The sequence below is a fragment of the Pseudomonas sp. TH34 genome, assembly GCF_016650865.1.
GTDB lineage: Bacteria > Pseudomonadota > Gammaproteobacteria > Pseudomonadales > Pseudomonadaceae > Aquipseudomonas > Aquipseudomonas yamanorum.
In genome coordinates, this window is record NZ_JAEKFB010000012.1 from 57,672 (window position 1) to 173,014 (window position 115,343).

The 115,343-nt window shown below is 61.1% G+C and carries 95 protein-coding genes, 3 pseudogenes and 2 riboswitches (2 of these 100 cut by a window edge); of the genes and pseudogenes, 45 read left to right on the forward strand and 53 right to left on the reverse strand.

Annotated elements, in window-relative coordinates; genetic code table 11:
- A protein-coding gene (locus JFU58_RS08510; protein ID WP_063029505.1) for a hypothetical protein crosses the window boundary here: on the forward strand, positions 1-112 show its end. 149 nt of this gene lie to the left of the window's left edge; only the last 112 of its 261 coding nucleotides appear in the window; its start codon lies off the left edge, out of view; it ends in the stop codon at positions 110-112.
- Positions 113-249: 137 nt separating this feature from the next.
- Here the strand turns inward: JFU58_RS08510 and JFU58_RS08515 are convergent, their stop codons facing one another.
- From JFU58_RS08515 to gnd, 3 genes are read right to left on the reverse strand one after another with little or no spacing between them, the layout of a single operon-like run.
- The gene (locus JFU58_RS08515; protein WP_063029503.1) at positions 250-1,074 is read right to left on the reverse strand and encodes a Cof-type HAD-IIB family hydrolase; all 825 of its coding nucleotides are present in this window, start codon (positions 1,072-1,074) and stop codon (positions 250-252) included.
- The gene (gene zwf / locus JFU58_RS08520) at positions 1,071-2,594 is read right to left on the reverse strand and encodes a glucose-6-phosphate dehydrogenase (protein ID WP_177071356.1); all 1,524 of its coding nucleotides are present in this window, start codon (positions 2,592-2,594) and stop codon (positions 1,071-1,073) included. The genes JFU58_RS08515 and zwf overlap by 4 nt, the downstream gene beginning before the upstream one ends.
- A complete protein-coding gene (gene gnd, locus JFU58_RS08525) occupies positions 2,591-3,598 on the reverse strand; it encodes a phosphogluconate dehydrogenase (NAD(+)-dependent, decarboxylating) (protein WP_269458737.1) in 1,008 nt (335 codons plus the stop codon). Before gnd ends, zwf begins: the two co-directional genes overlap by 4 nt.
- Before the next feature lie 244 nt (positions 3,599-3,842).
- Between gnd and JFU58_RS08530 the strand changes: the two genes are divergently transcribed.
- The 4 genes from JFU58_RS08530 (at position 3,843) to JFU58_RS08545 (ending at position 8,690) form a co-directional block, all read left to right on the forward strand.
- On the forward strand, positions 3,843-4,019 hold the full coding sequence (locus JFU58_RS08530; protein ID WP_256124662.1) for a DUF6026 family protein: 177 nt from the start codon (positions 3,843-3,845) through the stop codon (positions 4,017-4,019).
- A 156-nt stretch (positions 4,020-4,175) separates the two neighbouring features.
- A complete protein-coding gene (locus tag JFU58_RS08535; protein ID WP_201140255.1) occupies positions 4,176-5,918 on the forward strand; it encodes a phosphoethanolamine transferase CptA in 1,743 nt (580 codons plus the stop codon).
- A gap of 156 nt (positions 5,919-6,074) precedes the next feature.
- Positions 6,075-8,324, forward strand: coding sequence for a TonB-dependent siderophore receptor (locus tag JFU58_RS08540; protein ID WP_201140257.1), 2,250 nt, complete (start codon positions 6,075-6,077; stop codon positions 8,322-8,324).
- A 150-nt stretch (positions 8,325-8,474) separates the two neighbouring features.
- Complete coding sequence (locus tag JFU58_RS08545) at positions 8,475-8,690, forward strand: hypothetical protein (protein WP_201140259.1); 216 nt, start codon at positions 8,475-8,477, stop codon at positions 8,688-8,690.
- Between the two features lie 97 nt (positions 8,691-8,787).
- Here the strand turns inward: JFU58_RS08545 and JFU58_RS08550 are convergent, their stop codons facing one another.
- The 4 genes from JFU58_RS08550 to JFU58_RS08565 all read right to left on the reverse strand — a co-directional run bounded on the left by JFU58_RS08550 (position 8,788) and on the right by JFU58_RS08565 (position 11,637).
- Positions 8,788-9,279 carry a GNAT family N-acetyltransferase gene (locus JFU58_RS08550; protein ID WP_063029491.1) on the reverse strand — a complete coding sequence of 164 codons (492 nt, stop codon included), beginning with the start codon at positions 9,277-9,279 and terminating at the stop codon, positions 8,788-8,790.
- Between the two features lie 97 nt (positions 9,280-9,376).
- Positions 9,377-10,504, reverse strand: coding sequence for a cell division protein ZapE (gene zapE / locus JFU58_RS08555; RefSeq protein ID WP_201140261.1), 1,128 nt, complete (start codon positions 10,502-10,504; stop codon positions 9,377-9,379).
- Positions 10,505-10,526: 22 nt separating this feature from the next.
- Positions 10,527-10,868 carry a nuclear transport factor 2 family protein gene (locus tag JFU58_RS08560; RefSeq protein ID WP_063029487.1) on the reverse strand — a complete coding sequence of 114 codons (342 nt, stop codon included), beginning with the start codon at positions 10,866-10,868 and terminating at the stop codon, positions 10,527-10,529.
- Between the two features lie 52 nt (positions 10,869-10,920).
- Positions 10,921-11,637: an HTH domain-containing protein gene (locus JFU58_RS08565; protein ID WP_201140263.1), complete on the reverse strand. Its 717-nt coding sequence runs from the start codon at positions 11,635-11,637 to the stop codon at positions 10,921-10,923.
- 184 nt (positions 11,638-11,821) lie between these two features.
- Between JFU58_RS08565 and JFU58_RS08570 the strand changes: the two are divergent.
- Positions 11,822-12,876, forward strand: a pseudogene (locus tag JFU58_RS08570) (aldo/keto reductase).
- A 139-nt stretch (positions 12,877-13,015) separates the two neighbouring features.
- Here JFU58_RS08570 and pepN read toward each other — a convergent pair.
- From pepN to JFU58_RS08600, 6 genes are read right to left on the reverse strand one after another with little or no spacing between them, the layout of a single operon-like run.
- Positions 13,016-15,673: an aminopeptidase N gene (gene pepN, locus JFU58_RS08575; protein WP_201140265.1), complete on the reverse strand. Its 2,658-nt coding sequence runs from the start codon at positions 15,671-15,673 to the stop codon at positions 13,016-13,018.
- A 13-nt stretch (positions 15,674-15,686) separates the two neighbouring features.
- Positions 15,687-16,517, reverse strand: a complete 831-nt coding sequence (locus JFU58_RS08580) for a DUF2797 domain-containing protein (protein ID WP_093209274.1) — start codon at positions 16,515-16,517, stop codon at positions 15,687-15,689.
- A complete protein-coding gene (locus JFU58_RS08585) occupies positions 16,514-16,774 on the reverse strand; it encodes a YeaC family protein (RefSeq protein ID WP_003217900.1) in 261 nt (86 codons plus the stop codon). The genes JFU58_RS08580 and JFU58_RS08585 overlap by 4 nt, the downstream gene beginning before the upstream one ends.
- A gap of 15 nt (positions 16,775-16,789) precedes the next feature.
- Positions 16,790-17,665, reverse strand: a complete 876-nt coding sequence (locus JFU58_RS08590) for a rhomboid family intramembrane serine protease (RefSeq protein ID WP_063029480.1) — start codon at positions 17,663-17,665, stop codon at positions 16,790-16,792.
- A complete protein-coding gene (locus JFU58_RS08595) occupies positions 17,662-18,636 on the reverse strand; it encodes a metallophosphoesterase (protein ID WP_201140379.1) in 975 nt (324 codons plus the stop codon). Before JFU58_RS08595 ends, JFU58_RS08590 begins: the two co-directional genes overlap by 4 nt.
- Positions 18,633-19,523, reverse strand: a complete 891-nt coding sequence (locus JFU58_RS08600) for an NAD(+) kinase (RefSeq protein ID WP_003217892.1) — start codon at positions 19,521-19,523, stop codon at positions 18,633-18,635. Before JFU58_RS08600 ends, JFU58_RS08595 begins: the two co-directional genes overlap by 4 nt.
- Positions 19,524-19,667: 144 nt before the next feature.
- On the opposite strand from JFU58_RS08600, the gene JFU58_RS08605 reads away from it, so the two are divergent.
- The gene (locus JFU58_RS08605) at positions 19,668-20,711 is read left to right on the forward strand and encodes a DUF1853 family protein (RefSeq protein WP_201140267.1); all 1,044 of its coding nucleotides are present in this window, start codon (positions 19,668-19,670) and stop codon (positions 20,709-20,711) included.
- A gap of 37 nt (positions 20,712-20,748) precedes the next feature.
- On the opposite strand, the gene JFU58_RS08610 is transcribed toward JFU58_RS08605, so the two are convergent.
- From JFU58_RS08610 to JFU58_RS08630, 5 genes and pseudogenes are all read right to left on the reverse strand, one after another.
- Complete coding sequence (locus JFU58_RS08610) at positions 20,749-21,351, reverse strand: vWA domain-containing protein (RefSeq protein ID WP_063033953.1); 603 nt, start codon at positions 21,349-21,351, stop codon at positions 20,749-20,751.
- Positions 21,352-21,406: 55 nt separating this feature from the next.
- Positions 21,407-22,402: pseudogene (locus JFU58_RS08615) on the reverse strand (ATP-binding protein); the annotation flags it as partial.
- Positions 22,402-26,175: a cobaltochelatase subunit CobN gene (gene cobN / locus JFU58_RS08620; RefSeq protein WP_201140269.1), complete on the reverse strand. Its 3,774-nt coding sequence runs from the start codon at positions 26,173-26,175 to the stop codon at positions 22,402-22,404. The pseudogene JFU58_RS08615 and the gene cobN, both read right to left, overlap by 1 nt.
- A gap of 3 nt (positions 26,176-26,178) precedes the next feature.
- Complete coding sequence (gene cobW, locus JFU58_RS08625; protein WP_201140271.1) at positions 26,179-27,240, reverse strand: cobalamin biosynthesis protein CobW; 1,062 nt, start codon at positions 27,238-27,240, stop codon at positions 26,179-26,181.
- 93 nt (positions 27,241-27,333) lie between these two features.
- A riboswitch (cobalamin riboswitch) is annotated at positions 27,334-27,535 on the reverse strand.
- A complete protein-coding gene (locus JFU58_RS08630; RefSeq protein WP_201140273.1) occupies positions 27,532-28,050 on the reverse strand; it encodes a winged helix-turn-helix transcriptional regulator in 519 nt (172 codons plus the stop codon). (Overlaps the previous riboswitch by 4 nt.)
- A 113-nt stretch (positions 28,051-28,163) precedes the next feature.
- On the opposite strand from JFU58_RS08630, the gene fabF reads away from it, so the two are divergent.
- The 6 genes from fabF to JFU58_RS08660 all read left to right on the forward strand — a co-directional run bounded on the left by fabF (position 28,164) and on the right by JFU58_RS08660 (position 34,084).
- On the forward strand, positions 28,164-29,432 hold the full coding sequence (gene fabF / locus JFU58_RS08635; RefSeq protein WP_093209256.1) for a beta-ketoacyl-ACP synthase II: 1,269 nt from the start codon (positions 28,164-28,166) through the stop codon (positions 29,430-29,432).
- Positions 29,433-29,468: 36 nt separating this feature from the next.
- Positions 29,469-29,684, forward strand: a riboswitch (cobalamin riboswitch).
- Between the two features lie 95 nt (positions 29,685-29,779).
- Positions 29,780-29,968 carry a CbtB domain-containing protein gene (locus JFU58_RS08640; protein WP_003217883.1) on the forward strand — a complete coding sequence of 63 codons (189 nt, stop codon included), beginning with the start codon at positions 29,780-29,782 and terminating at the stop codon, positions 29,966-29,968.
- Between the two features lie 11 nt (positions 29,969-29,979).
- Complete coding sequence (locus JFU58_RS08645; protein WP_201140275.1) at positions 29,980-30,678, forward strand: CbtA family protein; 699 nt, start codon at positions 29,980-29,982, stop codon at positions 30,676-30,678.
- Positions 30,675-31,067: a cobalamin biosynthesis protein gene (locus JFU58_RS08650; protein ID WP_201140277.1), complete on the forward strand. Its 393-nt coding sequence runs from the start codon at positions 30,675-30,677 to the stop codon at positions 31,065-31,067. Before JFU58_RS08645 ends, JFU58_RS08650 begins: the two co-directional genes overlap by 4 nt.
- Before the next feature lie 83 nt (positions 31,068-31,150).
- Positions 31,151-31,897, forward strand: a complete 747-nt coding sequence (gene cobM, locus JFU58_RS08655; protein ID WP_063029456.1) for a precorrin-4 C(11)-methyltransferase — start codon at positions 31,151-31,153, stop codon at positions 31,895-31,897.
- A gap of 879 nt (positions 31,898-32,776) precedes the next feature.
- A complete protein-coding gene (locus JFU58_RS08660; protein WP_201139778.1) occupies positions 32,777-34,084 on the forward strand; it encodes an IS4 family transposase in 1,308 nt (435 codons plus the stop codon).
- A 205-nt stretch (positions 34,085-34,289) separates the two neighbouring features.
- Here the strand turns inward: JFU58_RS08660 and nfuA are convergent, their stop codons facing one another.
- The 3 genes from nfuA to JFU58_RS08675 all read right to left on the reverse strand — a co-directional run bounded on the left by nfuA (position 34,290) and on the right by JFU58_RS08675 (position 38,329).
- Positions 34,290-34,874: a Fe-S biogenesis protein NfuA gene (gene nfuA / locus JFU58_RS08665; protein ID WP_003210817.1), complete on the reverse strand. Its 585-nt coding sequence runs from the start codon at positions 34,872-34,874 to the stop codon at positions 34,290-34,292.
- Positions 34,875-34,933: 59 nt separating this feature from the next.
- Positions 34,934-35,956, reverse strand: a complete 1,023-nt coding sequence (locus tag JFU58_RS08670) for an acyltransferase family protein (RefSeq protein ID WP_093209239.1) — start codon at positions 35,954-35,956, stop codon at positions 34,934-34,936.
- An 81-nt stretch (positions 35,957-36,037) separates the two neighbouring features.
- The gene (locus JFU58_RS08675) at positions 36,038-38,329 is read right to left on the reverse strand and encodes a fatty acid cis/trans isomerase (protein ID WP_201140279.1); all 2,292 of its coding nucleotides are present in this window, start codon (positions 38,327-38,329) and stop codon (positions 36,038-36,040) included.
- A 164-nt stretch (positions 38,330-38,493) separates the two neighbouring features.
- Here JFU58_RS08675 and metH point away from each other — a divergent pair, with 164 nt between their 5' ends.
- Complete coding sequence (gene metH, locus JFU58_RS08680; RefSeq protein WP_201140281.1) at positions 38,494-42,204, forward strand: methionine synthase; 3,711 nt, start codon at positions 38,494-38,496, stop codon at positions 42,202-42,204.
- Positions 42,205-42,243: 39 nt separating this feature from the next.
- Here the strand turns inward: metH and JFU58_RS08685 are convergent, their stop codons facing one another.
- A complete protein-coding gene (locus tag JFU58_RS08685; protein WP_242488236.1) occupies positions 42,244-48,876 on the reverse strand; it encodes an NEL-type E3 ubiquitin ligase domain-containing protein in 6,633 nt (2,210 codons plus the stop codon).
- A gap of 141 nt (positions 48,877-49,017) precedes the next feature.
- On the opposite strand from JFU58_RS08685, the gene JFU58_RS08690 reads away from it, so the two are divergent.
- On the forward strand, positions 49,018-49,233 hold the full coding sequence (locus tag JFU58_RS08690) for a DUF2970 domain-containing protein (RefSeq protein ID WP_008432997.1): 216 nt from the start codon (positions 49,018-49,020) through the stop codon (positions 49,231-49,233).
- Between the two features lie 6 nt (positions 49,234-49,239).
- Here the strand turns inward: JFU58_RS08690 and JFU58_RS08695 are convergent, their stop codons facing one another.
- Complete coding sequence (locus tag JFU58_RS08695; protein WP_093209220.1) at positions 49,240-50,319, reverse strand: ABC transporter substrate-binding protein; 1,080 nt, start codon at positions 50,317-50,319, stop codon at positions 49,240-49,242.
- 450 nt (positions 50,320-50,769) lie between these two features.
- On the opposite strand from JFU58_RS08695, the gene JFU58_RS08700 reads away from it, so the two are divergent.
- The gene (locus JFU58_RS08700; RefSeq protein ID WP_093209215.1) at positions 50,770-52,428 is read left to right on the forward strand and encodes a nitrite/sulfite reductase; all 1,659 of its coding nucleotides are present in this window, start codon (positions 50,770-50,772) and stop codon (positions 52,426-52,428) included.
- Positions 52,412-52,906 (forward strand): DUF934 domain-containing protein, encoded by a 495-nt coding sequence (locus tag JFU58_RS08705; protein WP_063029443.1) that lies wholly within the window; start codon positions 52,412-52,414, stop codon positions 52,904-52,906. The genes JFU58_RS08700 and JFU58_RS08705 overlap by 17 nt, the downstream gene beginning before the upstream one ends.
- A gap of 50 nt (positions 52,907-52,956) precedes the next feature.
- Here the strand turns inward: JFU58_RS08705 and JFU58_RS08710 are convergent, their stop codons facing one another.
- From JFU58_RS08710 to JFU58_RS08720, 3 genes are all read right to left on the reverse strand, one after another.
- Positions 52,957-54,591, reverse strand: coding sequence for a SulP family inorganic anion transporter (locus JFU58_RS08710; RefSeq protein ID WP_063029442.1), 1,635 nt, complete (start codon positions 54,589-54,591; stop codon positions 52,957-52,959).
- Positions 54,581-55,198, reverse strand: coding sequence for a ParB-like protein (locus JFU58_RS08715; protein ID WP_201140283.1), 618 nt, complete (start codon positions 55,196-55,198; stop codon positions 54,581-54,583). The genes JFU58_RS08710 and JFU58_RS08715 overlap by 11 nt, the downstream gene beginning before the upstream one ends.
- A 166-nt stretch (positions 55,199-55,364) precedes the next feature.
- Entirely contained in the window at positions 55,365-56,642 is a 1,278-nt protein-coding gene (locus tag JFU58_RS08720) for a serine/threonine transporter (RefSeq protein WP_008433015.1), read from the reverse strand.
- Positions 56,643-56,895: 253 nt separating this feature from the next.
- Here JFU58_RS08720 and JFU58_RS08725 point away from each other — a divergent pair, with 253 nt between their 5' ends.
- The 9 genes from JFU58_RS08725 (at position 56,896) to JFU58_RS08765 (ending at position 65,672) form a co-directional block, all read left to right on the forward strand.
- The gene (locus tag JFU58_RS08725) at positions 56,896-57,279 is read left to right on the forward strand and encodes a tautomerase family protein (protein WP_063029436.1); all 384 of its coding nucleotides are present in this window, start codon (positions 56,896-56,898) and stop codon (positions 57,277-57,279) included.
- Between the two features lie 52 nt (positions 57,280-57,331).
- Entirely contained in the window at positions 57,332-57,928 is a 597-nt protein-coding gene (locus JFU58_RS08730) for a TetR/AcrR family transcriptional regulator (RefSeq protein ID WP_093209205.1), read from the forward strand.
- Positions 57,929-58,143: 215 nt separating this feature from the next.
- Positions 58,144-58,680: a cysteine hydrolase family protein gene (locus JFU58_RS08735; RefSeq protein WP_177026414.1), complete on the forward strand. Its 537-nt coding sequence runs from the start codon at positions 58,144-58,146 to the stop codon at positions 58,678-58,680.
- Positions 58,681-58,811: 131 nt separating this feature from the next.
- A complete protein-coding gene (locus JFU58_RS08740) occupies positions 58,812-59,762 on the forward strand; it encodes a 2-hydroxyacid dehydrogenase (RefSeq protein WP_093209196.1) in 951 nt (316 codons plus the stop codon).
- Positions 59,763-59,852: 90 nt separating this feature from the next.
- Positions 59,853-61,709, forward strand: a complete 1,857-nt coding sequence (locus tag JFU58_RS08745; RefSeq protein ID WP_063029428.1) for a pilus assembly protein TadG-related protein — start codon at positions 59,853-59,855, stop codon at positions 61,707-61,709.
- Positions 61,710-61,839: 130 nt separating this feature from the next.
- Positions 61,840-62,907, forward strand: coding sequence for a phosphotransferase family protein (locus JFU58_RS08750; protein WP_177026411.1), 1,068 nt, complete (start codon positions 61,840-61,842; stop codon positions 62,905-62,907).
- 19 nt (positions 62,908-62,926) lie between these two features.
- Entirely contained in the window at positions 62,927-63,694 is a 768-nt protein-coding gene (locus tag JFU58_RS08755) for an SDR family oxidoreductase (protein ID WP_201140284.1), read from the forward strand.
- Positions 63,695-63,753: 59 nt separating this feature from the next.
- Complete coding sequence (gene pdxR, locus JFU58_RS08760; RefSeq protein WP_201140285.1) at positions 63,754-65,187, forward strand: MocR-like pyridoxine biosynthesis transcription factor PdxR; 1,434 nt, start codon at positions 63,754-63,756, stop codon at positions 65,185-65,187.
- An 83-nt stretch (positions 65,188-65,270) separates the two neighbouring features.
- The gene (locus JFU58_RS08765) at positions 65,271-65,672 is read left to right on the forward strand and encodes a cupin domain-containing protein (protein ID WP_003210770.1); all 402 of its coding nucleotides are present in this window, start codon (positions 65,271-65,273) and stop codon (positions 65,670-65,672) included.
- A gap of 73 nt (positions 65,673-65,745) precedes the next feature.
- On the opposite strand, the gene JFU58_RS08770 is transcribed toward JFU58_RS08765, so the two are convergent.
- A complete protein-coding gene (locus tag JFU58_RS08770; RefSeq protein ID WP_177070984.1) occupies positions 65,746-66,375 on the reverse strand; it encodes a DNA-3-methyladenine glycosylase I in 630 nt (209 codons plus the stop codon).
- A gap of 232 nt (positions 66,376-66,607) precedes the next feature.
- On the opposite strand from JFU58_RS08770, the gene JFU58_RS08775 reads away from it, so the two are divergent.
- The 3 genes and pseudogenes from JFU58_RS08775 (at position 66,608) to JFU58_RS08785 (ending at position 69,481) form a co-directional block, all read left to right on the forward strand.
- Positions 66,608-67,918, forward strand: a complete 1,311-nt coding sequence (locus JFU58_RS08775; protein WP_093209172.1) for a C4-dicarboxylate transporter DctA — start codon at positions 66,608-66,610, stop codon at positions 67,916-67,918.
- Positions 67,919-68,076: 158 nt separating this feature from the next.
- Entirely contained in the window at positions 68,077-68,781 is a 705-nt protein-coding gene (locus JFU58_RS08780; RefSeq protein WP_063029417.1) for a FadR/GntR family transcriptional regulator, read from the forward strand.
- A 17-nt stretch (positions 68,782-68,798) separates the two neighbouring features.
- A pseudogene (locus tag JFU58_RS08785) lies at positions 68,799-69,481 on the forward strand (GntR family transcriptional regulator).
- Between the two features lie 87 nt (positions 69,482-69,568).
- Here JFU58_RS08785 and JFU58_RS08790 read toward each other — a convergent pair.
- A complete protein-coding gene (locus tag JFU58_RS08790) occupies positions 69,569-74,428 on the reverse strand; it encodes an NAD-glutamate dehydrogenase (RefSeq protein ID WP_063029413.1) in 4,860 nt (1,619 codons plus the stop codon).
- Between the two features lie 1,019 nt (positions 74,429-75,447).
- On the opposite strand from JFU58_RS08790, the gene JFU58_RS08795 reads away from it, so the two are divergent.
- The 10 genes from JFU58_RS08795 to JFU58_RS08835 all read left to right on the forward strand — a co-directional run bounded on the left by JFU58_RS08795 (position 75,448) and on the right by JFU58_RS08835 (position 85,886).
- The gene (locus tag JFU58_RS08795) at positions 75,448-76,638 is read left to right on the forward strand and encodes a YcaO-like family protein (protein ID WP_235616454.1); all 1,191 of its coding nucleotides are present in this window, start codon (positions 75,448-75,450) and stop codon (positions 76,636-76,638) included.
- A 36-nt stretch (positions 76,639-76,674) separates the two neighbouring features.
- Entirely contained in the window at positions 76,675-77,505 is an 831-nt protein-coding gene (locus JFU58_RS32210; RefSeq protein ID WP_242488238.1) for an ABC transporter transmembrane domain-containing protein, read from the forward strand.
- A complete protein-coding gene (locus tag JFU58_RS32215; protein WP_242488239.1) occupies positions 77,460-78,392 on the forward strand; it encodes an ATP-binding cassette domain-containing protein in 933 nt (310 codons plus the stop codon). Before JFU58_RS32210 ends, JFU58_RS32215 begins: the two co-directional genes overlap by 46 nt.
- Positions 78,393-78,475: 83 nt before the next feature.
- Entirely contained in the window at positions 78,476-78,832 is a 357-nt protein-coding gene (locus JFU58_RS08805; protein ID WP_093209152.1) for a hypothetical protein, read from the forward strand.
- 208 nt (positions 78,833-79,040) lie between these two features.
- Positions 79,041-80,000, forward strand: a complete 960-nt coding sequence (locus JFU58_RS08810) for an AAA family ATPase (RefSeq protein WP_003218556.1) — start codon at positions 79,041-79,043, stop codon at positions 79,998-80,000.
- A 5-nt stretch (positions 80,001-80,005) separates the two neighbouring features.
- The gene (locus JFU58_RS08815; protein WP_003218540.1) at positions 80,006-80,938 is read left to right on the forward strand and encodes a DUF58 domain-containing protein; all 933 of its coding nucleotides are present in this window, start codon (positions 80,006-80,008) and stop codon (positions 80,936-80,938) included.
- On the forward strand, positions 80,935-81,429 hold the full coding sequence (locus JFU58_RS08820; RefSeq protein ID WP_003218539.1) for a DUF4381 domain-containing protein: 495 nt from the start codon (positions 80,935-80,937) through the stop codon (positions 81,427-81,429). The genes JFU58_RS08815 and JFU58_RS08820 overlap by 4 nt, the downstream gene beginning before the upstream one ends.
- Entirely contained in the window at positions 81,422-82,510 is a 1,089-nt protein-coding gene (locus tag JFU58_RS08825) for a vWA domain-containing protein (RefSeq protein WP_063029404.1), read from the forward strand. The genes JFU58_RS08820 and JFU58_RS08825 overlap by 8 nt, the downstream gene beginning before the upstream one ends.
- Positions 82,507-84,249 (forward strand): tetratricopeptide repeat protein, encoded by a 1,743-nt coding sequence (locus JFU58_RS08830; RefSeq protein ID WP_201140286.1) that lies wholly within the window; start codon positions 82,507-82,509, stop codon positions 84,247-84,249. Before JFU58_RS08825 ends, JFU58_RS08830 begins: the two co-directional genes overlap by 4 nt.
- On the forward strand, positions 84,246-85,886 hold the full coding sequence (locus JFU58_RS08835) for a BatD family protein (protein ID WP_201140287.1): 1,641 nt from the start codon (positions 84,246-84,248) through the stop codon (positions 85,884-85,886). The genes JFU58_RS08830 and JFU58_RS08835 overlap by 4 nt, the downstream gene beginning before the upstream one ends.
- 174 nt (positions 85,887-86,060) lie before the next feature.
- Here JFU58_RS08835 and JFU58_RS08840 read toward each other — a convergent pair whose 3' ends face one another.
- From JFU58_RS08840 to JFU58_RS08865, 6 genes are read right to left on the reverse strand one after another with little or no spacing between them, the layout of a single operon-like run.
- Entirely contained in the window at positions 86,061-87,803 is a 1,743-nt protein-coding gene (locus JFU58_RS08840) for an ABC transporter substrate-binding protein (RefSeq protein WP_201140288.1), read from the reverse strand.
- Positions 87,804-87,838: 35 nt separating this feature from the next.
- Entirely contained in the window at positions 87,839-88,111 is a 273-nt protein-coding gene (locus JFU58_RS08845) for a DUF2160 domain-containing protein (protein WP_010173082.1), read from the reverse strand.
- 10 nt (positions 88,112-88,121) lie between these two features.
- Entirely contained in the window at positions 88,122-88,922 is an 801-nt protein-coding gene (locus tag JFU58_RS08850; RefSeq protein WP_003218530.1) for a carbohydrate ABC transporter permease, read from the reverse strand.
- A gap of 10 nt (positions 88,923-88,932) precedes the next feature.
- Complete coding sequence (locus JFU58_RS08855; RefSeq protein WP_003218527.1) at positions 88,933-89,799, reverse strand: carbohydrate ABC transporter permease; 867 nt, start codon at positions 89,797-89,799, stop codon at positions 88,933-88,935.
- Complete coding sequence (locus JFU58_RS08860) at positions 89,796-90,893, reverse strand: ABC transporter ATP-binding protein (RefSeq protein WP_201140289.1); 1,098 nt, start codon at positions 90,891-90,893, stop codon at positions 89,796-89,798. The genes JFU58_RS08855 and JFU58_RS08860 overlap by 4 nt, the downstream gene beginning before the upstream one ends.
- On the reverse strand, positions 90,893-91,987 hold the full coding sequence (locus tag JFU58_RS08865; protein ID WP_201140290.1) for an ABC transporter ATP-binding protein: 1,095 nt from the start codon (positions 91,985-91,987) through the stop codon (positions 90,893-90,895). Before JFU58_RS08865 ends, JFU58_RS08860 begins: the two co-directional genes overlap by 1 nt.
- A gap of 237 nt (positions 91,988-92,224) precedes the next feature.
- Here JFU58_RS08865 and JFU58_RS08870 point away from each other — a divergent pair, with 237 nt between their 5' ends.
- The gene (locus JFU58_RS08870; protein WP_201140292.1) at positions 92,225-94,051 is read left to right on the forward strand and encodes a sigma-54-dependent Fis family transcriptional regulator; all 1,827 of its coding nucleotides are present in this window, start codon (positions 92,225-92,227) and stop codon (positions 94,049-94,051) included.
- Positions 94,052-94,185: 134 nt separating this feature from the next.
- Here the strand turns inward: JFU58_RS08870 and JFU58_RS08875 are convergent, their stop codons facing one another.
- The 8 genes from JFU58_RS08875 to JFU58_RS08910 all read right to left on the reverse strand — a co-directional run bounded on the left by JFU58_RS08875 (position 94,186) and on the right by JFU58_RS08910 (position 102,215).
- The gene (locus JFU58_RS08875) at positions 94,186-95,718 is read right to left on the reverse strand and encodes a sodium:solute symporter family protein (protein ID WP_177026403.1); all 1,533 of its coding nucleotides are present in this window, start codon (positions 95,716-95,718) and stop codon (positions 94,186-94,188) included.
- On the reverse strand, positions 95,715-95,969 hold the full coding sequence (locus tag JFU58_RS08880; protein ID WP_177026402.1) for a hypothetical protein: 255 nt from the start codon (positions 95,967-95,969) through the stop codon (positions 95,715-95,717). The genes JFU58_RS08875 and JFU58_RS08880 overlap by 4 nt, the downstream gene beginning before the upstream one ends.
- A 130-nt stretch (positions 95,970-96,099) precedes the next feature.
- Positions 96,100-97,035: a choline kinase family protein gene (locus JFU58_RS08885; protein ID WP_177026401.1), complete on the reverse strand. Its 936-nt coding sequence runs from the start codon at positions 97,033-97,035 to the stop codon at positions 96,100-96,102.
- On the reverse strand, positions 97,032-97,988 hold the full coding sequence (locus JFU58_RS08890; RefSeq protein ID WP_093209129.1) for an aminoglycoside phosphotransferase family protein: 957 nt from the start codon (positions 97,986-97,988) through the stop codon (positions 97,032-97,034). The genes JFU58_RS08885 and JFU58_RS08890 overlap by 4 nt, the downstream gene beginning before the upstream one ends.
- Before the next feature lie 8 nt (positions 97,989-97,996).
- Entirely contained in the window at positions 97,997-99,277 is a 1,281-nt protein-coding gene (locus JFU58_RS08895; RefSeq protein ID WP_201140294.1) for a M20 family metallo-hydrolase, read from the reverse strand.
- A complete protein-coding gene (locus tag JFU58_RS08900; RefSeq protein WP_063029391.1) occupies positions 99,255-100,013 on the reverse strand; it encodes a DeoR/GlpR family DNA-binding transcription regulator in 759 nt (252 codons plus the stop codon). The genes JFU58_RS08895 and JFU58_RS08900 overlap by 23 nt, the downstream gene beginning before the upstream one ends.
- Before the next feature lie 213 nt (positions 100,014-100,226).
- A complete protein-coding gene (locus JFU58_RS08905; protein ID WP_063029389.1) occupies positions 100,227-101,657 on the reverse strand; it encodes an amidase in 1,431 nt (476 codons plus the stop codon).
- A 120-nt stretch (positions 101,658-101,777) separates the two neighbouring features.
- Entirely contained in the window at positions 101,778-102,215 is a 438-nt protein-coding gene (locus tag JFU58_RS08910) for a DUF3995 domain-containing protein (protein ID WP_063029387.1), read from the reverse strand.
- Between the two features lie 93 nt (positions 102,216-102,308).
- On the opposite strand from JFU58_RS08910, the gene JFU58_RS08915 reads away from it, so the two are divergent.
- Both JFU58_RS08915 and JFU58_RS08920 read left to right on the forward strand, forming a co-directional pair.
- Positions 102,309-102,698: a DUF2946 domain-containing protein gene (locus JFU58_RS08915; protein ID WP_063029385.1), complete on the forward strand. Its 390-nt coding sequence runs from the start codon at positions 102,309-102,311 to the stop codon at positions 102,696-102,698.
- A 95-nt stretch (positions 102,699-102,793) separates the two neighbouring features.
- A complete protein-coding gene (locus JFU58_RS08920; RefSeq protein WP_201140296.1) occupies positions 102,794-104,920 on the forward strand; it encodes a TonB-dependent receptor in 2,127 nt (708 codons plus the stop codon).
- A gap of 156 nt (positions 104,921-105,076) precedes the next feature.
- On the opposite strand, the gene JFU58_RS08925 is transcribed toward JFU58_RS08920, so the two are convergent.
- The 3 genes from JFU58_RS08925 to JFU58_RS08935 form a co-directional block, all read right to left on the reverse strand.
- Positions 105,077-106,090 carry an ABC transporter substrate-binding protein gene (locus JFU58_RS08925; protein WP_201140298.1) on the reverse strand — a complete coding sequence of 338 codons (1,014 nt, stop codon included), beginning with the start codon at positions 106,088-106,090 and terminating at the stop codon, positions 105,077-105,079.
- A gap of 121 nt (positions 106,091-106,211) precedes the next feature.
- Positions 106,212-106,409, reverse strand: coding sequence for a hypothetical protein (locus tag JFU58_RS08930; RefSeq protein ID WP_177026395.1), 198 nt, complete (start codon positions 106,407-106,409; stop codon positions 106,212-106,214).
- Complete coding sequence (locus JFU58_RS08935; RefSeq protein ID WP_032869128.1) at positions 106,409-106,879, reverse strand: hypothetical protein; 471 nt, start codon at positions 106,877-106,879, stop codon at positions 106,409-106,411. Before JFU58_RS08935 ends, JFU58_RS08930 begins: the two co-directional genes overlap by 1 nt.
- A gap of 393 nt (positions 106,880-107,272) precedes the next feature.
- Between JFU58_RS08935 and JFU58_RS08940 the strand changes: the two genes are divergently transcribed.
- The 3 genes from JFU58_RS08940 (at position 107,273) to JFU58_RS08950 (ending at position 108,221) form a co-directional block, all read left to right on the forward strand.
- Complete coding sequence (locus JFU58_RS08940) at positions 107,273-107,527, forward strand: hypothetical protein (protein ID WP_063029378.1); 255 nt, start codon at positions 107,273-107,275, stop codon at positions 107,525-107,527.
- Positions 107,528-107,670: 143 nt separating this feature from the next.
- Positions 107,671-107,901, forward strand: coding sequence for a hypothetical protein (locus JFU58_RS08945; RefSeq protein WP_017479907.1), 231 nt, complete (start codon positions 107,671-107,673; stop codon positions 107,899-107,901).
- An 83-nt stretch (positions 107,902-107,984) separates the two neighbouring features.
- Positions 107,985-108,221 carry a DUF2789 domain-containing protein gene (locus JFU58_RS08950; RefSeq protein WP_201140300.1) on the forward strand — a complete coding sequence of 79 codons (237 nt, stop codon included), beginning with the start codon at positions 107,985-107,987 and terminating at the stop codon, positions 108,219-108,221.
- A gap of 4 nt (positions 108,222-108,225) precedes the next feature.
- On the opposite strand, the gene JFU58_RS08955 is transcribed toward JFU58_RS08950, so the two are convergent.
- From JFU58_RS08955 to JFU58_RS08990, 8 genes are all read right to left on the reverse strand, one after another.
- A complete protein-coding gene (locus JFU58_RS08955; protein WP_003214710.1) occupies positions 108,226-108,429 on the reverse strand; it encodes a hypothetical protein in 204 nt (67 codons plus the stop codon).
- Positions 108,430-108,554: 125 nt separating this feature from the next.
- On the reverse strand, positions 108,555-110,225 hold the full coding sequence (locus tag JFU58_RS08960) for a methyl-accepting chemotaxis protein (protein WP_446739976.1): 1,671 nt from the start codon (positions 110,223-110,225) through the stop codon (positions 108,555-108,557).
- A 97-nt stretch (positions 110,226-110,322) separates the two neighbouring features.
- Positions 110,323-110,727 (reverse strand): TraR/DksA family transcriptional regulator, encoded by a 405-nt coding sequence (locus JFU58_RS08965; RefSeq protein ID WP_003214706.1) that lies wholly within the window; start codon positions 110,725-110,727, stop codon positions 110,323-110,325.
- Between the two features lie 421 nt (positions 110,728-111,148).
- Entirely contained in the window at positions 111,149-112,186 is a 1,038-nt protein-coding gene (locus JFU58_RS08970) for an ABC transporter permease (protein WP_003214704.1), read from the reverse strand.
- Positions 112,187-112,246: 60 nt separating this feature from the next.
- Entirely contained in the window at positions 112,247-113,806 is a 1,560-nt protein-coding gene (locus JFU58_RS08975) for a sugar ABC transporter ATP-binding protein (protein ID WP_201140304.1), read from the reverse strand.
- A gap of 63 nt (positions 113,807-113,869) precedes the next feature.
- Positions 113,870-114,805 carry a sugar ABC transporter substrate-binding protein gene (locus JFU58_RS08980; protein ID WP_010173158.1) on the reverse strand — a complete coding sequence of 312 codons (936 nt, stop codon included), beginning with the start codon at positions 114,803-114,805 and terminating at the stop codon, positions 113,870-113,872.
- Positions 114,806-114,853: 48 nt separating this feature from the next.
- Positions 114,854-115,033 (reverse strand): hypothetical protein, encoded by a 180-nt coding sequence (locus JFU58_RS08985; protein ID WP_093209105.1) that lies wholly within the window; start codon positions 115,031-115,033, stop codon positions 114,854-114,856.
- A gap of 138 nt (positions 115,034-115,171) precedes the next feature.
- Positions 115,172-115,343, reverse strand: the final stretch of a protein-coding gene (locus JFU58_RS08990; protein WP_063029369.1) for a Gfo/Idh/MocA family protein. Its footprint extends 869 nt past the window's final position; only the last 172 of its 1,041 coding nucleotides appear in the window; its start codon lies beyond the right edge, outside the window; the stop codon is at positions 115,172-115,174.

The following is a 115,343-nucleotide window of genomic DNA, read 5'->3' on the forward strand; positions in this document are numbered from 1 at the left end:
GTCTTCCAGCACTTATTCCGACCCGGCACAGCTCGAGGACTTGCTGTTGCAGGCCCGCGCTGAACTCGATAAAGATGGCTATCAGTTGCAATCCTGGGCAATGCCCAAGTAACTGAAACTCGTGCGGGGCGGCACCAGAAAGTGTGCCGCTGGGCTGCGCAGTATATTGACCAGTAATAACACGAGTAGATAGTCAGCTATGCAAGTTGCAACTTTGCATAGCTGACTACTTATTAGTGGGGTTGCCAATCAATCGGCCGAGAGAATAAACCGCTCTATGGCTTCCGCCGCACCGTCATCGACATTACTGCCGGTTACGACGCTGGCCTGGCGCTTGACCACTTCTTCGGCCTGACCCATGGCGATCGACAGCCCCGCCACGTGAAACATCGCCGGGTCGTTGCCGCCATCGCCGATGGCCGCCGTCTGTTCCAGCGGCACACCGAGGTGCGCCGCGAGGGTCTTCAAGGCTTCGCCCTTGTTGGCCTTCATCGCGGTCACATCCAGGAACACCGGCTGCGAGCGAGACACCTGCGCCAACCCCTCGACCCTCGGCTGCAACTGCGCCTCAAGCTCGATCAGCAGCTGGGTATTGGTACTGGCCGCCACAATCTTGTCGACCCGATCCAGGAACGGCTCGAAACTCTCCACGACGATTGCCCCATAACCCAGGCCATGTTCCTCGCGAACCGCCATCGGCCCGCCAGGATCTCGGCGCAGCCAGTCACCGTCGGCAAACAGCCAGACTTCCACGTCCGGCTGCGGCGTAAACAAGGCCAACGCCACCAGCGCCGCTTCTGCCGGCAAGTGATGCGCCACCAGAATACTGCCGTCGGGATTGACCAGCGTGCCGCCATTAAAGCCGGCAATGGGCACATCGATGCCCAGTGCTTCGACCTGCTGACGCATGGCCTTGGGCGGTCGCCCGCTGGCCAGGCTGAAAAACACCCCGGCCGCGCGCAAGGCGCGAACCGTATCAATGGTGCGCTGGCTGAGGCTGTGATCCGGATGCAGCAACGTGCCGTCCATATCACTCAACACAAACCGGATGGGTTGACTCGGCAAGTCGCTCATCCGAGGCTATGCCAGCTGCGGCCATCGCGGGCCAGCAATGCATCGGCCGCCGCCGGGCCATCCTCACCCGCCTTGTAGGCCTGGATGCCGTCATCCTGCTTCCACGCATCAAGGAAAGGCTGCACCGCACGCCAGCCGTTTTCGATATTGTCGGCGCGCTGAAACAAGGTCTGGTCGCCGGTCATGCAGTCGTAGATCAGGGTTTCGTAACCCGTCGATGGCTGCATCTCGAAGAAGTCCTTGTAGGCAAAACCCAACTCCACGTTGGCCATGTCCAAGGTCGGCCCAGGCTTTTTCGCCAGCAGGTCGAACCACATGCCTTCGTTCGGCTGGATCTGGATCTTCAGGTACGTCGGCTTGAGTTCATCGACCTCAGTGTCGCGGAACTGCGCATAAGGCGCCGGCTTGAAGCAGATGATGATCTCGGTGTCGCGGATGCTCATGCGCTTGCCGGTGCGCAGGTAAAACGGCACACCCACCCAGCGCCAGTTGTCGATCATCACCTTGAGGGCGACGAAGGTCTCGGTGCTGCTGTCGGGCGCAACGTTGGCCTCTTCACGGTAACCCGGCAGTTGCTTGCCGGCGACTTCACCGGCGGTGTACTGACCGCGCACCGAGTTGGCCCGTGCGTCTTCCAGCGACCAGGGCCGTATGGCCCCGATAACCTTGGCCTTCTCGCCCCGCACCGCATCGGCGCCAAAGGCGGCTGGCGGTTCCATGGCGACCATCGCCAGCAATTGGAACAGGTGATTGGGCACCATGTCCCGCAACGTGCCGGTGTGTTCGAAGAAGCTGCCACGGGTTTCCACGCCGACGGTCTCGGCGGCGGTGATTTGCACGTGGTCAATGTAGTGGTTGTTCCAGAACGCCTCGAACAGCACGTTGGAAAAACGGCTGATCAAGATGTTCTGGACGGTTTCCTTGCCCAGGTAATGGTCGATGCGATAGATCTGCTTTTCGCTCATCACTTTGAGCAGGCAGGCGTTCAGCGCTTCGGCGGTGGCGAGGTCCGAGCCGAAAGGCTTTTCGATCACCACCCGGCGGAACGCCTCCGGGGTTTCTTCGAGCAAGCCGGCAGCGCCGAGGCGCTGCACCACTTCGGCGAAGAAACGCGGCGCAGTCGCCAGGTAGAACACCGCGTTGCCGGTGCCACTGTCAGCGATCTTCTTGCCGATGTCGGCATAGGTGCTGTCGTCGAGGAAGTCACCCTCGACGTAGCTGATGCCCTTGGCCAACTGAGCCCACAATTGCGGGTCCAGGCCGTCATCGCCGTTACCCTTGACCTTACTGGCGGCCTCGGTGCGAATGAAGTCCTCGAGTTTCTTGGCGAAATCGGCGTCGCTGATGGCGTTGTGATCAACGCCCACGATGCGCAAGCCGTTACCCAGCAGCCCATCACGACTGAGGTTGTACAGCGCCGGCATCAGCAGGCGCTTGACCAAATCACCATGGGCACCAAACAGAAACAGTGTGGTGGGCGGAGCGGGTTCGGCCTTGGGTTTCTTGCCATTGGCGGTCATTTTTTGGGAGTCTCCACATGGCCGCCAAAGCCGAAGCGCATGGCAGAAAGCATTTTGTCGCCATAAGTACTTTGCTGGCGGGAGCGGAAGCGCGCGAACAGCGAGTTCGACAGCACCGGAACCGGTACCGATTGCTCCATGGCGGCTTCGATGGTCCAGCGGCCTTCGCCACTGTCGGCGACCGAGCCGGAATAACCGTCGAGCTTCGGATCGGTGGCCAGGGCGTCGGCAGTCAGGTCCAGCAGCCAGGACGACACCACACTGCCACGACGCCAGACTTCGGCGATGTCGGCAACGTTGAGGTCGAAGCGCTGGTCTTCCGGCAGGTTTTCCGAGTTTTTGGTCTTGAGGATGTCGAAACCTTCGGCGAAGGCCTGCATCATCCCGTACTCGATGCCGTTGTGGATCATCTTGACGAAGTGCCCGGAACCGGCAGGCCCCGCATGGATGTAGCCGCGCTCGGCACGGCTGTCAGCTGCAGCAGAACGGTCCTTGGTGCGCGGGATGGTACCCAGGCCCGGCGCCAGGCTTTCGAAGATCGGGTCCAGCAGCTTAACGGTCTCGGCATCGCCGCCGATCATCATGCAGTAGCCGCGCTCCAGGCCCCAGACGCCGCCGGAGGTGCCGACGTCGACGTAGTGCAGGCCTTTTTCCGACAAGGCCTTGGCCCGGCGGATGTCATCCTTATAGAAGGTGTTGCCGCCGTCGATGATCACATCACCGTCTTCCAACAGATGGCTCAATTCTTCAATGGTGTTTTCGGTCGGGTCGCCTGCCGGCAGCATCACCCAGATCGCCCGAGGCTTTTGCAGCCCGGCCACCAGGCCTGCCAGGTCAGCGACGCCCGTGGCGCCCTCGCCTGCCAGACCTTTTACGAATGCTTCATTGCGGTCGTAAACCACGGTGGTATGCCCATTGAGCATCAGGCGCCGCGCAATGTTGCCACCCATGCGGCCTAGTCCAATAATCCCCAGTTGCATGTGCTGATGCTCCTTACTACGAATAAATGTGTGTCACAGTTTATAGCGCAATGAGGCTAATGAGGGTTAGTCCAGAGCGGATTGGCATAGTTTCATGACAAAAAGTGGCCATCCTTTAGCCTTCAGTGGGTTAAAAGTCACAACGACCATCAAAAATAAAAAAGTTCCCTTCACTTAAAAAAGAATTCAGAATTGCCCCGACTGTTGCCGAGGGCCTCGAATCAAGCGCTCTGGCACCGCGATACACCGGCTATTTGCGAGGTAAGCAATGAGCACTGCACACATGACCCGTCCGCCCCAGACCCTCTATGTCACCATTCGCCGCGATGAATTGCGCCAGTTGAAAGACGAGCGCGATCAACTGCAGCAGGAAGTCATGCGTCTGCGCTCGCACTTGCAGGGCCAGCTCAATCAGCCGTCCGGCACCCAGCCCGCCGTTTGCTGAACGTGAGCTGAACGAACCGTTCAGGAATAACTCACGAAGTTTTCACATCCTCATCCCGATACTCCCGCCGAATCGGGCCGCGCCACGTGCGCTGGCCCTCTGTTGACGTGCATCCCTGCGCGTTGACACTGAAAAATTATCGGGTTGGAGCGCTGGATGGCGATGTTCAAACGCAGCACTACGTCTGCGAAAGGTTTTGATTGGGCCGGCCTCGGCTGGATGTTCCTGTTCTTCTGGTATTTCTCGGGCATTACCCAACTGCTGATCCAACTGACCGGCACCTCCGGCTTCAGCGGTTTCCGCCAGGCATTTTTCATGAGCGCCCTGTGGCTGGCGCCGATGCTGTTGTTCCCGCGGCGCGCGCGCCTGGTGGCAGGCTTGATTGGCGTGGTGCTGTGGGCCTGTTCCATGGCCAGCCTGGGTTATTTCTTCATCTACCAGCAGGAATTCTCCCAAAGCGTCATCTTCATCATGTTCGAGTCGAACATCTCTGAAGCGGGCGAGTACGCCACCCAATACTTTGCCTGGTGGATCGTGCTGGCGTTCATTGCTCACACCGCCATGGCCGTTTTCCTGTGGACCCGCGTACGCCCGGTGTACCTGCCGCGCGGCCAGGCCATGCTGGCGGCTGCCGCAATCGTGATTGCCATCGTCGGTTACCCGCTGGTCAAGCAGATCGCCAAGAGCGAGACCATGGAACTGGCCATCGACCGCTTTGAAACCCGCATCGAGCCGGCAGTGCCATGGCAGATGATCGTCGCCTACCGCCGCTACACCGAACAACTGGATAACATGCAAGGCATGCTCACCAGCGCCAGCAAGATCCCGCCCTTGACCAACCTCAAAGACAGCATGGCCGGCCAGCCGTCGACCCTGGTGCTGGTGATCGGCGAGTCCACCAACCGCCAGCGCATGAGCCTGTATGGCTACCCGCGCAACACCACGCCGGAGCTGGACAAGCTGCGGGACCAACTCGCGGTGTTCGACAACGTCATCACCCCGCGCCCGTACACCATCGAGGCGCTGCAACAGGTGCTGACCTTCGCCGACGAAGAAAACCCGGACCTGTACCTCAAGACGCCGTCCATCGTCAGCGTGATGAAGCAGGCCGGCTACAAGACCTTCTGGATCACCAACCAGCAGACCATGACCAAGCGCAACACCATGCTCACGACCTTTTCCGAACAGGCCGACGAGCAGGTGTACCTGAACAACAACCGTAACCAGAATGCGCGCCAGTACGACGGCGATGTGCTGGAGCCTTTTGCCAAAGCGATGTCCGACACCGCCGAGCGCAAATTCATCGTGGTGCACCTGCTGGGTACCCACATGAGCTACCAGTACCGCTACCCGCCGACCTTCGACAAGTTCACCGACCGCCAAGGCGTGCCCGACGCGATCAGCGACGCGCAGCTGCCGACCTACAACAGCTACGACAACGCAGTGCTGTACAACGACTTCGTGGTGTCGAGCCTGATCAAGGACTATGCCAAGACTGACCCCAACGGCTTCCTGCTGTACCTGTCCGACCACGGTGAAGACGTGTTCGACTCGGCCGGCCACACCACCCTGGGCCGCAACGAAGGCAAGCCGACGGCGCCGATGTACACCATTCCGTTCATGGCCTACGCATCGCCCAAGTGGCGTGAAAGCCATGACTGGAGTTTTGCCGGTGACTTGCAGCGTCCCTACACCAGCTCGCAGCTGATCCATACCTGGGCCGACATGGCAGGGTTGAGCTTCGATGAACTGGACCACAGCAAGAGCCTGGTCAGCGACAGCTTCAAGCCCCGGCCGCGGCTGATTGGCGATCCGTATGCACGCCAGCAAAAACCGCTGATTGATTTCAGCCTGATCAAGTCCAAGCAAACCGACGCCGCCAACGTGGTCCTCAAGTAGCTTGAATCCCCCGGGTTTCATCCGCGCAATGCGGTGAAACCCGACTTGGCCGCCAGCGCCAAGATAATAATTATTCTCGTTTATCGCTAAAGTTCCCCGCCTCCTTTCGTCTTTGAGCCAATGGCATTTTTCATAGACGACAAGGAGTTCGCCGCGATGTTCGCGCCTATTACCCGTTCCATGACCTTGACCCTGGGCCTCTTCAGCGTGGTGCTGAGCCCGGACCTGCTGGCTGAAAACGACCCCGATCAGGAATCGCATGCGCCGGCCAAAGCCCTGGAACTGGGCAGCACCCGCATCACCGCCGACAGCCTTGGCGCCAACACCGAACACACCGGTGCCTACACCACAGGCTCAATGAGCACCGCCACCAAGTTGAACCTGTCCATCAAGGAAACCCCACAATCGGTCTCGGTGATCACCCGCCAACAGATGGACGACTTCAACCTCAACACCCTGACCGAAGTGATGCGCCAGACCACCGGCGTGGTGGTGCAGCACCTGGACTCCGACCGGGTGGACTACTCCTCACGCGGCTACGGCATCACCAATTTCCAGATTGACGGCATGCTCAACACCTTCGGCCGCATGAAGTCCGATGCCGACACCATCATCTACGACCGGGTCGAAGTGGTACGCGGCGCCACCGGCCTGACCACCGGCGCCGGTGATCCGTCGGCCACGGTCAACATGGTACGCAAACGCCCGACCGCCCAGTGGCAGGCCAAGACGGGTGTCAGCGGCGCCTCCCATGACAATTACTACAGCTACCTCGACGTTAGCGGCCCCCTGGCATTTGACGGGCGCCTGCGCGGCCGTACGGTGCTTGCCTACCGGGACAGCCAGTCCTATCGCGACAACTACGCACTGCAACGGGAAGTCGGCTACGGCATCCTCGAAGGCGACCTCACCGACGACACGTTGCTGGCGGTGGGCTTTGATTATCAGAACAAGCACGTGCAGGGCACCGCGTGGGGCACCTTGCCCTACTGGAACAGCGACGGCAGCAAAGCCAAGCTGCCCCGCTCCGCCAACATCGCGGCTCATTGGAGTTCCTGGCCGCTGAAAGACGAAACCACCTTCGCCACCCTCGACCACCGACTGGCCGGTGATTGGCACCTGAAGGCGGCCTACACCCACCGCGAAAGCGACACAGACGGCAAGGTTTACTACGGCGGCTCAGGCTTTCCCAACGCCGACCGCAGCGGCATGACAGCCTGGACCAGCCACATGCTCGGCACGTCGAAAATGGATGTGGTGGACTTGAACCTGGCTGGCTCCTATTCCCTGCTGGGTCGTGAGCACGAATTGATGGTGGGTTACGGCGAGTCCGAACAGCGCGATTCTTCGCCACACCTGCGCGACGGTCCGGTACCGAAGAATTACACCAGCATCGACGACTGGAAACACATGGGCGGGATCGGCAAATTCCCCGACTCCAATACCGGCCTCAAGGGCGAACAAGGCAGCACCCGGCAAAAGGCCGGCTACCTGGCCACCCGCCTGAGCCTGACTGACCGCTTGCATGCTGTATTGGGCAGCCGTTATGGCAGTTGGGAGATCGAGAGCACCACGTACAACTACGATCAGGACACCGACCAGTTCCTCGGCACCTCAAAATCCAGCCAGACCCACAACGACATGTGGACGCCCTACGCCGGCCTGCTCTACGACTTGACCCCGGAGTACACCGTCTACGCCAGCTACACCGATATCTTCAACCCGCAAGAGCAGCGTGACGCCGGCAAGCAATACCTGGAGCCGGTGGTGGGCAGCAACTATGAAGTGGGCATCAAGGGCAGCCTGCTGGAAGAACGCCTGAACCTGGCGGCCGCGTATTTCTGGAGCAAGCAGGACAACGTCGCGGAACTGGACAGTTCGACGCCACCGGATCCAGATACCGGCGAGCAGTTCTTCGCGTCGGGCGGCAAAGGCAACAAAGTGCAGGGCTTCGAGATAGAGGTTTCCGGAGAGGTTCGCCCCGACTGGAACCTGACCGCAGGCTACACCTACACCCACTCCCTCAACGGCGACAAGCAGCGCAATAACACCCACCTGCCGCTGAACCTGCTCCGGGTGTCCACGGCCTATCGCCTGCCCGGCGAATGGCATGCGCTGACAGTAGGCGGCGCGGTGAATTGGCAGAGTGATTTCTACGACTTTGCCTATCGCCCCGTGGGCAGGGACTCCAGTGGAACGTTGATCAGGGAGCAGGCCCGTATCACTCAGCAGGCCTATACCGTGGTCAACCTGATGTCCCGCTATGAGTTCGATGACCACTTGTCAGCATCAATTAATATCAACAACCTATTTGATAAAAAATATTACGAGCGTGTCGGCTTTTATAACGGCGTGTATTGGGGAGACCCGCGCTCCATCAGCCTTGCATTGGATTGGAGGCTCTGAATTCATCATTGCGAAAGAGTGGAAGTTAACGAAATCGTTAACTTTCGGTCAGCGCGAGGTTAACCCTTACTTAATATCATTGGCTCACAGTCTCCCCATCCCGCCGCTGATGACAACGCGCGGACCCAACACACTTACTGAGACACTGCCATGAAATTTTCGACTGTTATCCTTGCCGGCCTGATGACCATGACTTCCGTAGCCGCCTTTGCAGAAGGCGGATCAGAGCGCTCGAAGGAGTTCTACAACAACTTCACCTTCGTTCAGGAACAGACTCACGGTGCTGCCCAGCAAACCGCAATGGCTGACGGCAAGACTGCAAAACCTGCCACTGCCGATCAAACTACCACGACCCCTAACACCTGATTTACCCGTAACACCCTGTGCTATTCCGCTCTGATAGCTAAGGTTTATTTGGCGCCACTTGCTGGCGCCTTTTTTCCTTTAATTAAATAAACATTAATTAAAGCGGTTTACTCCAAAACAACATGCGGCCATGCTCTGCATCAAATACCGCATCGCCGAATCCAAACTTTCGATAAGCCGACTGCGCCACGCCATTGCCTTCAAGCACCTCGAGGGTGATCTTGCAGCAGCCGCGCTGACGAGCAATTTCCTCGACCTTTTGCAGCATCTTCTGACTCAACCCCAGGCCGCGAAATTTATCCATCACCACCACGTCGTGCACGTTGACCAGCGGACGGCAAGCAAAGGTGGAAAACCCTTCAAAGCAGTTCACCAGACCCGCCGGCGTGCCGCCGACAAAGGCCAGCACGCTGAACGCATGGGCACGCTTGGCCAACTCCGCCGGCAGTTGCTGCAAACGGTCGGCCGGCAAGCTTTGGCCACCGCCCATGGGATCTTCGGCGTAATGATTGAGCACCAGGCCAATGGCCTCGGCGTGTACCGGATTGGTGTAGCTGGCTTGCAGCACCAGGATGTCTGCGGTGTCCATTTCCTTCCTCGTTAACGGTGCAACAGGGACTCGGTCCCCATAAAAGGGCTCGATTGTAAGCATGGAGCAGGCATTAGATGAAGGAGATTAACTACATTTACCCGCGTGAAAGCGCGCCAGGCTCGCCAAACCGCGCCAGCTGCATCTCCTGCAGGCGGCTCAGAGTGCGGCGAAATGGAAACTCCAGGTAACCCTCGGTATAGAGGCTTTCTAGGGGTACCTTGGCCTCGATATACAGCGGCACCTTGCGGTCGTAGCACTCGTCCACCAGGGCGATGAACCGCCGGACGCTGTCGTCATGCACCGACAGTTCCGGCAGCTCCCGATCACCGGCGTCCACCCGTTCGGCAGCGTCTTCGGTGCCACGGGCGATTCGTCCCGGACGCTTTTGTGCGCTTAGATTCGGCACCTCGCCGAGCAAAATGGCCTTGAACCGATCACACAGCAGCATGAAATCCATGGCGGCCAACGGCTGTTCGCATAGATCGGCATAACGACACCACAGCACCGTCTCACTGGACTGCACCGCCACGATGGAGCGGTAGCCGACCGCAACCGGCGCGCTGCTCACCGCCTGCCCATGGCTCAACTGGCGAAACACCTCGGCCAACGCGTCGGGCTGATCAACCCAGTAACGCTGCAGCGCGGCCCCTGGATGCAGGCGATGATCTTCCCCGCCATCCACTGCCACCACCCGCATATGCCGTTTGATGGCCTCGATTCCCGGCAGGAAACGATCGCGATTGAAGCCATCGGCGTACAGCTGGTCCGGTGGCTGGTTGGACGTGCAGACCATCACCACGCCTTCCTCGAACATCACCTGGAACAGCCGGCCGAGAATGATCGCGTCACCAATGTCATTGACGAACAGCTCATCAAAACATAGCACCCGCACTTCCCGGCTCAGTTCACGGGCCAGGGCCTGCAAGGGGTCGTGGGTGCCCGTCAGTTGGAACGAGCGCTGGTGCACCCAGCCCATGAAGTGATGAAAATGCTGGCGCCGCGCTGGAACTCGCAGGCTTTGGTAGAACTGGTCCATCAGCCAGGTCTTACCCCGACCGACCGGGCCCCACAGGTACACCCCGGTGATAGGCCCATGCCCGTGATGCAGGGCCTGATGGCAGTCTTGCAGGGCTTGCACCGCCTCACGCTGGGCGTCGTCGGGGACGAAACCCTGTTCGGTGATGGCGTGCTGGTAGGCGGCGAGTGGCGAGTCGAAAGTCATGCTCGGCAGTATGCCATGACGGCTACAGGGAAATATCCAATCGGGAAATCTTGCCTTGCTCGTTGAGGCGGAAGGTATAGCGCAGCTCCAGTGGGCTGCCGGGAAAGCTGCCGGTGATCAGGTTGCTGACCAGCACCTTGCCGGTGCGGTGCTGCACATTCAGCACCTGGACCTTGGGCTGGTAGCGGCGCCCGGTGTCTTCCATCCAACGCGCAATGGCGGCGGTACCGACCTGGTGCTCGCCTTCATCGAACACGTTGGCATCTTCGGCAAAACAGTCGGCGACCAAGGATGTGTCGCCGGCATTCGCAGCGGCAATGTAGGTCGCAATCGCCGGGGCCAGCTCGGGGGTGGGTTGGGACATGGTGACAGCTCCTTGTTAGTGATTTATGGAGCCATGCTAAAGCAGCGTTGTGTCAGTTCTTGTCAGGAGTGAACGGCCCGGATTCGTTCTGTTCCATCAGCTTGCGCCAGCCCCGTAGCCAGTCGCTGCGCCGCCCCGGATAACGCTCGCCGTGAAGGCTGGCGGCGGCCACGCGGTCGGTACGGAAGGTGCGATAGGCCCCACGCAATTCGCACCACGCGACGATCACCCGCACTTCGTTGAGAAAGCCCAGGGCAAGGGGCCAGATCAGGCGCTGGCTGGCGGTCTGGCTGGCATCGGCGTAATCGATGTGCAGCTTGGCCTGGCCGCGAATGGCCTCGCGAAACACATTCAACGGCACGCGGTTTTCCGGGTAGCCGAACCCTTGCGGGCCCGGCAGCAAGGTGGGATTGCGCAACGCTTCCTGGGCCGCCGGGTCGAGTACATCAGCAATCTTCGCGAGGGCATTGGCCGCCGCCTGGCTCAGTACGTCATCACCGCGCTGATCGACATACCGCAAGCCCAGCACGATGGCTTCGGTCTCGTCGGCGTTGAGCATCAGCGGCGGCAGGAACAGACCCGCACGCAGCACATAACCCACGCCCGCCTCGCCATAGATCGGCGCGCCCAACGCCGTCAGCTCGGCGATGTCGCGGTACAGCGTACGTTCGGAAATCTCCAATTCCGCCGCCAGCACGGCGGCCGTCACGGGGCGCTTCTTACTCCGCAGGACTTGCAACAAGGTCAGCAGACGACTGGTACGCGACACGTTGATCACGCTCGAAAAAAGGAAGGTGGCGAAGCTTAGCAGAGGCCTCTGTCAGAAAGTGTCAGGAGCAGACGCCCTGCCTTTCAACGGCAAAAAAAGCCGCTTGACGAAAAATATGACTCACATCATATTAAATAGATGTTGCAAAACATTTAAATCAAACCACAGCGTCAGGAGTTCTCGTATGCGCAATAAAGTCTTTGGCCGTCGCAGCGGCCTGCGGGTTTCAGAGCTGGCCCTGGGTACCGCCAACTTCGGTACAGGCTGGGGCCACGGCGCCGAGCGCGAAGAATCCAAGCGGATTTACGACGGCTACCTTGAGGCCGGCGGTAATTTCCTCGATACCGCCAACGGCTACCAGTTCGGCCAATCGGAAGTGCTGCTCGGCGAGTTTATTGCGTCGGAACGCGACCGCCTGGTGATCGCCAGCAAGTACACCTTGCGCACCCAGCCTCAGGACGAAGGCACCCTCAAGCTCGGCAATAACCGCAAGAACATGGTGCGCGCCGTCGAAGAAAGCCTGAAACGCCTGAACACCGATCACATCGACCTGTTCTGGGCGCATATCAGCGACAACGTCACGCCGATGGAAGAGATCCTGCGGGGGTTTGATGACCTGGTGCGCGCCGGCAAGATCCACTACGCCGGGCTGTCCAACTTCCCTGCCTGGCGCATTGCCCGCGCCGACCTGCTCGCCGAAGTGCGCGGCTTTGCGCCGCTGGTAGCGATCCAGACCGAATACAGCCTGGCCGAGCGCACCGCCGACCGTGAGCTGCTGCCCATGGCCGAAGCCCTGGGGCTGGCCGCCACGTTGTGGTCACCGCTGGGGGTGGTTTTCTCACCGGAAAATATCGCAACAGCCAGGACGATACCCGCGCCAGCAAGTTGGGGATTCTGGTTCACACGGAAAAAAGTGCTCGGGAAACGGCAGTGCTCGACACCTTGCTGGCCGTCGCTGGTGAACTGGACGCCACGCCGACGCACATCGCCATCGCCTGGCTGCGGGAAAAAGCCCGTCGCTCCACCACCGCGCTGATTCCGATTCTGGGCCCGCGCACACGCGAACAGCTGGATGGCACCCTGGGCGCGTTGAGTGTGCAACTCTCGGCTGAGCAAGTGGCCCGCCTGGACGCTGCCAGCGCGATACCGCTGGGGGTGCCCCACGAGATGATCGCGGAGCGTTTCCCGCGCTATACCGACGAAGACGCTCTAGACCTGCGCTGGCCGCCGGTTATCTAAAAACACTTGCTCCCGCTGGACCAGGCTGGCGCTCCAGTGCGTAGCGCTCCCAAGATTTTGGGGCCGCTACGCAGCCCAGCGGGAGCAAGCTCCCTCGCCACATAAGCAGTGCTCAGCCTTGAGAAAACGGCGGTCTCAGTTACGCAAGGCTCTTGCTCACCACCTCAAACACATCGCTGGACAGCTCGCCCGAGGCGCGAATCCGCTCCAGCTCACCTTTCATCAACGCCTGCCGCGCGCCGTCGTACTTGCGCCAGCGGGTCAACGGCGCCAACTGCCGCGAAGCGATCTGCGGATTGAAGCCGTTCAACTGGATCACCAGGTCTGCCAGGAACCGATAACCCGAACCGTCCGCCGCGTGGAAGTTGATCAGGTTCTGCCCGGCAAACGCGCCCACCAGTGCCCGCACCTTGTTCGGGTTCTTGATGTTGAACGCCGGGTGCTGCATCAATGCCTTGACCCGCTCCAGCGCGCCCGGCAAACCACTGCCCGCCTGCACGCTGAACCACTGGTCCATGACCAGCGGGTTGTCCTTGAAGTTCTCGGCAAACACCGCGAGGGCCTTGGCCTTCTCTTCTTCGAACGGCGAGTTGACCAGCACCGCCAAGGCCGTCAGGCGCTCGGTCATGTTGTCGCACGCGTCGAACTGCTCAAGGGTCGCCGCCAGCACTTCCGGCTTGCCGCTGAGCATCAGGTACGACAGCGCGATGTTCTGCAAGGCGCGACGGGCGAAGTGTTCCGCCTCGGCCACGTACGGGGTTTTCTTCGACAGGTCGCGATTGGCCTGGTAGCGCAGCCACAAACCTTCGAACAGGTGATCCGCCAGTTGCTTGCGGGCGAACTCCCGGGCCACGTGGATGGCCTCGACGTCCGCCACTTCGCTGATTTCAGTCAGGTAGGCTTCGCTCGGCAGCGACAGCATCTCGGCGACCATCGCCTGGTCCAGGCTTTCATCACTCAACACGCTGCGCAGTGCGGTGATCAGGCGTTGATCCAGCACCAGTGCCTTGCCCTGCTGATGTTGGGCGATCAGCTCCTGCAACACCTGCACCGACAGTTGCTGGCCGGCGTCCCAGCGATTGAATCCATCGCTGTCGTGCTGCATCAGGAACATCAACTGGTCGCGGTTGTACGGGAAGCTCAGTTTCACCGGTGCCGAGAAGCCACGCAGCAGAGACGGCAGCGGGTGTTCGACAATATCTACAAAGGTAAAGGTCTGTTCGGCTTCGGTCACCGAGATCACCCGGGACGTGGCGCCCGCAACGGCTTCACCGGCCAGGCGCAAGGCGATACCCGCGCCCTTGCCGTCCAGCAGGCCCAGTTCAACCGGAATCACGAACGGCAGTTTCTCTACTTTGTCCGGGGTTGCCGGGCAGCTTTGACGGAAGGTCAGGCTGTAGGTTTTAGCCGCCGCGTCGTAGGACTCGCTCACCGCCAGGCGTGGTGTACCGGCTTGGCTGTACCAGCGCTTGAACTGGGTCAGGTCGGCGCCGTTGGCGTCTTCCATGGCCTTGATAAAGTCGTCGCAGGTCACAGCCTGACCGTCGTGGCGTTCGAAGTACAGGTCGCTGCCCTTGCGGAAGCCTTCGGCGCCGAGCAAGGTCTGGATCATGCGGACCACTTCCGAGCCCTTTTCGTACACGGTCAGGGTGTAGAAGTTGGAGATTTCGATAAAGCCGTCCGGGCGTACCGCGTGGGCCATCGGCCCAGCATCTTCGGCGAACTGGTGCGTGCGCAGGTAGGCCACGTCCTGGATACGCTTGACGGTGGCCGAGTTCATGTCGGCAGAGAACTGCGAATCACGGAACACCGTGAAACCTTCCTTCAGCGACAGCTGGAACCAGTCGCGGCAGGTCACGCGGTTGCCCGACCAGTTGTGGAAATACTCGTGGGCGACGATCGCCTCGACACGCTGGTGCGCGGCGTCGGTGGCGGTTTCGGCGCGGGCCAGCACCGCGCTGGAGTTGAAGATGTTGAGGCCCTTGTTCTCCATGGCGCCCATGTTGAAGTCGTTGACCGCGACGATCATGAAAATATCGAGGTCGTACTCGCGGCCATAGGCTTCTTCGTCCCAGCGCATGGACTTCTTCAGGCTGTTCATGGCGTGCTGGCACTTGTCGATGTTTTCCGGCTCGACATAGATGCGCAGCGCCACGGTGCGCTCGGTCATGGTGGTGAAGGTGTCTTCGACGCACCACAAATCACCGGCCACCAGTGCGAACAGGTAAGCCGGTTTCTTGAATGGGTCTTCCCAGGTCGCCCAGTGCCGGCCGTCTTCGCCAGGGCCGGAAGCAATCGGGTTGCCGTTGGACAGCAGCACCGGGTAGCTGTGCTGCTCGGCGATCACCGTGGTGGTGAACACGCTCATCACGTCCGGGCGGTCGAGGTAATAAGTGATCTTGCGGAAACCTTCGGCCTCGCACTGGGTGCAGAACATGCCGCCGGATTTGTACAGGCCTTCCAGGGCGGTGTTGGTTTCCGGGTGGATCTTCACCGTGGTGTCGAGGGTGAAGGTTGCGCTGGTGGGGTGCACGGTCAGGTGGCTGTCGCTCAACTGGTAGTCGGCGTCGGTCAGTTCCTGGTCAGCCAGGTTTACCGACAGCAGCTCCAACTGCTGCCCGTCCAGCACCAGCGGGGGCAGGCCGGCGCCGCGCTCGGGGTTGCGGCGCATCACCAGCTGCGCGTGGACCAGGCTATGGTCCTCGAACAACTCGAAGGTCAGGTGCGTCTCGTCGATCAGGTAGTCCGGCGCCTGATAGTCCTTCAGGTAAATCATCTTCGGCTGTTCGGTGCGCATGTCTGTCGTCCTTCTACTGATGCACGGCGAGCTGGTAGGCCGTGTATTTACGAATGTTGATCACGCCGGTATCGAAGATCAGGTATTGGCCCTTGATCCCCATCAGCGTGCCTTCGGCAATCGGGTTCTTGTCCAGGTTGAAGCTGACAATCTTGGTCGGATACTGCTCGATCGGGTAGCGGATTTGGATCGGTTCGATGTCGGTCACCGGTTGGATGGCCTGCAAGCCAAAGCGTTCCTGCAAACCGAGCATGCCTTCGGCACAGCTGGCGAACAGTTCGTCGCGCACCTGCGCAAGGTCGACTGCCGGGGCGTCGCCCTTGAGCAGCGCGCGCCAGTTGGTCTTGTCGGCCACCTGGCTGCGGAACAGATCTTCGACGAAGCCCGACTGCTGGCGCGTGGCAACCCGCATGATCGGCAGCGCCTGGCTGGCGCCCTGGTCGAGCCAGCGGGTCGGCAGCTGGCTGGCGCGAGTGATGCCGACCTTGATCCCCGACGAATTCGCCAGGTACACCACGTGGTCGGTCATGCAGAATTTTTCACCCCAGGCCGGATCGCGGCAGGTGCCTGCGTCGTAATGGCAGCGCTCGGGGCTCATGATGCACAGGTCGCACTGGGCCAGTTTGGTCATGCACGGGTAGCAGTAACCCTGGCTGAAACTGGTCTTGGTCTTGCGACCGCAATGGGTGCAATGGATCGCACCGAGGTATTCCAGGCGCACGGTGGTGCCGATCAACGGGTTGACCGGCACCTCGATGTCGCCCAGGCGAAACGCGTATTGAACGGTCGGCTCACCCAACTGCGCCGACATCTTGCTGACTGCACCACGGCCAATCTCAATCAATGGATGGCATCCGACTTGAACAGGATGTTCGGCACCGGCGCCGACTTCGAGGCGCATTCCTGCGGGCCCATGTAGCCGGTGCGCTGGTCTTCCGGCAGGTTCTGCAGTTCCCAGGCGATCACCGCCTGCAACGACAGTTCACGCTGCTCGGCGGTGAGCTTGCGGCCATCGGACCACTTGCCGATTTCCACGGCGAGCTTAAGGCTCTCGTAGATGTCCGGGGTGATGTTTTCGATCATTTCGACAAAAGAGGACATAAGACTCTTCCTTAACTAAATAGGAGACATTTTGCGGCGGCTGTACAAGCCACCCAACAAACCGGTCAGGCAACCCATCACCAGGCCACCCACGTGGGCCGCGTTGGCGATTTCGCCGAAACCGATCATCGAAACCAGGCCCGACAGGCACAGCACCAACCACACCAGCATCATCACCAACACCCCGCGAGGCAGGCGATACGCCGGGTTCGGCGACAACAACTGATAGATCCAGCAATGCCCGAGCAAGCCGTACAGCACCCCGGACAACCCGCCAAACAGGCCGGGACCACCAAAATAGTATTGAGCGTAGTTCGACACCAGGCTGAACAACAGGGTCAGGCCCAGTAGGTTGATACTGCCCTGGCGCAACTCGATACGCCGTCCCAGTTCCCAGTACCACATGCCGTTCATGGCCAGGTGCAGGATGCCGAAATGGATCAGCATCGGCGTGACCAAGCGCCACCACTGCCCTGATGCGAGACTGTCGGCCAGCGGCGTGAAGTGCAGGTACTCACCCGACACGCTGAACGGCAGGAACGTCAGCCAGCTCATGGCTTGCAGGTTATCCCCCAGCAACGTAACGGCGCCGACGATGATGCTCAGCAGCAGGATAAGTCCGGTCACCGGGCTGTGGCGCAACTGCTGGACAAACCCGGGACGTTTGGCCGTCGCCGCCTGCTCGGGAATGTCCAATTGCTGGTCCGGGTCACCGGCCGGAAAGCGTTGGTACAAGACCTTCACATCTTCGCTGATGGAATCGGGCACCCACAGCACCTGTTCCCCGGCTTCTTCGCTGACGCGGTGGGGCACTTGCATGCGTTGCAGAAGCTTGACGAAACCACTCAAATCCACTGCCAGCGGCAGGCGTAATACAGCCACGGTACTCATGTAATAACCTCAGGGCGCTCGACATCGACCCAAACAAATTTACGCGGGTCCAGGCGGGTCTCCTGATCCAGCCGGTAAGCCACCAACTTGCCGTACAGCACCGCGCTGTAGTCCAGGCAGGCCAGGTTCGGGCGGATCGGCGCCGGTTTGCCACTGCGCCAGTAGTGACCGACGAACAGCAACGGCTCGTCGACGCCGTAGCGCAGCAGGGAATTCTTTTCAGTGGACGACAGCGGCGTGGCAGCCACCGGTTCCGGCAGCGCATCAGGCTGGAACACGATATCGCCGTAGGTTTTCGGGTCGTCTTCCCAGAACTTGGTACGGAAGAACGAGCGCGTCAGGCCGTCGCCGCCGGTCAGGGTCAGGCCGTCCGGCAGGCGCATGTCGGTGCCGCGCAGCAGGCGGTCGAAGGCGTTGCTGGCGAAACTGCCGGGCACGGCGGCGGCTTGCAGGAAGTGCTGGTCGATGCAGCCGTCCGGGAAATGCGCGCGCAGGGGTTCGATAAAGCCGTTGTCCCAGCAAGCGTGCACCACGCGGAATCGTCCGGCATCGATAAACAGCGGCATGTCGTAGAACCAGCCGAGGAAGTCGTGCCAGTCTGCCGGGTGCTGCTCGAACTGGGTCAGGGTTTCATGGATCAAGCGCGCATGGCGTGGCGTGTGCTCGCGCACGAACTGCTTGCCGCTGCCGGGGGGTGCGGGGGTGCTCCAGCCCAGGGCGTTGAACTCATGGTTGCCCATGATGCACAGCGCCTGGCCGGCCTCAGTCATGTCGTGGACGATATGCAGCGCCTCGCGAATGCGCGGGCCACGGTCGATGATATCGCCGAGGAACACGGCCATTCGCGACGGATGCCGCCAGGTGCCGCCCTGCTTGTGGTAACCCAACCGGTCGAGCAAGTGCTCAAGGGTATGAGCGCAACCGTGCACGTCACCAATCAGGTCGTAGCTACGCGCGGGATCGAGCATCAGTCGCCTCCACCCCCCAAGCGGCTGCCCCAGCCCAGCTTGGTACGGCACACTTCGTAGTAGTTGTGGTCCAGCGGGTGGATCAACCGCAACTTCTGTGCCTTTTTGCTCACGGTGATGGTGTCACCGGGGGCGCAGGTGAAATGGTTCTGCCCGTCGCAGGAGACTTGCGGGTAGATCTGCATGTCTTTGGACACCACGATTTTCAACTCACTGTTGCCGTCGACCACGATAGGTCTGCTGGACAACATATGGGGGTACATCGGCACGATCACAATGGCATCCAGCTTGGGATGCATGATCGGCCCGCCGGCCGACAGCGCGTAGGCCGTGGAGCCGGTCGGCGTGGCGACGATCAGGCCGTCGGCCTTCTGGCTGCACACGAACTGGCCGTCGATGTACAGCTCGAACTCGATCATCCGCGTCGACTTGCCGGGGTGCAGCACCACGTCATTGAGGGCGTCACCCTGGCCGATGGCTTCGCCATGGCGGCGCACTTCGGCTTGCAGCAGGAAGCGGTTTTCCACCAGGTAATGGCCGTCCAGCACCTTGGCCACTTCGACTTCCAGCTCGTCGGGGCGAATATCGGTGAGGAATCCCAGGCTCCCGCGGTTGATCCCCAGCACCGGCACGTTATGCCGCGCCAGCGCACGGGCGGCGCCCAACAGGCTGCCGTCGCCGCCTACCACGATCACCATGTCGCAGACTTCACCGAGCATCTTGCGCGACGAGGTTTGCAGGCCGTGGCCGGGGAGGATTTCAGCGATGGTGTCTTCGAGGATCACATGCAGGTGGCGCTCGAGCAGAAACTTTTTCAGCCGGCGGACGGTGTCCAGCACCTGGGTACTGCCCAGGCGACCGATAATGCCGATATTGCGAAATTGCTCCATGGGGCTCCTGCGGGGTTCGGGTTCTGGCAAAAAAGAACGATTATGGGCGAAAGCCGGCGTTACACAAAATCCTTTGTCGCCGCAAACCCCAGACGACAACGGTTCTCAGCCCCCTTCCCGGCTGTAAAAGGCTATGCTCGGACCATGACTCTGTTCCCTGATTTACAGCACCTGCCCCGCCAACTGCGTCACCCCGAGGTGCGCGACCTCGCGTGGGTGATGCTCGCCCCGCCGATGCTTGAGCAGACACCCTGGCCGCAACGCCACCCATTGACCGGCAGCGACTGGGTGCAGGCCCCGCATTTGCTGGAACACTGGCTGCGCCAGCTGGACAAGGACAGCAGCGCCTTGCTGCATTGGCTGAGCCAGGCACGTACCCGTCGGCTGGGGCTGTATTACGAACGGCTGTGGCAATTCGCCGTGCAGCATGCGCCGGGCGTGGAATTGCTGGCGGCCAACCTGCCGATCCGCCAGGCCGGGCATACCCTGGGCGAGCTGGACATGCTGCTGCGTGACCGTGATGGTGTGCATCACCTGGAACTGGCGATCAAACTTTATCTCGGGCCCCAGGACGGCGACGGCCGGGACACCGCGCAATGGCTGGGCCCGGGCTGTCATGACCGGCTCGACCGCAAGCTGGCCCATCTGGCGCAGCATCAATTGCCGATTTCCGCACGGCCGGAAAGCCGCGAAATACTGGCGGCGCTGGATATCCAGAGATTTGATGCCCATTTGTGGCTGGGCGGGTATTTGCTCTACCCATGGCCTGGCATGGCGCAAGCGCCGGTGGGCGCGCATCCGCAGCACCTGAATGGCCGCTGGCTGCATCAGCGTGATTGGTCGAGGTTTATCGAGCAAAGCCCCGCCGGTCGCTGGCAACCGCTACCCCGCCATGCATGGCTGGCGCCGGCGCACTACCCGGCGGATGAAGCTTGGGATGCGGCCCGGATGCGAGACTGGCTCACCGAACTGGACCCCATGGCGCCCGCGCAGTTGCTGGTGCGCCTGATGGAAAACAGCGAAGGCGAATGGGAAGAAGCCGAACGACTCTTCCTGGTGGCGGATCTGTGGCCGAACGTACCCGGCACCCCCGTAGCAGCTGTCGAGCGCCAGCGAGGCTGCGTCGGCAGCACCGCAATTGCCGAGTCATCCTCCATTACCGAGTCGCGCCCGACGCAGCCTCGCTGACGCTCGACAGCTGCTACGGACGGATTTGCGGGGGGGCTTACAGGTGATCGATGTGCCGATAATCCACCTGCAGCCCGGTAGCCAGCGCTTTCGCGCGGCCCAGGCGGATCGGGCCGCGCTCGATGTCCACCAGCAAGCCCGGGCAGTCCAGCTGCGGCAGCCCTGCCACATCCTTCAGCCGCCCATCGGTGATCACCAGCAACCGCTGCTGCTCCACCGGGTAACGTTTGCGACGAGCCGCCAACCAGTGCCCCGCTTCGTTCAGCGCTGCCAACAATGGCGTGCCACCACCTGCACCGAGGCCATCAAGCCACCGACCCAGCCCTTTCGCCGCCTTTAATCCCTGCACCTGCCACTTTGGCGATTGCCCGCTCACGGCGAGCAACGCCATGCGCGCCCGCTGTCGATAGGCATCGTCGAACAGTTGGGCCAGTAATCCCTTGGCATCGCTCAGCGCCTGATGCCGCCGGGTGGACGCCGAAGCATCGACAATCACCAGCCACAGTTCATGGGGCGTGCGGCTGCGCAGTTGATACAACAGATCTTCACGACGCTGCGGCCGCCCGCCGAGCAAGGTACCCGGCCAGTTGATCGAACCTTCGGCCGCGCTGCGCGCCTGGCCTCGCCGGCCCTTGTCCAGTCGACCCGCCTTGGGCCGCGCATCCGCCCCCGCTGGAAGCCTGGGGCGGATGCCTAGGGCTTTTTGGCCAGGTGGGCACGTCCCGGCGAGCACCCGTCGTCAGCGCAGGCGCGGGCATGTCGCCCCATTGGCCCTGGCCTTCTGTTGAATCATTGGGCTCGGCTGATTGACCGCCTGCAGGCGGAGTAGCAGGCGGTGATTGCTCCTGGCGCCGGTGACGCAGGGCAAATTCCGCAACGGCTTCGATATCTTCCTCGCCGATGACCGTCGCACCCCGCCAGGCCGCATGGGCACGGGCGCCGCGCAGCCAGACCAGGTCGGCGCGCAAGCCATCGACCCCAGCGGCAAAGCAGCGCTCGGTGATCTGCGCCAGCGCCTGGTCATCCAGCGGAATGCTATCCAGTAAAGCCCGCGCCTGAGTGCAGCGCTCACGCAACGCGGCCTGCTGATCGGCCCAGTGCCCGCAGAAGCCCTGAGGGTCGCTGTCAAAATCCAGCCGGCGACGAATGATCTGCCCCCGCTCAGCCGGCTGGGTGTGCCCGCTCAGCGCTACGTTGAAACCAAACCGGTCGAGCAATTGCGGGCGCAACTCGCCCTCTTCCGGGTTCATGGTGCCAATCAGCACGAAGCGCGCCGAATGCCGGTGGGAAATGCCGTCGCGCTCGATCAGGTTGGTGCCGCTGGCGGCCACGTCCAGCAGCAGGTCCACCAGGTGATCGGGCAGCAAATTGACTTCATCGACGTAGAGCACACCGCCGTCGGCCTTGGCCAGTACGCCGGGGGAAAACTGTGCGCGGCCTTCGCCGAGCGCCGCGTCCAGATCAAGGGTGCCCACCAGACGCTCTTCGGTGGCGCCCAACGGCAGCGTAACGAACTGGCCGCTGGCGAGCAGGTCCGCCAGACCACGGGCCAGGGTGGACTTGGCCATGCCGCGCGGGCCTTCAATCAGCACGCCGCCGATTTTTGGGTCGATGGCAGTCAGGCACAGGGCCAGTTTCAAGTCGTCGGCACCGACAACGGCGGACAGCGGGAAATGCGGGAGGTCGGTCATCAACTGCCTTCTTCTATATCCAACAACAGGTTTTCCAACGCTTCGCGGTACGCCCCGGGCTCCTGCCACATGCCACGCTGCTGGGCTTCGAGCATGCGCTCGGTCATGTCCCGCAGGGCATCCGGGTTGTGCTGCCGCACAAAGGCGCGGGTGTCCGGGTCCAGCAAATAGGCGTCCGCCAGCAACGCGTATTGATGATCGTCGATCAGCGCCGTGGTGGCGTCGAACGCAAACAGATTGTCCACGGTCGCGGCCATCTCGAACGCGCCTTTGTAGCCGTGGCGCTTCACCCCTTCGATCCACTTCGGGTTGGCCGCCCGGGCACGAATCACCCGGTTCAGCTCTTCCTTCAGCGTGCGGATCTTCGGCAGGTCCGGCTGGCTGTGGTCACCATGATAACTGGCGGCCTTGTCGCCGCTCAGGGTTTCCACGGCGGCGAGCATGCCGCCCTGGAATTGGTAGTAGTCATTGGAGTCGAGCAGGTCATGCTCGCGGTTGTCCTGGTTCTGCAACACCGCCTGCACCTGGCTCAAGCGCTGGGCAAACTGTTCACGGGCGGCGGTGCCTTCATCGGAGCCGCCATAGGCGTAGCCGCCCCAGTTCAGGTAAACCTCGGCCAGGTCTTCGCGGCTCTGCCACAAACGCCCGTCAATCGCGCCCTGCACGCCGGCGCCGTAGGCCCCGGGCTTGGCGCCGAAGATCCGCCAACCGGCCTGTTTCGCCGCCGCTTCCTCGTCCAGGCCCGACAGGCGCAACGCTTCGCGCTCGCTGCGCACCTTGGCGGCCAGTGGGTTCAGGTCGTCGGGCTCGTCCAGCGCCGCCACGGCTTGCACCGCCGCGTCGAACAGCCGGATCAGGTTGGCGAACGCATCGCGGAAGAACCCCGACACGCGCAAGGTCACATCCACCCGTGGCCGGTCCAGCAGACTGATGGGCAGGATTTCAAAGTCATCCACCCGCTGGCTGCCCGTGGCCCATACCGGGCGCACGCCCATCAGTGCCATGGCCTGGGCAATGTCGTCGCCGCCGGTGCGCATGGTGGCAGTGCCCCACACCGACAGGCCGAGCTGGCGCAAGTGGTCGCCATGATCCTGCAGGTGACGCTCAAGAATCAGGTTCGCCGACTGGAAGCCGATGCGCCAAGCGGTGGTAGTGGGCAGGTTGCGCACATCCACCGAGAAAAAATTGCGACCGGTAGGCAACACGTCCAGGCGGCCCCGGCTCGGCGCACCGCTGGGCCCGGCCGGGACGAACCGCCCGCTCAATGCATCCAGCAACCCGCGCATTTCCGCCGGGCCGCAAGCATCCAGGCGGGGCGCGACGACGATGCGCAGGCTCTCGATCACCGACTTGACGTCTTCCCAGCCGGGCTCTTCAAGCTGTTCCACCGCACCTTCCAGCGCCTGCTCGATCAGGCGCGCGGCATACAGCTCCAAGCGTTCACGGGTGTCGCCGGCGGTACGCCACAATTGCGTGTCGATATCCTGCAACACCAATGGACGACGCCCGGTCCACGGCTCGGCCAAGGCGCAATCCAGCGGATCGAAACCCAGCTCGAAAGCCTTGGCCAATACCCGCAGCAGACTCGATTGCGGCCCGCGCCCATCGCCACGCGGAATACGCAGCAAGGCCAGCAAGGTGTCGATGCGCAACCGGCCCTCGGGCGACTCACCAAAGATGTGCAGGCCATCGCGAATCTGCGACTCCTTCAAGTCACACAGGTAAGTGTCCAGGCGCGGCAGCCAGATCGCCGCGTCGGCGTCGCTGTCGAGGTTCTCGTCCAGGGCCAATTCCTGGTCGATACGGGTTTCCCGCACCAGCTTGAGGATGTCCTTTTGCAGCTCGCGGGCCCGTCGAGGGTCGAGGAGTTGTGCTTCGTAATACTCGTCGGCCAGCAGCTCCAGGTCGCGCAACGGCCCGTAGGTTTCGGCCCGGGTCAGCGGCGGCATCAGGTGATCGATGATCACCGCCTGGGTACGGCGCTTGGCCTGGGCGCCCTCGCCCGGGTCGTTGACGATAAACGGGTAGATATTCGGCAACGGCCCCAGCAATGCGTCCGGCCAGCAATTTTCGGAAAGCCCGACGCCCTTGCCCGGCAGCCACTCCAGGTTGCCGTGCTTGCCGACGTGGATCACGCCGTGGGCGCCGTAGGTCTGGCGCAACCAGAAGTAGAACGCCAGGTAACCGTGGGGCGGCACCAGGTCCGGGTCGTGATAAACGGCACTGGCGTCGACCTGGTAACCCCGGGCCGGCTGGATGCCGACGAAGGTCAGGCCGAAACGCAGGCCGGCAATCATCATGCGGCCGTCGCGGAACATCGGATCGGTATGAGGTGTGCCCCAGCGTGCCAAAACCGCTTGGCGGTTAGACTCGGGCAAGCGGTTGAACATCGCTTCGTAGTCGTCGAGCGCCAGGCTTTGGTGACACGGACGCAGGTCGAGGCTGTCCAGGTCGTTGCTGACACCGCCCAACAGTTCCTGGATCAGCGCCGTGCCGCTTTCCGGCAGGACGTCCGGCAGCGGATAACCTTCAGTCTTTAATGCGCGCAAGATGTTCAGCGCAGCGGCTGGGGTGTCGAGCCCCACACCATTGCCGATACGCCCATCCCGGGTCGGGTAGTTGGCGAGGATCAGCGCGATGCGTTTTTCGCCATTCGGTACCCGCGCCAGTTCCACCCAACGCCGCGCCAGTTCGGCGACGAAGTCCATGCGTTCCGGCTGCGCGCGATAGCACACCACATCCGACTGGCTGCGCTCGCTGCGCCAGGCCAGGTCTTTGAAGCTGATGGGCCGGCTGATGATGCGCCCGTCCAGTTCCGGCAACGCGATGTGCATCGCCAGGTCACGTGGGCCGAGGCCTTGCTCGCTGGCCTGCCAGCCGGGCTCGTTGTCCTGGGCGCAAATCGCCTGGATCACCGGGATATTGCGGCGAAACGGCCGCAGGTGCGGGGCTTCGGGGCTGGATTGGGCAAAGCCGGTGGTGTTCAGAATCACCGAGGCGTGCACCTCGTCCAGCAAGTCCTCGACCACCGTCAGGCAGCCGGGTTCTTTCAAACTGGCCACCGCCATCGGCAACGGGTTAAGACCCGCCGCCTGCAAGCGTTGGCAAAACACATCGATAAAGCCGGTGTTGGCCGCCTGCAAATGCGAGCGGTAGAACAGCACCGCCGCCACCGGAAAATCAGCTTGCCAATCGGCCTGCCAATCGTTGAGACGGGCATTGGCTTTGTGCGGGTGATAAATCGCCGTGCGCGGCAGGGTTTGCGGCTCGCTCCAGGCGTAATCGCGGCCAAGATAGCCCGCAGCCAGGCAGCGATAGAAATCCAGCGCATTACCCAAGCCACCCTGGCGCAGGAAGTGCCAGAGCCGGTCACGCTCCTCGGCACCCACGGTGCTGAGACCGCTGAGTTCCGGGTCCGGGCGATCATCCCCCGGCACCAGAATCAGTTGCACTCCACGCTCGGCCAATTCCACCAAGCGCTCGATACCGTAGCGCCAATAACCGATGCCGCCGTGCAGCGAAATCAGGATGACCTTGGCGTGACGCAGTACCTCATCCACATACAGGTCGACCGAGGCATGGTTCTGCACCTGCATCGGGTTGGCCAGCCGCAGGCTCGGGTAATCCTCGGGCAACTGCTGGGCCGCTTCGGCCAGCAACGCCAGGCTGGAATCACCGCTGCACAGGATTACCAGCTCGGCGGGAGTCTGTCCAAGGTCGGCGATGTTGTCATCCGAAACGAAACCGCCGGGCTGGGTCCTGAGCAGGTGCATGGGTTAAACGCTGAGGGCGGCGCGCAGTTGCGCTTCAAGCAAGACGGCGTCCAGTTCCTGGCCGATCAGCACCAGGTGCGTGGCGCGGAGCTCATCGGCGCGCCAGGCGCGGTCGAAGTGCTTGTCAAAACGGGTGCCCACGCCCTGGATCAGCAGGCGCATCGGTTTGTTCGGGATCGCCGCAAAGCCCTTGACCCGCAGGATGCCGTGCTTGACCACCAGTTGGGTCAGGGCGTCCAGCAGCAGGCTTTCGTCAGCCTGGGGCAGTTCGATGGAGATGGAATCGAAGGCGTCGTGATCGTGGTCGTCTTCACCTTCGTGATGATGATCGTGATGGCTGTGGCGACCGTCGATATGTTCTTCGGAGCCCGCACCCAGGCCGATCAACACGTCCAGCGGCAGGCGACCGCTGCTGGCTTCGATGATTTTGACCGCTGGCGGCAGTTCTTCAGCCACTTCCAGGCGCACACGGGCCAGGTCTTCAGGGCTGATCAGGTCGGACTTGTTGAGGATCACCAGGTCGGCGCTGGCCAGTTGGTCGGCGAACAGCTCGTGCAGCGGCGATTCATGGTCCAGGTTCGGGTCGAGCTTGCGCTGGGCGTCGACCTGGTCCGGGAAGGCGGCGAACGTGCCGGCGGCCACGGCCGGGCTGTCGACCACGGTGATCACGGCGTCAACGGTGCAGGCACTGCGGATTTCCGGCCACTGGAACGCCTGGACCAAGGGTTTTGGCAGGGCCAGGCCCGAGGTTTCGATGAGGATATGGTCGAGGTCGCCGCGACGGGCCACCAGTTCGCGCATCACCGGGAAGAACTCTTCCTGGACCGTGCAGCACAGGCAGCCATTGGCCAATTCGTAGACGCGGCCGTTGGCTTCTTCTTCGGTGCAGCCGATGGAACATTGCTTGAGGATTTCACCGTCAATGCCCAGCTCGCCGAACTCGTTGACGATCACCGCGATGCGGCGCCCCTGGGCGTTATCCAGCATGTGGCGCAGCAAGGTGGTCTTGCCCGAGCCGAGGAAGCCGGTAACGATGGTGACGGGGAGTTTGGCCAGTGTTTTCATCGGATGCCCTTTGGGGCGGGCATACGGGACGAGTGGCCCTGCGCGGGTGCGCAGAAGCAGAATTCGCCACCGGATCACCCCGCCCGGTTGAAGTAGAAAATCGGTTGCGAGGCAGGTCTCCTGGCTTGGGGCTTGCCGGCGGTGAGGCCGGCGCTGGCTGCGCCTTCCCGCCTTGTTCAGGCAGTGGCGTGGCAGTCAGATAAACCCTTTACAGTTGCGGGGGCAGCCGCGGCATTGACCGCGTTCCCTTCTTAGCTTCGGCTTGGGCCGAAGAACCTCGAAGGTGCAAGGCTACGCAGTGAGCGGGGACGGGTCAATGTCCGAGCGTTTGGCACTAAGCAGCGCCAGGCGCTCCAGCATGCCTTCGCTCGCCGCCGGCCCGGCCTGAACGCTGCATTGCTCGACGGACACGCGCACACCGTCGGCGTCCACCACCGCCACTTCCACCGGGCGCCGGGTTTCCCGGTCAACCAATTGCAGGCTTTCACCTTCGTTGGCGAAATGGCGGTTGCCCCAACCGACGAACGCCATGATCACCACCCGGAAATCCTCGCCGACCGGCGTCGGCACGTACTCGAAACGTGGCGGCCGCTCGCTGTATTGCCGGCGCTCCAACAGCCCCGCGTCCACCAGGCTGTTGAGCCGGCGAGTCAGCATGTTCGGAGCGATTCCCAGGCTCTGTGAAAACTCGTCAAAGCGCCGCAAACCTTGCAGCGCGTCGCGCATGATCAGGATGCTCCACCACTCGCCTACCCGTTCCACTCCACGGGCTACCGGGCATTCGGCATTCACCAGCGACTTACGTTGCATTGCAGTTCCTCTATGGGGCGGCCCCGGAAATTTAAGCTATCGAATGTTACTTTCATAATGATAGCTTCGTCCATGCAATGCTACCAACCTGAAATTTGCGGAGCTAAGCGATCATGAGTAAGCGAATTGTTGTGACCGGCATGGGTGCAGTGACCCCGCTGGCAACCGGCGTGGAACAGACCTGGAAACGCCTGCTGGCCGGTGAATCCGGGATTCGCAGGCTACCCGAGGCATTGGTCGGCGACCTGGCAATCAGCATCGGCGGCCAAGTGCTCGACCGCACCCAGGACCCTGAAGCCGGCTTTGACCCCGACACTGTCATCCCGGCCAAGGAACAACGCAAGATGGACCGGTTCATCGTGTTTGCCCTGGCAGCCGCGCAAGAGGCCCTGGCCCAGGCTGGCTGGAGTCCGCAGACGCCATCGCAGCAAGAACGTACCGCGACAATCATCGCCTCCGGCGTGGGTGGTTTTCCCGCGATTGCCGAGGCCGTTCGTACGGCTGACAGCAAAGGGCCACGCCGCCTGTCGCCGTTCACGATCCCGTCATTCCTCGGCAACATGGCAGCCGGGCATGTGTCGATCCAGCACCAACTGAAAGGCCCGCTCGGCTCCCCCGTCACCGCTTGCGCCGCCGGCGTACAGGCGATTGGTGATGCCGCTCGGATGATCCGCGCAGGGGAAATCGATATCGCCGTGTGTGGCGGCGCCGAAGCCTGCATCCACCGGGTCAGCCTCGGCGGTTTTGCCGCAGCACGTGCACTGTCCAGCGATTACAACGACACGCCGGCATTGGCTTCCCGCCCATTTGATCAAGGCCGAGATGGATTTGTGATGGGCGAAGGTGCCGGGATATTGGTGATCGAGGAGCTGGAGCATGCACTGGCTCGCGGGGCCACGCCTATCGCCGAGCTGGTGGGCTACGGTACCAGCGCCGACGCCTATCACATGACTTCAGGGCCGGAAGATGGCTCCGGTGCGCGCCGGGCGATGGAATTGGCGATTGCGCAGGCGGGGATCAGCGCCGCACAGATCCAGCATTTGAACGCCCATGCCACGTCGACACCCGTAGGTGACAACGGCGAACTGGCGGCGATCAATACGCTGTTCGGTGCAAATGCCAGCGTCGCGATCAGCGCCACCAAGTCGGCGACCGGCCATCTGTTGGGCGCAGCGGGCGGGATCGAGGCGATCTTCACTGTGCTCGCCCTGCGCGATCAGATTGCCCCGGCGACCCTCAACCTGGACAACCCGGACCCCGCTGCCGAAGGGCTGGATATGGTCCGAGGTCAAGCCCGGCCGCTGCCGATTGAATACGCGATATCCAATGGATTCGGATTTGGTGGCGTGAATGCCAGTGTGTTGTTCAAACGCTGGAGTTAACGCGGCGATTTGACGTCCATCGCCCGCCCATGCTCTCCTACACATCTTGTTTCGGGTGCCCTTCACAGGGTGAAACGGGAAACCGGTGAGTCATGTTCCTTTACTCAAGGGCGTGACGAGTCCGGTGCTGCCCCCGCAACGGTAAGCGAGTGAAGCGTCAAATCCACTGTGCCTCCAGGGCATGGGAAGGTGATGCTTTCAAGGCCCAGGCCCCTCGTAAGCCCGGAGACCGGCCCGAAAAAATCAGATAACAAACCCGCGGTGGGCGGGCGCTGTTCAGAACCCTGCGTGCCTGGCTCGCGGGGTTTTCATGCGCTCGTGCACCCTGAACCCTGAAGGGACGCGCCATGTCGATCATCAGCAGCACCGCCTCTACCGCCAGCACCACCGCCACCCTGAGCCAACGCCTGACCGCCGCTATCGGCGCGTCGATCCTCGGCGCGTGCCTGGTGTATTTCGCCGGTTTCTCGCACATCGAAGCGGTGCACAACGCCGCCCACGATACCCGCCACAGCGCCGCGTTCCCGTGCCACTGAGACCTGCCGACATGATCAAGCGTATTGCCCAAACCGCAGGTTTCACCGGTCTTCTGGCCGCCTTGCTGCTGACCTTGCTGCAAAGCTTCTGGGTTGCCCCACTGATTCTGCAGGCGGAAACCTTCGAAAAAGCCCCCGTGGCCACCGAAGTGCATGAGCATGCCGGCGCTGCAGCCCACAGCCACGACGCCGAAGCCTGGGAGCCGGAAGATGGCTGGCAGCGCGTGCTGTCGACCACAGGCGGTAACCTGGTGGTTGCCGTGGGCTTTGCCCTGATGCTTGCCGGCCTGTACACCCTGCGTGCACCGACCCGTACGGCTCAAGGCCTGCTGTGGGGTCTGGCCGGTTACGCCACCTTTGTGTTGGCGCCAACCCTGGGTTTGCCGCCTGAATTGCCGGGCACGGCTGCCGCAGACTTGGCACAACGGCAGATCTGGTGGATCGGCACTGCCGGCTCCACCGCTGCCGGTATCGCGCTGATCGTGTTCGGTCGCAAGTGGTTGCTGAAAGTCCTGGGCGTGGCGATCCTGACGGTGCCCCATGTGATTGGCGCACCACAGCCGGAAGTCCACTCGATGCTCGCGCCGGAAGCCCTGGAAGCTCAGTTCAAGGTTGCCTCGCAGTTGACCAACATTGCCTTCTGGCTGGCGCTGGGCTTGATCAGTGCCTGGCTGTTTCGCCGTAACCGTGATGGTCAGTATTCGGCATGATCCTGGCGGTTGGCCTGGGGTGCCAGCGGGGTTGTTCTGTCGACATCCTGCTTGAACTGTTCAACGCCGCCCTCGCTGAGGGTGGCATTGAGCGTCAGTGCATCACTGCGTTGGCCAGTCTTGATCGCAAACAGGATGAGCCGGGGTTGCTGGCGCTGGCTCAGGTTCTGGAGTTGCCGTTGGTGTTTTTCAGTGCGGCGCAATTGGCGTCTTATGAAGATCGATTGAGCCATAAGTCTGAGACGGTTTTTGCTCATACCGGCTGCTACGGCATCGCGGAAAGTGCCGCCCTGGCCCTCGCAGAACACCTGTCCCAAGGCCCTGCTACCCTGCTGGTCACCCGCAAAAAAACCGCCCAGGCCACCTTTGCATTGGCTTGCGCCGTCTGAATTCCCGATAATCGTCAGCTTTGATCATGAGCAATCTTCATCTGGAGGGCTGCTCGCGTGCTTTTTTTCACAGGAATGAATCCATGACTGTCTTTTTCATCGGCGCCGGTCCAGGTGACCCGGAACTGATCACCGTCAAGGGGCAGCGGCTGATTCGCAGTTGCCCGGTGATTATCTATGCCGGTTCGCTGGTGCCGGCGGCGGTGCTTGAGGGGCATCAGGCGGAGTTGGTGGTTAACAGTGCGGAGCTGCATCTGGAGCAGATCATTGGGCTGATCAAGACGGCCCATGAGAAAGGCCAGGATGTGGCGCGGGTGCATTCCGGGGATCCGAGTTTGTACGGGGCGATTGGGGAGCAGATTCGGCTGTTGCGGGAGCTGGGGATTGGGTTTCAGATCATTCCAGGGGTTACGGCGGTGGCGGCGTGTGCGGCGTTGCTGGAGGCTGAGCTGACGTTGCCGGACATTGCGCAGAGTGTGATTTTGACGCGGTATGCGGATAAGACGGCGATGCCTGAGGGTGAGGCGTTCAGTAGTTTGGCGCAGCATGGGACGACCATGGCGATTCACCTGGGGGTGAATCATCTGGAGAAGATCGTGGCTGAGTTGGTGCCTCACTATGGGGAGGATTGTCCGATTGCCGTGGTGCATCGGGCGACCTGGCCGGATCAGGATTGGGCCATTGGTACGCTGGCGGATATTGCCGGGAAGGTGGCGGCCAAGGGGTTTCGGCGTACGGCGTTGATTGTCGTGGGTCGGGTTTTGGCCAGTGACGGTTTTGGTGAGTCGTCGTTGTATCGCGCGGGGCATGCGCATTTGTATCGGCCCTGAGGGTGGTGGTGGTGGTGTACATATCCGTTATTTAGGTAACGGCCGCTTATGGTTCCGCTCTTACAGCGGCTCACTTTTGAACAGCGCAAAAGTAAGCAAAACGCTCTTGCCCCACCACTCGGCACCTCGCTAATGCTCGGTGTGCCCTCACTCCGGCTTTGGACCGTGGGCCGCGGCGATGGGCCATCCTTGGCCCAGCGCGGCTAACCCGGCGTCCTGCCGGGTTACCCACGCTCCAAAGCCTGCGTTCGGCCAGCGTGGTTTAACGGGGCGCCTAAGATCAAGATCAAAAGCAGATCAAGAGCACAGCGGCCTACCGGCCGGCTTGAGTGTGGTGAAGCAACAGCAACAGCCCAATCAAAAGCGGGCACGGTCAAATGTGGGAGCTGGCTTGCCTGCGATGGCATCGCCTCGGTGTATCTGGAAGACCGAGTTGTCTGCATCGCAGGCAAGCCAGCTCCCACAAAAAGCAGCGCTACCCCGCCCGTAGCAGCTGTCGAGCGCCAGCGAGGCTGCGTGCTTTTGATCTGCTTTTGATTTTGATCTGCGGGCCCCGTTAACCACGATGGCCGCAAGTAGGCACGGTGGAGCGGGTAAACCGGCAGGACGCCGGTTTAGCCGCGCCGGGCCAAGGATGGCCCGTCGCGGCGACCCGCGGAACCGGGCCGGAGTGCGGGCATGCCGAGCCTAAGCGAGGCACCGAGTGGTGGGGCAAAGACCTTTTGGTTACTTTTGGGGCGTTTGCCAAAAGTGACCCGCTGTAAGAGCCATCCCTTTCAAGGTCTTGGTTTAAAATCCCCTAACCAATCCAGTCAGGACGGCGAAACTATGTGGGAAAAGGTTTTAGAACGGTTTGAAAAACAGGCTCCGGCCAGCGTCATGACCAAGTTGATATTAGAGCAGGCAGTAGATGCCGCTTGGGTTGACAAGGTGTTCGATGATCACCGCCAACGGCAGTACTCACGTGAGCTTTTGTTTTCAACCGTTGTTGAGCTGATGTCCCTTGTTTCATTGGGCTTGAGGCCGTCGTTGCACGCGGCGGCGCGCAAGATGGAGGGCCTTTCGGTCAGTGTTTCGGCACTCTATGACAAGATCAAGCGAACCGAACCCGAGCTGCTTCGCGCCCTCATTTCGGGCAGTGCCGAGCGTTTGATACCAACCGTCGAAACGCTCGGCCATTCATCGATCCTGCCCGGCTGGCAGTTGCGTATTGTGGATGGCAACCACTTGCCGGCCACTGAAAAACGTCTAGGCGCTCTGCGCAATGAGCGCGGCGCAGCGCGCCCAGGATTTTCAGTAGTTGCCTACGATCCGGATCTGGATTTAGTCGTTGATCTTCAGCCGTGGGAAGATGCCTACGCCAGTGAGCGAGTCAGTGTTTTACCGCTGCTGGCCCGCGCATGCGCGGGCCAGTTGTGGATGGCTGACCGGCTCTATTGCACGCTGCCCATCCTGCAAGCCTGCGAGGATACGGGGGCTTCGTTCATCGTTCGCCAACCCAGCAAGCATCCACGCCTGGTCCAGGAAAGTGAGTGGCAAGACTCAGGGACGGTCGATAGCGGAACCGTTCGCGAACAAATCATCGAAATGAAGGGTGGCCGCCGCTGGCGACGTGTTGAGTTGAGCCTGCAAACGGCGAATGACTCAGGTGATTTGGTGATGTGGTTCTGGAGCAATTTGCCCGACACCATCGGTGCCCGGCAGATAGCCGATTTATACCGTCATCGCTGGAGTATCGAAGGAATGTTTCAGCGCCTTGAGTCGGTACTGGACAGTGAAATTACAGGCCTTGGCAGCCCGAAAGCCGCGCTATTGGGCTTTGCCTCGGCGGTCCTGGCTTACAACGTTTTGTCGGTTCTCAAGCGTAGCGTTGAGCAGGCGCACCGCGAAACGCAGCCAGAGGGTTGGCAGGTTTCGATTTTCCATTTGGCGGTGCATGTTCGCAGTGATTATCAAGGCTTGCAGATCGCATTGCCTGCGGAAAATTTCCCTCTTGAAAAGACTCCGCAAGGGCTGGCAGAGCGATTGCTGGCCCTGGCAAGGATGATCAAACCTAAGTCCGTAGCAAAAAGCCCTCGTGGCCCCAAAGTAGCCAAGCCCAAGGAGTGGCTGGAAGGTAAGGCAGCACGGGCGCATGTCTCAACAGCTAGGGTGCTTAAGGCGGCCAAGTCGGATAAACGTACTTAAACATGGCCTTAAACGGACTTTTAAACGCAGACCTTGAAAGGGATGGCTGTAAGAGCGGAACCATAAGCCGCCGTTACCTAAATAACGGATATGTACACAACATACCTAACCCAAAACCTCACAATCCCCACACAACCCACTGAATCCAAACCAAAAAAAACGGCGCTCACGGGGCGCCGTTTTCCCACATCCGCAACAAACACCCTTAGTAGTAGGCGTTTTCTTTCTGCGTATGGTCAGTCACATCCCGCACACCCTTGAGCTCCGGAACCCGCTCAAGCAGCGTACGCTCAATCCCCTCACGCAAGGTCACGTCCGCCTGGCCACAGCCCTGGCAACCGCCACCAAACTTCAACACAGCAATACCATCATCCACCACATCAATCAGGCTCACCTGACCACCGTGGCTGGCCAGCCCGGGATTGATCTCGGTCTGCAGGTAATAGTTGATGCGCTCGTTAATCGGGCTATCCGCATTAACGTTCGGCACCTTGGCGTTCGGCGCCTTGATGGTCAGCTGGCCACCCATACGATCAGTGGCGTAATCAACCACCGCATCGTCAAGGAACGCTTCACTGAACGCATCGATATACGCCGTGAAGCTTTTCAGCCCCAACGCCGTATCTTCAGGTTTTTCTTCTCCCGGCTTGCAGTAGGCAATGCACGTCTCTGCGTACTGGGTGCCGGGCTGGGTGATAAAGACGCGGATCCCGATGCCCGGGGTGTTCTGCTTCGACAGCAGATCAGCCAGGTAATCGTGGGCGGCGTCGGTAATGGTAATAGCGGTCATGGAAACTCCTCGCAGGCTTGCCGGCAGTTTACGCCAAATTATTACCGAGGTACAAAGTCCTAGTATTTTTGTCGGAAAAGAACCAACCGTTCGTCGCCATCGAACCAGCCTTTGAGCCGACGATAACTGCCCTTTTCCAACCAGTGATAGCTGGCCAACGACCCAAGGGCGATCAACACCACGCACACGCCGAGCATCACGTAGGCATTGACCCCATAACGCTGGGCGACAAAACCGCCGGCGGACAACACCAGCACGTGCATCAGATAGACCGAATAAGAACAATCCCCCATCACCTTGAGCAGGCGGCTGCGCTCGAAATAGCGTTCCATCGAGATACAGGCCACCACCAGCACCGCACTCGGCAAGCCCCAGGTCAGGGCGCGAGGTGATGCCGGCCAGTGATAAATCGCCAGCAGCGCACCGGCAATACCCGCCAGGGGCAGCCACAGGCCGGGGCGAATCCAGCCCTTGCGGTACAGCATACCGATGCCAATTCCCAGCAAGAACTCGTACACGATGTCCGAACGATAGAAATCGCTGATCCAGCCAAACGACGTCCACGCCTGGCATACCGCGAACAACAACGCGCCCACCACCAGCACCCGCCACTGCCGGCGGAACAGCAACGCCCAGGCAAACAGCACGTAGAAGAGCATTTCGTAGTTCAGGGTCCAACCGACATTCAACGTCGGATACACCCCATAACCGCCGGGATTTTCGGAGGGTATGAACAGCAAGGACATCAACACATGGGCCGCATCGACACTCTGGTCCGGCAACACCGGCCGCGCAAACACCACCAGCAGCGCCATCAATAGCGTGTAGAACCAGTACGCCGGCACGATCCGCAATAAGCGATACACCAGGAATCGCCAGGGCGGCAGCTGTTTGTTCTCGGTGGAAAGGAAGATCACCAGACCACTAATCACGAAGAACACATCCACGCCCGCCGCGCCCTTGTCGACAAACAGATGCCCCAGCGCCGAATCGGCCTGGAAGCCAAAGAAAATCTGCATGAAGTGATGACCCACCACGGTCCAGGCCGCCAGGGCGCGCAGTGCCTGTACTGAAATCAACATAGTCGACCCGCTCTCCCAACCCTCGACACCGGTTATTCAGGTGTCTCTGGCTTGGGACAGCCGTCGACGGTCAAAGGTCGATCAAAGATTCTCGTAGCGATTCATGTCCAGCACGCCCTCTTCCAGCGGCGTGGTTTCGTGGAGGTACTGCGACAGGTCGTGGAAGTACTGCCAGAACTGCGGATGGCTGCGGCGGATGCCCCAACGGTCGACAATCTTCTCGAAGCGATTGGCGTCCTTGGCGTTCTCCATGGCAGCCACAAACGCCGGCACCTGCTCCGCCGGAATGTTGAACATGAAGTTCGGATAGCTGCTCAGCACCCCGGGATAAATGGTCACGGTGTCCAGGCCCGGCTGATACCGATAGGCCTCACCGAGCATAAAGGCGACGTTGCTATGGGCGCGGTTGCGCAACAGGCTGTACATCTCACGTTTGCCGCTGCGGGTTTCGATGCGCAGCATGGTCGCTTCCGGCAACAGGTCGATCACCTTGAGCCCCGCCGCCGGGCGGTTGGTCAGGCGGCTCAGGGCCTGTTCGGCGTCCTGCAGCGCCGGGTCGATGCCGGGACGCGAGCAATAGGCGCTGATGCAACGGTTGATCGGGTCCGGGCTGGCGTTCAGGTCGCCGTAACGGGCCAGCAACTGGTTGGCGAACTCGCGCTTGGGGTCCTTTTCATCGAGCTTGAGGCCCGTGGGCTTGTCATCGTCGATGGCTTCATAGTCCATCCACAGCTTGACCTTGCCGCTGTTCTGGTACCAATCGTCGAGGAAGTCATCCCGCGAGTCCGCCGGCATCAAGCGCAGGAAGTTCTGTTCGGCGCCGTTGCGGATCAGGTCGAAATACAAGCGCGTCTGGGCCTGATGGGAAACGTTGCCGAACACATCGAAATTCACCGCCAGCTGGTAATAGGTGCGCTCCAGCAGCGGATAGTCGAACAACCACATCGTTTGCGGTACTTCGCCAATCAACCCCTTGGTCACCGAGGCGCTGTCAAAGTGGCGGAAGATGCTCAGCAAGGCGTTATCGTTGCCCGCCCACAGGGAAGCCCAGCTCGGCGGCGGCAGGTCGGCATAGCTGTCTCGGCGCAGCGCTTCGTATTCGTTGCGCTTGTCGCGGTATTTAAGCCACAGGCTGAGCACGCTGCCCACATCATCAATCTGCCCCGGCATCGCCAGCAACGGCGTGGCCTGGCCGCGGTAGCGGGCATCGGTGATGTACAGGTCGTGGTCAGGGTCCTGGAACAGGGTCCAGAAGTTGTCGCGGATCACATCCGTGGCGATCTGGCCCCGGCATACCGGCCCGCGAATGAAGGTGCGCACGAAGTATTCGGCGTTATCCAGCATGAACTGGTAGCGCGCCTTGGCCGGAATCGCCTCGAAGGTCTCGAACGGGTTGGCCCGCCGGCCCGGCCCGTAGCCCGGCAACGCGTTCACCTGCCAGTCATCGGTGTAGAACAGCGACTTGATCCGGGCCATTTTCTCGGCGCTGAACGGATAGGTGATGTGGGTCTTGTGCACGATCACCCCCTGCACCGGCCAAAGGCGGTAATACACCTGGGTACCTGGGTCGTCGTTGGGGCGACGGGTGTTGATCAGGTCGATCGGCTGCCCGCTCGGGGTGCGCGAGCGTACCCACTGGAAGAAATGCCCCGGCTCGCCGCCTTCAAAGTAGATGTGGGCGAGGAACAGGTGCTCGAACAACCAGCGCGCCACCAGGCTTTCCCGGGCGCCGGGCTGGTTGAACAGGTTTTCCCACTGCTGCACCTGCAAAGCTTCCTTGGCACTGGGGGCCAGGCCTTGTTCGTCGATAGGTGCGCCGGAGGCCAGCCAGCGTTGCAGGGTCTGGTACTGCTGGTCGGTCAGGCCGGTGACGGCCAGGGGCATGCCTTCCTTCGGGTGGTTACCTGCGTAGGCGTTGAACTCCCCCGGCATCGGGCAGGTGTTTTCGCGGTTCAGGCCCAGCACGATGTCGTCGGGCAGCTTGGCGTTGGGCGCAAGCGGCGCGGTATGTCCCAGTTCCAGCATGCGCGCCATCAGTGCGGCCTGGCTGCCCTGGGCATCGAGTACCGAGTAGAAACCCTTCCGCTGCCAGGCGGCCTTGCCGGAGGCGTCATAAAACAAACGCGTCGGTTGGCTGGCCTGGCTGCGTTCGCCGTCATATACCGGCACTTTGGTCGCGCCACGTGCGGCGCCTTCGGCACTGCCCAGGTTGAGCTGGCAGGCCGAGTCATAGCAGGCGTGGCAGGCCACGCACTTCTCGGTGAAGATCGGCTGAATATCACGGGTATAAGAGATCGCCGGGGCGGGACCTTCTGCCTGTGCGGTAATAGCGACCAGCGCAAAAACGGCGCTGACGATGAGGCGAAGTGACATGTTCCCGGTCCCGATTCAATGCGTACGGTGAAAAACCTGGCGATTCTACCGATGTAACACCCCCGACAACATGAGCGATATTCATGCAAACCCGGCACATGCTCTAAAAGCGCACAGGTTTGTTATGATCTTCGCCCTCCGTAATACCTGACCAGAGTAGTCCCATGCCCGATCGTAGCGCTCGTCTGCAAGCCCTCCACCAAGCCCTCAAGGAACGCATCCTGATCCTCGACGGCGGCATGGGCACGATGATCCAGAGCTATAAGCTGGAAGAGCAAGACTACCGTGGCAAACGCTTCGCCGACTGGTCGAGCGACGTCAAGGGCAATAACGACCTGCTGGTGATCACCCGTCCGGACGTGATCGGCGGCATCGAAAAAGCCTACCTGGATGCCGGCGCCGACATCCTGGAAACCAACACCTTCAACGCCACGCGCATTTCCATGGCCGACTACGGCATGGAAGACCTGGCCTACGAATTAAACGTAGAAGGCGCGCGCCTGGCGCGCAAGATCGCCGACGCCAAGACCCTGGAAAACCCGGCCAAGCCGCGTTTCGTCGCCGGCGTGCTCGGTCCGACCAGCCGTACCTGCTCGCTGTCGCCCGATGTGAACAACCCCGGCTACCGCAACGTGACCTTCGATGAGCTGGTGGAAAACTACACCGAAGCCACCAAGGGCCTGATCGAGGGCGGCGCCGACCTGATCCTGATCGAAACCATTTTCGACACCCTCAACGCCAAGGCTGCGATCTTCGCCGTACAGGGCGTGTTCGAGGAACTGAACGTCGAACTGCCGATCATGATCTCCGGCACCATCACCGACGCCTCCGGCCGTACCCTGTCGGGCCAGACCACCGAAGCGTTCTGGAACTCGGTCAGCCACGCCAAGCCGCTGTCCGTGGGCCTGAACTGCGCACTGGGTGCGAGCGAGTTGCGTCCGTACCTGGAAGAGCTGTCGAACAAGGCCAACACCCACGTTTCCGCGCACCCGAACGCCGGCCTGCCCAACGAATTCGGCGAGTATGACGAACTGCCGTCGGAAACCGCGAAGGTCATCGAAGAATTCGCCCAGAGCGGCTTCCTGAACATCGTCGGTGGTTGCTGCGGCACCACGCCGGGCCACATTGAAGCCATCGCCAAGGCCGTGGCCGGTTACGCACCGCGCCCGATCCCGGACATTCCGAAGGCCTGCCGCCTGTCGGGCCTGGAACCGTTCACCATTGATCGCAGCTCGTTGTTCGTCAACGTCGGCGAGCGGACCAACATCACCGGTTCCGCCCGCTTCGCCCGTTTGATCCGTGAAGACAACTACACCGAAGCCCTGGAAGTCGCCCTGCAGCAGGTGGAAGCCGGAGCCCAGGTGATCGACATCAACATGGACGAAGGCATGCTGGATTCGAAGAAGGCCATGGTGACCTTCCTCAATCTGATTGCCGGCGAGCCGGACATCTCCCGCGTACCGATCATGATCGACTCCTCCAAGTGGGAAGTGATCGAAGCCGGCCTGAAATGCATCCAGGGCAAGGGCATCGTCAACTCCATCAGCATGAAGGAAGGCGTGGAACAGTTCATTCATCACGCCAAGCTGTGCAAGCGCTACGGGGCGGCGGTGGTGGTAATGGCGTTCGACGAAGCCGGTCAGGCCGACACCGAAGCGCGCAAGAAAGAAATCTGCAAACGCTCCTACGACATCCTGGTGAATGAAGTCGGCTTCCCGCCGGAAGACATCATCTTCGACCCGAACATCTTCGCGGTCGCCACCGGTATCGAAGAGCACAACAACTACGCCGTCGACTTCATCAATGCCTGTGCCTACATCCGCGACGAGCTGCCGTATGCGCTGACCTCCGGCGGCGTGTCCAACGTGTCGTTCTCGTTCCGTGGCAACAACCCGGTGCGTGAAGCGATCCACTCGGTGTTCCTGCTGTACGCGATCCGCAACGGCCTGACGATGGGTATCGTCAACGCCGGCCAGCTGGAGATCTACGACCAGATCCCGGCCGAGCTGCGTGACGCGGTGGAAGACGTGGTGCTCAACCGCACCCCGGAAGGCACCGATGCCCTCCTCGCCATTGCCGACAAGTACAAAGGCGACGGCAGCGTCAAGGAAGCCGAGACTGAAGAGTGGCGCGGCTGGCCGGTGAACAAGCGCCTGGAACACGCGCTGGTCAAGGGCATCACCACCCACATCGTCGAAGACACCGAGGAATCCCGGCAGTCGTTCGCGCGCCCGATCGAGGTAATCGAAGGCCCGCTGATGTCCGGCATGAACATCGTCGGCGACCTGTTCGGCGCCGGCAAAATGTTCCTGCCTCAGGTGGTGAAATCCGCCCGGGTGATGAAGCAAGCCGTGGCCCACTTGATTCCGTTCATCGAGCTGGAAAAAGGCGACAAGCCGGAAGCCAAGGGCAAGATCCTGATGGCCACGGTGAAGGGCGACGTGCACGACATCGGCAAGAACATTGTCGGCGTGGTGCTGGGTTGCAACGGCTATGACATCGTCGACCTGGGCGTGATGGTCCCGGCCGAGAAAATCCTGCAAGTGGCCAAGGAACAGAAGTGCGACATCATCGGCCTGTCCGGGCTGATCACCCCGTCCCTGGACGAGATGGTGCACGTCGCCCGCGAGATGCAGCGCCAGGATTTCCACCTGCCGCTGATGATCGGTGGCGCCACCACTTCCAAGGCCCACACGGCGGTGAAGATCGAGCCCAAATACAGCAATGACGCGGTGATCTACGTCACCGACGCCTCCCGCGCCGTGGGCGTGGCGACGCAGTTGCTGTCCAAGGAATTGAAGCCGGCGTTCGTCGAGAAAACCCGCCTGGAATACATCGACGTGCGCGAGCGCACCTCCAACCGCAGCGCCCGCACCGAGCGCCTGAGCTACCCGGCCGCCATCGCCAAGAAGCCACAGTTCGACTGGAGCAGCTACACGCCAGTCAAGCCGACGTTTACCGGTGCCCGGGTGCTGGACAATATCGACCTCAACGTCCTGGCCGAGTACATCGACTGGACACCGTTCTTTATTTCCTGGGACCTGGCCGGCAAATTCCCGCGCATCCTCACTGACGAAGTGGTGGGTGAAGCGGCGACGGCGTTGTACGCCGACGCACAGGAAATGCTCAAGAAGCTGATCGACGAAAAACTCATCAGCGCCCGCGCCGTGTTCGGTTTCTGGCCGACCAACCAGGTGCAGGACGATGACCTGGAAGTCTACGGCGACGATGGCCAGCCGATTGCCAAGCTGCACCACCTGCGCCAGCAGATCATCAAGACCGACGGCAAGCCGAACTTCTCCCTGGCCGACTTCGTCGCGCCTAAAGACAGCGGCGTGACCGACTATATCGGTGGCTTCATTACCACCGCCGGCATCGGCGCTGAAGAAGTGGCGAAGGCTTACCAGGACGCCGGCGACGACTACAACTCGATCATGGTCAAGGCCCTGGCCGACCGCCTGGCCGAGGCTTGCGCCGAGTGGCTGCACCAGCAGGTGCGTAAAGAGCACTGGGGCTACGCCAAGGACGAAGTGCTGGATAACGACGCGCTGATCAAGGAGCTGTACAGCGGCATCCGCCCAGCCCCGGGTTACCCGGCGTGCCCGGATCACACCGAGAAAGCCCAGTTGTTCCAACTGCTGGACCCTGAAGCCCGCGAGATGCACGCGGGTCGCAGCGGCGTGTTCCTGACCGAGCACTACGCGATGTTCCCGGCAGCGGCCGTCAGCGGCTGGTACTTCGCTCACCCGCAGGCGCAGTACTTCGCGGTGGGCAAGATCGACAAGGACCAAGTCGCCAGCTACACCGCCCGCAAGGACCAGGACCTGAGCGTGACCGAACGCTGGCTGGCGCCGAACCTGGGTTACGACAACTGATACGCGGCAGGCCCGCTTCCGGGCCTGCCACGCTGCGTCTTATAGCCCCAGCGTCGCTCTCTCCTGTACGGACAGGCGAATCAGCAGGGCCTGGCGTTGATCAGTCCTTTGCCTGGCCAATACCACGGCTTCTGCCTCGTACTGCGCACCAAACTCCGGATAACGATCCTCAAGGGCTTCAGCCTTGAGGGCCTGGGCTTGTGCCAGCGTCGTAAAGTCGGTCGCGTATTGCTTCTGCAAGTAATCGACCCAGTACTGGCGCGCGATCAGATCGTCGGTGAACGCCTCGGTCACCTCCCTCGCGATGATGCTGGCGTAGGCCTGGTCGATATCGGCCTGTTTCACTTGGGAAAGGTTGCGGTACAGCATGCCGGACGGCTGGCGCGGCAACTCCAGGCGTTGGGCCAGGCCGATGCGATAGGCCAGGCGAATTTCCGCCGGGTCAACACTGGGCTTGAGGCTGATCACGCGGCTGGCGGTGGCTTCAGTCTGTTCCAGGCGGATCATGCTTCTGGCCAGCTTGAACAGCGCCGCGCCTTCTTTCCCGGGCTCCACGGTTTCCAGGGCCTTGAACTCATAGGCACTGACTTCAAGGTCGCTGAACAGCAGGATCCAGCCGTCACCGCAGGTCGCATTGATCCGCATGCCGCGAGCCTTGCCGAACAGTTGCTCGCGCAACGCCGGACGTTGCTCGGCAGCCTCCAGCACCTCCCATACCCGGCGCGTCAACTCAGGGCGGTCGGTGATGAAGTCCTGGGCGTTTTTCAGCTGGGAAATGATGTAGAAGAAATCCTCACTGTCGTCAGCGCTCTTGAGCGACTCCCAGACCGCGTGTTTGCTGGAATCGGCCGCCACGCCAGAAAACCATTGGGCTTTCTGTGCCTCGGGCGTCAGCAGCTCCGGATGCAGCTCACCGCTCAGCTCCGCTTCCTCGCGACTGGCATTGCGAAGGAAGACATCGAGTTGGTCATTAATTTGCTCCCGGGTATAACCCAGGCCAAAACCCGTTTCATCCAGGAACTCGCTCAACCGCTCGAACGCGCGCTCTTCCAGCCCGTTGTCCGTCAGGTTGGTGTTGCTCATCAGGAGGTTGTGCCGAGGCAACAGGGCATCGTCCGGGATGGTCTCGATCTGGTTATTGCTGAGATCGAGTGTGCGCAGTCGGGGCAGTTCCAATACCCCCGTCGGCCACTCCTCCAGGACGTTATTGTGCAGGTCCAGGTTTGTCAGCCCGTGCAGGCCGCTGACGTCCAGGTTGGCCAGGGTGTTCTCGCCAAGGTCGAGCCATTCCAGCGCAGTTAACGGACCAAGCAGTGTCTGTAGCTCCACGGCGTCGCGTAAATCATTGTAGGTGGCTTCGAGGTGAGTCAGCGCCGTGTATCGGTTGATCACCTCCGGCAGGTGCGCCAGGCCGTTTTTATTGAGCATAAGCCAACGCAGGTGAGGAAAACTGCCCAGGAACCCATTGGAACCCTGCTCCGTCAGCTTCACCTCAGTGAGGTCGAGCACGCTGACGTGGCTCATTGACGCAGGCAACGCCGGCAGGTCGCCCACATACAGCCCGGACAGGTCCAGTACCTCGCGCCCGTCCACCGGCGGCAACTCGGGCCGGGCACGCAAGTTGTGGCGCCAGCTCTGAAGAATCCTGTCGGCCGCGCGCCGACGGTTGATGGCACTGACCCAGCCACCACTTTCGCGATAACCCTCGATGTCGATCCAACTGTTCAACGCCCTGCTCAAGCGCTGATGTTCGCTGTGTAGCTGCACCAGGCGCGTGTCGATGGCGGTGGCGCCGAGCCCGGCGGCTTGCCATTCCACGATGCGCTCCACCGCCTCGGCACTGCCAAGTGAAGGGTCCAACTGTTGCAGGCGTGCTGCCGGGGTGAGGCGCGCTTGCGCGCCGACGTTCTCGACCTGCAGCGGCAACAGCAACTGGCCGGGGTCGTCCGTCACCCGGACCGGGAAATATTCCGGATCGCCGCCGGTCCTGCCGATGCTCAACTGCGTTTGAGGAATGCCCAATGGCTTGTGCAGGTAGATATTCGGCCCCACCAGCGGCAGTAACTCAACGTCAACCCCCAATGGGTTTTCACGGAACGTGCGTTGCGCAAAGACCTGGATGTCGGCGCAAGTTCTTGGGGTAAGTCGGCAACCCCGCAGGTTGCTCTTGAGCATCAGTGCGTCGTGGCCGGTGAGTGCCTGGGGCGGCACGCGGGTGATTGCGCTGTAGCTCAGGTCAAGGCTTTCCAGCACGGGCAAGTCCAGCACGCCCAGGGGCCAGTCCGTGATACCGGTGTGGCTGAGGTTCAAGCGGCGCAAGGCGTTGAGGCCACGCACATCCAGGCTCATCACGCGATTGTATTGCAAGTCCAGCGTTTCAAGGGTGGTCAGGCGGCTCAAGCGTTGCTGGATGGCCGGGGTGACGTTCAGTTGGTTGTGGGAAAGATCCAACTGACGCAGGGCGGTGAAGTCATCCAGCGCCGAAGGCAACTGCGCCAGGTTGCCGCTACTGAGGTTCAACTCTTCAATGGCGCGGAATGCACCGAGAAAGTCGTTCAGCGTCTCAATGGAAATCTGGGTGCCACTCAGGTTTACCTGCTTCACATGGGCGAACGCCGGCGCCGGTAATCTCGGCAAGTCGCCGAGCACGCCACCTGACAGGTTCAGCGTGGTAGTCGAAAGATTGGAACGGGCCGATCGGCCCGACAGCGCAAAACGCGGCCCCAGGCCTTCGCGCCAACAATCCAGGAGCCGCTCGGCGGCGCGCTGGCGGTAAAAAGCGTCCACCTGTCGCCGGTCAACCCGCAGTTCCCGGGCTGCCCAAGCCTCCAGGTCCTGGCTCAAGGAAAGCTGTTCGTCCAGCAACTGATGGGTGCGGGCCAGCATCTGCTCAACGCTCATGCCCTGCTGCCGTAACTGCAACACGACGTCTACGCCAAATCCCCAGCGCACATTTTTCAGCCGGTCCATCACACCCTCACAGTACCCCTCCGCCAGGGTTTGTTCATTGAGCAGGTGCGCCGGATTACCCCGCACATGTTCGTACACCGCCATAAATTCCCGGCGCTCAAACGCGGCCCACCTGAGGTTCAAACCGCGCCACAGGCGGTCATGCCCGGCGAGCATCGAGGTGGGCACCGAGCGAATGTTTGTTCGCCACAGGTCGAGCCTCTCAAGGTGCTCAAGTGACGTCACCCCCTGTGGCCACTCCTGCACCGAGCCCTCCATGCGCAGCACGCGCAAGTGCGTGAGGGCGCTGACGTCCAGGCTTTGCGAAACGCCCTCGACTGTCAGGTTCTGCAAACGCTCCATTCCCCCCAGGCGCTGCATGAACGCCGCGGGATAGGCCATATCCCGGCCGCTTAATGTCAACTGGGTAAGCCCGGTAAAGCGGTTCAGTCCGCCGACCAACTCAATGCCTGGCGTTGCCTCAAGGAGCACATCAAGGCGTTGCACGCGGGAAAACTGCTCAGCCAGCCTTGCACCCTGCTCACCCGATAACACCTCGGCTCGCACACTCAGCGAGTGCACATGGGAAAAGTCTGCGCTCAGCCGCGGAAGGTCCGTCACGCTGCCCAGCGACAGGGTGCTCAGGGGAGGCAGCTCGCGGTAAATGCCCTGGCGCCAGCAACCGATGATGTCGGCCGCTGCCCGTTGTTGCTGGCTGGCCCCGCCCGCCTGCCCGGCAGCAGCGGCGGTCCACTGATCAAGTTCTTCCTGCAACAGGTCAAACTCACGTTGGCGGTTTCCCAACAGGGTGAAGACCTGCTGGGCGCTTTCACCGGCCTGCAATCGGCTCAGGACGAACTGGCTGGCCTGGCCGCCGTTGAGGTTGGGATAGAGCGCCTGCACCCTCGCCGTCAGCGATGCATCCACTTCAAAGCCTTTGCCCCGACCGCTCAAAGGGTAACCCAGGACGCCCCCCGCCCCCGTCAACACGGGTCGCGAACGCGGTGCGCGCAGGCCGAGCACATCGAACATTTGGCTACGGCGGCGGGTGGCATAACCGGCCACCGCTTGTTGCAGTTCCCGGTCCAGGGTCGGCAAGGGCATCCCCAAGCCAGGTCGTGCCGCAGCGGGGATCGCATGCACGACCGATTGGAAGAAATTGCGCCGTCCAGTGGTCCGGCTGTTCAGCGCGACACCGCGCTCGTCGTAGGCCTGGAAGGTTTCGCCCTGCTTGACCAGGTATCTGCGCAGCGGGGCATCTTGCGGACCAATGCTGTCCAGCAATGGACCTTCGACAGCTTGAAACCGCACTTCCAGGCGCAGGTTAGTCGGCCATCCCGGCAAGTGTTGCAGGCAGTGCAGGGCCAGGCGGTCAGTGTCGACGCCAGCGTCAGCCTGACGATGCAACCCCCTCAGGGCACGGCTCAGGCGACCTTGTTGCACCGCACGGCGAGCGGCGTTATCCAGGCGCGCCGAGGTCCCGCGCTGACTGCGCAGTTGCAGGCGCTCCTGTTCGCTGGCGGTATCAAGGATTTCCCGGATGGCTCGCCTCGACAACCCGGGGAAGCGCCGTTGCAGCACCGCCTCTTCGCCAGCCAGCGGCGCCGTATCCGCCACTGGCTGGCTGCGGAACTGCTCAAGGGTATCGGCCAGCAAGGCGGGCAGCGGCCTGCCTTCGATATACGTCTTGCGTAACACGTGATCCTGGACCCCACTGATATCCCCGATAATACCCAGGGTCGTATCAGAGAATTCTTCAGTGGCAGTTCCGAGTCGTCGCAACAGGGTCAGGCGGTCCCATTTGAAAGGCTGCTCATGCACATGTCGCCAGGCACCGGCGTTGTTGTGTTCAAGGATCGGTTGATAAGCCTCGAGATTATCCGGGTGTTTGATCCGCCACTTGCGGATTCGGCTGTCGAAGCCTTTTTCATGCAGGTTTTCACCGATACGCACGTAAATCTTGCCGCCTGTCTCGTACTGGCCCTGGGCATTGGGCTTGAGGGCCGGGTCCAGCACGACTTCGCTGCGGTACGGCGCCAGGTCCGGCTTCCAGAGGCGGGCCTCACCGCTGGGCAGTTTGACCGGTACCAGGCCATCCACCCATCGGGACACCTGGATCTTCGGCGCGCGGCTGGCCAGGGCCGTCGATCCGCCGAGGGCGGCCATGAATGCCACGTTCAGCGCCACCGATTCCAAATGCCCCCAGGCGGCATCCATGTCGCCTTCCTTCCACGACTCGATGCCATGGTAGACCTCCAGGCCCAGCTGCACCGCCGTGACCGCCAGCATCACCTCCCCCAGGCCAGGCACGACAAAGGCCGCCACGTTCAACACATTCAAACCAATACTCAGCCAATGTTCGTGGCGTTCCTGGGCAGCCTTGCGATCCGCCTCGGCGGTGGGTACGGCGAGCGTTCTGGCGTTATCTTTCAGACGTTGCAGGTGGTTGTCATAGAGCGCTCCGAACAGCTCGCCACTGATCAAGGTTTCGCGGCGGTTCAGGTCGATGTGCGTGTCGTAGACCTGCTCCTTGTAACCTCTGGAATTCCACTTATAGGTAAACAGCTTGGTTTTCAGCCGCTGCAGGAAAGCAGGCGCCTCGCCTTGCGGCACCAAGCTGGCGAACAGCCGTTGATAGGCTGGCGAGCGCAGTTGCGTTGCCAGGTCCGCCTCGAACGCCTTCATCGACGGGTATTCCTTGAGCGGGTACAACGGCGCACCGGGGATCCAGACCACCAGCCGCTGGTCGGCCGCGGCAGGGACCAGCAAGTCCCCGAGCGAGGCGCCGGGCAACAATGCGGTGGCCAGGCCCAACTGCTGCCGCGCCTCTGCGATCGCTCCGACGCCCAGCCCGATCAGCACGACTTCACCCACCTTGCAGCCGAGAATCGCCAATTGGCTGCAGGCGACAGGCTTGCCATCCAACTGCGGCCGTTCGGTACCGGCCAGCAAGGCGTTGAGCATGGCATAGGCACTGTCGCTGATTTCGTTCTTCATCCGCGCCGTGTGCAGCCTGACGGTCAGCAGTTTCTTTTGCGCGTCGATCATCTGCTCGCGCACCACGGCCTTGGTGCCCGCGTCCTCGAACACTTGTTGCAAATGCGCCTGGTATTGCTGGCCCAGGTTCAGCTGGCGGCAGAGTGCGGCAAACTGGTCCGGGGTGATGGCGAGCTTTTCACGGTAGCGATAGCGGGCGCGGCGTGAATGGTCGGGCAATATTTCACCGTAGTACTCGGTGAACAAAGCCCCTTCGGGGGCCAGCGCGCTGGTTTGCTCAAGGGCAATATCGGCAAAGTCTTCATTGCCTTCAAAGTTGAGCAATGCCGCCTGCAACAGCGAATGCTGTTGCGGCACCTCGCGGTAGCGCAGGTAGTGCAACTGGTGTTGGTGGACGTCCGGTACCTCACCGAACCGGTTGCGCCATGCCTCTTCCAGCAGCGGCTGGGCGAACTCGGTGATGCCCTTGAGGCCGTCGAGAGTCTTGGCCAGTCGTTCATGGGCACGTCGACTGGCCAGTTGGCTGTCGGCGAATGCCTGGCGCAGCCCCGCAGGCGCGTTACTGAGCCAGGCAGGTGGTGCATCCTCGGGGACGCGCCCGGGCAGCAGGCCCGGCTTCAAGCGCCGGATGTCCGCAGCCGCGCTGCGGGCAATCCAGCCGGGCAAGCTGTTCTTGATCAATGCGGTGTGTAGCCCCTGTTCTGCCGGGGCGGGTAAGGTAGGCATGCGCTCGTTCCTGATGACTCTGTTAAGGAGTCCCAGTACAGCGAACGGGCCAACCGCCAGGGCGGTAGATAGCTACAGCCGATGTTTTGCGGGAACTTGGCTATCCTCATCCATGGGTTTGATCCCTACCGCGAGGCCTTTATGGACGATTCCAACAACAAGCCGCCGACTTTCTGGCAGATGCTTCACAGCGTGATGGCAGCCGCCTTCGGGGTGCAGAGCGGGAAGAATCGCGCCCGCGACTTTACCCATGGCAAGCCCAGCCACTTTGTCATCCTGGGTATTGTGTTTACCGCTGTGTTTGCCTTGACCCTGTTTGGCATCGTCAAGCTGGTGCTGCACCTGGCCGGTGTTTGAATCCGGTCAAGGCATCAGCAGTTGCAGGCTGAACGGGTAGCGATAGGTGGCGGGCTTGCCCTGGGCTGACAGCGCGCGAAAATCGACGCCGTAGTCCTCGCGCCCCTGCATCTCTAAAAGGCGCGTGGCTTGTGGCGGATCAATCAATCGAAAGAGCCCGAGCTTACGCTCGCGCCCACCGTACTGCGCCATGCCCAGCCCCCGGGCATCGTCATGCAGCACCACCATCGCCCAACCGCCAAGGGTGAAATGCCCGGCCACCAGCACACTCAGGCGTCCCTCAAGGCGTGCCTGCAACGCTTCTGGCGAACTGTTGACCGCGCTGAACAACACGTCCGTGCCCGGCGTGCGGCCACTGCCTGTGAGTGCATCCATTGCCCCCAGCGCCATTTCATCGTTGGCCGACCACACCAGTGCGGTCTGCGGGTAGCGTTTGAATAACTGCGTGGCCTGGTCGAAAGCGCGCTGGCGGCTCCACTCGCCATACACCAACTGGCGCAGGCGCACCTCTGGATGATCCGCCAGGGCGCGCTGCAAACCTTGCTCGCGCAGTTGGGCGGCGGGAGTGGTCTTGGCTCCGGAGAACGCGATCAGGTCGAGGGTTTGGTCGGGGGCGACAGGCCCATGCAGGCGCAACAACTGGGTGAGCATCAAGTAGCCCGCCTGCTCGTCGTCGGCGACCATGCTGCCGATCCAGTTGGGGTATTTGCCCGCGTCCAGCAGTTGAGTCTGGTCCGCGGTCAGCGCGTTGTTGACAATCAGCAGCTTGACCCCGCTGCCTTGGGACAGGCGCAAGATCTGTGGGGCGATGTACTGCTCGTTGACCAGCACCAGGTAGTCCGGACGCTCGCTGCCTTGCAGGGCTTCACGGGCCTGCACCAGCGTGGCCTCAGGGTTGCGCTCGGAATAGCGCACACGCAAATCCAGGCCGAGGTCCCTGGCGGCGGCCTGCATGAATTGCGCGTAGCTGACCCAGAAGGTCTCGGTCGAATTGCCAGGGTTGAGAAACACCACCGACGTCGCCTGGGCGATGGCCCAGAACGGCATGCTCAGCACCAGCAAACACTTGCAGAGAACCTTCAACATTGTTGCCTGAGCCCTTCGGAATGACGACCCATGATAATGGCATGGGGCCGGTCAATCTCGGTTAATTGCCGATTGTCGGACAACTCAGCTCGGGTAACACCCTTTATTGATGGCTGACCCAGAACACGGCAGTGGAAACCACCAGAATAATCAAGAACAGAATGGCCCAGGCATCGACACTGCTGTCACTTTTGCGGGCTTTGGTCGGATTGCTCATAGCATCGCCTCTTGTCGGTTTTATAGGTGATTGCACAAAGACACGAGCACAGTAAAGATCATGATTGCCCGCATGACAAATGTGGGTATCACGATAACCGTTCTCATTAGGCGATTTGGTTATTTGCATATACTCAAACATCACTTTTGCGCATAAACGCAAACTGGTATCGTGCGCCGGCTCCGTTGGGAGTGCGCGGCCGTGCGCGCAGATTTGCCGAGAACAGGACCTATATGTACGTATACGACGAATACGATCAGCGCATCATCGAGGACCGCGTCAAGCAGTTCCGTGATCAGACCCGACGCTATCTGGCAGGTGAACTGAGCGAAGAAGAGTTCCGCCCTCTGCGCCTGCAAAATGGCCTTTATGTTCAGCGCTTTGCGCCGATGCTGCGGGTTGCCGTGCCTTATGGCCAACTGACTTCCCGTCAGACGCGCATGATGGCCAAGATTGCCCGCGACTTCGACAAGGGCTATGCCCACATCAGTACCCGCCAGAACGTGCAGTTCAACTGGCCGGCCCTGGAAGACGTGCCGGACATCCTGGCTGAATTGGCCACCGTGCAGATGCACGCCATTCAGACCAGTGGTAACTGCCTGCGCAACGTGACCACCGACCAATTCGCCGGCGTTGCCGCTGACGAGCTGATCGACCCACGCCCATGGTGTGAGATCGTCCGTCAATGGACCACCTTCCACCCGGAATTCGCCTACCTGCCGCGCAAGTTCAAGATCGCCATCAATGGCTCGACCTCGGACCGCGCCGCCATCGAAGTGCACGATATCGGCCTGGAGCCGGTGCATAACGCCGCTGGCGAGTTGGGCTTCCGTGTGCTCGTCGGCGGTGGCCTCGGCCGTACGCCAGTGGTCGGCGCGTTCATCAACGAATTCCTGCCGTGGCAGGACCTGTTGAGCTACCTCGACGCGATCCTGCGGGTCTACAACCGCTACGGCCGTCGTGACAACAAGTACAAGGCCCGGATCAAGATCCTGGTAAAAGCGCTGACCCCTGAGGTGTTTGCCCAGAAGGTCGACGCCGAGATGGAACACCTGCGCGGCGGCCAGACCACCCTGACCGAAGCCGAAGTACACCGCGTTGCCAAACACTTCGTCGACCCGGACTACAAGACCCTGAGCAATCAGGACGCCGCGTTGGCCGAGCTCGACCAGCAGCACCCGGGTTTCGCCCGCTGGCGCACCCGCAACACCCTGGCCCACAAAAAGCCGGGCTATGTGGCCGTGACCCTGTCGCTGAAACCTACCGGTGTTGCACCGGGCGATATCACCGACAAGCAACTGGACGGTGTCGCCGACCTCGCCGAGCGCTACAGCTTCGGCCAACTGCGCACCTCCCACGAGCAGAACATCATCCTCGCCGACGTTGAACAGTCTCAACTGTTCACCCTGTGGGGCGAGCTGCGCGAGCAGGGTTTTGCCACGCCGAACATCGGCCTGCTGACCGACATCATCTGCTGCCCGGGCGGCGATTTCTGCTCCCTGGCCAACGCCAAGTCGATCCCGATTGCCGAATCGATCCAGCGCCGTTTCGACGACCTGGATTACCTGTTCGACATCGGCGAACTGGACCTGAACATCTCCGGTTGCATGAACGCCTGTGGTCACCACCACGTCGGCCACATCGGCATCCTGGGCGTGGACAAGAAAGGCGAAGAATTCTACCAAGTGTCCCTGGGTGGCAGCGCCAGCCGCGATGCGAGCCTGGGCAAGATCCTCGGCCCGTCCTTCGCCCAGGAAGCCATGCCTGACGTGATCGGCAAGCTGATCGACGTATACGTTGAACAGCGCACCGAAGATGAGCGTTTCATCGACACCTACCAGCGCATCGGCATTGACCTGTTCAAGGAGCGCGTCTATGCAGCGAATCATTAAGAACAACGAAGTCGTCGACGAAACCTGGCACCTGCTGCCCAAGGACGCGAGCTTCGATGGCATCTCCAACTGCGACGACCTGATCGTGCCGCTGGCCCTGTGGCGCGAGCACGCTCACGCCCTCAAGGCCCGCGATGGCGGCCTGGGTGTGTGGCTGGACGCCGATGAAGAAGCCGAAGAGATCGGTGAGGACGTGGAGCACTTCCAGGTCATTGCCCTGAACTTCCCGGCCTTCACCGACGGTCGCAACTACTCCAACGCCCGCCTGCTGCGTGACCGTTATGGTTACAAAGGCGAGCTGCGGGCGATTGGCGATGTGCTGCGCGACCAGTTGTTCTACCTGCGCCGCTGCGGGTTCGATGCCTTCGCCTTGCGCGCAGACAAAGACCCGTATGAAGCGCTGGAAAGCCTCAAGGATTTCTCGGTGACGTACCAGGCCGCGACGGATGAACCGTTGCCATTGTTCCGCCGCCGTTAAGCCTCGCGCCAATAAAATAAAAAGCCCAGACCCGTCGGGGCTTTTTGCATTCAGGCGGCGGGCTGCAATGCGAGTTGCACCGCACCATCAACACTCAACCCACTGATCAGCACCTGTGGTGCACACGCCTCTGGCAATGTCTGCAACACCTCCTGCGCCTCATGGCGTACGCGGGCCAGCACCAGGCACTTGCCCTCCCCTTGCACTTGTACGAAAAACGCCTGCAATGCCTCGATACTGGTGCCGTCCAGGTCCGGTGATTCTTCCAGGCTGAGCACCACCGTGTGCACCGGTAGCGTAGCGTGCCGCATCAGGCTCAACACCGCCCCCAGCACCCGCTCGGCATTCGCGAAGAACAGCGCCTCACTGGGCCGAACGATCAGCACACCGGAAATCCGTTCGGCGCTCGGGTGATGCAGCAAGTCGACAAAATCATGCCCACCGTCAATGCGCCCCAACTCGCGGACATCCGCCGACGACATCTGGCGCAACATCAACACCACGCTGATCCCGACCGCCACCAGCAGGCCATCCAGCACGCCGAGCACCAACACCGCCGCTACCGCGCAAATCACTAGCAACCGGTCGCGCCGCCAGGAGAAATAGCGGCCCAGGGGCTGCAGGCTCAAGCCACGGCCCAAGGCATAAATGACGATGGCGGCAAGCACCGGCTCCGGCGTCAATGCCACCAGGGGCAGCACTGTCAGTACGATCGCCAACACCACCAATGCCGCCACGGCGCCCGCCAGCCGGGAGTTGGCTCCCGCCGCCTCGTTGGCCGACGTCGCGGAATAACCGGCGCCAGTGGGCATGCCCTGGAACAGCCCGGACAACAGGTTGGCCGCCCCCAGCGCCAGCAAGTCACGGTTGGATGACACGCGATCACCGTGCTTGAGGGCGAACGCGCTGATGGAGCCGTAGGACTCGGCGTAAAGAATCATCACCATGGCAAACGCCAATTCCCCCAGGCGCAGCCAGTCGGCGAACGGCAACACCGGAAGGTGCGCGAACTCCAGGCGCAGGTCGATCACACCGATCAACGCCACGCCATGGGCCTGTAAATCCAGCCACTGGCCGGCGGCAATCCCGAGGATCACCACCAGTAGTCCGCCCGGCAGACGCTTGATTCGCGCGCATAGCCAGAGCAGGAGCAACGCGACACCCGCTACGGCAGCGGCGGCCCAGTTCCAGCGCGGCAGCTGCTCCAGGAGTTGGGGCAGAAAGCGAATCAGGTTGTTATCGGTCAGGTGCACCCCCACCACGCTGGCCAACTGTTTGAGGATGATGGTCAGCGCCAGGCCAAAGGCAAAGCCACGCAACACGGGCTTGGCGATAAACGAGGTCAACCCGCCCAGTTTGAGCAACCCGGCCAACAGGAAAAACGCCCCGGTCACCAATACCAGGCCCATTGCCAGGCTCAGCCTGAGTGCCGGGTCGCCCCCGGCCAACGTCGCCGTAGCGGCCGCCAGCACCGCCGCCGAGGATGATGTGGCGGAGACAATCGCGAAGCGGCTGGTGCCGAACAGGCCGTAGCACAGCAACCCGGCGAACAAGGCGATCACCCCTGCCTGGGGCGGCAATGCCGCGATGCTGGAATAGGCCACGGCCTCGGGCAGCAGCAAGCCGGCGATAGACAGGCCGGCCAACAAATCCTGGACGCGGTTCTGTCGGGTTTCAGTGGTCAATCGGGCCTACCCATCCTGGCAAGTAACGGGCTTCCTGGCTGCGGGCCAGGGTCATGGCCTTGCCCATCAACTTGGGGCTCAGGTCGCCGATCAGGTCGCTGCCAATGCGGCTGCGGAAAAAGTCGGCCCAGAGAAACTCGCTGAAAGGCGCGGCGTCCTTGGCGTAGCCGCCAGCGGTACGCAGCAGGCCCGCAAGGCTGCGGTAGGGATCGTCCTGCAGTTCCGTAATCCGTCGGGGAATCGCGTCGTAGGAGCGACGAATACCCCGCGCATCATAAGGATGTACCCATTGGTTGAAGGTCATGACGTTCCAGAACGTAGTGCGCTCGACAAACGACAGGTCCTTGAGCACCAGCAACGACACGCTCTTGACCTCTTCCTGCAACAACGCCAGGCCGAAGTGATGATGGTCGGTGATGTAGTAACGCTCGTCCGGCCCAATCACACAGGGAAACCAGTGCTGGTCGAGTGCAGCCGCGCGCTCCTTGCGTTTGAGCTTTTTCCAGGCGTCGCGCTTGGTCGCGACCTCGGCGAGGCCCACCGTCAATTGGGTGGGGTGCAGCTTTTCCAGCTTGCCGGTGATCAACTGCGGGCGGGCGCGAGCCATGACAACCTCCAGGTAAGAATTCGACGTGCCCTGTCAGACACCCGCGACAAGCTTAGCCGTGATTGCCTGCCTGGCGTTGATACTTATCAGCCTCTGAGGGTTTGCAGGCACAAAAAGGCCGACTCGCCTGATGGGCGAGTCGGCCTTGCTCACAACGACCTGCGTATCAGGACATCAGCGAGTAAATCAACGCGGTGATCGCCACCAGGCCGACCGCCGTCACAAACACGTTGGACGCCTGGCCACGGTACTTGGCCATCGCCGGCACCTTGCGGATCGCGTACATCGGCATCAGGAACAGGATCGACGCAATGATCGGCCCGCCCAGGGTCTCGATCATGCCGAGGATGCTCGGGTTAAGGGTAGCGACGATCCAGCACACCACCAGCATGAAGGCGGCCGTCATGCGGTCCAGGGTCTTGGCAGCCGGGCGGCGACCGCTTTTGAGCACCAGGCCCTTGAGGCCTTCGCTGGCGCCGATGTAGTGGCCCAGGAACGACTTGGCAATCGCCACAAACGCAATCAGCGGCGCGGCGAATTCGATGGTCGGGTTGCTGAAGTGGTTCGCCAGGTACGACAGGATCGACAGGTTCTGCGCCTTGGCTTCGGCCAGTTGGGCCGGCGACAGGGTCAGGACGCAGCTGAACACGAAGAACAGCACCATCACCACCATCAGGATGTGCGCCCGCGACAGGATCTGCGAGCTGCGTTCCTCGGCGTGTTCACCGTACTGGCGCTTCTGGTCCACCGCAAAGGCCGAGATGATCGGCGAGTGGTTGAACGAGAACACCATCACCGGAATCGCCAGCCACAGGGTGTGCAGCAGCGCCGATGGGGCCGGCACGGTACTCGCGGTGCTGAGGATGCCGCCGTTCCAGTGCGGCACCAGGTACACGGCGAGGAACAGCAAGGCAACGATAAACGGATACACCATCAGGCTCATGGCCTTGACGATCACCTGCTCGCCGCAACGCACCACGGCCAGCAGGCCGAGGATCAGCACCAGCGACAGGATCGCCCGCGGCGGCGGCGCGATGTGCAGTTGATGCTCCATGAAGCTGCCGACGGTGTTGGTCAGCGCCACGCTGTAGATCAGCAGGATCGGGAAGATCGCGAAGAAGTACAGCAAGGTGATCGCGGCACCGGCCTTGAGGCCGAAGTGTTCCTCGACCACGTCGGTGATGTCCGAGCCTTCACGGCCCGAGAGTACAAAGCGGGTCAGGCCACGGTGCGCGAAAAACGTCATCGGGAACGCCAGCAGCGCGAGGATCACCAACGGCCAGAAACCGCCAAGGCCCGCGTTGATCGGCAGGAACAAGGTGCCGGCGCCGATGGCCGTACCGAACAGGCCGAGCATCCAGGTGGTGTCCTGGCGGCTCCAGCTTGTGAGGGTTGCAGGTGTCGTTGCGTAGCGTTCGTCGACGCTATTGGCCTGATCATTCATCCGTTCGGATCTCCGCATTCACTCAGTCGGGACGAGTCAGAAAAACCTGACAGGCAGCGCCACGACCGAAACAGGGGCGCGATTGTCCGGGATTCGCTTGAAGAAGCAAAGACTTAGCTGAGGAATGGTTGTGCGGAGCAGATGATTGGAGAGGTTTGATGAGCAGTGTTTTTTAGATTTCGTTAAAAATCTATTTTATAAATTCCGGCTGTCATGTATTTTCAATGCCACGCCCCTCACTGGAATCACCGCCATGCCCATCGTGCGCATCGACCTTCGGAAAAACCCCGACGTCACCTACGCCAAGCGCGTCGGCGTGCTGATCTACAACGCCATGCACACGGCCATTGGCGTGCCTGAACACGACAATTTCCAGATCCTCACCGAGCACGATGAACACCACTTCATCTATGATCCCGAGTACCTGGGCATCCAGCGCAGCGACAACCTGGTGATCATCCAGATCACCCTGAACGAAGGCCGCAGCACCGAGCAGAAAAAGCTGTTGTACAAGACCATCGCCGAGAGCTTGAACCGTGAACTGGCGGTGCGTCTGGAAGACGTGTTTATCAGCCTGGTGGAAGTCAAGAAGGAAAACTGGTCGTTCGGCAACGGGATTGCGCAGTACGCCAGTTAAACGTTTTATGATGCCGTCCCCCCCTGCCACCACCTGATTCAGAGAGCCCTCGATGCCACGCGTGTCCCGCAAACAAGCCGAACTCAATCGCGAAATCATCGTCGAGGCCGCCACGCGGCTGTTTCGCGAGCGGGGCATCCATGGCATCAGCGTGTCGGACGTGATGGCGGCTGCCGGGCTGACCCATGGCGGTTTCTACGGGCACTTCGAGTCCCGCGAGGCGCTGGCCACCGAAGCCTGCAACCGGGCGTTCGAACAGTCGAGCCTGCGCTGGCAGGCCAGGGTCGAGCAAAGTCCGGATCCCGAGACCGCCCGCCTGGCATTGATTGATCCCTACCTCACGGCAGTCAATCGTGATAACCCCGGAGACAGTTGCCCGGTGGCGGCCTTCGCCGGGGAAATGTGCCACGAAGCTGCCGACAGCGCGTTGCAGCGCACTTTCATCCGCGGTCTCGAAGAGTCGATGGGGATCCTGGGCGCCACCCAGGCCACCGGGACCCCCGAAGGTGACCGGCAGGCTGCCATGGCCCAGTACGCAATGATGGTCGGTGCCATGACCCTGGCCCGTGCGACTAAAGGCAGCGGCCTGTCTGATGAATTCCTGGAAGCTGCCAGAAATCTGCTGATCCCGGAAAAAAACCTCGGCTGACGCGTTGACAGCCAAACGCCACCGCCAGCATGATCGGCCCATGAACATTTTTCAGCTGGCCCTCACCCGCACCACCACCACGACCGCTTCCGGCGGGTCGTGTGGTAGCTGTGAGTGGCGCACAATCTAAGCCACCCGGTTTTACCCAAGGCCCCGCCAGTAATGGACGGGGCCTTTTTATTGCTCCGCCCATGGCAACCACAAGGAGCAGTAACATGCCTGACATCAAGCGCCCCGCCCTGCTGGTCATCGATATGCAGACCGGTCTCTACGACGGCCCGGAAAAACCCTACGAGCGCCAGCGCGTACTCGACAGCATCAACCAGTTGATTCAGCGCGCCAGGCACGCTGGCGTGCCGGTTTTCGCTGCACGTCACACCGGCCCTGCGGGCTCGCCCATCGAGGTGGGCAGCCCGCTCTGGCAGCTATGGCCGGCGCTGGAGGTTGATGGGGCTCGCGACACGGTTTTCAACAAAACCCGGCCCAGCTGTTTTCTCGGCACCGAGCTGGCGCAGCAACTGGCGGCGGCGCAGGTGAATGAGCTGGTGATCGTCGGGATGAAAACCCAGTACTGCATCGACACAACCTGCCGGGTGGCCGTCGAACTGGGGTTCTCGGTACTGCTGCCGGAGGATGCCCATACTTGCATGGACACTCCGGCGTTATCGGCCGCATCGATTATCGAGCACCACAACGCGACCTTGGCCGGGGCATTTGTGCGGCGCGTGAAGGCGGAAGATATCGGCTTTTAACCTCCCACTTGGAACGCCCGCCGGAGTATCAATCCCCGGCGGGCGTCGGATTTTTCTTCGCCTGACGCGGGATTCATTCGGAAAAAATGTCGCATACTGAAGCCATCAAACCCTTCAGGAAGAGCCCTCGCATGCCCGTTACCGTTCTGGTCCTGGTTGAAACCATCAACGACTACCTGCCGATCATCGAAGGCAATGGCTTTCATGTGATTCTCGCGCCGACCCCGGCCGAACGCGCCAAGGCCATCAAGACCCATGGCGGGCAGATCCAGGCGGTGCTGACCCGTGGCCCGCTGGGCCTGTACGCCGAGGAAATCGCCGCGCTGCCGCAACTGGAGATCATCTGCGTGATCGGCGCCGGGTATGAACACGTGGACCTGCAAGCCGCCAGCAACCGTGGAATCGTGGTCACCAATGGCGCCGGGGTGAATGCACCGTCGGTGGCGGACCATGCCATGGCCCTGCTGCTGTCCCTGGTGCGGGACATTCCCCGAGCAGACGCGGCAATACGGCGCAGCGAATGGCCCAAGATCATGCGCCCGTCCCTGGCCGGTAAACAGCTGGGCATTCTTGGCCTGGGGGCCGTCGGCCTGGAGATCGCCAAGCGCGCGGCCCTGGGTTTCGGCATGGAGGTGAGTTACCACAATCGCCAGCCCCGCGATGATGTGGACTACACCTACTGCGCCACCGCCGTGGAACTGGCGCGGGCCTCGGACTTCCTGATCCTCGCAACGCCAGGCGGCGCCAGCACGCGGCATTTGATCGACCGCCAGGCCCTCGACGCGCTGGGGCCCAACGGTTTCCTGGTGAACATCGGCCGTGGCAGCGTGGTGGTCACCACCGACCTGATTGCCGCCCTGGAACAACGGCGCATCGGCGGCGCGGCACTGGATGTGTTCGACGATGAACCCAACGTGCCCGATGCGCTCAAGCGCCTCAGCAACACCGTACTCACGCCCCACGTCGCCGGCCTGTCGCCGGAAGCCGCCCACGACACCGTGCAGCGCGTGGCGGACAACCTGCTGGAATACTTCGCCGGCCGCCCTGTACTGACACCCGTGACATTGCCACCCAAAAAATAGTAGCCAATAGCCAGCAACCATCCAAATCCTGACTACACTGCTTGCGGGGATGCTCAGGACGTCGGCACTGGACCGGCAAAGGAACGCAGGATGGTTTGCCACGGACTCGGCCCGGCCCGGCAACGCGGCGCAATAGGACTGATGGGCGCGATGACTCTCGGCATCGCCCTGCTGTTTATGTTGTTGGTAGTCGATAGCGGCCGGCTGTACCTGGAGAAGCGCAAGCTGCAACGGGTTGCCGACACCGCGGCACTGGAAGTGGTGACCCGCGGCGGCGCCTGCGTCTCCCCGAACACCAACGCCGTGCAATTCGCGATTCAAAGCGCGACCCGCAATGACTTCCCGATCGACGACAACCGCACCCTGGCCACCGCCTGTGGCACCCTGGTCACCGGGGCTGACTTCATACGCACCTTCAGCCCCAACCCCTCCAAGGCCGATGCGATCCAGGTCATCGCCACCCATCGCGTTGTCACCAGTATCGCCAACGGCCTGTTCATGCTGTTCTCCCCTGGCCCTTTCGAACCGACCATCCGGTTGCAGGCCGTGGCCGTGGCCGCCGTCCCCGCACCACCGGTGGCAACGCTGACCATTCGCAGCACGCTCTTGACCGTGGACAGCACCAAGTCCGCAGCGCTCAACGCGCTGATCGGCGGCCTGCTGGGGGGCAAATTGCAACTCAACGCGGTGGGCTGGGAGGGGTTGATCAACACCAACATCAGCCTGCTCAGTTATCTCGACGCCCTGGCCATCCGGCTGAATGTCAGCGCCGGCAATTACGACGAACTGCTCAAGACCGACGCCAGCGTCGGCGACTTGATCCAGGCCGCGATTGACGTACTCAAGCTGGGGAGCGATGCGGTCAAGGTGGTGATCAACAACCTGGAGGCGATCAAGCTGATTGCACCCGGCACCAAGATCCTGCACCTGGGGGACCTGTTGACCATCCAGAACGGCACCGACAAGAGCGCCCTCGACGTTAAGCTGCAACTGTTCAACCTGATCCAGGGGTTTGTGCAACTGTCGAACAAGTACAACGCCGTGGCGGTGGAGCTGCCGGTGGATGTACTGGGGTTACTGAACATCACGGTCAAGACCAAGGTCATTGAACCGGCGCAGATATCCGCCATCGGCAACCCGAAGCTGATCGCCACCCAGCCGATCTACGTCAGGACCGCACAAGTCAGGACCCTGATCTCCGTGAACTTGCCCGTGGTCGGCGTGCTGAACGATGTGGTGGGCGGGGTGACAGGCCTGCTGGGGTTATTGCTCGGCAGCTCCCTGGACGCGAAAATCGGCACCCAACTCGACGTGGCCCTGGAAGCGGCCAGTGGCAGTAGCGAGGTGACCGGCTTTCGCTGCAACGGGCCGACGGACAAATCGTTGTCGGTGGTGGGTACCACTTCGGCCGTGCGGTTGATGGTCGGCCAGATCGATCCGAAAAACCTGTTTTCCTCCACCGCCCCGCTGAGCGTCGACGAGTTTCCATTGCTCGACCTGGGCATACAAACCTGCAGCAAGGGCGCTTGTGACCCTCGGCAACCCTACGCCGTCGGCGGCATCAGCCTGCGAGTCGACAGCAGCGTGGCCAAGACCACCAGGAACCACACCTATATGTCGCCGCCCGAGGTGAAGCAGCCCCCTGACTACTTCAGCTTCAGTTCCAGTAACGTGGTAGGCAGCTTGAGCAACACCCTCAGTGGCATCCAGTTGATCAACCATCCACCCACACAAGGCGGGCTCTTGGGGTTGGTGCTGAATCTGGTGGTCGGCCTGGTGACGGGTGTTCTCAATCTCCTCACCAGCATTATCTCCGGCGTGCTCAGCCCGCTCCTCGACCCATTGGTCAACAACCTGCTGACCGGCCTGGGCGTGGACCTGGCAAAAGTTGAAATCGGTGCCAACCTGTCCTGCAACCCCAGCGGGCGCGCAATTCTGGTGATCTGAGCACATCAAGCCCGCTGATCATCGGCCAACACGCTAACCTATTAAGCCGCCCCAACCTTGTGGCTGGGCGGCCGCGCACATTAGATTAGCCAATAGTCCAAGGCCTTAAGAATAAGCAGAAGGGATAAGCATGGCGCTTAATGACCAATCGACCCAGATTCGCCCCGGCGAAGAACTTGATGCCAGCCTCATCGATCCCTACCTCAAGGCCCATATCCCGGGCTTGAGCGGCAACGTCAAAATCAGCCAGTTCCCGGGTGGTGCCTCGAACCTGACGTACCTGCTGGAATACCCCGGCCAGGAATTCGTGCTGCGTCGCCCGCCCTTTGGCCACAAGGCCAAGTCCGCCCACGACATGGGCCGCGAATACCGGATTCTCAACCAGCTCAAGGACGGTTTCCCGTATTGCCCCAAGGCCTACGTGCATTGCACCGACGAGTCGGTGATCGGCGCCGAGTTCTACGTGATGGAGCGGGTCAACGGGATCATCCTGCGCTCGGACCTGCCGCCGGAACTGGGCCTGGACGCGACGAAAACCGAAGCCTTGTGCAAAAGCTTTATTGACAAGTTTGTCGAGCTGCACCAGGTCGACTACAGCGCCTGCGGCCTGGCCGACCTGGGCAAGCCTGAAGGTTATGTGGCGCGGCAGATTCGCGGCTGGAGCGACCGTTACGAAAAGGCCCTGACCCCTGACGCGCCGAGCTGGGAAGCCGTGCGTGCCTGGCTCAACGACAAGATGCCTGCCGACCACCCCACCTCGAGCATCGTCCACAACGACTACCGCTTCGACAACGTGATCCTCGACCCGCATAACCCGATGCAGATCATCGGCGTGCTGGACTGGGAGCTGACCACCCTCGGCGACCCGCTGATGGACCTGGGCAACACCCTCGCCTACTGGATCGAAGCAGCCGACCCGGCGCCGGTGCAACTGATGCGCCGCCAGCCGAGCAACGCCCCCGGCATGCTTACCCGCCGCCAGTTCGTCGACTACTACGCCGAACGCTCCGGAATCCAGATCGACAATTTCGACTTCTACTACACCTATGGCCTGTTCCGCCTGGCCGGCATCGTGCAGCAGATCTACTACCGCTTCTTCCATGGCCAGACCCAGGACAAACGCTTTGCGCAGTTCATTCACATGAACAAGCTGCTGGAGCAGATGAGCCTGAACGTCATCAAACAGTCTTCCCTCTGACCCTCTTCAAGGAAAAACCATGTCCAAGACTCAACTGTTCGACCTCGACGGCAAGATCGCTTTCGTTTCCGGCGCCAGCCGCGGTATCGGTGAAGCTATCGCCAAGTTGCTGGCCCAGCAAGGCGCCCACGTGATCGTGTCGAGCCGCAAGATCGACAGCTGCCAGCACGTGGCCGACGCGATCATCGCCGACGGCGGCAAGGCCACCGCCATTGCTTGCCATATCGGCGAAATGGAACAGATCACGAACGTGTTTGCCGCGATCCGCGAACAGTTCGGTCGCCTGGATATCCTGGTCAACAACGCCGCCACCAACCCGCAGTTCTGCAACGTGCTGGACACCGACCTGGGCGCGTTCCAGAAGACCGTCGACGTGAACATTCGCGGCTACTTCTTCATGTCCGTGGAAGCCGGCAAGCTGATGCGCGAAAACGGCGGCGGCAGCATCATCAACGTGGCCTCGATCAACGGGATTTCGCCGGGCGTGTTCCAGGGCATCTACTCGGTGACCAAGGCCGCCGTGATCAACATGACCAAAGTCTTCGCCAAGGAATGCGCGCCGTTCGGCATTCGCTGCAACGCACTGCTGCCGGGCCTGACCGACACCAAATTCGCCTCGGCGCTGGTGAAGAACGACTCGATCCTGAAAATGGCCCTGGCGCAGATCCCCCTCAAGCGCGTGGCCGACCCGAGCGAGATGGCCGGCGCGGTGCTGTACCTGGCCAGCGATGCGTCGAGCTACACCACCGGTGTGTCGTTGAACGTGGACGGTGGTTTCCTGTCCTGATTCGGCTGGCGGGTGACTTGCGGTAATCTTGCGGGTGATTGCTTGCCTCTGGATGAAACATGGAACTGCACGTCGTTATCAAGGGCCGCAAGGACCTGGCCGAACAGCTTTACCAGCAACTGCGCACGGCCATTGAGTCGGGACAACTGGTGGCCGGGTCGCAATTGCCTCCCAGCCGCCTGCTGGCCCTGCAACTGGGCGTGTCGCGCAAGACAGTCTCAGACACCTACGCGGCGCTGACCTACGAAGGGTTGTTGGTCGGCAAGATCGGCCGTGGCACGTTCGTCAACGCCTGGGCCACGCGCCGCGAACACTTGCAAAGTGCCGCCGACCTCGCCTGCGCCGCCAACCTCGCCAAGTGGCAGGCCCTTCCCGCGCCCATGGGCCACCCCAACCGTGAAACCCGCCCGAGCCGGGACTTTATCGGCGGCGCGACAGCCCGCAGCCAGTTCCCCCAGGATGAATGGCGGCGCTGCACCCTCGACGCCTTGCGCCGTATCTCGCAGGACAGCGGCTTCTACAGCCGGCCGGAAGGCTTGCCGGCCCTGCGCAGTGCAATCGCCGGGCATATCGCATTTTCCCGTGGGGTCAGGTGCAGTGAAGACGACATCGTAGTCACCAACGGCGCCCAGCAGGCACTCGACCTGATCGCCCGCGTGGTGCTGGAACCGGGCACCGTCGTCGCCATGGAAGACCCCGGCTACCCCCCGGTGCGACTGATGTTCGACGCCATGGGGGCGACCGTGGTGGGCGTGCCGGTGGACGAGCACGGCCTGCGGGTCGACTTGATTCCCGACGGCACGCGGCTGATCTACGTGACCCCGTCCCATCAATTCCCCCTGGGCATGCCCATGAGCGTGCCGCGCCGTGAGGCGTTGCTGGCACGTGCGCTGGCGCTGGGCGCCATCGTGATCGAGGATGACTACGACAGCGAATTCCGCTATGAGGGCCGCCCCACCGACTCTTTGCAAAGCATGGACACCCGCGGCGTGGTCGCCTACGTCGGGACCTTCTCGAAAACCCTGCTGCCGGAGTTGCGCCTGGGCTACACGGTGTTGCCGCCGGCGATTTTCGGCGCGGTGCTCAAGGCCAAGCAACTGACCGACCAGCACAGCTCCACCCTGCCGCAATGGGCCCTGGCCAAGTTCATCAGCGAAGGCTACCTGCTCAAGCACATTCGGCGCTGCCATGGGGTGTATACCGGACGCCGGGAACGGATTCTGCAGCGCCTGGCGGGGGACCTCTCGCCGTGGTTCAACGTGGTCCCCACCGTGGCCGGGTTCCATCTGGCCGCACTGTGCAAGGTGCCGGTGAATATTCCACAGCTCATCCAACGGGCGAGGGAGGCCGACGTGGGACTCTATCCGCTGAGCGTGTTTTTCCACGACACACCGGTACGCGAGGGGCTGAAGATCGGGTTTGGCGCGATCGAAACCCTGGACATTGACCCGGCGCTGGACGTGGTGCGGGATATCCTGCGACAGATTGGCTGAGGGAATTTCCGCCGGATTGGCTATTGGTCAAATCCGGATCGGGGCCTAGGGTGAACGGGTCTCGACTCACTCGGAGCCTCACCATGAAAGTACTGCTCGGCACCACCCTGCTGCTGGCCTCGTTAAGCGCTTTTGCCCACGACCCGGTGTACAACCAGGAAAAGATCAACGTGTTGCAGGAACACGCCCTGGCCAACGTCCCCGGCAAGAAAACCGTGATGCTCACCGTGGATTATGCGCCGGGCCAGGCCACCGTGCCCCACAGCCACACCGGCACTGCCGTGGCCTACGTACTGGAAGGTGCAATCACCTCGCGGGTCAACGATGAGAAGGCGATCACCTACAAGGTCGGCCAATCGTTCTACGAACCCGCTGGCTCGCGGCACTTTGAATCGAGCAATGCCAGCCAGACCCAACCGGCCAAATTGCTGGTGGTGATGGTGATGGACGACAAGGCCGACGTACTCACGCCGCTGCCACACTAACCCGCGCCACCGCCCTCTCCTGTGGGAGCTGGTTTGCCTGCTCCCACAGTTTTAACCGCGCACAGTCAGTGGCTCAGGGTCGTTTGAAGTGGTGGCGCAGGTGTTCGATTCGAGGCCGGCAGGCACAGCCTTCAAGGTGGTCGTTGACCATGCCCATCGCCTGCATGAACGCATACATGGTGGTCGGCCCCACGTAGCTCCAGCCGCGTTTTTTCAGGGCCTTGGACAAGCGTGTTGAAGCGGCCGAGGTCGGGTTGGCCGTCCAGTACGCCAGGTCGACCTGCGCCGGGCGCTCGTCGGCGGACGGTTCAAACGACCACAGCCACGCCGCCAGCGATCCGGTTTCATCCACCAGCTCACAGGCCCGCCGGGCGTTGTTGATGGTGGAGACGATCTTGGCGCGATTACGCACGATGCCCGGGTCGGCCATCAGCCGCTCGATATCCTGCTCGGTGTACTGCGCCACCCGGCGAAAATCAAAGCCCTCGAACGCCCGCCGAAACGCCTCGCGCTTGCGCAGGATGGTGATCCACGCCATGCCCGCCTGAAAACCCTCCAGGCAAATCTTCTCGTACAGCGCAATGTCATCAGCCACCGGCACGCCCCATTCGTGGTCGTGGTAATCGGGGTATTCCGCTGCTGCCGTGCGCCATGTGCAGCGCGTCAGGCCGTTCTCATCCGTCGTCAGTCCCGGGATATCCATAGCTCACCTGTTTGCCCAAGCTGCGGATGATAAGCGAAAAAAATTTCCCGCCGCCAACCGCTCAAGCACAGACCTTACATACCCACTGGTCAGACCGGGACCGGCGATCCACGTAATATTTACTTGCGACTTGAAAAATCCCGAGCGTAGACTGGCCCCGCACTGGACATACCGGTCAGACCACAACAATTAAGCCCTGGACCCACCAGGGCACCGAATAGAGATCCTTCCCATGCTCAGATGGTGCTCGCGTTCGATTTTCCTGCAAGTCGTGATTGGCCTGGTGATCGGCATAATCTGCGGCCTCACCCTCCCCGAATTCTCCTCGCAACTCAAACCCCTGGGTGACGGCTTTATCAAGCTGATCAAAATGCTGATTGGCCTGATCGTATTCTGCGTGGTGGTCAGCGGTATTTCCGGCGCCGGCGACTTGAAGAAAGTCGGACGCATCGGCCTCAAGTCGGTGATCTACTTCGAAGCACTGACCACCGTGGCCCTGGTGATCGGCCTGATCATGGCCTTCAGCACCGGGATCGGCACGGGCGCCAATATCCACCTGGAACAACTGTCGTCTGCCGGCTTGAATGAACTGGCCGACAAAGGCCAGCACATCAAGGGCACCAGCCAGTTCCTGATGGACCTGATCCCCAACTCGGTGATCGGCGCCTTCGCGGACAACAACGTGTTGCAAGTGCTGTTGTTCTCCGTGTTGTTCGGCAGCGCACTGAACCTGGTGGGCGAAGCTGCTTCCGGGATCTCACGGTTGATCAACGAGTTGAGCCACGTGATCTTCCGCATCATGGGCATGATCGTGCGCCTCGCACCCATCGGCGTGTTCGGCGCCATCGCCTTCACCACCAGCACTTATGGCCTGGACTCCTTGCAACACCTGGGCAGCCTGGTGGGCCTGTTCTACCTCACCTGCTTCCTGTTCGTCGCGGTGATTCTCGGCCTGGTGATGCGCCTTTCGGGCCTGCGGATGATGCCGCTGCTCAAGTACCTGCGGGAAGAACTGTTGATCGTGATGGGCACTGCCTCCTCCGACGCAGTGTTGCCCCAGATCATGCGTAAACTGGAGCACCTCGGGATTGGCAGCTCCACCGTGGGCCTGGTGATTCCGACGGGGTACTCGTTCAACCTCGACGGTTTCTCGATCTACCTGACCCTGGCCATCGTGTTTATCGCCAACGCCACCGGCACACCGCTGTCGATGACCGACCTGCTGACCATCCTGCTGGTGTCGCTGATCACCTCCAAGGGCGCCCACGGGATTCCGGGCTCGGCACTGGTGATTCTGGCGGCGACACTGACCGCAATCCCGGCCATTCCCGTGGTGGGCCTGGTGCTGGTGTTGGCGGTGGACTGGTTCATGGGCATTGGCCGGGCGCTGACCAACCTGATCGGCAACTGCGTCGCCACCGTGGCCATCGCCCGCTGGGAAAAAGACATCGATATCCAGCGCGCCAACAAGGTGCTGGACGGGCAACAAGGGTATGCCTTCCAGGCCAAGAAGCCGGTCTTGCCGGCGCACCAGGAGTTCTAAGACAACACAAATCCAATGTGGGAGCTGGCTTGCCTGCGATGGCGGTGTATCAGTAAATGATGGGGTGGCTGACACATCGCCATCGCAGGCAAGCCAGCTCCCACAATAGACCTTCGCTGGATTCACTACCGTATTTGCAACTTCAAGGAGACGTAGACGTGATCAGCACCTCAACCGTCGTCAATTCAGTGGTAGAAAAACTGCGCGCCGCCCTGGCGAGGGGTCAGTGGCGGCGCGGCGAGATGCTGCCCGGCCAGCGTGAACTGGCCGAGCAAATGGGCATCAGCCGCCCAAGCCTGCGCGAAGCAGTGATCGTGCTCGAAACCCTCGGCCTGGTGCGCTCCATGCCCGGCAAGGGCGTGGTGGTGCTGGAAACCACCCTCAGCGAATCCCAGGCCCAGGACAGCGGCGTGGCCGATGCCAGCCTCGAAGACATCCTGCAACTGCGATACACCCTCGAGCCGTTTATCGTAGGTTTAGTGGCGCAATCCATCAGCAGCAAGGAAGTCGGGCAACTACGCCTGACCCTGATGGACATGCGCGAAGCCCTCGACGCCGGCGACAGCGAAGCCGGGATGAACGCTTACATCGCGTTCCACGAAGAACTGTTCGCCCTGACCTCCAACCCGATCTTCCAGAACGTGGTGCAACAGACCAGCAACGCCCTCAAGCAAAGCGCCCAGGTGCTGCGCAACTCCCCCGAACACCTGGCGGAACGCTTGCAGGAAAACGACGCCGTGGTGCGCGCGATCCGCAACAAAAACAGCGCCCTGGCCAGCGCCGAAATGCGCCGGCACATCCTGCAGGAAGGCTTGCGCATGGGCATTCGCTTGAACATCCCGGATGACCATCTGGGTAGCTGACTTCCAGGAGACCGCGCATGACCGCTCACGCCCTGCACCCCCTTTCCCCTTTACGCCGTTGCGCCTGGTGGGCAAGCCGAAACTCTCGGTGGACGACATCTACCCGGCGTTGTTCGACGCCATTCTCGAGCAACGCATCGCCCCCGCCAGCCGTTTTACCGAGGAGAGCCTCGGGCAAAGTTTTGGCGTCAGCCGCAGCGTGATTCGCCGAGTGCTGGCGCGGCTTTCGCACCAGCAAGTGATCATCCTGCGGCCCAACCATCGGGCCCAGGTGGCGGCACCGGATGCACAACGGACCCAGCAGATTCTCGAGGCGCGACGCCTGACGGAAATCACCGTGGTGCAGTTGGCGTGTGCCCAGGCGAAACCGGCGCAGATTCGCCAACTGCGGGAGTTGATCGCACGGGAGCGCGACTGCATCGAGCGTGACGAACGTGGCCCGGCGATTCGCCTTTCCGGGGAATTTCACCTGCAACTGGCGGCGATTGCGGGTAACGCCCCGCTGGCACAATTTCTCAACAGCCTGGTGCCGCTCACCTCATTGGCGATTGCGCAGTTTGAGGCCAAGGCTTGCACGTATTGCGCATGGCAGGAACACATGGCGATTGTGGATGCGGTGGAGCAAGGCGATGCCGGCAAAGCCGTAGCCTTAATGACTCAACATCTGGACCATCTGGAAGCCAAGCTCCTTATCACGTAGCAGCTGTCGAGCCTGTAAATGGCGCACACAAAAAAGCCCGGTATCTTTCGATACCGGGCTTTTTGTTTTAACGCTCAGTCAGACCCATTACAGCACCGACTGGCCGCTCATCGCCAGGTCCAGCAACTCACGGTTGGCTACCGCGTACATGGCGTAGTCCGTACCGACCGCAGCACGAATCTCCACCATCATCGCGCGCCAGCGCTCCACCATGCTCGCGTTCTGCTCAAGCCATAGCGCCACGCGGGCTTCCATGTCTTCTGGCGCATCGGCCATTTGCAGAACCTTGATGGTGATCGCCCGTTGCTGCCAGTCCACGTCGTCGCGGAAGGCTTCGCGGGCCTGGGCCTGCCAGTTGTTGCCCACCGGCAGATCGCTGATCTGCTGCAGGTACCACGGCAAGTCCAGGGCGCTGCCCACGGCAAAGTACGCCTTGGCCACGTCCGCCGCGCTCTGACCGGTCACGTCAGCGGCTTCGATGATCGGCAGCAAGGTGTACAGGTGGGTAGTGCCTGCCACCATGCGCGCCAACAGCTCCGGCACACCGGCTTCGACATAGGCCTGGTAACGGTTCTGCCAGCCTTCGCGGGTCGGACCTTCCAGCAGTTCGTCGAGCTTGAGGCCCAACGCCGCCAGGTGCGGACCGAAGTGCGCGACGTCACGGGCAGCATCCTGCTCGTTGCGACGGCTGCGCAGGAACCAGCGTGTGGCACGGCGGCCCAAGCGCATCAGTTCGTCCATCAACGCCAGTTGCACTTCAGCCGAAACCTGGTGGTCCAGGGCTTCGATCTGACGGAACCAGTGCGGGAGGTGGAAGATGTCACGCACGATCACGTAAGCACCGGCCACGTTCGCCGGGCTCATGCCGGTGGACTCTTTCAACCGCTGAACAAAGGTGATGCCCATGTGGTTGACCAGGTCGTTGGCGATCTGGGTGCTGACGATCTCGCGCTTCAGACGATGGCGACGCATGGCTTCGGAGAACTTCGCCACCAGGCTCGGCGGGAACGCGGTCTCCATGTCGCGGGTCAGGTAGTCGTCATCCGGTACCAGAGACTTGAGCAACGCTTCCTTGAGGTCGATCTTGCTGTAGGAGATCAGTACCGACAGCTCCGGACGGGTCAGGCCCTTGCCGGTGGCGGCACGCTCGGTCAGTTGATCTTCCGAAGGCAGGTACTCGATGGCGCGGTCCAGCTTGCCACGGCTTTCCAGGTCGCTCATCAGGCGCTTGTACTCGGCCGCTCGCTCGAAGGCTTTGCGGGCAGCGAGGGAAAGGGCCTGGGTTTGCTTGTAGTTGTTGCCCAACACCAGGCTGCCGACTTCGTCGGTCATGCTCGCCAGCAACTGGTTGCGCTGCTTGTCGGTCATGTCGCCGGCCTGCACCACTTCGTTGAGCAGGATCTTGATGTTCACTTCGTGGTCGGAGCAATCCACACCACCGGCGTTGTCGATGAAGTCGGTGTTGGAACCGCCGCCATTGAGGCCGAATTCCACACGACCCAATTGGGTCATGCCGAGGTTACCGCCCTCGCCCACCACCTTGCAGCGCAACTCGTTGCCGTTGACGCGCAGGGCGTCGTTGGCCTTGTCGCCCACATCGGCGTGGCTTTCGGTGCTGGCCTTGACGTAAGTACCGATACCGCCGTTCCACAACAGGTCCACCGGCGCCTTGAGCAAGGCGTTCAGCAGTTCGGTCGGGGTCAGCTTGTCAGCCTGGATGTCGAAGCGTTCTTTCATCTGCGGCGAGATGGCAATGCTCTTCGCGCTGCGCGAGAAGATACCGCCACCTTCCGACATGATGCTGGTGTCGTAGTCGGTCCAGGCCGAACGCGGCAGGTCGAACAGGCGCTGACGTTCAGCGAAACTGTTGGCCGGGGTCGGGTTTGGATCGATGAAAATGTGCAGGTGGTTGAAGGCCGCAACCAGTTGCAGCTTGTCGGACATTAACAGGCCGTTGCCGAACACGTCGCCGGCCATGTCGCCCACGCCCACCACGGTGATGCTGTCTTGCTGGACGTTGATGCCGCGCTCACGGAAGTGACGCTGCACACCCACCCACGCGCCCTTGGCGGTGATGCCCATTTTCTTGTGGTCGTAACCGGCAGAACCGCCGGAAGCGAACGCGTCACCCAGCCAGAAGCCATAGTCGATGGCGATGCCGTTGGCGATGTCGGAGAAGGTCGCTGTGCCCTTGTCCGCTGCTACTACCAGGTACGGGTCATCGTTGTCGTGGCGCACCACGTTCAACGGAGGCACCAGGACGCCGTCTTTCAGGTTGTCGGTGATGTCCAGCAGGCCGGAAATGAAGATGCGGTAGCAGGCGATGCCCTCGGCCGCGATCTCGTCCCGGCTGCCGCCCAATGGCAGACGACGCGGCAGGAAGCCGCCCTTGGCGCCCACCGGCACGATCACCGAGTTTTTCACTTGCTGGGCTTTTACCAGGCCCAATACTTCAGTGCGGAAGTCTTCTTCACGGTCGGACCAGCGCAGGCCACCGCGAGCGACGTTACCAAAGCGCAGGTGCACGCCTTCAACCCGTGGCGAGTAAACGAAGATTTCAAACTTCGGCACCGGCTTCGGCAATTCTGGAATGGCGTGCGGGTTGAACTTGAAGCTGAAGTACGACTTGTTCTGACCGTTGGCATCCGCCTGGTAGAAGTTGGTCCGCAAGGTAGCCTTGATCAGGTCCAGGTAGCGACGCAGGATGCGGTCTTCGTTGAGCACCTGAACGTCGTCCAGGGCCGTGAGAATCGCTTGCTCCAGACGTTGCTGCTTGTCTTCCAGGTCTTCGGCCGTCAGCTTGCGCGCCAGGTAGAAGCGGGTCTTGAACAACCGGGTCAACTCGCGGGCGATGTCGGTGTGGTTGTTCAGGGTGCTGGCGATGTAACCCAGGTCGAAGCCCAGGCGAATCTGCTTCAGGTAACGGGCGTAGGCTCGCAGCAGCGCCACATCGCGCCAAGGCAGGCCGGCGGTCAGCACCAGGCGGTTGAACGCATCGTTCTCGGCATCGCCATTGACGATGTGCACGAACGCGTCCTGCAGGGTGTCGTTGAGCTGCTGGATATCGAGGTTCAGGCCTTCGGCGGCGGTGAACGCGAAATCGTGAATCCAGAACTCGCGGCCATTGGCATGACGCAGGCGGTACGGGAACTCACCCAGTACACGCAGGCCGAGGTTTTCCAGGATCGGCAGTACGTCGGACAGTGCCAGCGGGGTGTCGGCGTGATACAGCTTGCAGTGCAACTCGCGCTGACCGGAAACCTGGCCCAATGGCTGGTAGAAGCTCATTACCAACGGGTTGGCTTCGGTGAGGCTGAGCAAGTGCTGCATGTCGACCACGGCCGAATGCGCCGCAAAACGCTCGCGATAGCCGGCCGGGAAGCCTTTCGGGAAGTCCGCCAGCACGTTGGTGCCGTGGGCTTCGCCGAAGCTTTCCACCACCAGGCTGGAGTAGTCGTCCTGCCAGCTGCGGCAGGCCTGCACCACTTCTTTTTCCAGTTGCAGCGGGTCGATGTCCAGGCGGTTCTTCGGGTCTACCCGCAGGATCAACTGCACGCGAGCCAGTACGGACTCGGAGAAGAAGGTCCAGAACTCGCAGTCCGAAGCTTTCAGGCGGTCCATCAGGACTTGCTGGATCTTCTGGCGCACTTCGGTGGAATAGATGTCCCGCGGCACGTAGGCCAGGCAGTAGCAGAAGCGACCGTACGGGTCTTTGCGCAGGAACACGCGGATCTTGTTGCGTTCCTGGATCTGCACGATCGACATCACGGTGCTGAACAGCTCGTCCACCGGGGTCTGGAACAGATCATCACGGGGCAGTACCTCGACCACTTGGGCCAGTTCCTTGCCCAAGTGCGCCTTGGCCTGGAAGCCCGAACGACGTTCGATTTCCGCAACCTTGCGACGGATGTAAGGAATCACTCGCACGCTTTCGCCGTACACCGAGGAGGTGTAGAGGCCCATGAAGCGGCATTCCTTGACGACCTTGCCGTCGGCATCGATCTGGCGGATCGACACGTAGTCCGGGTAGGCCGGACGGTGTACGCGGCTTGGGTGAGCAGCCTTGGCGAACGACAGCACAGCCGGCTCACGCAAGTAGTTCACTGCGTAGTCTTCGATGCGCAGGTCATCGGCCGTCAGGCCCGGGCGCAGCAGCTTGGTCAGACCGAGGAACGAGTGGGTGTCATATTCGATATGACCGCCATCCGCCTCGTCACGTACCACAAACTCTTCATAGCCGAGGAAAGTGAAGTGGTTGCCTACTAACCACTCCAGGAAGCTTTTGATCTCGGCTTTCTCTTCGCCGTCGATCACATAAGAGCTGGCGTCGATACCGGCCAGCAGCTCCTGGACCTTGGCTTTCATCGGTTCGAAATCGGCGACTGCAACGCGCACTTCGCCCAGTACCTGCTCAAGCTCCTTGCTCAGGACACTCAGCTCGGCGGCGTTGGCGCAACGGTCGATTTCCAGGTACATCAGCGATTCTTGCTGAACGTCTTCGCCCTGGGTGCCTTTCGGCAGGATTTCCAGCAACTCGCCCTTCTTGCCACGACGCACGCTGAGCACGGTGGTTTGCAGGGTATGGATGCTGTAGCCACGGCGGTTCAGCTCGGTACGTACCGAGTCCACCAGGAATGGCAGGTCGTGGTGCAGCACTTCGACCGCGGTGTGGGTCGATTGCCAGCCATGACGTTCGTAATCGGGGTTGTAGACCCGCACTTGCGGTTGGTTGTGATCAAAGCGCTCAAGCAGGCGCCAGGCAGACAGGGTGCAACCGGCCAGGTCGGACAAGCGACGCTGGGTCAGTTCATCCAGGGAAATAATGCCGAAAAATTGTTCAGCGAACAGCGCCACTTGTGGCAGTGCCTGTTCACTGATGTGCTGCGCCAGTGCCGCTTGCAGTTGGTGCTGGAAGTCGGCTTTGCTGGCTGCGGTGAAGAACGCCATCTGTGGTACTCCGCTTGGGCTTGTTATTGATGGAAGCGTCGCGTGTTATCCCCTTGCGGGGAGACCGTCAGCTCTGTTCGCGGTCTACAGTAACGAATTCAGAGTGACAGGTGGGTGAAGCTGGACAAGACAATGAGGTCACATTCAACTTCCATAAGATGCGCACCTTGCCAGGTGACGGTACGACGGGCAGGTCAGACTCCCGGCAGGGCACATCCGTTGCGCAGCTTAACGAGTGTAGGAAGCAGGCTGCTTGCGACGCTGCGACATATTCGGTCATCGGCACGCTGCTGGCGGGTTGCGACTTGGGCAACCGGGTGTTTTTCAGAGAAATCCCGGGGCGCCGAGTATCGGAAATGACTGATGTAGCCCGCCAGGTCATGCCAAAAGGTCTGACACACGATGCAGCACAAAATTCGCAGGATTTTCGCAGCATGCCGCGCGCCTCCTGAGAAAGTGAATCATCAGGGTAAATTCTCGGTGGTCCCCCCTTCTCAATAGAGAGGCTGAACTCCCAATCACATCAAAAGCTAAATGAGTGATTTGTCGAACCGCTCTTAGTTTGCCTACCTTTCACAAAACCATAAACATCACAAACCATTGAAACAGCTGCGTACAACCGCAGCTAAGCCAAAAAATCAAACATAGACAACTATCATCCCACGCCCCGACGAGATAATTCCTACACAAACACAGGACGCTCGCGCCTTCACACCAATTGAATCGAGGTAGGGCCACTGCTATTAATTGATCACTTGCGAAATTACGCGCAAGTGGGGAACTCACTATCGAGTGCCTCTAATTCAAAATAGAAACGAGGTGATTGAAATGGGTAATAAACGCTCCGAAATAACCATCCCGACTGGCTTTCCGCAAAACGCAGGCGCATCCGAAATCTTACTAGCGACCGAGGCCCACTTCTTCGCCACACTCACAAACTGACATTCCATACAAATGAAGCACCCGCTAAAAAATGCCGAAAGGAAATCCTTTCGGCATTCAAAAATAACGAGGTAAGCATGTCAGAACGAGAACTAAGCCCAACCAATGCTCTATCAAAAATAAAAGAGACCATTCATAGTCTTGGCCTAACTGCGATTACGCAGTATGCAAACAAAGAAAACCTAGTAGCGACGACGGAACTGTACGACGCAAATAGCCAACTAGTCGCATCGGGCGCAGGCAAAGGACCCGAATCACTTATTGGAGCACTCGCTGAAAGCTTAGAACACCTTGTCGCGGGCCAACCAATCGTCCTTGGTATTACGACGTGTCACTGCAAGGTAATTGCTGCACAAGCGCCGGCAAAATTCGACGGTTTACTCTTCAACTGCTCTCAAATCAAGGAGCCTCTTGAATGCTTAACGCTCACAACCCTTGATAAAAAGGAAAAATTATTAGTCCCACACGCGCTCCTCTGCCCAGCCATCGCCAAATACAAACGTCCCAAAGGAAACTCACACTTAAATTTTCTAGCCCGTTACTCATCCAATTCAGGTATGGCATTCGGATGTACGGAAGACGAGGCCCTCTTGCACGGCATTCTCGAAGTCATTGAGCGGCACATTCTATCGCTTTTTTATATGGCAATTTGCAAAATCGGCCCACCCATAAATTTATACTCCCCGTCCGCATCCCTCCTTGCGATGGCACTACATAACAATCCGTATGCAATAAAATCTGCCCAACGTCTCCAGATCGTGGTCATTAAAGATTTTTTAGGCGTTTATTTTGCAGCAGCTTTCCCCAGAGCAGGCGCAGGCGATCTACATATTGCATCTGTTGGCTCAGGTTGCTCGCTGGACGTTAACGTAGCTTTGCAGCGAGCGGTGACGGAGCAATTCCAAGCAAACGAACTGTATGACTCTGCAGGAGAAGAGCTGGACAAGAAAACCCTGGAGCTGCTGTCTAGCTCAGAAAAGCTCAAACATCTCATTGAGTTCTCCTCAATAAAGAACTTGAGACTGCCCCTCATCAAACATCAACACAAACAATTCTCAGCAAGCGTTCCGCATCAGCTGCAAATATTACAAAACAGCCTTTCCAATGACGGAAAGAAAATATTCTTCAGAACACTCACCAAGTTTGCCAACGGCTGTAGCGTTATACAAATCTACATCCCCAGCCTTGAGCGCTTCAACATTATTAGAAGTGGAAACTTGGTAGCACCCCAGCACACTCTACTCAGCTGCCCCACCCCTACACTATAAGTATGAATGCAGCTAAGAATGCCTATAGGCGACCAAATGCAAACACTTGTTAAAATAGCATGCAAACAGCATACAGCTCTGCTTACGTCTACCATCCTTACCACAATAGGGCTTAAACTTATAGCGCTCGCACCACCTTTACTGCTAGGAAAAGTCGTAGACGCACTTAGCAACAACCAGCCAACAATGAACACCTTATTCATACTGATTGCAGGCTTCATTCTGGCCGGATGCATTCAGGCCTTAGTAAACCCTGCGCAAATATTCCTATTATCCAAACTAATCCAACAAATCGTAAGAGATGCTTCAATCAATTGGATCGGGCAATTACTGCACAAAGACTTTCATCACTTTAGCTCATGGCGCATTGGCCACTTCATAAAGTCTGTGGAACGCGGAATCACGGCTCATGAAAAATTGCTTACGTTTTTCGTCACTGTCGCGTTTCCTATGTGCCTGGAGTTGCTAATTGTTGGGGGAGCCTTTTTGTATATGGGTGGTAGCGGAGTGTTCCTCGCTGTGATCGGCCTGAGTGCTATCTATCTTTTTACAGCCCACAAAATTATAAGATGGCGGAGAAAACACATTGACAGGATCAACGAACAAGAAGATGAGCTGGGTGCCATTCTGTTCAACACTTTAAACTCGGGGAAGTCTATAAAACTGGAAGGAGCAGAACACACTGCCACACACCCTTTGAAGGAAGCTTTCACCCAATACGCCAATGCCGCGGTAACGGTTACAAGCTCCGGCGGTTTTTTAAACGGTATAAAGATCCTATTCATCAGCCTTGCCACCGGAGGGCTACTTGGCTGGGGGTATTGGATCAGCTTTCAGGACAACCCATTATTAGTCTTGGGCAATTAGTTGCGACATTCTCAATCGCTGGCAGCTTCTTAATCAACATTACTGCGCTTACAGAAGGCTACCGGGTACTGGATCAATTTCTCGCAGACCAGCGCCGACTCCTGCACCTACTGTCGTTACCAAATTTTGGCGACGACAACGGCCAACTCGAAATACCCCTACAGCCCAAATCAACGTTAATACTTAATCCCTGCATCGTGACTGGCACCAGCTCCATCCGCTTGACCATCAAGACAGCCATCGAATTTACCCAAAGTCAGTCAGTTGCCATCACTGGGCCAAGTGGAGCGGGGAAATCTACCTTGCTGGAAGTGCTGGCAGGCTTGAACCCCTCACTGACAAGCAGGTTGCTTATCGACGACAAGCCCATTTGCGAACTGAGTGCCCAAGCGCATTTGAGGTACCTGAGGTATTGCCCCCAGTCGCCCCAGTTCCTGGAAGGCTACTTTGATCACTCCGTACTGTTTGGAATCCCCCCCTCGCCACACTTGAACCACGCAATTGAGCAACTGAACCTGGAAGAAATCGTTTTAAACCGCAGCCTCAGCGAAAACGCGTCCAATATTTCAGGAGGCGAAGCAAAGCGTCTGTCCCTGCTGCGCCTCGTCAACAGGCCCGGGGAATTCAATTTATTCGATGAACCCAGCGCGTCCATCGAACAAAAACTGGCCACGCCTGTGTGGGATCTGCTGTTCGATACCTTCGGCAAACGCGGATTGATATGCGTCACACATGATGTCCGCCACCTGCACCGTTTTGATCAGGTTATTGTCATGTCAAACGGAGCAATCATTGATCAAGGCCCTTGGAGCGAGTTGGCTAACAAAACGTCGATCTTGACGCTGTTAAGTGACTTTGATCTGGAAAACCAAACCGGCAACAGCTAGGAACCCCTCATACACGATGCAGCACAAAATTCGCCGCAATGGCACAATTGCCCTGCTTCGCCCTCCCCCAGACAGGATTAACCATGCCATTGCAACTCACCACCGCCCACCTGATCGTCAACCCGTGCGATGACGAAGAAGACAACATGGCCATGCTCTGCTGCCACGGCGACAAGGGCGAGATGTTCATGGTGACCCGTTATCCGGATGAGGACGAGGTGGAGATCACCTGGGATTACGAGCCGTCGACCCTGGACGGGTTGAAGATCACCCTGAGTGCCACGACGTTGCTCGTGGAGATTGGCGCAGCGGATGCCGATGCGTTGGGCGGCAGCGATCATCTGGAAATCAGCCACGGCACCGCAGAGTCGGACCTGGCCGAAGTGGAAGAAACCTTGCAGAACATTCTCAAGGGCACCGGGACCTATATCCGGGCCTAGCTGCCAAACCCGCACAATGTGGCGAGGGAGCTTGCTCCCTCGCCACAAAGGCAGGCGTCTATCGGAAAAAACCTCGGAAATTTCCCACATTTGCCAAAAAATACCCCCCGCGCCGTTAGTCTCCACCCCCTCCGATGCATTAAAGTAACGCCCCCAGGCCTGGCATTTTTCGCAATGCCCAGTCTCACCCCTCCAGGAACCGTCATCGATGGAACATCGTGAAGCGCTGCTTGCGCTGCGAACCTTTCTTTCAACGCAGATTCTCGGCCAGGAAAAACTCATCGAGCGCTTGCTCATTGCCCTGCTCGCCGATGGCCATATGCTGGTTGAAGGCGCTCCCGGCCTGGCCAAGACCAAGGCCATCAAGGAGCTTGCCGAAGGGATCGAGGCACAGTTCCATCGCATTCAGTTCACCCCCGACCTGCTGCCCGCCGACATCACCGGCACCGAGATCTATCGCCCGGAAACCGGCAGTTTTGTGTTCCAGCAAGGCCCGATCTTCCACAATCTGGTGCTGGCGGACGAAATCAACCGTGCACCGGCCAAGGTGCAATCGGCATTGCTGGAAGCCATGGCCGAGCGCCAGGTCAGCGTGGGGCGCAGCACTTACGAGCTGTCACCGCTGTTTTTGGTGATGGCCACGCAAAACCCGATCGAGCAGGAAGGCACCTACCCGCTGCCTGAAGCCCAGCTCGACCGGTTCCTGATGCACGTGAAAATCGGCTTCCCGGACGCCGCTGTCGAGCGCCGCATCCTGCAGCAAGCCCGTGGCGAAGCCCTCAATGGCGAAACCAAGCCCGAGCGCCGGGTCAGCCAGCAGGCGATTTTCGCCGCGCGCAAGGAAATCCTTGGCCTGTACATGGCTGACGCGGTGGAGGAATACCTGGTGCAACTGGTGATGGCCACCCGCACCCCGGCCAAGTTCGACCCGGAAATGGCCGAGTGGATTGCCTATGGCGCCAGCCCGCGCGGCTCGATTGCCCTGGACCGCTGCGCCCGGGCCCACGCCTGGTTGGCCGGTCGCGATTTCGTCAGCCCGGAAGACATCCAGGCGGTGCTGTTCGACGTGCTGCGTCACCGCATCATCCTGTCGTTCGAAGCTGAAGCCGCCGGCATCGACCAGGACCGCGTGGTGCAACGCATTCTCGACGTCGTTGCCGTCGCTTGACGCCCATGAACGCTGGCGATGGAACCCGTGTCACCTTGAGCGAATTGATCGAGATGCGCCATCGCGTCCGAGAAGTGCAGCTGTTTTCCACGCCGAGCCAGCGCAGCCCGCTGATCGGCCTGCACCACTCGAAACTGCGCGGGCGCGGGGTCGACTTCGATCAGGTGCGGGTCTATCAGGCCGGCGACGATGTACGCACCATCGACTGGCGCGTCACCGCACGCACCCAGGAGCCCCACACCAAACTGTTCCATGAAGAGCGCGAACGACCGATCTTCATCATGGTGGAGCAAAGCTGCCGGCTGTTTTTCGGCTCGGGGCAGATGTTCAAGTCGGTGCTGGCGGCCCAGGCGGCGAGCCTGATCGGCTGGGCGGCACTGGGCCATAACGACCGGGTCGGCGGACTGGTGTTCGGCGACAGCGAGCACTACGAAATCAAACCCCGGCGCAGCAAGCAAAGCCTGCTGCAACTGCTCAACCGTCTGGTACGGGTCAACCAGAGCCTCAATACCGAGCGCCGCCCGGAAGCCGACGCCCTCGGCATGGCCTTGCGCCGTGCCCGGGAAGTATTGCGCCCGGGCAGCCTGGTGATTGTGATCTGCGACGAGCGCGCCCTGACTGAAGGCGCCGAGCAACAGCTGAGCCTGTTGTCGCGGCATTGCGACCTGCTGCTGTTGCCGGTGTCCGACCCGCTGGACCACGCCCTGCCCGCCGCCGGGCTGCTGCGCTTCGCCGAGCGCGGCGCCCAGCTGGAACTGGACACCCTGAATTTCGACCTGCGCCAAGCCTACAAAGCCCAGGCCGAAGCCCGCAGCGCACGCTGGGAATTGCTCGCGCAAAAACTGCGGGTGCTGTTGATGCCCTTGAGTACCCAGGGTGAAATGGTCGAGCAACTGCGCGAATACCTGAACCCGCAACGCCCGGTTAAAAAGCAATGAGCAGCCTCGACCAACTGCAACCCCTGATCGCCCCGCCGGTGATCGGCTTCTGGCCGCCGGCGCCGGGCTGGTGGCTGTTGCTGCTGATCATCCCGCTGGCGGGTTGGGGCCTGTGGTGGCTGCGCCGCTTCCTGCCGGCCAAGCGCCCGCTGGCCCGTGCCGAGCAACCCCTGGACCCGCTGCGCATCGCCGCCCTCGCCGAACTGGCCCTGATGCCCAAGCCGTACGACGGCGCGCCGGCCGGTGCCTGGCTGCAACAACTCAACGGCCTGCTCAAACGCCTGTGCCGCAATGACTACCCCTACAGCCAGAGCCACACCCTCAACGGCCGCAAGTGGCTGGCGTTCCTCGACAACCGCTGCCCCGCTGCCGGACTGACCCGCTGGATGGTGCTGGTGGAAGGCGCCTACAAGCCCGAATGCAAACTCGACGACAAGGCGATCGCCGGCCTGACCCAAGCGGTCGACACCTGGATTCGCAAACATGTTTGAGTTCGCCTGGCCGTGGATCTTTGCCCTGTTGCCACTGCCGTGGTTGCTGCGCCTCATCCTGCCGGTAGCCGACAGTGGCGAACCGGCGCTGAAAGTCAGCTTCCTCAGCGACCTCGAAGGCCTGGCCCGCCGCCGCGCGCGGGTCAACCTGCCGGGATGGCGCCAGCAAGCACCGTTCGTGTTCCTGTGGCTGTTGCTGTTGACCGCCGCCGCACGCCCGGAATGGCTGGGCGAGCCGCTGCCCATTGCTGCCAGCGGCCGTGATTTGCTGGTGGCCGTGGACGTCTCTGGCTCGATGGACTTCCCCGATATGCAGTGGCAAGACGAAGACGTCAGTCGCCTGAGCCTGGTCAAGCACCTGCTGGGGGATTTCCTGGAAGGCCGCGAAGGTGACCGCGTGGGACTTATCCTGTTCGGCAGCCAGGCTTATCTGCAAGCACCGCTGACCTTTGACCGACGCACCGTACGCACCTGGCTGGATGAAGCACGAATCGGCATCGCCGGCAAAAACACCGCGATTGGCGACGCCATCGGCCTGGCCCTCAAGCGCCTGCGCCAGCGTCCGGCCCAAAGCCGGGTGCTGATCCTGGTCACCGACGGCGCCAACAATGCCGGCGAAATCGACCCGCTGACCGCCGCCCGCCTGGCCGCTGAAGAAGGCGTGAAAATCTATCCGATCGGCATCGGCGCAGACCCCGAGGAAACCGGGTCCCTGGGCGTCCTCGGCGTCAATCCGAGCCTGGATCTGGACGAACCGGCCCTCAAGGCCATCGCCGAGGCCACCGGCGGCCGCTACTTCCGCGCCCGCGACGGCAACGAACTGCTGAAGGTCAAGGAAACCCTCGACCAGCTTGAGCCCGTGGCCCAGCAACCGACTCAGGCGCGCCCCGCCCAGGCGTTGTACAGCGCACCGCTGGCCTTGGCGCTGATCCTCAGCATGCTGCTGGTGATCCAGGAACGCTGGCCGGATAACGCCTTGCAACGGCTGTTCAACAAACTGTCCAGCAAGGGCCGTTTCCTGCAACCCAATCCTGAATGGCGCGAGCGCCTGAAACGCCTGCGTTTGCGGAGGCGTCGATGATCGCCTTGTGGCCGCACTGGTTCCGCCCCTGGTGGCTGTTGCTGTTGCCGCTGCTCGGCTGGTTGCTGTGGCAGTTGTGGCACCGCCAGAAACGCGCCGGGCGCTGGCAGATGATTCTGCCGCCGGCGTTCCATGCCGCCTTGCTCAGCGGTGGCAGTGGCCGCGAAAGCAAATCACCGTGGGTGGTGCTCGGCATCGCCTGGCTGCTGGCCGTGCTGGCGTTGCTCGGCCCGAGCTGGCAGCGCGTCGAGCAGCCCAGTCAGAAACCCTCCGACCCACTGGTGGTGTTGCTGGAACTGACCCCGGAAATGCTCGCCACCGACAGCCCGCCCAGCCGCCTCGAACAGGCGCGGCGCAAGCTGTTCGACTTGCTCCAGGCCCGCAGCGATGCGCAGACCGCCATCGTGGTCTACGCCGGCAGCGCGCACACGCTGGTGCCGCTGTCCGACGACCTGGCCACCAGCCATAACCTGCTGGAAGCCCTGCGCCCCTCGATCATGCCCGAGCCCGGCCACCGCGCAGACCTGGCGGTGGAAAAAGCCCTGAGTCTGCTCAAGCATGGCGGCCTCGGCCAGGGCCGACTGCTGCTGATCGGCTCGTCGCTGTCCAAGCAGGAGCGCCAGGGCATTCGCCTGCAGTTGCAAAGCAACCAGGCGCCGAGCTTGTCGATCCTCGGCATCGGCAGCCGTGAAGGCACCCCGGTGACCCAGGAAAGCGGCGAATTCCTCAAGGACGCCCAAGGCGCAATTCTCGTACCGCGTCTCGACAGCCCGACCCTCAAGGCCTTCGCCAGCGAAATGGGCGGCCTCTACCGCCAGGCACGCCTGGACGACAAGGACCTGCGCCACCTCGGGATGCTGGACGGCCCGCAAAGCCTGCGCAATGACGGCCAACTGCTGCACCTCGACACCTGGGCCGATCAGGGTTACTGGCTGCTCTTGCCGCTGTTGCTGCTGGCCGCCTGCGCCGGGCGCCGTGGCTGGCTGTTCTTCTTGCCGCTGCTGCTGTTGGGCGCGCCGCAGCCCAGCTATGCCTTCGACTTCCAGGACCTTTGGTTGCGCCCCGACCAGCAGGGCCAACTGCTGTTGAAGAAAAAACGCCCGGCCGAAGCGGCCGAACATTTCGAAGACCCGCAATGGCAAGGCGTCGCACTGTATGAAGCGGGCAACTATGCCGAAGCCGCCAAACGGTTTGCCGAAGGCAGCGACGCCTATTCCCACTACAATCGAGGCAATGCCCTGGCCAAAAGCGGTGAGCTGGAAGCGGCGATCGATGCCTACGAACAAGCCCTCGAAGCCCAGCCCGACTTGCAGCCGGCGCTGAAGAACAAAGCCCTGGTAGAAAGCCTGATGCAACAGGAGCCGGAAAAAACCGAGCCGGCCAAACCGGCAAAAAACGAGGATGACGAAACCACGCAACCCGGCCAGACTGCGCAACCGGGCGCCAGCAGCCAGACCGCCACCGGTGGCGAGCAGACGTCCCAAGGCCAGGGCCAGCCCGGCGCAACCGATACACAAACCGGCGCGACACCTCACGCCGGCAGCAACGAGGTACCCGGCAGCGAGTTGGGTGATGAGCAAACCACCACCCCGCCCCTGCGCCCCGCAAACGGCACCTTTGAAGGCGAACAGCGCCAGGCCCTGGAACAATGGCTGCGGCAGATCCCGGACAACCCCGGCGAGCTGCTGCGACGCAAATTCTGGTACGAACAGCAACAACATCAGGACAAGACTCGATGAACCGCTGCACCGCCCTTCTTCTCACCCTCGCGTTGTGGGCCAGCCAGGCCCAGGCAGCCGGCCTGGTGGCCAGTGTCGACCGCAGCCGCATCAATTCCGGGGAGACGGTGGAACTGACGGTGGAGTCCAACGACGTCACACTGTTCGGCAAACCGGACCTGGCGCCCCTGGACCCGCTGTTTGAAGTGAGCGGCACACGCCAGATCAACCAGCTCACCACCCTGGGCGGCGACAACCACGCCACCACCCGCTGGATCATCACCCTGCTGCCCAAAGAGAACGGCACCGTGGTGATTCCGCCCTTGCAGATCGGCGAACTCAAGACCCAGCCGATCACCCTGCAAGTGGTGGAGACCGTCAGCCAGAACACCGAGGCCCAACTGGCCCCGGTGTTCATCGAAACCAACCTCGACCAGGACAGTGTCTACGTCCAGGCCCAGGCGCTGCTGACCGTGCGCGTCTACCACTCGGTGTCGCTGTACGACGACAGCAGCCTCACGCCGTTGCAGGTGGACGATACACGCATCGAACAATTGGGCGAATCACGCACCTACGAGAAAGTCATCAACGGCATACGCCATGGCGTGATCGAAACCCGCTATGCGATCTACCCGCAGCACAGCCGCACGTTGACTATTCCGGCGCAGACATTCAGCGCCACCCTGGTGGAGCCGCGGCCCGCCCAGGACAACAACCCCCAAGGCTCCAAACCCGGCAAACTGATCCACGTCAGCTCGCCGGAGCTGTCGCTGACGGTCAAGGCCAAACCGGCAATGTACCCGGCCGACGCTCCCTGGCTGCCGGCACGCAGCCTGACGCTGACGGAAAGCTGGAACCCCGAGCCCGATCACGTACAGGTCGGCGACTCCCTGACCCGCAGCCTGACCTTGAAAGCCGAAGGCTTGGCCGGCGCGCAACTGCCGCCGCTGGCGCTGAGCGACATCCCGGGCCTGCGCCGCTATCCGGACCAGCCGGTGCTGAGCAACCAGAACAACGACCGTGGCCTGATCGGCAGTCGCGAAGACCGCGAAGCCCTGGTGCCCAACCGTGTCGGCGCACTGGAATTACCAGCGGTGGAAGTGGTGTGGTGGAACACCCACGAAGACCACCTGGAACGCACCAGCCTGCCGGCCCGCACCCTGCAAGTGTCGACCAATCCGAGCCTGATCGTCGACACGCCGGCCAGCCCAACGGTGATCACCGCGCCGGACAATGACAGCCTGTGGATCTGGCAACTGACCAGCCTGATCCTGGCCTGCACCACCCTGCTGGGCTTCGGTTTGTGGTGGCGTGCGCGCTGGCAGCCGGCAATCCTGCGGGCCGCGCAAACCGGCCCGAGCCCGCGCACCTTGCTGGACGACCTCAAGCGGGCGAGCCAGGCCAATGACCCGCAGGCCACGCGTCAGGCACTGGATGCCTGGGCGCGACAGCAGCCGGAAACCCTGGCGGACATGGCCGCGCGGTTTGTGCCGCTGTCAGATGCGTTGGACGGGTTGAACGGCGCGTTGTACAGCGAGAGTGGGCAGTATTGGCAGGGTGAAGAGTTGTGGCGGGCGGTGAAGGCGATTCCGATGGCGGAGCGCGAGCAGGACCCTGCAGGGGATAGCACCAGCTTGCCGCCGCTGTATCCCAAGTAGCCCCCCCCTTTTACAAACACCCTAAGACCAAAGTTGGAACCGGGCTTATGTGGGAGCTGGCTTGCCTGCGATGGCATCACCGCGGTCTGACTGACAGACCGAGGTGCCTGCATCCCGGGCAAGCCCGGCTCCCACACAAACCGGGTTCCCACCTTTTGATCTGCTGCGTCTGGGTTACTTGCGCGCCGCCTCCCACGACTTCAGCAACTCGTTATAACTGACCGTCTCACCCTGCGGCTTCTCATTCGCCAGCTTCGGCTTCGGCGCACCCGGCTGGTCAAACCAATACTGTGCGTCCCTTTCCTCGTTCATTTTCGGCCCGCAAATCGGCTGCACCTTGGAGCGTTCCAGGCGCGTCATGATCGCGTCCTGATCCTTGGCCAAGCCATCCAGCGCCTGTTGCGGGGTCTTCTCTCCGCTGGCCGCCTCCGAAATATGGCTCCACCACAATTGCGCCAACCGTGGATAGTCCGGCACGTTGGTGCCGGTCGGGGTCCACTCCACCCGTGCCGGGCTGCGGTAGAACTCCACCAACCCGCCGAGTTTCGGCGCCAGGTCGGTCATGGCCTGGGAGTTGATGTCGGACTCACGAATCGGTGTCAGGCCCACGATGGTTTTCTTCAGCGACACGGTTTTCGAGGTCACGAACTGCGCGTACAGCCAAGCCGCCAGTTTCTGCTTCTCGGGCGTCGACTTGAGGAAGGTCCAGGAACCTACGTCCTGATACCCCTTCTTCATGCCCTTTTCCCAATAAGGCCCGACGGGTGATGGCGCCATGCGCCACTTCGGCGTGCCATCGGCGTTCACCACCGGCAGGCCCGGCTTGGTCATGTCGGCGGTAAACGCGGTGTACCAGAAGATCTGCTGGGCGATGTTGCCCTGGGACGGCACGGGGCCGGACTCGGAGAAGGTCATGCCCGCCGCTTCCGGTGGCGCGTAGGCCTTCATCCAGTCCACGTATTTCTGCGTGGCAAAGACCGCCGCCGGGCCGTTGGTGTCGCCGCCACGGGTCACACTGGAGCCCGCCGGGTGGCAGTCCTCCACGCGAATGCCCCATTCGTCCACCGGCAAACCGTTGGGCAGGCCTTTGTCGCCGCCACCGGCCATGGAGAACCAGGCATCGGTGAAACGCCAGCCCAGGGACGGGTCTTTCTTGCCGTAGTCCATGTGCCCGTAGACGCGTTTGCCGTCGATTTCCTTGACGTCTTCGCTGAAGAATTTGGCGATGTCTTCATAGGCTGACCAGTTCACCGGCACGCCCAGTTCATAGCCGTATTTTTCCTTGAACTTGGCTTTCAGGTCCGCCCGCTCAAACCAGTCGGCGCGGAACCAGTACAGGTTGGCGAACTGCTGGTCGGGCAATTGGTAGATCTTGCCGTCCGGCGCGGTGGTGAACGAGAGACCGATGAAGTCCTTGATGTCCAGGGTCGGCGAAGTGAAGTTCTTGCCTTCGTTGGCCATCAGGTCGGTGATGGATTCTGTCTTGCCGTAGCGAAAGTGCGTACCGATCAAGTCGGAATCGTTGACCCAACCGTCATAGATATTCTTGTCGGACTGCATCTGGGTTTGCAGCTTCTCCACCACGTCGCCTTCCTGCAGCAGGTCGTGGGTCAGCTTGATCCCGGTAATTTCGCTGAAGGCCTTGGCCAGCACCTTGGACTCGTATTCGTGGGTGGTGAGGGTTTCCGACACCACGTTGATCTTCATCCCACGAAACGGCTCCGCGGCCTTGATAAACCACTTCAGCTCTTCGAGTTGCTGGGCTTCGGTGAGGGTCGACGGTTTGAACTCACTGCCGATCCATTTTTTCGCAGCGTCTTCATAAGCATCCGCCCAGGCCGCAGCACTGAGCCCGCTGAGCGCCAGCACGGCCGCCAATGAAATGCTATGTCGCAGCTTATTGTTTTTATCGAACATAGAGACCTCCTGGTTTTGGGGTTCAAAAGGGGCAGCTAGCCCCAACGCATCACAGACAACAGCCACACCAGAGACAGCGCGGACGCCACCCAGATACTCCAGCCGGTTACGCCGATCACCAACAAATGAAGGTAGGCGCTGCCGAGAAGACCGATAAACAAGCGATCACCACGGGTGGTGCTGATCGGTAACAAACCGCGCCGGGGGATACTCGGCGAACGCAATTCCCAGGTCGTCATGCCCACCAGCAGCAGGCCGATCGCGGCAAAGAAAAGTGCAGTCGGGGTGGTCCAGGCCATCCATTCCATCATCGACTCCTCAGACCCGGCCCAGGGCAAAGCCCTTGGCCACGTGGTTGCGAACAAACCAGATCACCAGCATGCCCGGCAGGATGGTCAACACCCCCGCCGCTGCCAGTACACCCCAGTCGATGCCAGAGGCCGACACCGTCCGGGTCATCACCGCCGCAATCGGCTTGGCGTTCACCGAGGTCAGCGTGCGCGCCAGCAAGAGTTCGACCCAGGAAAACATGAAGCAGAAAAATGCGGTGACGCCGATCCCCGAGCCAATCAGCGGGATGAAGATCTTCACGAAAAACTTTGGGAAGCTGTACCCATCGATGTAGGCCGTTTCGTCGATCTCCTTGGGTACACCGGACATGAAGCCTTCGAGAATCCACACCGCCAGCGGCACGTTGAACAGGCAATGGGCCAGGGCCACCGCGATGTGCGTATCGAACAAGCCAATGGAGGAATACAGCTGGAAGAACGGCAGCAAAAACACCGCTGGTGGCGCCATGCGGTTGGTCAGCAGCCAGAAGAACAGGTGCTTGTCGCCGAGAAAGCGGTAGCGCGAAAACGCGTAGGCCGCCGGCAGCGCCACACTCAGGGAAATCACCGTGTTGAGGCTGACGTAGTACAGCGAGTTGAGGTAGCCGGTGTACCAGCTCGGGTCAGTGAAAATCACCTTGTAGTTGGCAAAGGTGAAGTCCTGGGGAAACAGGGTCAGGCCGCCGAGGATTTCGGTGTTGCTCTTGAAGGACATGTTCAGCAGCCAGTAGATCGGCACCAGCAGGAACAGGATGTAGACCAGCAGCGGGATCAGCTTGCGCTTGCTCATGTTGGCGGCCTCAGCGGTTGGCGTCGGAGTGGGTCATGGCGGTGTAGAACAACCAGGACACCAACAGGATGATCAGGAAGTACACCAGGGAGAACGCCGCCGCCGGGCCCAGGTCGAATTGGCCTACGGCCATCTGGGTAAGCGTCTGACTGAGGAAGGTGGTGGCATTCCCCGGCCCGCCGCCCGTCAGCACAAACGGCTCGGTGTAGATCATGAAACTGTCCATGAAGCGCAGCATCACCGCGATCAGCAGCACGCTTTTCAGCTTTGGCAGCTGGATATGTCGGAATACCGCCCAACTTGACGCCCGATCAATCCGCGCCGCCTGGTAGTACACATCCGGGATCGCCCGCAGCCCCGAGAAACACAGCAGCGCCACCAGGGACGTCCAGTGCCACACGTCCATCACCAGCACCGTGACCCAGGCGTCCATGGTGTTGGCGGCGTAGTTGTAGCTGATGCCCATCGCGTTGAGCGTGGAACCCATCAGGCCAATGTCGGCACGCCCAAAGATCTGCCAGATGGTACCGACCACGTTCCATGGGATCAGCAGTGGAATCGCCATCACGATCAATACCAGCGACGACCAGCGGCCCTTGGTGGGCATGGTCAGGGCGATGGCGATGCCCAGCGGAATCTCGATCAACAGCACACAGGCGGAGTAGATGAACTGACGCAGCAGCGAGTCATGCAGGCGTGGGTCCAGCAGCACCTGTTTGTACCAGTCAGCGCCGACGAAGTAGCGACTGGATTGGTCGAAGATGTCCTGCACCGAGTAGTTGACCACGGTCATCATCGGGATCACCGCGCTGAAGGCCACCAGCAGGAACACCGGCAATACCAGCCACCAGGCCTTGTTGTTTTGCACCTTGTTCATGGCTGCACCTCCAGCAAGTAGTCGTCGGCATACACCATCAGCCACTGCCCCGGAAAGCTGATGGACGCCTGGCCTTCGGGCACTGGTTTGTCTTCGGCCAGGCGCACTTTCAACGGGGCGCCGTCGAGGTTGAGGGTCATGATCTTGTAGGTGCCGAGGTCTTCGACATGGGTGACTTGCGCCTGTAGCGCGTCGGGATTGTGCTCATCCCACACATGGATAAATTCCGGGCGGATGCCGACCTGCAGCTTCTTGTAGGGGGTTTCGCCAATGCGCTGCTGTAACGCCTCGGACAACGCTAGGTGTGTCCCGGCAAAGCGCACACCGCCCGCCTCTGCCTGCACCTCAATCAGATTCATCCCAGGGCTGCCGATGAAATAGCCAACAAAGGTGTGACTGGGCCGCTCGAACAACTCCCGGGGCGTGCCGAACTGCACGATCTGCCCGCCGTACATCACCGCGATCTTGTCGGCGAAGGTCGAGGCTTCCAGTTGGTCGTGGGTCACGTAGACCATGGTGATATTGAACTGCTCGTGGATCTGCTTGAGCTTGCGCCGCAGCTTCCACTTCAGGTGCGGGTCGATCACCGTCAGCGGTTCGTCGAACAGGATCGCCGAAACGTCATCCCGCACCAGCCCGCGGCCCATGGAGACTTTCTGTTTTTCATCGGCGGTGAGATTGCGGGCTTTTTTACCCAGCAGGTTCTGCAGGTCGAGCACCTCGGCAATGTCCTGCACCTTGCTGTGAATCTTCGCCTCGGCCATGCCCTGGTTTCGCAAGGGAAAGGCCAGGTTATCGAACACGGTCATGGTGTCGTACACCACCGGGAACTGGAACACCTGGGCGATGTTGCGCTTTTCCGGGGTCAGCTCGTTGACCACCTTGGCGTCGAACAGTACCTGGCCTTCGGACGGGCTGAGCAGGCCGGAGATGATGTTGAGCAAGGTCGACTTGCCGCAACCCGACGGCCCGAGCAAGGCATAGGCGCCACCCTGCTCCCAGACGTGGTTCATCTCGCGAATCGCGTAGTCCTCGGGGCCGTTTGGCTTGGAGCTGTAGCTGTGGGCCAGGTTCTGCAAATGGATCTCGGCCATCAGGCAACCCTCGCGACACGTCGGCCCGGGGCCTGAACCAAACGTCCCTGGCCATCGAACACAAACAATTTGTGGGTAGGGATATAGATGCGGATCGGCGCGTCGACGTCGTACTCGTGCACCCCGGGCAAGTGCAGCACCAGCAGGAAGTGTTCGCTGCGCACGTGCAGGAAGGTTTCCGAGCCGCTGATCTCGGCGACTTCCACGGTCACTGCCAGCTCCAGGTCATCGTCGTTGCTCGGCACCAGGCTGATATGGCTGGGACGCACGCCAAAGCGAAACTCGCCTTCACCGATGGGTCGCAAGTCGACGTTCAGCGGGAAGTGCACGAAGTTGGCGAAGCTCACTTCATTGCCGCTGATACGCCCGGGCATCAGGTTGATCGGCGGCTCGGAAAACAGCTCGGCCGCCAGCACGGTTTGCGGCTGGTGATAGACCTCGGCCGCCTTGCCGCTCTGGATCACCCGGCCCTCATGCAGAATCGTGGTGGTGCCGCCCAGGGCCAAGGCTTCGTTGGGTTCGGTGGTGGCGTAGATCGCGATGGTGTGCCGCGCCTTGAACAGCTCACGCATTTCCTGGCGCAGCTCTTCGCGCAGTTTGTAGTCCAGGTTCACCAGGGGTTCATCGAACAGAATCAGCTCGGCGTCCTTGACCAGCGCCCGGGCCATGGCGGTGCGTTGCTGCTGGCCGCCGGAGAGTTCCAGGGGGTGACGCTGGAGGAATTTCTCGATGCGCAGCATTTTTGCGGTTTCAAGGACTTTGCTCTGGATCTGCTCGGCAGATACTCCGGCCTGGCGCAGCGGCGAGGCGATGTTCTCGAACACAGTCATGGTCGGGTAGTTGATGAACTGCTGATAGACCATCGACACATTGCGCAGGCGCACCGGCTTCTGGGTGACGTCCACACCATTCATCAGGATGCGCCCGCTGTCGGGCTTGTCCAGGCCGGCCATCAGGCGCATCAGGCTGGTCTTGCCGGACAGGGTACGGCCCAGCAATACATTGAAGGAACCGGCTTCGAAACACAGGTTGGCGTCGTCGATCCAGGTTTGGCCTTCGACAACGCGAGTGACGTGCTCCAGGGTCAATGACATGACACGACCTTTTTATTGTTGGAATGGTTCTGGCAAGAGCACAGAGCGAGTTCCGTGCCAACAACCCAAAACCCAGGCCGGTCAACGGGTTAGACAAAAAGGCGATGGGCCCCTGAACAGAAATGAACAGGTCAACCTGAACAACTGAACAACCGCCGGGTTGACAATGAACAGTTCTGAACAACACTGAACGGGCCTTCCGCACCCCAGAACAACAATAAAGCAAGGGTCACCGCCATGAGCACACCGCTGGCGCACGATGCCATCATCCAGGACTCCTGGCGCCGCTGCCGGGCCTATGGCCTGGATCACCAGAGCACGCCGAGCTTCGACCAACTGCCCGCAGACGGCGTCAGCCAATTGCTCGAAAGCCAGCATTCCCTCGTGCAGACCACCCACCAGGAAGTGCTGCCCTACTACGAAAACATCCTCAGCAATTCCAACTGCCTGATCATGCTTGCCGACAACCAGGGCCAGGTGCTGACTTCGTGGGGCACCCAGCGTTTTATCGAACCCAAGCTGGCCCGTGGCTTCAGCGCCGGCGCCAGCTGGATGGAGCGCTCCAGCGGCACCAACGCCATCGGCACCGCCCTGGCCTGTGCCCAGGCAGTGCATATCGAACACGACGAACACTTCCTCAAGGCCAACCGTTTCATGACCGGCTCGGCAGCGCCGATCTTCGATGCGCAGCGGGAAATCATCGCGGTGCTGGATGTGTCCAGCGACAGCTACCTGCCGCCCTCCCACACCCTGGGCATGGTCAAGATGATGAGCCAGACCGTCGAGAACCGGCTGATCCTCAACCTGTTTCGCGGTGAGCATTTCCAGCTGACGTTCAATACCGGGTTGAACAATCTCGACAGCCAATGGGCCGGGCTGCTGATTTTTGATGAAAGCGGCCAGGTACTGTCGGCCAATCGCCGGGCTGACAACCTGCTGGGCATCAGCCTGTCGCGGGTGTTGATCGACAGCCTGTTCAAGGTGTCGCTGCTGGAACTGCTCAACCAGCCCGAAGGCCTGCCCTTCTCGCTGCAAGCCGCCGGGCGCAACCGTTTCCAATGCCTGCTGAAACGGCCGAAACAGGCGCCAGTGCAGGCTCGCGTGTTTGTGGAAACGAAAAAGCCCCGCGAATCCGGCCCCACGGCCATCAGTCTCAAGACCCTGCACTTCGGCGATGCCCGCGTGGAAAAGGCCGTGCGTCAGGCCGAGCGCCTGCTGGAAAAGGACATTCCGTTGCTGATCCATGGCGAAACCGGCGTCGGAAAGGAAGTGTTCGTCAAAGCCCTGCACCAGGCCAGTTCCCGCAGCCAACAAGCATTTATCGCCGTCAACTGCGCAGCGATCCCCGCCGAACTGGTGGAGTCGGAACTGTTCGGCTACGAAAAAGGCGCGTTCACCGGCGCCAACCAGAAAGGCAGTATCGGGCTGATCCGCAAGGCAGATAAAGGCACGCTGTTCCTCGACGAGATCGGCGACATGCCCCTGCCGACCCAGGCCCGGCTGTTGCGGGTATTGCAGGAACGCTGTGTTCAGCCTGTAGGCAGCAGCGAGTTGTACCCGGTGGATTTGCGGATCATCTCCGCCACCAACCGCTCGCTGCGCGAACAGGTACAGCTCGGGCGTTTTCGCGAAGACCTGTATTACCGAATCGGTGGCCTGACCCTGGAGCTGCCGCCGCTACGGGAGCGCACGGATAAACAGGCGTTGTTCAAGCAGCTGTGGCAACAGCATCGCGAGCCGACGCAGTGGGCCGGGTTGAGTAACGAGGTACTGGCCTTGTTTGAACAGCATCCGTGGCCGGGGAACCTGCGCCAGGTGAGCAGCGTGTTGCAGGTGGCGCTGGCCATGGCGGAAGAGCTGCCGATTCGGGTGGAACATTTGCCGGATGATTTTTTTGTGGATTTGAATGGGGTGGTGCCGGTGTGTGATGCAGTGGATGACAGTCTGGACCTGAATGAGCGACTGAAGGCGGTGGGCGGGAATATCTCTCACCTGGCCAGAGAGCTTGGCGTCAGCCGCAATACCCTCTACAAACGCCTGCGACAAAACGGGAATTCTGTGTAGAAACACAATCAAAAATGTGGGAGCGGGCTTGCTCGCGAATGCGCTGTATCAGTCGCTGATGCTTTAACTGACAGTCTGCATTCGCGAGCAAGCCCGCTCCCACATTGGAACTACATTGGGTTTGAGAGGTGGGCTCAATTCAGGACCGGCGTCGCCCCCATCGGCACTTTACGACCCGGCGCCGCCATCTCAAACAACTGCTCCACCCGCGCACTCTCCTCCGCGCTCGGCTTGATCGCCAGTGCACACGCCACAAAAATCCCCGCATTGACCACCAACCCGACGATTCCGCTGGTCAACGACCCCAGCCCGGGAATGTCGTCCGGGTACATCGTCGTCAGCACAATCGCCACCACAATCCCCGCCAGCATCCCGGCAATCGCGCCTTCCTTGTTGCCGCGGCGGCTGAAGATCCCGAAGAACAGCGGCACCGCCAATTGGATAATCCCCTGGTAGGAAATCTGCGCCAGCAATTGCAGCCGCGCGTAATCAAAGGTCAGGTACGCCAGCACCGAGGCGGCGACGATAAACACCACCATCCCGGACTTGGCCAGCAGCGTCAGTTGCCGGTCGGTACGCGGAGTGTTCCAGGTGGCCAGGTCGTTGGCGAACTGAGTGCCGCATACCTGCACGCAGCCGTCGACGTGGCCGATGCTCGCCGCCAGTACGATGACGATGGCCAGCGCCAGCATCCACGGCCCGCCGATGTCGAACAGTGACAGGAACCAGCCTTGTTGCGGGTGCGCGATGACGTTCGGGTCCTGGCTGATGGCCGCGGCAAACAGCATCAGAATCCCGTAGAAACCACCCACCAGCAGGATCGTGTACAGCGTGCCTTTCTTCACCGCCTTCACGCCGCTGGCGGTGTAGATGCGCTGGAAGCTCATGGGCCAGCACATCGAGCCGATCACCCCGGTGAAGATCAAGCTGAACATATACAGCGGGCCATAACCGGTGCCGCTGGCGCCGGGAATCAGCAACATCTTGGCCGGCAGGTGCGACAGGTTGGAGAACGACGCCTGATCGCCGAACAGCAGGAACACACACAGCGCCGCACACACGACATAGGCGATAAGGCCCTGGAACATATCGGTCATGATCAGCCCGCGCATGCCCATGCTCACGGTCCAGTACTGGCGCACCAGCACCACCACTACGCCGGCGATCAGGCAGGTGGTGACGCCCCAGCGGCCGAAGCTGGCGAACTGGAACAGCATCGCCAAGGCCTGGATGCCCATCACCACCCACGGGAACACCGAGATGATGCCGATGATCGAGGCGACGCGCTTGACTACCGGGCTGTTGAAGCGCATGCCGAGCAAGTCCGGCTGGGTGCGCAGGTTGAAACGCTGGCCCCATGTCCAGGCGCGGCGGGCCATCAGGTACATCGCCGTCACGCCAAGGGTGGCGTAGACCATGCCGTAGAAGCCCAGGGCGCCGCCGATGGTCAGGGCGAAAAACGCGGTAAAGGTCGAGCCCGGCCACCAGGAGTTGGTGTAACACATGGCGATGTACCACGGCCCATAGGAGCGCCCGCCTACGGCGTAGTCGGAAAAACTCGTGCTCTCGCGGTTGGTGGCGTACAGCACGGCGATCATCCCGGCCAGAAACAGGCCGATAACGCCGAAGGTGATAAAGAGGTGGGCATCGCTGGTGGTGCTGATCATTGCGCATCCCCCTCTTCGGGAATTTCGCCGGCCTTCAGCTCGGCGACGTACAACGCCCACAGGCCAAGGCCTGCGAGGACGGCAATGGCGATCCAGTAGAAGATCGGCAACGGAACGCCCAGTACCAACGCGGTACTGCCGCTCACGCTCAAATAGAACGGCGGGAATAAGGCGAGCATCAGCAACAGGAAAAAGTACACACCGAAAATTTGGCTTTTCAGGCGTCCGGGTGGCGCGTTATCGGATTTCATGAGTCGGGTGCTCCTTGAATTTGTGGATCGTTTTTTTGTGTGATCAAACAAAAATCAAGCAGTGAAAACGCAGGCACCAATCGGCGCCCAAGTGACTTCATTCAATGCATTATTGTTGTACGGCGCAGGCTCAAGCCTGTCTTAGCCAGGTTTCCCATTGCGAGTCATTAATGATGCTGCGGGCACGCATATGCTTCCAGGTGCCGTATTTGTAGAAGTCGAAATCCAGCTGCGACACCGCGTGCTGCACCATCGCCCAGGTCGACCATTTGATATCCGCCAGGGCCTTGTGCAACTTGATGCGTGCCAGGTTCTGCGGGGTAACCTGGCCGAAGTAGTCTTCGATCAGGGCCAGCTCCATTTCATCGGTGAAAAACATTTCGCCGAACCACAGCGCCAGTTCGTAATGCCGGTCGTTGTTGGAGGCGTATTCAAAATCCACCAGGCGAATCTGCCGACGGTCGTTGAGCATGAAATTACCCGCCAGGGTGTCGTTCATGCACGGCGCCAAATCCATGCCGGAGGCTTGCAGCACGCCCCGGGCGCGGTCGCATTGGCGGCGCAGCCAGGCGTCGTCGGCGGGTTTGCAGCCGTTGAGTTGCTCCACCTGGCGCTGGTGCTCGGCGATCATGTCGAACACGGTTTTGGTCTGCACCAACGGCGGCTGGTCGTTGAAGGCCTTGAGGGCGTGCAGCGCGTTATGACGCACGTCGCGGTCGAGAAAGTCATGGTTGGACGAGGCGCGCCAGCCTTCCATGAACTCGAAGACTTCCACGCCGAACTCTTCAAGAAAAGCAAACACCGGCGCGCCATAGCCGGTTTGCGCGGCCTTGAGGCTGGCGTCGTGGGCCGTGCGACGGTCGATAAACATCTCGGTGCCCACCCCCGGCACCTTGAAGAAATACGCGGTGTCGATCCCGGCCACTTCCACCCGCCAGTTGGTGTTGGATATCCCACCGCTGACCGGTTCATAACGAATCCCGCTGCCGCCCCAACTGGCAACCCCGCGCACCGCCGCTTCCAGCTGACACTCTTGTGGCGTACACGCCTCACCTAACGCTTTCATGCCTGCCCCTCCTGTACCTGACGTAGCCAACCTTCAAACCGTGGGTCTTGCAGACTCTGGCGGCAACGCAACAGCGTCCATTGCCCAACCTTGGAGAACTCCAACGGCCGCGCTGAGGTGGCGCCGACCCAGAGGCCCCACAGGGTCCAGTACCAATCGTTGATCAAGGCGTACAAGCGACAGCGGGCATAATCGCCTTCACGGCATTCGCCGGCCCAGGCATGGATGCCTTCGCGCCAATCGCTTTCAAAGACATACAGCTCGTTGAGGCTGATGGCCACGTCGTACCAGGGATCGCCGCAGCCAGCGTAGTCGAAGTCGATCAGTTGCAAGGCGCCGTCGGGGCCGATCATCACGTTGCTCGCCACGCCGTCGCCGTGCAGCGGTACCGAGTCGCTGGCGCTCAATTGCAAGGAGGTCCAGGCCAGGTCAATGCAGGTGCTGATCCAGGCGTGGTCAATAGGCAGGGCCACGCTGTAGCGCACGCACAGCTCGCGCAGGTGCTGGATATCTTGCAGCGGCGAGCGGGTGAAGCCCGGCGAGGTGCCGGCGTGCAGTTGTTTCTTCAGGGCCCAGAGCGCTTGCAGACGCTGGGGCTGCATCAATTCGTCGAGGCGGGCCCAGCGCCATTCGTTGGCGGGCAAGGCATCCAGCAGTAACACGCCGGCCGCCGCATCCACCAGGCGCACGCCGGGCGTCACGTCGCAATCCGCCGCCAGTTGGGTGGCGCGGGCGGTGCGTTCGATGTCGATCAGCGCGCGCATGTCGTCATGCAAGACTTTGGCGTAACACCGCCCCCATGGCGCGGTGACGGTATAGCCGGTCCACTCGGTGGCCAGCCGCACCGGCGAGGCAATCCCGGCGGCGCCCTCTTCGATCACCACATGGGCGGACAAACCGGCGGCCTCCAGGGCGCCCAGCAGCCGTGACTTTGCTTGCAAACGACTCGACATGGCAGACCTCAGCGGTAGGCGTTGGGGGTGGAACAGGCGCGGTGCAACAACGCGGTCAGCATGTGCAAACCGTTGCGCATGTCCTCCTCGGTGGTGAACTCCGCTTCGTTATGGGACACGCCATTGCTGCTTGGGATAAACAGCAGGCACACCGGGTAATGCCGGCTCAGGCTGATGGCGTCGTGGCCTGAGACGGTGACGCTGTTGCCGATGGGCAAGCCCAGTTGCTGGCCAACACTGTAGGCCAGTTCGGAAAAGCCGTGGTGCAGGTGGGTCGGTTCACGCAGTGCGCGACTTTCGATGCTGTAGTCCGTAGACGTGGCGCTGGCGGTGGCCTTGAGACTGGCGTCCAGGCGCTCACCGGCGGCGGCCAGCAACTCCGTGTCCGGGGAGCGGTACTCGACGTGCAGCGTTACACGGGAGGGCACCACGTTGGGGGAATTGGGGTAAATCTCCAGGCGCCCCACCGAGCTGTGCAGTTGTGCCCCGTGCAGGTCGGCTTCGGCCCGCACAGCGGTGATCGCGTGGGCGGCGGCCAGCAAGGCATCCTTGCGCGCGGTCATGGGCGTAGGGCCAGTGTGGTTCTGTTCGCCGATAAAACGAATCCGTTGCTTGAGGGCCGCCCAGGTGTCGCGGACCACACCGATGGCCAGGCCGTCGCGCTCAAGGCCGTCACCTTGTTCGACGTGGATCTCCACGTAACCGGCAACGTTCAGTTCCACCCGGCCCTCCCCCAGATAACCGATCTGTTGCAGCGCATGCTTGAGGCTGATGCCGTCGCCATCGCGGCAGGCCCAGGCGTCTTGCAGCGACAGGTCGCCGGTAAACACGCTACTGCCGATCAGGCTAGGCTGGAAGCGCGCGCCCTCCTCGTTGGTCCAGTTCACCACCGCCAGGTTGCACGCCGGCACTTCGCCGCGCTCGCGCAACTGCCGGGCAACGCTGGCCACCGCGACCGCGCCAGCCAACACACCGTAGACGCCATCAAAACGCCCGGCGCTCGGCTGGCTGTCCAGGTGCGAGCCACACAGCACGTAGGGCGCGTCTGGGTTAAAGGTAATCAAACCGAACAGGTTACCCACTGCATCCACGCGCACTTCAAAGCCGCGTTCGGCCAGCCAGGCCGCGAACAAGTCGCGCACAGCGCCGTCTTCGGCCGAGGCCGCCAGGCGATGCAGCCCACCGGCCTGAGTCGCGCCGATGGCTGAGGTATCGCGGAACAGCGCCTCGAAGGTTGCAAGGTCCTGTTCACTGGGCGACAGCAACTCACGGGTAAAGGACGTCGACATGGGCTTGCTCCAGGCGGGTCGCAAAATCGCCGGACGGCGCACGATTGGTGACCAGGGTCGTGACGGCGCTGAACGGCAGCGTATTGATAAAGGTGCGGTGGCCGAACTTGGCGTCGTCGGCCAGGATCACGCTGCGCAGGCTGTGTTTGGTCAGCTCTCGGCGCAGCAGCGCCTCGGGTTCCTGGTAGTCCATGAACCCCAGCTCCAGGTCGACAGCGCCGATGCCCATGAAGGCAATGTCGTAGTGGAACTGTCGGACGAATTCCAGGGTGTGGGCGCCAATCAGCGCGTTGTCGTTGCGGCGTACATCGCCAGGCACCACCAGCACCTGGTTGGCGCTTTGTTCGGTGATCAGGCGGGCGATGTCCAGGGAGTTGGTGACGATGCGCAACTGGCTGAACCCAATCAGTTGCTGGGCCAGGGCCAAGGTCGAGGTGCCGGTGTCGAGAAACAGCACCATGCCTTCGCTCACCAGCTTCGCCGCGCACACCGCGATGCGCGTCTTGGCCTGGGGCTTGATGCGGCTGCGCACTTGCAGCGGCTGTTCTTCGTTGAGCCGCGGCAGGATCGCGCCACCGTGGATACGCCGCAGCTTGCCGGCTTCTTCCAGGTACTTGAAGTCGCGGCGGATGGTTTCTTCGGAGACGAACAGCGTCTGCGCAAGGTCCGACGCCTTGACGCGCTGGTGTTGGGTGAGCAGGAGCATGATTTCGTCGAGACGTGGCTGGTTGAGCATAAAAGAGGTATTCCAGGGCAGGTTCAGGCGGGCGGTATTGCGCGACCCACGACGAGACGCGGCGCAAGCCGGTCCAGCAGGGAGCATAGAGCGTAATACGGCCATGGACAGGGTCACGGGGTACCTCTCACTCATCAGGGTGTGAAAGGGCAGGACAACACAAAGCGTTTATCACGGGCGGGCTTCTGTTGAGCTCACTCCGGGTGCAATCAATCAGGGATTCAGCATCGGGGGAAGGTGCTGATCCCACGGGGCGATGGCTTCCACGGCAGCGCAGAATTGCAGCACCTGGGCATCGGCAAAACGCCGGCCGATCACCTGCAAGCCAATCGGCAAACCGCATGGGCTAAAGCCACAGGGCAGGCTGGCGGCGGGGTTGCCGGTGATATTGAACGGGTAGGTAAACGGCGTCCAGCGTGCCCAGGGCACTGCGCCCTCCTCCCCTGGCCAGCCCTCAGGGGCAACCCGGTCGGCGGCGAACGGCAGGATCGGCATCGTCGGCATCAGCAGCACGTCGTAGTCGTTAAACAACGCGTGTACCTGATTGGCGAACAGTGCACGTTGTTGCACGGCCTTGAGGTAGGCCGCCAAATCGTAATCGGCGGAGCGTTTGATCAGCGCGGCGAAGCCTGGGTCCAGTTGGTCGAGGCGATCGGCCAGGGATTTGCCGTAGGCGATCCCGCGCCCGCCAACCCACAGGGTTTCGAAGGTGGCCAGCGGGTCTTGCCAGTCCAGGGTCAAGGTGGTGACCGTAGCCGGCAGCTCGTCGGCGAGGTAATGCACCGCCGCTTCCACGGTGGCGGCAATGACCGGGTCCACGGGCGTCTCGAACAAGGTCGGGCAGTACGCCACACGCAAAGGGCCCAACGGCTGGTCGCAGCGCGCCAGGTAGGACTCGGTCGGCGCGGGCAAAGCCTGGTGATCCAATGGGTCGGGCCCAGAGAGGATATCGAAGAGCAACGCACTGTCGCGCACGGTGCGGGTGATCGGGCCAGCGTGGCTGAGCATCTCAGTGGCGGACCAGGGCCAGGTGGGGATGCGCCCGAGGGAGCCTTTAAGGGCGAATGCACCGCAGAAGGCACCGGGGATACGCACCGAACCGCCGCCATCGGAGCCCAGCGTGGCCGGGACCATGCGCGCCGCCACGGCGATGGCCGAGCCGGAGCTGGAGCCGCCGCTGGTGAGTTGGGGGTTCCACGGGTTGCGACCATTGCCGAAGACCCGGGAGGTGCTGGCGCCGGTCCAGCCGAATTCGGTGGTGGCGGTCTTGCCGAGGATGATCGCGCCGGCGTCTTTGAGGCGACGGATGATCGGGGCGTCTTGTGTGGGGACGTTGTCCAGGCCGGTGAGCGAACCGCGGGTGGTGCGCAGGTTGGCGGTGGAGAACAGGTCTTTGATGCCGAAGGGGATGCCGTGGAGCGGACCGCGAAACTGGTTGGCCTGTGCTTCGGCGGTCAGGATTCTCGCCTGCTCCAGCGCGGATTCGGTGTAGACGTCGCCAAAGGCATTCAATGTGGAATTGTGGGTTTTGATGGATTCTAGGCTTTGCTCGACCAATTGCACGGGGGTGAGTGTGCCTTGGCGGATACGGTCGGCCGCGTCTAGCACGCTGGGCATAAAGGACGACGAGGCATCTGTGTTCATTGAGTATCCTGGGACGTCTACGAAAAGTCCGATGGGTACGTCAATAAACGCCTCGCGGTGGGCGAGTGTCAAGTTGGATTTGTTGCTTATGTGGTTTTTGTGGTTTTATTTTTTAGCCAGTCAACTCCACGCCACCACCAACAATCCCGCCCCCAACACCAGACACAGCGGCGAGTAAAAAAACGTATCCAGCCGCGCAAACCGCGACCCGCCGACCTTCTTGAAAAACCCCACCAGCTCCGAATCCCCAATCGCCCGGGCAAACATCACCAGTGCCACTGCACTGATCCCCCACTGCAACGCATGGTTGGGCACCGGCTCGAAATACAGCCCGGCCCGCAGACACACCAACACCGCAATCGCCACCAACCCCACGCCCACCAACAGCGTCCCCAGTGCCGACGGCTTGAACGCGGGCCGTGGGCCGCTGGCGAACTCACCCGGCAGCTGCGGAATGGCTGCGGTAACGCCCAATTTGCCACCGGCTGCCCAGTACAAATGCACCAGGCTGATGAAGCCAAAAACCCCGACAATCCATCGCGCGACAAAAAAGCTCATGGCTGGATATCCTTGGAAAAGTCCGGAAGAGGATAGCCCTCTTGAGATTTTTTGCAGGCAATTCGTCGGCGGCTGATGATAAAGTGCCGCCCCATGAAACTCGCCCGTACCGACCGCTCGCTCATTGCCTGGATGCTCTACTGCTGCGTCCTGTTCAATGTGTTCGCCTGCAGCATTGGTCATGGGCAAATGGTCGGGATGCAGCTCAATGGCATCGGCGGCCAGTTCTGTACGGTGGACCCGCGCACCCAGGCCCCGGCGCCTTACAAGTCCACCGATGAATCCCTGCCCACGCTCTCGAAGGCCTTCGGTTGCCCGCTGTGCTCCACCGGCGGCATGGGCCCGGCGCTCAACTCCAGCCTCAATGTGGCGGTGCTGCCGCAACCCCATGCGCCGCCGCCGGCCATCGTTGCCAGCGCTGACGTTCCTGCCCGCTTCACCTGGCCTGCGGCTAATCCGCGCGCCCCGCCCGCCCTCGCCTGATACCTGCGCTTTTTTGATTGGCCCATGCGGCTGCCTCCAGCGGGAGTGCGGACGGCTGTGGGTTGTTTTCAAGCCATGTTTTTCAGGATTCAACCATGAAACATTTACCCCTTTTGGCGGGCCTGTTCGGCTGCCTGCCTGTCAGCACCTGGGCGATTGAGCTGGCACCGACCACCATTGATGGCGAGCAACCCGGCGATGCCGGCCTGGCCCTGGATCAGTCCAGCGGCATGGCCTCGCGCCTGGGGCTGAGCGTGCGGAAAACTCCGGCTTCCATCAGCATTGCCAATCGCAATGACATCGAGCGCCGAGGCGCCAAGACGTTTCAGGACGCGGCCAATACCCTGCCCGGGGTCAACGCCAGCGCGCCGCCGGGGTTTGGCGGTTTTATCTCTTATCGGGGTTTTACCAGCAGCCAGATTACCCAGATGTTCAATGGCGTCGCGGTGTCCGGCGGCCTGGCTCGCCCGGTGGATGCGTGGATTTATGACCGGGTCGAATTGGTCGGTGGCCCCTCTTCGCTGATCAACGGTGCCGGTTCCGTCGGTGGTTCACTGAACTACGTGACCAAGCTGGCCACCCGTGAGGAACAGGCTGCCGAAGGGCAACTGACGTATGGCAGCTACGACACCGCCGGGATGGCCTTCGGCCTGAACCACGCGCTGACCGAGCCAGGTGCCGAGGTCCAGCATTACGCGCGTCTGGACGTGAGCCGCAACACCAACCACACCTATATCGATCGCCAACAGCGCGATGCCTGGAGCGTGGCGTTTTCCCTGCTGAGCGACTTCACCCCGAACCTGTCCCACACCCTGGCCCTGGAATACCAGGACGAACACGAAGACAGTCCCTACTGGGGCACGCCGGTGCTCAACCCGAAGTCCGGCGAGTTGAAGATCGACAAGCACAACCGTTTCAACAACTACAACGTGGCCGACGGCCGTTATGAACAACGCACAATCTGGGTGCGCTCGATCATCGACTACCGGATCAACGACAGCACCACCCTGAAAAATACCCTCTATCACCTCGACAGCCAGCGCGACTATCGCAACCTGGAAACCTACCAGTACAACGCCGATAACAGCGCGGTGAATCGCTCAACGGCCTATCAGGTGCGGCATCAGGGTGAGCAGAACGGCAACCAGTTCGAGCTGCGCCATGACGACACGTTCTTCGGCTTGAGCACGACCTGGTCGGGCGGCTTTGAGTACAAGGTCAACAGCACCACCAACAACCCGTTGAACGTATCCGCCAAAAACACGGTGGACCCGAACAACTACGATCCGGGGCATTTCTATGATCTTCCCGGCACCAAGCCCGGCTTCGACCCGGACAAGACCAACGCCGTCACCACCAAGGCGTTGTTCGTCGAAAACCGCCTGGGCCTGACCGACAAACTGTCGCTGCTCACGGGCATGCGCTACGACGCGATTGACCTTGAAGTCACCAACCACCGGGACATCACTGCCAGCAATCCCCGGCACGTCAAGCGCAGCTGGGAGCCGGTGACCGGGCGTATCGGCCTGACGTATCAGTTCATTCCACAAGCCAATGTCTACGTGCAATACAGCACCGCCGCCGAACAGCCGAGCAGCACCACCCAGGTGTTCGACGTGTCCACCGGCAAGCAGTGGGAAGTGGGCAGCAAGTTTGACTACCTCGACGGTCGCGGTTCGGCCACCGTCGCTGCCTACAGGATCGAACGGAAGGACTTCGCCGTCACCGACCCGCAGGACCCGACCAACAGCATTCCGGTGGGCGCGCAGACGTCCAAGGGTATCGAACTGGCCAGTTCGTTGCGGGTCACGCCCAAGCTATTGCTGGAGGGCAACTACGCCTGGGTCGATGCCGAGTACGAGGACTTCAACGAGAAAACTGCCAGCGGCGCCGTGGTGTCGCGCAAGGGCAACACGCCGACCAATGTGCCCAGGCAAGTGGGTAATTTGTGGCTGACTTATGACTTTGCGGAGGATTGGCAAGGGGGTGTGGATGCACGGTATGTGGCGTCGGTGTATGCCGACAATGCCAACACCCTGACGGTGCCGGCGTATACCTTGTTTGGGACGTTTTTGACCTACAAAGTGGATCAGCACACCTCCGTGACGGGCCGGGTGCGCAACCTGACCAATGAGGTGTATGCCGAGTTTGCCCATGTGTCGCCGGCGTATTACCTCGGGTCGCCGAGGACGTTTGAGCTGGCGGTGCAGACGAAGTTCTAAAGCCCGGCAAGTTCCAAGGCAAGAATGAGATCAGTGTGGGAGCGGGCTTGCTCGCGAATGCGGTGTGCCAGTCACTGCATCTGGCGACTGACACACCGCGTTCGCGAGCAAGCCCGCTCCCACATTTTTGATCTCAATCGGGCTGTTATATCGGTGTTACTTCAGGCTGGCTTCGACCTTCTGGGCCACATCCTCAGTCAGCCACGCCTTCCAGACTTCCGGATGATCCTTGAGAAACGCCTGGGCAACTTCACGTGGCTGGCTGTGCTTCTCGCTCATCTCGGCCAGCGCCTTGTTCAACGGTTCGATCGGAAAGTCGACCTTGGCGAAGAACTCGGCGATCTGCGGATGCTCTTTCTGGAACGGTGTGGACACACCAATGCTCAGTTTGGAAGCCAGGGAACGTGTAGGTTTCGGGTCAGGATTGTCTGCATCGGTCAGCGTCTTCCACGCCTCGGCATCAAATGGCGGCTCTTCCAGCTGGATCAGTTTGTAGCGCCCCATCAGCGGCGTAGGTGACCAGTAATAGAACAGCACCGGTTTGCCCCGGCGGATCGACGAGGCAATCTCGGCGTCCAGCGCGGCACCCGAGCCACTGCGGAAATTCACGTAGCTGTCATCAAGCCCGTAGGCCTTGAGCTTTTGTTTGTTGACCACTTCCGAGGTCCAGCCAATCGGGCTGTTGAGGAAACGGCCCTTGCTCGGCGCTTCCGGGTCCTTGAACACGTCCTTGTAACGCGCCAGGTCCTTCACGCTGCGCAGTTCCGGCGCCAGGGGCTTGATGCCTTTGGCAGGGTCGCCCTTGACCACGTACTCCGGCACCCACCAGCCTTCGGTGGCGCCCTTGACGATATCCCCAAGGCCCACCACTTTGCCTTCAGCCTCGGCCTTGACCCACACCGGGCTGCGGCCGGCCCATTCTTCGCCGATCACCTGGATGTCGTTTTTCGCCAGGGCGGTTTCCAGGGTAATGGTGGTGCCGGGCAAGGTGTCGGTGGGCAGGTCATAGCCTTTTTCGACAATCACCCGCAGCACCTCGGTGATCAGGCTGCCACTTTCCCAGTTCAGGTCTGCAAAATGAATCGGCACCTGGGCGGCCGAGACCGGCAGCGACGCCGACAGACTCAGGGTCGTCAGCGAGGCCGCCAACAGCGCTCGAATTCCTTTCATGCTTTGCACCTCATGCCTACAGCCATAGCGAATGGCTTTGCTGTTACACCGCGAAGCCTCTGAATACTTAAGTCAACTCAACTGTAGTAGAGGTTCCGGCAAACATGGCATGTCGCAGCTTTTACGGCGGATTGTTCAGCCGCTGCAACTCACGGCGCACCATGCTGGCGAATTCGGCGGGCTTGAGTTCATACAACTGGCCGGCGACCCAGTCCAACCAGGCGCCCTGCAACTCGGACTTGCGGGCAAACAATTGAGCCGCCCTGGCTTGCGCATCGAGCAGATGCTGCTCGTGGAACTGCGCCCTACCCTGGCTCATTACTCGCTGGCCTTGAAGGTCACGAGTTCACCCTTGCGCCATTTGGCGGCCTTGCCGGTGACGGCCTTCAGGGTTTTGGTCAAGCCTTCTACCAGTTGCTCATTGGCGGCGAACACCAACATCACACTGTGGCCTTCCTTGAACACGATGCCCTGGCCTTCGGTCGAGGACACAAAGGCGTAATCGCCCAGGCCATACACCGTCAACTTGATATCGCGAAACTTCAGCTCGAACTTGCCGCCTTCGCGACTGGGCAATACAGCCGCCCGGAAATGATCACCGACCTTGAGTTCCAGGCGTGGCTTGTCGTCCACCACCAGCGCCGATTCGGTATCGATCTCGGCGATGTAGATACCTTCAGGTGTCTGCTCAGTGATGTAGACGAAACGGGATTGAAACTGCTTGACCAACTTTGCGCGCAAATCACCCAGCACGAATAACGCGTGCATATCCAGATTACTGACTGCCAAGGAAACGCCCCCACATCGAAAGGGTGCTGTCCGCCCAAGCGGGCAGCACAAAAAAACGGCCGAAACGGCACGATCACACAACACATCCACTGAAAAAAACTGAAGAAGATCACGCTGCCAAGCCATAAGACTAGTACAGGCGTGCCCGACACACCTTACGCAGGTCGCCAGGCGTTGCAGGAAATCACAGGTTTAACGACCAGAGAACACTGGCCGACCCACTTCAGACAATAACCTTTTAAAAATGCAGTTTTCCGACATCCAACACAGAAACTAATGCCTTGGATGGAACCGGACGCCGGTTGCTGACGACAATACTAAAACAGCACCACGGGTCAAAACCACCCGAAATACTGCAAACGGGTCCGCAAGTTCAATCGACAGGAGCTGATTATGCAACGACCTCAACCGATTGCCACACCCTCGAACACGGGCTCATCTTTTCTGGATGACGGCCAATTCTACTCCCTAAGCGCCCACGACGGTGGCCTGCATTCGGCGCTCTATCGGGTGTTGCCCGCCGGCAGGAACTTCTTCCATATTCTTGAAGTGCCCAGCGGGCGCGTCAAAGGCTTTCGCAGTGGCCATAGCGAGGCTTGCGAACTGGCCAGGCAATTGGAAGCCATCCTCTGCGCCACCCAAGGCTGAACGCCTGGGTTGTCGTTTCGTCATCTGGTTGACTTTACTGCGCCGCCAGCGCGTAACAACTGCCATACTGGTCCGTCCATTGAGATTTGTCCCCTTGCGGTTCAGGTTTCATCAGCGCAATCACCTCCAAGGGAAGGCTATACGTGACGGAATTTGATATTGGCGAATTTTTCATCCATGGCGAAGCCAGGGAAGTAGACGGTGAGTTCCAGGCCGTGATTGTGATGCGGGCCAAGGCTCCCCTGACCACCGTAACGACCCACCAGGTAGAAAAGGACCGCTGGTTCAAAACCGTAGACGCTGCCCACACCGCTGCCAAGGATGCCGCCAAAGCCCTTAAGGCCGCCGTCGATTCAGGCGCGCTGACTTCCTGATTACCCGGCGCGAAAATCCGATCGAACTCTGCCCCGCCACAACCCTCCCATGCATAAGATGATCAGCCCGCATGGAGAACGATATGGAAGCGCCGACTTACACCCTCGAAGACCTGTTTGAACAACTTGGACTGGAATCGTCCCCCGAGGCGATTGACGCCTTTATCGGCGAACACACCCTGCCCAATAACGTAAAGCTGATTGACGCGGATTTCTGGTCACCGCAACAAGCCCAATTTCTCAAAGATGAACTGCGTGAAGACGCAGTCTGGGCAATTGCGGTCGATGAGTTGAACCAGCGCCTGCACCAGCCACGCTGACCTTTCAATGCAGGCTGTCTGACTGCTCCAGGTGCAACAGCGCCTCCCAGGCAGCCCTGCACTCTTCGGCTTCATCGCGGCTGGCAAACGCCGTGCCGCGCTGCTCGCCGTTAAGCAACACCACCCAACAAGCCTTTTGCCCCAGCGCGCGCAGGGTGGGTGGTACGCCACTGCCGATCATCACAGCCACATCGACTTTGGTTTGCATGGAACGCCTCCAGAGAATTAGTTAGCTGGCTAACAATGTTCGCCATGCTACGGTTTTCCTCCAGTTGGAAAAAGCTATCCCCGGAATAGCTCCCTTGCATAACCTGCAACAATCGCCTCGCTGAGTCAGCGCCCCTCGGGTTTATAGCCCAGGCGCAAGCCGCCCCAGTGCCGGCCATTGACCGTGATCGGCACCGACAAGTCGTGCATCAACTCACCGGTATCGCGGGTGTAGGTCTGCAACAACACTGCCTGCTGGTGGCTGCCGCAGCGGATCCCGGTGCGATCTTCAAACTTGCGCTTGGTGCGGTTCTGTACCGCGTCCACCTGGGCATCGCCGGTCAACGTTTGGGAAAACACCTTGTTGTGGGTCGGCACATAACCCTGTGGCGTGCAGGCAATCGCGAACACCAGTCCTTCATGCCGAGGCAACAAGGCTTCCTGGATCGCCGGCAGTACCTGGTCGGTGTAGCCATCAAAGCGCGTGTGGTACTTGCTGGGTTGAGTATTGGGAATGGGGGTGTAGTGGCGGTCGAACAGGTCATCGAGGCTGATGCGGTTTTGCAGGACGTCCGCTTCAAACTGCGCGGCGATCCGGCTCGCCCCTTCGCGGGCGAGGTCATAGATACGCTGGTGATAGTCGTCCAGGCCGACCTCGGCGAGGCGCTCGCTGATGGTTTCGGCCTGCCCTTCCATTTGTACGGCGGCAGCGGCCAACTGTTGGGTTTGCTGGTCGCTGACGGTCAAGTCGCTACGCATCTGCTCCACCGCATGGAACAGGCTGTCGAGTTGGTCGCGGTTAGTGTCCGTGCCTTGGGCGATCTCGTTGACCTGGCCCTCCACGTTCGCCGCCAGGGTGGCGATGCTGTCCAGTTGCTCCCCGGCGTGCTCTACCTGTTCGACACCGGATTGCAGATCCGCCGACAACTGCCGGATCTGCTCCACCACCTGGGCGGTGCGCTGCTGGATATCCGCCACCATCACCCCGACTTCATCGGTCGCCGTGGCGGTTCGCCCGGCCAGGCCACGCACTTCGTCGGCGACGACCGCAAACCCACGACCATGTTCACCGGCCCGCGCGGCTTCAATCGCCGCGTTCAAGGCCAACAGGTTGGTCTGGCTGGCAATCGACTGAATCACCAGGGTGACACGCTGGATTTCTTCGCTGCGCTGGCTCAAGGCCTCGATCAATTGGCGACTGTCGTTGGCGCGCTGACTGAGCTGATGCATGTGGGTGATGGATTGCGCCAGCACCTCACGCCCTTCGGTACTGCGTTGATGAGCCTGGCTGGCAGCGCCGAGGGCCTGGCGGCTCAGCTCCGAGGTGATTTTCTCGGTGCCGATCATCACTTCGGCACTGCTGACGATCTGCTTCGCCGCGCCTAATTGTGATTGCAGCCTGGCCGCCAGTTGCTTGACCGAATAGGCCACGCCGGCAGCAGACAATGCGTTATGGCTGGTGGTGTAGGACAGGTCGCGGGTCAGCTCGCCGATCGCATCGGTGGCTTCGGAAGGTGCGGCGCTGGGGGTGCGATGTGTCAGGCGGGGTAGCCAGATCAGTAGCAGGGCGACCGGCAGGCACAGGTAAATCGACAGTTGGGCGAACGCCAGGCCCAGCAGCAACAGCACCAGGGCGGTACTTTGCAGGAGCGGCGTCAACCAGCCGGGCAACTGTCGCGTCACCGGAGGGGGTGACACTGCTGCGCCCATGAGAGATCCGTCTCCAGCCATGTTCGTTACCCCGCTGCTTGTCGTTATTGTGACTGCATTAGACGCCACTACGTAGCCATTATCCATGGGCCTTTAGTGGGGGGCTTGCAGCAGATCAATAAACGGGGGGAACCAGCTGTTTTCTGCTGGGAACCGGGTAACCCGGCTCCAGCAGTTCACCGCATCAGGCTTGACGCTGGTGCTTGTCGATTTGCTCGTGGCGCTCTTGCGCTTCGATGCAGTACTTGGTGGTCGGGCTGATCAGCAGGCGTTTGAGGCCGATAGGCTCGCCGCTGTCATCGCACCAGCCGAAGGAGTCTTCCTTGATACGGCCCAGGGCCTGCTCAAGTTGCGGCAGCATGCGCTGGTCGCGGTCGATGGCATTCACCAGCCAGGTGCGTTCTTCTTCGACAGACGCGGCATCAGCCGGGTCAGCCGGGGTGTCCAGGCTTTCAATGGCGATGCGGTTCTGCTCGATGCGCTCGTGGTGTTCCACTTTCATGTCTTGCAACAACTTCTCGAAAAAAGCGTGCTGCTCGGCATTCATGTAGTCATCCGCCGGCATGGCCAGCAACTTTTCCTTTGTCATTGATTTCTCTATAAAAAATACGTGCATTAAGGCGAATAAGGGAGCGTTCCGGCCGACCTCTGCAGATCTCGGAAAGGCGCCGTCCATTTCAAGCGCCACCCGGCACTCAATTTACGAGGGGCGGCAGTCTAAGGCCGACTTGAGGGCTCAGCAACTGAAATGACAGGCATTTTTTCCAAGATAACCCGCAAAGGCACCAGGACGGGCTCGGCGAACGGTCATCGGAGTGCGTTTATAGCAAGAAATTCAGTGTTGTGGAGCTATATAGAAGACAAACGGTTAAACGTTGGTGGCAAAACGCCTATGTGGGAGCCGGGCTTGCCCGCGATGCAGGCGACTCGATCTGACAGATTGACCGAGTTGATGCTATCGCAGGCAAGCCAGCTCCCACATTTTGATCTGTGTAAACCTCAGGACCGCGTTAGCGCTTGAGTTTGCGCTTGTTGCGATACTGGTCGATCACCACCGCCACCACGATGATCAGGCCCTTGATGATGTCCTGGATGTACGCATCCACGCCGACGAAGGTAAACCCGCTGGCCATTACCCCGAGGATCAGCGCGCCGATCACGGTGCCGGTGATGCGCCCTACTCCGCCCGCCAGGCTGGTGCCGCCGATCACCGCGGCGGCAATCGCGTCCAGCTCATAGGACATGCCCATGCCCGCCTGCCCGGTGGCTGCCCGTGCCGACGCTACTACACCGGCCAGGCCCGCCAGCAAGCCGGCGATGCTGTAGACGATGATCAGGTGGCGCTTGACGTTGATCCCCGAGGTGCGCGCCGCCTGCATGTTGCCGCCGATGGCGTAGGTGTATTTGCCGTATTTGGTGTAGCGCAGGGCGATATGGAAGATCACCGCCACCACCAGGAAGATCACCACCGGCATCGCGCCGTGGCCGATGGCCGTGTAGGAGTCCGAGAGCATGCTCACCGGCTGGCCTTCGGTGTAGTAACGCGCCAGGCCACGGGCCGAGACCATCATGCCGAGGGTCGCAATAAACGGTGGAATCCCAGTGACCGCAATAATGCTGCCGTTGATTGCCCCCGCCAGCAGCCCAACACCCAGCCCCATCGCCACCGGTATCCACACCGGCAGGTCAGTCAGGGACGGAAACACCGCACGGGAAAAGTCGGAAGTCTGCGCCAGACTGGCGGCGATCATCGCCGACAAGGCCAGCACCGAGCCCGAGGACAAATCAATCCCGGTGGTGATGATCACCTGGGTCACGCCAATCGCCAGCAGACCGATGATCGACACTTGCAGGATCATCAACACCAGGCGCTGGGAGTTCATCAGGAAGCTCTGGTCGCGCACGATCCAGCCGAACAACTCAAACACCAGGCCGATGCCAATCAGCACCAGCAGGATGCTCAGCTCGGTGGGCATGCGTCGACGGTGCTTGACCGGCGCCGCGGCGGGCTTCTTTTCCTCGGGTTTGCTTTCCAGTATCGCGTTCATAACCACTCACCTTTTTTTATCGCGTTGCGCCGGCCGCAACGGGCCGGTGCCGTCTGTTCGTTAGTGGACCGCCGTCATACCGGAAGCCAGTTGCATGACTTTTTCCTGGGTCGCATCCGCGCGGTCCAGGGTGCCCATCAGGTCGCCTTCGTGCATCACCATCACCCGGTCGCTCATGCCCAGCACCTCCGGCAGCTCCGAGGAAATCATGATCACGGCCATGCCTTCGCTGGCCAGGTAGGAAATCAGCCGGTAGATCTCGGCCTTGGCGCCCACGTCGATACCGCGGGTGGGTTCGTCGAGGATCAGCAGCCGCGGGTTGGTCATCAGCCAGCGGGCCAACAGGGCTTTTTGCTGATTGCCACCGGACAAGGTGTCGATGCACTGCTCCAGCGACGGGGTTTTCACCCGCAGCTTGGTGCACATGTCTTCGCACAGGGCACGCAGGGCTTTTTGCTGGATAAAGCCGTTGCCCGAGTAATGCGGCAGCACGGCCATCTCCATGTTTTCCAGTACCGACAGGCAGGGGAACAGGCCGCTGAGCTTGCGGTCTTCGGTCAGCAGCGCGAAGCCCTTCTCGATGGCCATGTGCGGGTCGGTGATGCGCACGGTCTTGCCGTCCAGCTGGATTTCGCCGCCGGAGCTTGGGGTGATGCCGAAAATGGTTTCCGCCACGTTGGTCCGCCCGGACCCCATCAACCCGGCGATGCCGAGAATCTCCCCGGCGTGCAGGTCAAACGACACGCCCTGGAATACCCTGTCCAGGCGCAGGTCGCGCACCGACAGCAGCAGATCGCCGATGGGCTTGTCCCGCACCGGGAACAGCTGGCTCAGCTCACGCCCCACCATCATCGAGATCAGGCTGTCGCTGTCCATGCTGTCGGCCCGCTGCAGGCCGATATAGGCACCATCGCGGAACACCGCGACTTCATCGGCAATGGCGAACACTTCGTTCATCTTATGAGTGATGTAGATGATGCCTTTGCCCTGGGACTTGAGGTCGGCAATGATCGAAAACAGGTGGGCCACTTCCTTGTCGGTAATGGCCGAGGTCGGTTCATCCATGATCAGGATGTCGGAGTCATAGGACACGGCCTTGGCAATCTCGACCATCTGGCGCTCGGCGATGCTCAGGTTGCCGACGTGTTCCTCCGGGTCGAGGTTGATCCGCAACCGCGCCAGCAATTCGGCGGTGCAGCGGTGCATTTCCCGATGGTTGACCATGTGCAGGCCGTTGAGCTGTTCGCGGCCGATCCAGATGTTCTCGGCGATGCTCATGTGGGGCATCAGGTTGAGTTCCTGGTGGATCATCGCGATCCCGGCCTTCTGCGCCGCCAACGGCGTTTCGAATTTGATCGGCTTGCCACGCAAGCGGATTTCACCGGCGTCGGGCTGATAGATGCCGGCGATGATCTTCATCAGCGTCGACTTGCCCGCACCGTTCTCGCCCATCAGCGCCAGCACCGAGCCGGGGCGCACCCGCAGCTGCACATCGGCCAGGGCCACGACGCCGGGAAAGCCTTTGCTGATGTTGGAGATTTCCAGCAGGTAGGGCTCGATCAGCCCGTCGGGTTGAGGGCCCGGCAGCGGGGCTTGCGAAGCAGTCGCTTGAGCAAACATATCGGGTACTCCGTCAGCAGGGCCGCCGTGGCTGCCCTGCCGGTTTATTGTTGTTATTAAGGGCTACTTGAAGTCTTTGACGTTGTCCGGGGTGATCAGCTTGAACGGGATCACCACGTTCTGCTCGACCGGCTCGTGCCTGGCCATCTTGCGCGCCGCTTCCACCGAACCTACGGCCTGGCCATTGGCGTCCTGGAACGCCGACGCGGCCATGTCGCCCTTGGTAATCGCGTTCAAACCGTCCGGAGTGCCATCCACCCCGGCGATCAACACGGTGCCCGGCTTGGTGCCCGCCGACTTCAACGCCATGGACGCACCGATGGCCATCTCGTCGTTGTTGGCCAGCACCGCGTTGAATTCACGGCCTTGGGTCAGCCAGTCGTTGACCAGGGTCATGCCCTTGTCACGCAGCCAGATGCCGGTCTGTTCCTGCTCGATCTTGATGTCCGGGTATTTGGCCAGAACTTCCTTAACACCCTTGGTGCGGTTGGTGGTGGAGTTGTTCGCCAGGTCACCCAACAGGATTACGATCTTGCCCTTGCCGCCGAGCTTTTCGGCGATGTACTGCATTTGCAGGCGACCCGCCTCGACGTCATTGGAGGTCACGGCCACGATGCCTTTGGGCAGATCCGTCTGGTCGGGACGACGGTTGACGTACACCAGCGGAATGCCCGCTGCGAGGGCCGCTTTACTGATATTGGCGGTAGACGCCGTGTCGACCGGGTTGACGATGATGGCGTCGACTTTCTGGCTGATAAAGTTCTCGACCTGGCTCAGTTGCTTGACCACGTCGGCGCGGGCGTCTTCGAACTGCAGCTGCACGCCGTCACCCTTTGGGTAGGACTTGGCTTGCTTGTCCATGTCCTCACGCAGGTAAGTCAGGAAGGTGTCATCGAACGCCGACATGCTCACGCCCACCTTGATATCGGCTGCCGTGGCGAAACCACTGGCGAGCATCATGGACAGGGCCAGCGCGGTAAAACGGATCGGGGTCTTCATGAACGGTCTGTCTCCAATTTCTTGTTGGTTTTGTGGACGTTGCGTTTTTCAGAGCGAAGCGGTCGGCAGTCGAATGATCGGCGCCCCCGGAATGCAGCACACCAGGGAGCCCTTGCTTTCGACGCACAGGACATTCAGGAGGGAGAAGTAAAACGGCCGGGCGCGGGGCAGACCGCGAGGCTTGAGGGCAGGACGTAAAACTCGCAGTACAGCGTTGAAGATTTTCATCTGACGGTACCTGGTTGTTTTGATCTTGTTTTTGTCGAGTCGCCCGAATCGAGTCCGAACGTACTTTATGCAACCTGGAAATGACTTTATTGGAAAATAATTTCCATATCAACCTGTTTTAGAATTTTATTCTATTTTTCATCTGTGCGGCTCCACAGCCGCCATTTCCACCACCTGCTGACGCTCGGCACTCAGGCGTGCCGCGTCCAGTACACGGGTGGTTGCCAAGGCATCCAGGACGTTCACCGGCAACTCGCCATGGCCTTCCACGGCGCTTTGCAGCTGACTGTAGAACTGATTCCAACGGCCC

Coding starts and splice junctions, on each gene's coding strand:
- JFU58_RS08685 (WP_242488236.1), bottom strand. CDS start 48,876: ATGCCTACCTTACCCGCCCCGGCAGAACAGGGGCTACACACCGCATTG.
- JFU58_RS08920 (WP_201140296.1), top strand. CDS start 102,794: ATGAAACATTTACCCCTTTTGGCGGGCCTGTTCGGCTGCCTGCCTGTC.
- JFU58_RS08740 (WP_093209196.1), top strand. CDS start 58,812: ATGCCCGTTACCGTTCTGGTCCTGGTTGAAACCATCAACGACTACCTG.
- JFU58_RS08850 (WP_003218530.1), bottom strand. CDS start 88,922: ATGAGCAAGCGCAAGCTGATCCCGCTGCTGGTCTACATCCTGTTCCTG.
- JFU58_RS08960 (WP_446739976.1), bottom strand. CDS start 110,225: ATGGATAATGGCTACGTAGTGGCGTCTAATGCAGTCACAATAACGACA.
- JFU58_RS08600 (WP_003217892.1), bottom strand. CDS start 19,523: ATGGAGCAATTTCGCAATATCGGCATTATCGGTCGCCTGGGCAGTACC.
- JFU58_RS08590 (WP_063029480.1), bottom strand. CDS start 17,665: ATGAGTACCGTGGCTGTATTACGCCTGCCGCTGGCAGTGGATTTGAGT.
- JFU58_RS08835 (WP_201140287.1), top strand. CDS start 84,246: ATGAACCGCTGCACCGCCCTTCTTCTCACCCTCGCGTTGTGGGCCAGC.
- JFU58_RS08855 (WP_003218527.1), bottom strand. CDS start 89,799: ATGAACAAGGTGCAAAACAACAAGGCCTGGTGGCTGGTATTGCCGGTG.
- JFU58_RS08715 (WP_201140283.1), bottom strand. CDS start 55,198: ATGGCTCGCGCCCGCCCGCAGTTGATCACCGGCAAGCTGGAAAAGCTG.
- JFU58_RS08805 (WP_093209152.1), top strand. CDS start 78,476: ATGCCATTGCAACTCACCACCGCCCACCTGATCGTCAACCCGTGCGAT.
- JFU58_RS08650 (WP_201140277.1), top strand. CDS start 30,675: ATGATCCTGGCGGTTGGCCTGGGGTGCCAGCGGGGTTGTTCTGTCGAC.
- JFU58_RS08880 (WP_177026402.1), bottom strand. CDS start 95,969: ATGAAATCCGATAACGCGCCACCCGGACGCCTGAAAAGCCAAATTTTC.
- JFU58_RS08690 (WP_008432997.1), top strand. CDS start 49,018: ATGGACGATTCCAACAACAAGCCGCCGACTTTCTGGCAGATGCTTCAC.
- JFU58_RS08730 (WP_093209205.1), top strand. CDS start 57,332: ATGCCACGCGTGTCCCGCAAACAAGCCGAACTCAATCGCGAAATCATC.
- zapE (WP_201140261.1), bottom strand. CDS start 10,504: ATGACTTTCGACTCGCCACTCGCCGCCTACCAGCACGCCATCACCGAA.
- JFU58_RS08725 (WP_063029436.1), top strand. CDS start 56,896: ATGCCCATCGTGCGCATCGACCTTCGGAAAAACCCCGACGTCACCTAC.
- JFU58_RS08530 (WP_256124662.1), top strand. CDS start 3,843: ATGAGCACTGCACACATGACCCGTCCGCCCCAGACCCTCTATGTCACC.
- JFU58_RS08545 (WP_201140259.1), top strand. CDS start 8,475: ATGAAATTTTCGACTGTTATCCTTGCCGGCCTGATGACCATGACTTCC.
- nfuA (WP_003210817.1), bottom strand. CDS start 34,874: ATGACCGCTATTACCATTACCGACGCCGCCCACGATTACCTGGCTGAT.
- fabF (WP_093209256.1), top strand. CDS start 28,164: ATGAGTAAGCGAATTGTTGTGACCGGCATGGGTGCAGTGACCCCGCTG.
- JFU58_RS08905 (WP_063029389.1), bottom strand. CDS start 101,657: ATGAACACAGATGCCTCGTCGTCCTTTATGCCCAGCGTGCTAGACGCG.
- cobW (WP_201140271.1), bottom strand. CDS start 27,240: ATGAAAACACTGGCCAAACTCCCCGTCACCATCGTTACCGGCTTCCTC.
- JFU58_RS08820 (WP_003218539.1), top strand. CDS start 80,935: ATGAGCAGCCTCGACCAACTGCAACCCCTGATCGCCCCGCCGGTGATC.
- JFU58_RS08765 (WP_003210770.1), top strand. CDS start 65,271: ATGAAAGTACTGCTCGGCACCACCCTGCTGCTGGCCTCGTTAAGCGCT.
- JFU58_RS08890 (WP_093209129.1), bottom strand. CDS start 97,988: ATGTCGAGTCGTTTGCAAGCAAAGTCACGGCTGCTGGGCGCCCTGGAG.
- pdxR (WP_201140285.1), top strand. CDS start 63,754: ATGGAACTGCACGTCGTTATCAAGGGCCGCAAGGACCTGGCCGAACAG.
- JFU58_RS08970 (WP_003214704.1), bottom strand. CDS start 112,186: ATGAACGCGATACTGGAAAGCAAACCCGAGGAAAAGAAGCCCGCCGCG.
- JFU58_RS08515 (WP_063029503.1), bottom strand. CDS start 1,074: ATGAGCGACTTGCCGAGTCAACCCATCCGGTTTGTGTTGAGTGATATG.
- JFU58_RS08980 (WP_010173158.1), bottom strand. CDS start 114,805: ATGAAGACCCCGATCCGTTTTACCGCGCTGGCCCTGTCCATGATGCTC.
- JFU58_RS08790 (WP_063029413.1), bottom strand. CDS start 74,428: ATGGCGTTCTTCACCGCAGCCAGCAAAGCCGACTTCCAGCACCAACTG.
- zwf (WP_177071356.1), bottom strand. CDS start 2,594: ATGACCGCCAATGGCAAGAAACCCAAGGCCGAACCCGCTCCGCCCACC.
- JFU58_RS08930 (WP_177026395.1), bottom strand. CDS start 106,409: ATGAGCCAGGGTAGGGCGCAGTTCCACGAGCAGCATCTGCTCGATGCG.
- JFU58_RS08825 (WP_063029404.1), top strand. CDS start 81,422: ATGTTTGAGTTCGCCTGGCCGTGGATCTTTGCCCTGTTGCCACTGCCG.
- JFU58_RS08975 (WP_201140304.1), bottom strand. CDS start 113,806: ATGTTTGCTCAAGCGACTGCTTCGCAAGCCCCGCTGCCGGGCCCTCAA.
- JFU58_RS08640 (WP_003217883.1), top strand. CDS start 29,780: ATGTCGATCATCAGCAGCACCGCCTCTACCGCCAGCACCACCGCCACC.
- JFU58_RS08700 (WP_093209215.1), top strand. CDS start 50,770: ATGTACGTATACGACGAATACGATCAGCGCATCATCGAGGACCGCGTC.
- JFU58_RS08745 (WP_063029428.1), top strand. CDS start 59,853: ATGGTTTGCCACGGACTCGGCCCGGCCCGGCAACGCGGCGCAATAGGA.
- JFU58_RS08860 (WP_201140289.1), bottom strand. CDS start 90,893: ATGGCCGAGATCCATTTGCAGAACCTGGCCCACAGCTACAGCTCCAAG.
- pepN (WP_201140265.1), bottom strand. CDS start 15,673: ATGCGCACCGAACAGCCGAAGATGATTTACCTGAAGGACTATCAGGCG.
- JFU58_RS08660 (WP_201139778.1), top strand. CDS start 32,777: ATGACCAAGTTGATATTAGAGCAGGCAGTAGATGCCGCTTGGGTTGAC.
- JFU58_RS08830 (WP_201140286.1), top strand. CDS start 82,507: ATGATCGCCTTGTGGCCGCACTGGTTCCGCCCCTGGTGGCTGTTGCTG.
- JFU58_RS08845 (WP_010173082.1), bottom strand. CDS start 88,111: ATGGAATGGATGGCCTGGACCACCCCGACTGCACTTTTCTTTGCCGCG.
- JFU58_RS08675 (WP_201140279.1), bottom strand. CDS start 38,329: ATGTCACTTCGCCTCATCGTCAGCGCCGTTTTTGCGCTGGTCGCTATT.
- JFU58_RS08885 (WP_177026401.1), bottom strand. CDS start 97,035: ATGAAAGCGTTAGGTGAGGCGTGTACGCCACAAGAGTGTCAGCTGGAA.
- JFU58_RS08955 (WP_003214710.1), bottom strand. CDS start 108,429: ATGCAAACCAAAGTCGATGTGGCTGTGATGATCGGCAGTGGCGTACCA.
- JFU58_RS08775 (WP_093209172.1), top strand. CDS start 66,608: ATGCTCAGATGGTGCTCGCGTTCGATTTTCCTGCAAGTCGTGATTGGC.
- JFU58_RS08750 (WP_177026411.1), top strand. CDS start 61,840: ATGGCGCTTAATGACCAATCGACCCAGATTCGCCCCGGCGAAGAACTT.
- JFU58_RS08670 (WP_093209239.1), bottom strand. CDS start 35,956: ATGTTGATTTCAGTACAGGCACTGCGCGCCCTGGCGGCCTGGACCGTG.
- JFU58_RS08915 (WP_063029385.1), top strand. CDS start 102,309: ATGAAACTCGCCCGTACCGACCGCTCGCTCATTGCCTGGATGCTCTAC.
- JFU58_RS08585 (WP_003217900.1), bottom strand. CDS start 16,774: ATGTCCTCTTTTGTCGAAATGATCGAAAACATCACCCCGGACATCTAC.
- JFU58_RS08965 (WP_003214706.1), bottom strand. CDS start 110,727: ATGACAAAGGAAAAGTTGCTGGCCATGCCGGCGGATGACTACATGAAT.
- JFU58_RS32210 (WP_242488238.1), top strand. CDS start 76,675: ATGCAAACACTTGTTAAAATAGCATGCAAACAGCATACAGCTCTGCTT.
- JFU58_RS08865 (WP_201140290.1), bottom strand. CDS start 91,987: ATGTCATTGACCCTGGAGCACGTCACTCGCGTTGTCGAAGGCCAAACC.
- JFU58_RS08540 (WP_201140257.1), top strand. CDS start 6,075: ATGTTCGCGCCTATTACCCGTTCCATGACCTTGACCCTGGGCCTCTTC.
- JFU58_RS08950 (WP_201140300.1), top strand. CDS start 107,985: ATGGAAGCGCCGACTTACACCCTCGAAGACCTGTTTGAACAACTTGGA.
- JFU58_RS08815 (WP_003218540.1), top strand. CDS start 80,006: ATGAACGCTGGCGATGGAACCCGTGTCACCTTGAGCGAATTGATCGAG.
- metH (WP_201140281.1), top strand. CDS start 38,494: ATGCCCGATCGTAGCGCTCGTCTGCAAGCCCTCCACCAAGCCCTCAAG.
- JFU58_RS08705 (WP_063029443.1), top strand. CDS start 52,412: ATGCAGCGAATCATTAAGAACAACGAAGTCGTCGACGAAACCTGGCAC.
- JFU58_RS08795 (WP_235616454.1), top strand. CDS start 75,448: ATGTCAGAACGAGAACTAAGCCCAACCAATGCTCTATCAAAAATAAAA.
- JFU58_RS08605 (WP_201140267.1), top strand. CDS start 19,668: ATGACTCTGTTCCCTGATTTACAGCACCTGCCCCGCCAACTGCGTCAC.
- JFU58_RS08840 (WP_201140288.1), bottom strand. CDS start 87,803: ATGTTCGATAAAAACAATAAGCTGCGACATAGCATTTCATTGGCGGCC.
- JFU58_RS08985 (WP_093209105.1), bottom strand. CDS start 115,033: ATGAAAATCTTCAACGCTGTACTGCGAGTTTTACGTCCTGCCCTCAAG.
- JFU58_RS08550 (WP_063029491.1), bottom strand. CDS start 9,279: ATGGACACCGCAGACATCCTGGTGCTGCAAGCCAGCTACACCAATCCG.
- JFU58_RS08755 (WP_201140284.1), top strand. CDS start 62,927: ATGTCCAAGACTCAACTGTTCGACCTCGACGGCAAGATCGCTTTCGTT.
- JFU58_RS08720 (WP_008433015.1), bottom strand. CDS start 56,642: ATGAATGATCAGGCCAATAGCGTCGACGAACGCTACGCAACGACACCT.
- JFU58_RS08810 (WP_003218556.1), top strand. CDS start 79,041: ATGGAACATCGTGAAGCGCTGCTTGCGCTGCGAACCTTTCTTTCAACG.
- JFU58_RS08870 (WP_201140292.1), top strand. CDS start 92,225: ATGAGCACACCGCTGGCGCACGATGCCATCATCCAGGACTCCTGGCGC.
- JFU58_RS08735 (WP_177026414.1), top strand. CDS start 58,144: ATGCCTGACATCAAGCGCCCCGCCCTGCTGGTCATCGATATGCAGACC.
- JFU58_RS08535 (WP_201140255.1), top strand. CDS start 4,176: ATGGCGATGTTCAAACGCAGCACTACGTCTGCGAAAGGTTTTGATTGG.
- JFU58_RS08910 (WP_063029387.1), bottom strand. CDS start 102,215: ATGAGCTTTTTTGTCGCGCGATGGATTGTCGGGGTTTTTGGCTTCATC.
- JFU58_RS08895 (WP_201140294.1), bottom strand. CDS start 99,277: ATGTCGACGTCCTTTACCCGTGAGTTGCTGTCGCCCAGTGAACAGGAC.
- JFU58_RS08770 (WP_177070984.1), bottom strand. CDS start 66,375: ATGGATATCCCGGGACTGACGACGGATGAGAACGGCCTGACGCGCTGC.
- JFU58_RS08940 (WP_063029378.1), top strand. CDS start 107,273: ATGCAACGACCTCAACCGATTGCCACACCCTCGAACACGGGCTCATCT.
- JFU58_RS08645 (WP_201140275.1), top strand. CDS start 29,980: ATGATCAAGCGTATTGCCCAAACCGCAGGTTTCACCGGTCTTCTGGCC.
- JFU58_RS08630 (WP_201140273.1), bottom strand. CDS start 28,050: ATGCAACGTAAGTCGCTGGTGAATGCCGAATGCCCGGTAGCCCGTGGA.
- cobM (WP_063029456.1), top strand. CDS start 31,151: ATGACTGTCTTTTTCATCGGCGCCGGTCCAGGTGACCCGGAACTGATC.
- cobN (WP_201140269.1), bottom strand. CDS start 26,175: ATGCACCTGCTCAGGACCCAGCCCGGCGGTTTCGTTTCGGATGACAAC.
- JFU58_RS08900 (WP_063029391.1), bottom strand. CDS start 100,013: ATGCTCAACCAGCCACGTCTCGACGAAATCATGCTCCTGCTCACCCAA.
- JFU58_RS08875 (WP_177026403.1), bottom strand. CDS start 95,718: ATGATCAGCACCACCAGCGATGCCCACCTCTTTATCACCTTCGGCGTT.
- JFU58_RS08695 (WP_093209220.1), bottom strand. CDS start 50,319: ATGTTGAAGGTTCTCTGCAAGTGTTTGCTGGTGCTGAGCATGCCGTTC.
- JFU58_RS08925 (WP_201140298.1), bottom strand. CDS start 106,090: ATGAAAGGAATTCGAGCGCTGTTGGCGGCCTCGCTGACGACCCTGAGT.
- JFU58_RS08560 (WP_063029487.1), bottom strand. CDS start 10,868: ATGTCCCAACCCACCCCCGAGCTGGCCCCGGCGATTGCGACCTACATT.